The 114127-nt window shown below is 62.9% G+C and carries 108 protein-coding genes and 1 pseudogene (1 of these 109 cut by a window edge); 49 read left to right on the forward strand and 60 right to left on the reverse strand.

Translation table 11 applies throughout. The annotated features are described in order from the left end of the window. On the reverse strand, positions 1-168 hold the 5' end (the start) of the coding sequence (locus M1D34_RS09695) for an AI-2E family transporter (protein ID WP_010969095.1). It extends 948 nt beyond the left edge of the window; only the first 168 of its 1116 coding nucleotides appear in the window; the start codon lies at positions 166-168; its stop codon lies beyond the left edge, outside the window. A 245-nt stretch (positions 169-413) separates the two neighbouring features. On the opposite strand from M1D34_RS09695, the gene purM reads away from it, so the two are divergent. Next, entirely contained in the window at positions 414-1484 is a 1071-nt protein-coding gene (gene purM, locus M1D34_RS09700; RefSeq protein ID WP_010969094.1) for a phosphoribosylformylglycinamidine cyclo-ligase, read from the forward strand. Continuing rightward, positions 1481-2143: a phosphoribosylglycinamide formyltransferase gene (gene purN / locus M1D34_RS09705; protein WP_498778840.1), complete on the forward strand. Its 663-nt coding sequence runs from the start codon at positions 1481-1483 to the stop codon at positions 2141-2143. Before purM ends, purN begins: the two co-directional genes overlap by 4 nt. Before the next feature lie 9 nt (positions 2144-2152). Here the strand turns inward: purN and M1D34_RS09710 are convergent, their stop codons facing one another. The 4 genes from M1D34_RS09710 to M1D34_RS09725 form a co-directional block, all read right to left on the reverse strand. Then, positions 2153-3535: a virulence factor gene (locus M1D34_RS09710; RefSeq protein WP_498778842.1), complete on the reverse strand. Its 1383-nt coding sequence runs from the start codon at positions 3533-3535 to the stop codon at positions 2153-2155. Next, positions 3532-6138, reverse strand: coding sequence for a bifunctional lysylphosphatidylglycerol flippase/synthetase MprF (gene mprF, locus M1D34_RS09715; RefSeq protein WP_498778844.1), 2607 nt, complete (start codon positions 6136-6138; stop codon positions 3532-3534). The genes M1D34_RS09710 and mprF overlap by 4 nt, the downstream gene beginning before the upstream one ends. A 104-nt stretch (positions 6139-6242) precedes the next feature. Beyond that, positions 6243-6839: an NUDIX domain-containing protein gene (locus tag M1D34_RS09720; RefSeq protein ID WP_003531602.1), complete on the reverse strand. Its 597-nt coding sequence runs from the start codon at positions 6837-6839 to the stop codon at positions 6243-6245. A 206-nt stretch (positions 6840-7045) separates the two neighbouring features. After that, on the reverse strand, positions 7046-9178 hold the full coding sequence (locus M1D34_RS09725) for a molybdopterin-containing oxidoreductase family protein (protein ID WP_498778846.1): 2133 nt from the start codon (positions 9176-9178) through the stop codon (positions 7046-7048). A 68-nt stretch (positions 9179-9246) separates the two neighbouring features. Here M1D34_RS09725 and M1D34_RS09730 point away from each other — a divergent pair, with 68 nt between their 5' ends. From M1D34_RS09730 to M1D34_RS09745, 4 genes are read left to right on the forward strand one after another with little or no spacing between them, the layout of a single operon-like run. Then, a complete protein-coding gene (locus M1D34_RS09730; RefSeq protein ID WP_498778847.1) occupies positions 9247-10116 on the forward strand; it encodes a 23S rRNA (adenine(2030)-N(6))-methyltransferase RlmJ in 870 nt (289 codons plus the stop codon). Between the two features lie 51 nt (positions 10117-10167). After that, entirely contained in the window at positions 10168-10611 is a 444-nt protein-coding gene (locus M1D34_RS09735; RefSeq protein ID WP_498778848.1) for a hypothetical protein, read from the forward strand. Positions 10612-10664: 53 nt separating this feature from the next. Further along, complete coding sequence (locus M1D34_RS09740; RefSeq protein WP_498778850.1) at positions 10665-11423, forward strand: ribonuclease T2 family protein; 759 nt, start codon at positions 10665-10667, stop codon at positions 11421-11423. Between the two features lie 14 nt (positions 11424-11437). After that, positions 11438-12028, forward strand: a complete 591-nt coding sequence (locus tag M1D34_RS09745) for a glutathione S-transferase (protein ID WP_003531606.1) — start codon at positions 11438-11440, stop codon at positions 12026-12028. Positions 12029-12268: 240 nt separating this feature from the next. Here the strand turns inward: M1D34_RS09745 and M1D34_RS09750 are convergent, their stop codons facing one another. Then, positions 12269-12907 (reverse strand): outer membrane protein, encoded by a 639-nt coding sequence (locus tag M1D34_RS09750; RefSeq protein WP_003531607.1) that lies wholly within the window; start codon positions 12905-12907, stop codon positions 12269-12271. A gap of 362 nt (positions 12908-13269) precedes the next feature. Between M1D34_RS09750 and M1D34_RS09755 the strand changes: the two genes are divergently transcribed. The 5 genes from M1D34_RS09755 to M1D34_RS09775 all read left to right on the forward strand — a co-directional run bounded on the left by M1D34_RS09755 (position 13270) and on the right by M1D34_RS09775 (position 17606). Next, positions 13270-14034 (forward strand): SDR family oxidoreductase, encoded by a 765-nt coding sequence (locus M1D34_RS09755; RefSeq protein ID WP_003531608.1) that lies wholly within the window; start codon positions 13270-13272, stop codon positions 14032-14034. Continuing rightward, positions 14031-16055, forward strand: a complete 2025-nt coding sequence (gene uvrC / locus M1D34_RS09760; protein ID WP_498778852.1) for an excinuclease ABC subunit UvrC — start codon at positions 14031-14033, stop codon at positions 16053-16055. Before M1D34_RS09755 ends, uvrC begins: the two co-directional genes overlap by 4 nt. A gap of 234 nt (positions 16056-16289) precedes the next feature. Further along, on the forward strand, positions 16290-16877 hold the full coding sequence (pgsA, locus tag M1D34_RS09765; RefSeq protein WP_003531610.1) for a CDP-diacylglycerol--glycerol-3-phosphate 3-phosphatidyltransferase: 588 nt from the start codon (positions 16290-16292) through the stop codon (positions 16875-16877). Then, positions 16874-17134, forward strand: a complete 261-nt coding sequence (moaD, locus tag M1D34_RS09770) for a molybdopterin converting factor subunit 1 (protein WP_003531611.1) — start codon at positions 16874-16876, stop codon at positions 17132-17134. Before pgsA ends, moaD begins: the two co-directional genes overlap by 4 nt. A gap of 4 nt (positions 17135-17138) precedes the next feature. Next, positions 17139-17606, forward strand: a complete 468-nt coding sequence (locus M1D34_RS09775) for a molybdenum cofactor biosynthesis protein MoaE (RefSeq protein WP_498778855.1) — start codon at positions 17139-17141, stop codon at positions 17604-17606. A 132-nt stretch (positions 17607-17738) separates the two neighbouring features. On the opposite strand, the gene M1D34_RS09780 is transcribed toward M1D34_RS09775, so the two are convergent. Further along, positions 17739-18635, reverse strand: coding sequence for a branched-chain amino acid ABC transporter permease (locus M1D34_RS09780; protein ID WP_498778856.1), 897 nt, complete (start codon positions 18633-18635; stop codon positions 17739-17741). Positions 18636-18702: 67 nt separating this feature from the next. Here M1D34_RS09780 and M1D34_RS09785 point away from each other — a divergent pair, with 67 nt between their 5' ends. After that, positions 18703-19263: a CGNR zinc finger domain-containing protein gene (locus M1D34_RS09785; RefSeq protein WP_498778858.1), complete on the forward strand. Its 561-nt coding sequence runs from the start codon at positions 18703-18705 to the stop codon at positions 19261-19263. Continuing rightward, positions 19260-19763, forward strand: coding sequence for a hypothetical protein (locus tag M1D34_RS09790; protein ID WP_498778860.1), 504 nt, complete (start codon positions 19260-19262; stop codon positions 19761-19763). The genes M1D34_RS09785 and M1D34_RS09790 overlap by 4 nt, the downstream gene beginning before the upstream one ends. A gap of 52 nt (positions 19764-19815) precedes the next feature. Here M1D34_RS09790 and ndk read toward each other — a convergent pair whose 3' ends face one another. Next, positions 19816-20238 carry a nucleoside-diphosphate kinase gene (ndk, locus tag M1D34_RS09795; RefSeq protein WP_003531616.1) on the reverse strand — a complete coding sequence of 141 codons (423 nt, stop codon included), beginning with the start codon at positions 20236-20238 and terminating at the stop codon, positions 19816-19818. A gap of 102 nt (positions 20239-20340) precedes the next feature. Beyond that, positions 20341-21030: a glutathione S-transferase family protein gene (locus M1D34_RS09800; RefSeq protein WP_498778862.1), complete on the reverse strand. Its 690-nt coding sequence runs from the start codon at positions 21028-21030 to the stop codon at positions 20341-20343. A 135-nt stretch (positions 21031-21165) separates the two neighbouring features. On the opposite strand from M1D34_RS09800, the gene M1D34_RS09805 reads away from it, so the two are divergent. Then, on the forward strand, positions 21166-21678 hold the full coding sequence (locus tag M1D34_RS09805) for a DinB family protein (RefSeq protein WP_003531618.1): 513 nt from the start codon (positions 21166-21168) through the stop codon (positions 21676-21678). On the opposite strand, the gene M1D34_RS09810 is transcribed toward M1D34_RS09805, so the two are convergent. Beyond that, the gene (locus M1D34_RS09810; protein ID WP_498778864.1) at positions 21619-24276 is read right to left on the reverse strand and encodes an AMP-binding protein; all 2658 of its coding nucleotides are present in this window, start codon (positions 24274-24276) and stop codon (positions 21619-21621) included. The two genes, M1D34_RS09805 and M1D34_RS09810, sit on opposite strands and share 60 nt — an antisense overlap. Before the next feature lie 232 nt (positions 24277-24508). Then, positions 24509-24790 (reverse strand): hypothetical protein, encoded by a 282-nt coding sequence (locus M1D34_RS09815; protein WP_003531620.1) that lies wholly within the window; start codon positions 24788-24790, stop codon positions 24509-24511. Between the two features lie 310 nt (positions 24791-25100). On the opposite strand from M1D34_RS09815, the gene M1D34_RS09820 reads away from it, so the two are divergent. Then, the gene (locus M1D34_RS09820) at positions 25101-26990 is read left to right on the forward strand and encodes an ABC-F family ATP-binding cassette domain-containing protein (protein ID WP_003531622.1); all 1890 of its coding nucleotides are present in this window, start codon (positions 25101-25103) and stop codon (positions 26988-26990) included. A 19-nt stretch (positions 26991-27009) separates the two neighbouring features. Here M1D34_RS09820 and M1D34_RS09825 read toward each other — a convergent pair whose 3' ends face one another. Beyond that, positions 27010-27849 carry a GNAT family N-acetyltransferase gene (locus tag M1D34_RS09825; protein ID WP_498778867.1) on the reverse strand — a complete coding sequence of 280 codons (840 nt, stop codon included), beginning with the start codon at positions 27847-27849 and terminating at the stop codon, positions 27010-27012. Between the two features lie 189 nt (positions 27850-28038). Between M1D34_RS09825 and M1D34_RS09830 the strand changes: the two genes are divergently transcribed. Then, positions 28039-28965: a Gfo/Idh/MocA family protein gene (locus M1D34_RS09830; protein WP_498778868.1), complete on the forward strand. Its 927-nt coding sequence runs from the start codon at positions 28039-28041 to the stop codon at positions 28963-28965. A gap of 214 nt (positions 28966-29179) precedes the next feature. On the opposite strand, the gene M1D34_RS09835 is transcribed toward M1D34_RS09830, so the two are convergent. Together M1D34_RS09835 and M1D34_RS09840 are read right to left on the reverse strand one after the other, a co-directional pair. Next, on the reverse strand, positions 29180-29629 hold the full coding sequence (locus M1D34_RS09835) for a DNA polymerase III subunit chi (RefSeq protein WP_003531625.1): 450 nt from the start codon (positions 29627-29629) through the stop codon (positions 29180-29182). Between the two features lie 19 nt (positions 29630-29648). Next, positions 29649-31142, reverse strand: coding sequence for a leucyl aminopeptidase (locus M1D34_RS09840; protein WP_003531642.1), 1494 nt, complete (start codon positions 31140-31142; stop codon positions 29649-29651). 313 nt (positions 31143-31455) lie between these two features. Here M1D34_RS09840 and lptF point away from each other — a divergent pair, with 313 nt between their 5' ends. The 6 genes from lptF to rsmA all read left to right on the forward strand — a co-directional run bounded on the left by lptF (position 31456) and on the right by rsmA (position 39056). Beyond that, positions 31456-32628 carry an LPS export ABC transporter permease LptF gene (gene lptF / locus M1D34_RS09845; RefSeq protein ID WP_003531650.1) on the forward strand — a complete coding sequence of 391 codons (1173 nt, stop codon included), beginning with the start codon at positions 31456-31458 and terminating at the stop codon, positions 32626-32628. Continuing rightward, the gene (gene lptG, locus M1D34_RS09850) at positions 32625-33707 is read left to right on the forward strand and encodes an LPS export ABC transporter permease LptG (RefSeq protein ID WP_003531651.1); all 1083 of its coding nucleotides are present in this window, start codon (positions 32625-32627) and stop codon (positions 33705-33707) included. Before lptF ends, lptG begins: the two co-directional genes overlap by 4 nt. Next, positions 33707-36052, forward strand: coding sequence for an LPS-assembly protein LptD (locus M1D34_RS09855; RefSeq protein WP_498778873.1), 2346 nt, complete (start codon positions 33707-33709; stop codon positions 36050-36052). The genes lptG and M1D34_RS09855 overlap by 1 nt, the downstream gene beginning before the upstream one ends. 191 nt (positions 36053-36243) lie before the next feature. Beyond that, positions 36244-37194 (forward strand): SurA N-terminal domain-containing protein, encoded by a 951-nt coding sequence (locus M1D34_RS09860; RefSeq protein ID WP_003531653.1) that lies wholly within the window; start codon positions 36244-36246, stop codon positions 37192-37194. Between the two features lie 9 nt (positions 37195-37203). Next, positions 37204-38232, forward strand: a complete 1029-nt coding sequence (gene pdxA, locus M1D34_RS09865) for a 4-hydroxythreonine-4-phosphate dehydrogenase PdxA (protein ID WP_498778875.1) — start codon at positions 37204-37206, stop codon at positions 38230-38232. Continuing rightward, positions 38232-39056, forward strand: a complete 825-nt coding sequence (gene rsmA, locus M1D34_RS09870; RefSeq protein ID WP_027990384.1) for a 16S rRNA (adenine(1518)-N(6)/adenine(1519)-N(6))-dimethyltransferase RsmA — start codon at positions 38232-38234, stop codon at positions 39054-39056. The genes pdxA and rsmA overlap by 1 nt, the downstream gene beginning before the upstream one ends. Before the next feature lie 221 nt (positions 39057-39277). Here the strand turns inward: rsmA and M1D34_RS09875 are convergent, their stop codons facing one another. The 8 genes from M1D34_RS09875 to fabD all read right to left on the reverse strand — a co-directional run bounded on the left by M1D34_RS09875 (position 39278) and on the right by fabD (position 46636). Continuing rightward, positions 39278-39406, reverse strand: coding sequence for a hypothetical protein (locus M1D34_RS09875; RefSeq protein WP_003531656.1), 129 nt, complete (start codon positions 39404-39406; stop codon positions 39278-39280). Between the two features lie 62 nt (positions 39407-39468). Then, positions 39469-40128, reverse strand: coding sequence for a guanylate kinase (gene gmk / locus M1D34_RS09880; protein WP_003531657.1), 660 nt, complete (start codon positions 40126-40128; stop codon positions 39469-39471). A gap of 3 nt (positions 40129-40131) precedes the next feature. Then, positions 40132-41019 carry a YicC/YloC family endoribonuclease gene (locus M1D34_RS09885; RefSeq protein WP_027990383.1) on the reverse strand — a complete coding sequence of 296 codons (888 nt, stop codon included), beginning with the start codon at positions 41017-41019 and terminating at the stop codon, positions 40132-40134. A gap of 243 nt (positions 41020-41262) precedes the next feature. Next, positions 41263-42462, reverse strand: a complete 1200-nt coding sequence (mltG, locus tag M1D34_RS09890; RefSeq protein WP_010969070.1) for an endolytic transglycosylase MltG — start codon at positions 42460-42462, stop codon at positions 41263-41265. 323 nt (positions 42463-42785) lie between these two features. Beyond that, entirely contained in the window at positions 42786-44051 is a 1266-nt protein-coding gene (fabF, locus tag M1D34_RS09895; protein WP_498778877.1) for a beta-ketoacyl-ACP synthase II, read from the reverse strand. A gap of 305 nt (positions 44052-44356) precedes the next feature. Continuing rightward, positions 44357-44593 (reverse strand): acyl carrier protein, encoded by a 237-nt coding sequence (locus M1D34_RS09900; protein WP_003531676.1) that lies wholly within the window; start codon positions 44591-44593, stop codon positions 44357-44359. Positions 44594-44929: 336 nt separating this feature from the next. Further along, positions 44930-45667, reverse strand: a complete 738-nt coding sequence (fabG, locus tag M1D34_RS09905) for a 3-oxoacyl-[acyl-carrier-protein] reductase (RefSeq protein WP_003531678.1) — start codon at positions 45665-45667, stop codon at positions 44930-44932. 24 nt (positions 45668-45691) lie between these two features. Next, complete coding sequence (fabD, locus tag M1D34_RS09910) at positions 45692-46636, reverse strand: ACP S-malonyltransferase (RefSeq protein WP_027990381.1); 945 nt, start codon at positions 46634-46636, stop codon at positions 45692-45694. A gap of 334 nt (positions 46637-46970) precedes the next feature. Between fabD and M1D34_RS09915 the strand changes: the two genes are divergently transcribed. Next, positions 46971-48014, forward strand: coding sequence for an aldo/keto reductase (locus M1D34_RS09915; RefSeq protein ID WP_498778881.1), 1044 nt, complete (start codon positions 46971-46973; stop codon positions 48012-48014). A 26-nt stretch (positions 48015-48040) separates the two neighbouring features. On the opposite strand, the gene M1D34_RS09920 is transcribed toward M1D34_RS09915, so the two are convergent. Then, positions 48041-48373 carry a four-helix bundle copper-binding protein gene (locus M1D34_RS09920; protein WP_010969066.1) on the reverse strand — a complete coding sequence of 111 codons (333 nt, stop codon included), beginning with the start codon at positions 48371-48373 and terminating at the stop codon, positions 48041-48043. Positions 48374-48521: 148 nt separating this feature from the next. Further along, positions 48522-48917: a hemin receptor gene (locus M1D34_RS09925; RefSeq protein WP_498778882.1), complete on the reverse strand. Its 396-nt coding sequence runs from the start codon at positions 48915-48917 to the stop codon at positions 48522-48524. Positions 48918-49284: 367 nt separating this feature from the next. Here M1D34_RS09925 and rpsF point away from each other — a divergent pair, with 367 nt between their 5' ends. The 4 genes from rpsF (at position 49285) to rplI (ending at position 51766) form a co-directional block, all read left to right on the forward strand. Then, positions 49285-49734 carry a 30S ribosomal protein S6 gene (gene rpsF, locus M1D34_RS09930; RefSeq protein WP_003531690.1) on the forward strand — a complete coding sequence of 150 codons (450 nt, stop codon included), beginning with the start codon at positions 49285-49287 and terminating at the stop codon, positions 49732-49734. Between the two features lie 25 nt (positions 49735-49759). Beyond that, positions 49760-50008, forward strand: coding sequence for a 30S ribosomal protein S18 (rpsR, locus tag M1D34_RS09935; RefSeq protein ID WP_003531693.1), 249 nt, complete (start codon positions 49760-49762; stop codon positions 50006-50008). A 193-nt stretch (positions 50009-50201) separates the two neighbouring features. Then, positions 50202-51155: a YybS family protein gene (locus M1D34_RS09940; RefSeq protein WP_003531695.1), complete on the forward strand. Its 954-nt coding sequence runs from the start codon at positions 50202-50204 to the stop codon at positions 51153-51155. 35 nt (positions 51156-51190) lie between these two features. Then, positions 51191-51766: a 50S ribosomal protein L9 gene (gene rplI / locus M1D34_RS09945; RefSeq protein ID WP_003531697.1), complete on the forward strand. Its 576-nt coding sequence runs from the start codon at positions 51191-51193 to the stop codon at positions 51764-51766. Between the two features lie 86 nt (positions 51767-51852). Here the strand turns inward: rplI and M1D34_RS09950 are convergent, their stop codons facing one another. The 3 genes from M1D34_RS09950 to M1D34_RS09960 are packed head-to-tail and all read right to left on the reverse strand — an operon-like array spanning position 51853 to position 54982. Beyond that, on the reverse strand, positions 51853-52920 hold the full coding sequence (locus M1D34_RS09950; protein ID WP_041915060.1) for an HlyD family secretion protein: 1068 nt from the start codon (positions 52918-52920) through the stop codon (positions 51853-51855). A gap of 17 nt (positions 52921-52937) precedes the next feature. Beyond that, positions 52938-54533 (reverse strand): MFS transporter, encoded by a 1596-nt coding sequence (locus M1D34_RS09955; RefSeq protein WP_127541824.1) that lies wholly within the window; start codon positions 54531-54533, stop codon positions 52938-52940. Further along, on the reverse strand, positions 54530-54982 hold the full coding sequence (locus M1D34_RS09960; RefSeq protein WP_127541825.1) for a MarR family winged helix-turn-helix transcriptional regulator: 453 nt from the start codon (positions 54980-54982) through the stop codon (positions 54530-54532). The genes M1D34_RS09955 and M1D34_RS09960 overlap by 4 nt, the downstream gene beginning before the upstream one ends. A gap of 321 nt (positions 54983-55303) precedes the next feature. Between M1D34_RS09960 and M1D34_RS09965 the strand changes: the two genes are divergently transcribed. Continuing rightward, positions 55304-56803: a replicative DNA helicase gene (locus tag M1D34_RS09965; protein WP_127541826.1), complete on the forward strand. Its 1500-nt coding sequence runs from the start codon at positions 55304-55306 to the stop codon at positions 56801-56803. Between the two features lie 125 nt (positions 56804-56928). Here the strand turns inward: M1D34_RS09965 and M1D34_RS09970 are convergent, their stop codons facing one another. The 3 genes from M1D34_RS09970 to M1D34_RS09980 all read right to left on the reverse strand — a co-directional run bounded on the left by M1D34_RS09970 (position 56929) and on the right by M1D34_RS09980 (position 58921). Continuing rightward, entirely contained in the window at positions 56929-57231 is a 303-nt protein-coding gene (locus M1D34_RS09970; RefSeq protein ID WP_127541827.1) for an AzlD family protein, read from the reverse strand. Further along, positions 57228-57881, reverse strand: a complete 654-nt coding sequence (locus M1D34_RS09975) for an AzlC family ABC transporter permease (protein ID WP_127541830.1) — start codon at positions 57879-57881, stop codon at positions 57228-57230. The genes M1D34_RS09970 and M1D34_RS09975 overlap by 4 nt, the downstream gene beginning before the upstream one ends. Before the next feature lie 182 nt (positions 57882-58063). Further along, positions 58064-58921, reverse strand: coding sequence for an AraC family transcriptional regulator (locus tag M1D34_RS09980; protein WP_127541828.1), 858 nt, complete (start codon positions 58919-58921; stop codon positions 58064-58066). 133 nt (positions 58922-59054) lie between these two features. Between M1D34_RS09980 and alr the strand changes: the two genes are divergently transcribed. The 5 genes from alr to M1D34_RS10005 all read left to right on the forward strand — a co-directional run bounded on the left by alr (position 59055) and on the right by M1D34_RS10005 (position 64778). Then, a complete protein-coding gene (alr, locus tag M1D34_RS09985) occupies positions 59055-60194 on the forward strand; it encodes an alanine racemase (protein ID WP_127541829.1) in 1140 nt (379 codons plus the stop codon). 123 nt (positions 60195-60317) lie between these two features. Further along, the gene (gene radA / locus M1D34_RS09990; protein ID WP_003532745.1) at positions 60318-61721 is read left to right on the forward strand and encodes a DNA repair protein RadA; all 1404 of its coding nucleotides are present in this window, start codon (positions 60318-60320) and stop codon (positions 61719-61721) included. Between the two features lie 68 nt (positions 61722-61789). Then, the gene (locus M1D34_RS09995; protein WP_003532741.1) at positions 61790-62389 is read left to right on the forward strand and encodes a CvpA family protein; all 600 of its coding nucleotides are present in this window, start codon (positions 61790-61792) and stop codon (positions 62387-62389) included. A gap of 146 nt (positions 62390-62535) precedes the next feature. Then, on the forward strand, positions 62536-64026 hold the full coding sequence (gene purF / locus M1D34_RS10000) for an amidophosphoribosyltransferase (RefSeq protein WP_010969057.1): 1491 nt from the start codon (positions 62536-62538) through the stop codon (positions 64024-64026). 11 nt (positions 64027-64037) lie between these two features. Next, positions 64038-64778 carry an SDR family NAD(P)-dependent oxidoreductase gene (locus M1D34_RS10005; protein WP_003532733.1) on the forward strand — a complete coding sequence of 247 codons (741 nt, stop codon included), beginning with the start codon at positions 64038-64040 and terminating at the stop codon, positions 64776-64778. A 604-nt stretch (positions 64779-65382) separates the two neighbouring features. Here M1D34_RS10005 and pssA read toward each other — a convergent pair. From pssA to M1D34_RS10025, 4 genes are all read right to left on the reverse strand, one after another. After that, a complete protein-coding gene (gene pssA / locus M1D34_RS10010; protein WP_003532727.1) occupies positions 65383-66252 on the reverse strand; it encodes a CDP-diacylglycerol--serine O-phosphatidyltransferase in 870 nt (289 codons plus the stop codon). Between the two features lie 9 nt (positions 66253-66261). Then, positions 66262-66960, reverse strand: a complete 699-nt coding sequence (locus tag M1D34_RS10015) for a phosphatidylserine decarboxylase (protein ID WP_010969055.1) — start codon at positions 66958-66960, stop codon at positions 66262-66264. Between the two features lie 106 nt (positions 66961-67066). Continuing rightward, positions 67067-68950: an ABCB family ABC transporter ATP-binding protein/permease gene (locus M1D34_RS10020; protein WP_127514592.1), complete on the reverse strand. Its 1884-nt coding sequence runs from the start codon at positions 68948-68950 to the stop codon at positions 67067-67069. Between the two features lie 197 nt (positions 68951-69147). Then, entirely contained in the window at positions 69148-70857 is a 1710-nt protein-coding gene (locus M1D34_RS10025) for a LysM peptidoglycan-binding domain-containing protein (RefSeq protein ID WP_498778887.1), read from the reverse strand. 242 nt (positions 70858-71099) lie between these two features. Between M1D34_RS10025 and M1D34_RS10030 the strand changes: the two genes are divergently transcribed. After that, entirely contained in the window at positions 71100-71717 is a 618-nt protein-coding gene (locus M1D34_RS10030; protein ID WP_003532718.1) for an LOG family protein, read from the forward strand. Between the two features lie 71 nt (positions 71718-71788). On the opposite strand, the gene rarD is transcribed toward M1D34_RS10030, so the two are convergent. The 7 genes from rarD to cysS form a co-directional block, all read right to left on the reverse strand. After that, a complete protein-coding gene (gene rarD / locus M1D34_RS10035) occupies positions 71789-72730 on the reverse strand; it encodes an EamA family transporter RarD (protein WP_003532716.1) in 942 nt (313 codons plus the stop codon). Positions 72731-72943: 213 nt separating this feature from the next. Beyond that, positions 72944-74560, reverse strand: coding sequence for a citramalate synthase (gene cimA / locus M1D34_RS10040; protein WP_010969053.1), 1617 nt, complete (start codon positions 74558-74560; stop codon positions 72944-72946). Between the two features lie 54 nt (positions 74561-74614). Beyond that, positions 74615-75577, reverse strand: a complete 963-nt coding sequence (pip, locus tag M1D34_RS10045; RefSeq protein ID WP_015007447.1) for a prolyl aminopeptidase — start codon at positions 75575-75577, stop codon at positions 74615-74617. After that, positions 75574-76074 (reverse strand): GFA family protein, encoded by a 501-nt coding sequence (locus tag M1D34_RS10050; RefSeq protein WP_498778889.1) that lies wholly within the window; start codon positions 76072-76074, stop codon positions 75574-75576. The genes pip and M1D34_RS10050 overlap by 4 nt, the downstream gene beginning before the upstream one ends. After that, positions 76071-76550 (reverse strand): GFA family protein, encoded by a 480-nt coding sequence (locus M1D34_RS10055; protein ID WP_010969050.1) that lies wholly within the window; start codon positions 76548-76550, stop codon positions 76071-76073. Before M1D34_RS10055 ends, M1D34_RS10050 begins: the two co-directional genes overlap by 4 nt. After that, positions 76547-77029 carry a GFA family protein gene (locus M1D34_RS10060; RefSeq protein ID WP_498778892.1) on the reverse strand — a complete coding sequence of 161 codons (483 nt, stop codon included), beginning with the start codon at positions 77027-77029 and terminating at the stop codon, positions 76547-76549. The genes M1D34_RS10055 and M1D34_RS10060 overlap by 4 nt, the downstream gene beginning before the upstream one ends. Before the next feature lie 50 nt (positions 77030-77079). Further along, positions 77080-78480: a cysteine--tRNA ligase gene (cysS, locus tag M1D34_RS10065; protein ID WP_010969048.1), complete on the reverse strand. Its 1401-nt coding sequence runs from the start codon at positions 78478-78480 to the stop codon at positions 77080-77082. 414 nt (positions 78481-78894) lie between these two features. Here cysS and M1D34_RS10070 point away from each other — a divergent pair, with 414 nt between their 5' ends. Continuing rightward, positions 78895-79044 (forward strand): hypothetical protein, encoded by a 150-nt coding sequence (locus M1D34_RS10070; RefSeq protein ID WP_003532697.1) that lies wholly within the window; start codon positions 78895-78897, stop codon positions 79042-79044. A 186-nt stretch (positions 79045-79230) separates the two neighbouring features. Here the strand turns inward: M1D34_RS10070 and M1D34_RS10075 are convergent, their stop codons facing one another. Continuing rightward, the gene (locus M1D34_RS10075) at positions 79231-80061 is read right to left on the reverse strand and encodes an SOS response-associated peptidase (protein ID WP_498778894.1); all 831 of its coding nucleotides are present in this window, start codon (positions 80059-80061) and stop codon (positions 79231-79233) included. Between M1D34_RS10075 and M1D34_RS10080 the strand changes: the two genes are divergently transcribed. The 8 genes from M1D34_RS10080 to M1D34_RS10115 all read left to right on the forward strand — a co-directional run bounded on the left by M1D34_RS10080 (position 80060) and on the right by M1D34_RS10115 (position 85208). Next, positions 80060-80524, forward strand: coding sequence for an NUDIX hydrolase (locus tag M1D34_RS10080; RefSeq protein ID WP_498778896.1), 465 nt, complete (start codon positions 80060-80062; stop codon positions 80522-80524). The genes M1D34_RS10075 and M1D34_RS10080 overlap by 2 nt on opposite strands. Continuing rightward, positions 80521-80964: a TIGR02301 family protein gene (locus M1D34_RS10085; RefSeq protein ID WP_003532694.1), complete on the forward strand. Its 444-nt coding sequence runs from the start codon at positions 80521-80523 to the stop codon at positions 80962-80964. The genes M1D34_RS10080 and M1D34_RS10085 overlap by 4 nt, the downstream gene beginning before the upstream one ends. A 158-nt stretch (positions 80965-81122) precedes the next feature. Continuing rightward, complete coding sequence (locus tag M1D34_RS10090) at positions 81123-81392, forward strand: hypothetical protein (RefSeq protein WP_010969047.1); 270 nt, start codon at positions 81123-81125, stop codon at positions 81390-81392. Between the two features lie 15 nt (positions 81393-81407). After that, entirely contained in the window at positions 81408-82151 is a 744-nt protein-coding gene (locus M1D34_RS10095; RefSeq protein ID WP_010969046.1) for a hypothetical protein, read from the forward strand. 109 nt (positions 82152-82260) lie between these two features. Then, positions 82261-83109 (forward strand): CAF17-like 4Fe-4S cluster assembly/insertion protein YgfZ, encoded by an 849-nt coding sequence (gene ygfZ / locus M1D34_RS10100; protein WP_013844248.1) that lies wholly within the window; start codon positions 82261-82263, stop codon positions 83107-83109. Further along, positions 83106-83714, forward strand: a complete 609-nt coding sequence (locus M1D34_RS10105; RefSeq protein WP_003532680.1) for a YfbR-like 5'-deoxynucleotidase — start codon at positions 83106-83108, stop codon at positions 83712-83714. The genes ygfZ and M1D34_RS10105 overlap by 4 nt, the downstream gene beginning before the upstream one ends. Before the next feature lie 2 nt (positions 83715-83716). Next, entirely contained in the window at positions 83717-84250 is a 534-nt protein-coding gene (locus tag M1D34_RS10110) for a tyrosine phosphatase family protein (protein ID WP_003532678.1), read from the forward strand. Beyond that, positions 84204-85208, forward strand: a complete 1005-nt coding sequence (locus M1D34_RS10115; protein WP_498778900.1) for an NUDIX hydrolase — start codon at positions 84204-84206, stop codon at positions 85206-85208. The genes M1D34_RS10110 and M1D34_RS10115 overlap by 47 nt, the downstream gene beginning before the upstream one ends. Before the next feature lie 173 nt (positions 85209-85381). Here the strand turns inward: M1D34_RS10115 and M1D34_RS10120 are convergent. After that, positions 85382-85471, reverse strand: a pseudogene (locus tag M1D34_RS10120) (toxin-activating lysine-acyltransferase); the annotation flags it as partial. Between the two features lie 94 nt (positions 85472-85565). Here M1D34_RS10120 and M1D34_RS10125 point away from each other — a divergent pair. Beyond that, positions 85566-86512 (forward strand): IS630-like element ISRm2011-2 family transposase gene (locus M1D34_RS10125; protein ID WP_011970797.1). Its coding sequence is split into 2 segments (ribosomal slippage): positions 85566-85905 and positions 85905-86512, totalling 948 coding nucleotides; the frame shifts between segments, so codons are not numbered across the junction. Here the strand turns inward: M1D34_RS10125 and M1D34_RS10130 are convergent. From M1D34_RS10130 to M1D34_RS10180, 11 genes are all read right to left on the reverse strand, one after another. Next, positions 86509-86934 (reverse strand): toxin-activating lysine-acyltransferase, encoded by a 426-nt coding sequence (locus tag M1D34_RS10130; RefSeq protein ID WP_498778906.1) that lies wholly within the window; start codon positions 86932-86934, stop codon positions 86509-86511. The genes M1D34_RS10125 and M1D34_RS10130 overlap by 4 nt on opposite strands. Further along, positions 86931-88253, reverse strand: a complete 1323-nt coding sequence (locus M1D34_RS10135) for an HlyD family type I secretion periplasmic adaptor subunit (RefSeq protein ID WP_498778907.1) — start codon at positions 88251-88253, stop codon at positions 86931-86933. Before M1D34_RS10135 ends, M1D34_RS10130 begins: the two co-directional genes overlap by 4 nt. A gap of 1 nt (position 88254) precedes the next feature. Continuing rightward, the gene (locus tag M1D34_RS10140) at positions 88255-89955 is read right to left on the reverse strand and encodes a peptidase domain-containing ABC transporter (protein ID WP_017265096.1); all 1701 of its coding nucleotides are present in this window, start codon (positions 89953-89955) and stop codon (positions 88255-88257) included. A gap of 881 nt (positions 89956-90836) precedes the next feature. After that, positions 90837-91355, reverse strand: coding sequence for a superoxide dismutase family protein (locus M1D34_RS10145; RefSeq protein WP_003532668.1), 519 nt, complete (start codon positions 91353-91355; stop codon positions 90837-90839). Between the two features lie 103 nt (positions 91356-91458). Then, positions 91459-92358, reverse strand: coding sequence for a carboxylating nicotinate-nucleotide diphosphorylase (nadC, locus tag M1D34_RS10150; protein ID WP_127514604.1), 900 nt, complete (start codon positions 92356-92358; stop codon positions 91459-91461). 49 nt (positions 92359-92407) lie between these two features. Next, the gene (locus M1D34_RS10155; protein WP_010969040.1) at positions 92408-94006 is read right to left on the reverse strand and encodes an L-aspartate oxidase; all 1599 of its coding nucleotides are present in this window, start codon (positions 94004-94006) and stop codon (positions 92408-92410) included. Between the two features lie 48 nt (positions 94007-94054). Beyond that, complete coding sequence (gene nadA, locus M1D34_RS10160) at positions 94055-95134, reverse strand: quinolinate synthase NadA (protein WP_498778909.1); 1080 nt, start codon at positions 95132-95134, stop codon at positions 94055-94057. Positions 95135-95316: 182 nt separating this feature from the next. Then, positions 95317-96555 (reverse strand): MFS transporter, encoded by a 1239-nt coding sequence (locus M1D34_RS10165; protein WP_498778910.1) that lies wholly within the window; start codon positions 96553-96555, stop codon positions 95317-95319. Positions 96556-96682: 127 nt separating this feature from the next. Continuing rightward, on the reverse strand, positions 96683-97534 hold the full coding sequence (locus M1D34_RS10170; protein ID WP_498778912.1) for an MOSC domain-containing protein: 852 nt from the start codon (positions 97532-97534) through the stop codon (positions 96683-96685). A 78-nt stretch (positions 97535-97612) separates the two neighbouring features. Next, a complete protein-coding gene (locus M1D34_RS10175; RefSeq protein WP_127540055.1) occupies positions 97613-98269 on the reverse strand; it encodes an HD domain-containing protein in 657 nt (218 codons plus the stop codon). Next, positions 98266-101199 carry a DUF2339 domain-containing protein gene (locus M1D34_RS10180; protein WP_498778914.1) on the reverse strand — a complete coding sequence of 978 codons (2934 nt, stop codon included), beginning with the start codon at positions 101197-101199 and terminating at the stop codon, positions 98266-98268. The genes M1D34_RS10175 and M1D34_RS10180 overlap by 4 nt, the downstream gene beginning before the upstream one ends. A gap of 98 nt (positions 101200-101297) precedes the next feature. On the opposite strand from M1D34_RS10180, the gene M1D34_RS10185 reads away from it, so the two are divergent. Next, on the forward strand, positions 101298-103301 hold the full coding sequence (locus M1D34_RS10185) for a PhoX family protein (RefSeq protein ID WP_498778916.1): 2004 nt from the start codon (positions 101298-101300) through the stop codon (positions 103299-103301). A gap of 305 nt (positions 103302-103606) precedes the next feature. Here M1D34_RS10185 and recO read toward each other — a convergent pair whose 3' ends face one another. Beyond that, positions 103607-104350 (reverse strand): DNA repair protein RecO, encoded by a 744-nt coding sequence (gene recO / locus M1D34_RS10190; protein ID WP_498778917.1) that lies wholly within the window; start codon positions 104348-104350, stop codon positions 103607-103609. A 223-nt stretch (positions 104351-104573) separates the two neighbouring features. On the opposite strand from recO, the gene M1D34_RS10195 reads away from it, so the two are divergent. Then, positions 104574-105314, forward strand: a complete 741-nt coding sequence (locus M1D34_RS10195) for a L,D-transpeptidase (protein ID WP_498778919.1) — start codon at positions 104574-104576, stop codon at positions 105312-105314. Between the two features lie 5 nt (positions 105315-105319). Here the strand turns inward: M1D34_RS10195 and M1D34_RS10200 are convergent, their stop codons facing one another. Continuing rightward, the gene (locus M1D34_RS10200; protein WP_003527271.1) at positions 105320-105682 is read right to left on the reverse strand and encodes a glyoxalase/bleomycin resistance/dioxygenase family protein; all 363 of its coding nucleotides are present in this window, start codon (positions 105680-105682) and stop codon (positions 105320-105322) included. A 9-nt stretch (positions 105683-105691) separates the two neighbouring features. Continuing rightward, the gene (locus tag M1D34_RS10205; protein WP_027994035.1) at positions 105692-106174 is read right to left on the reverse strand and encodes an SRPBCC domain-containing protein; all 483 of its coding nucleotides are present in this window, start codon (positions 106172-106174) and stop codon (positions 105692-105694) included. A gap of 51 nt (positions 106175-106225) precedes the next feature. Between M1D34_RS10205 and M1D34_RS10210 the strand changes: the two genes are divergently transcribed. The 3 genes from M1D34_RS10210 to rkpK all read left to right on the forward strand — a co-directional run bounded on the left by M1D34_RS10210 (position 106226) and on the right by rkpK (position 109115). Then, complete coding sequence (locus tag M1D34_RS10210) at positions 106226-106558, forward strand: ArsR/SmtB family transcription factor (RefSeq protein WP_003527273.1); 333 nt, start codon at positions 106226-106228, stop codon at positions 106556-106558. A 71-nt stretch (positions 106559-106629) separates the two neighbouring features. After that, entirely contained in the window at positions 106630-107655 is a 1026-nt protein-coding gene (locus M1D34_RS10215) for an NAD-dependent epimerase (protein ID WP_003527275.1), read from the forward strand. Positions 107656-107801: 146 nt separating this feature from the next. After that, a complete protein-coding gene (rkpK, locus tag M1D34_RS10220; protein ID WP_498778922.1) occupies positions 107802-109115 on the forward strand; it encodes a UDP-glucose 6-dehydrogenase in 1314 nt (437 codons plus the stop codon). A gap of 85 nt (positions 109116-109200) precedes the next feature. On the opposite strand, the gene M1D34_RS10225 is transcribed toward rkpK, so the two are convergent. The 3 genes from M1D34_RS10225 to cfa2 all read right to left on the reverse strand — a co-directional run bounded on the left by M1D34_RS10225 (position 109201) and on the right by cfa2 (position 113936). Next, positions 109201-109515 (reverse strand): hypothetical protein, encoded by a 315-nt coding sequence (locus M1D34_RS10225; protein WP_015241110.1) that lies wholly within the window; start codon positions 109513-109515, stop codon positions 109201-109203. 240 nt (positions 109516-109755) lie between these two features. Beyond that, a complete protein-coding gene (locus M1D34_RS10230; protein ID WP_498778924.1) occupies positions 109756-112062 on the reverse strand; it encodes a Tex family protein in 2307 nt (768 codons plus the stop codon). A 617-nt stretch (positions 112063-112679) separates the two neighbouring features. Next, positions 112680-113936 (reverse strand): cyclopropane-fatty-acyl-phospholipid synthase, encoded by a 1257-nt coding sequence (cfa2, locus tag M1D34_RS10235; RefSeq protein ID WP_015241108.1) that lies wholly within the window; start codon positions 113934-113936, stop codon positions 112680-112682. Positions 113937-114127: the final 191 nt, after the last annotated feature.

Genomic DNA, 114127 nt, shown 5'->3' on the forward strand with positions numbered 1-114127 from the left:
CTCCAGGCGATCGGCTACAGGATCGAGAAAATAGGCGAGCGCCATGCCGGCGAGGAAGGGCAGAAGAATGGAACTGAACACCAGCAGGAAGGCAATGAAGCCGACAAGCACCAGCAGCCAGAAAAAGATCTGGCGCTGAAGTCCCATACTGCTGACCCGATCGCCCATGACGGCCCCCGTTGCGCGCGGCACACCGCACCTTCCGCGTCGTTCGTTCGGACGAGATAGGGCTTGGGGCGCGCCAAGGTCAAGTCCGGCAGCGCTCACGGGGCAAACGGCCTGTGGCCGGCAGAAGGTGCTGACCACAGTCGAATTCACGAAAAAAGCAGGATCGGGCGCGCCTCTGCGCTTGCACTCCTCGCTTCTCCGTGCCAATCGCATCCGCAATCAGCGACGAGCCTTGGAGAGCGAGCATGAGCCAGTCGGGAAAGAACGGCCTCACCTACAGCGACGCAGGTGTGGATATCGATGCCGGCAACCTGATGGTCGAGAAGATCAAGCCGCATGTCCGCTCGACCCGGCGTCCCGGCGCCGATGGCGAGATCGGCGGGTTCGGCGGCCTCTTCGACCTGAAGGCCGCCGGTTTCAGCGATCCGGTCCTCGTCGCAGCCAATGACGGCGTCGGCACGAAGCTCAAGATCGCTATCGACGCCGACAAGCACGACACGGTCGGCATCGACCTCGTCGCCATGTGCGTGAACGATCTCGTGGTGCAGGGCGCAGAACCGCTGTTCTTCCTCGACTACTTCGCGACCGGCAAGCTCGATCCCGACCAGGGCGCCGCGATCGTCGCGGGAATCGCCGCCGGCTGCCGCGAGGCGGGCTGCGCGCTGATCGGCGGCGAGACGGCCGAGATGCCGGGCATGTATTCCGGCGGCGACTACGATCTTGCCGGCTTTGCCGTCGGCGCGGCCGAGCGCGGGCAGCTTCTGCCGGCGGGCGACATTGCCGAAGGAGACGTCATCCTCGGACTTGCCTCCTCGGGCGTCCACTCGAACGGCTATTCGCTGGTGCGCAAGATCGTTTCGCTCTCGGGCCTCGCCTGGGATGCTCCGGCACCTTTCGGAGAAGGCACGCTCGCCGACCTCCTGATGACGCCGACGCGCATCTATGTGAAACCGCTTTTGAAGGCGATCCGCGAGACGGGTGCGATCAAGGCACTGGCCCACATCACCGGCGGCGGCTTCCCCGAGAATATTCCGCGGGTGCTGCCGAAGCATCTTGCCGCCGAGATCGACCTCGGCGCCATCAAGCCGCCGGCCGTCTTCTCCTGGCTCGCAAAGACCGGCGGCGTTGCCGCCAACGAGATGCTGCGCACCTTCAATTGCGGCGTCGGCATGATCGCCGTGGTTCCGGCGAGTGAAGCGGAAAAAGTTGCGGCAGTGCTTGCCGGCGAAGGCGAAACGGTCTTCACGCTCGGCCGCATGGTCGCACGCGCCGAGGGCGCGCCCGGCACGATCTACAAGGGCAATCTCGCCATATGAGCATGGTGGCCGGCAAGAAGAAGGTCGTCGTGTTCATTTCCGGCGGCGGCTCCAACATGATCGCACTGGCGAAGGCTGCCGCCGCGCCGGATTTTCCGGCCGAGATCATTGCGGTGATCGCCGACAAGGCGGATGCGGGTGGCCTCGACAAGGCGGCCGGGCTCGGCATTCCGACCTTCTCCTTCGTTCGCAAGGATTTTGCGGGCAAGGAAGCGCACGAGCAAGCAATCCTCGCCGAGCTCGACCGGCTCCAGCCGGACGTGATCTGTCTCGCGGGCTATATGCGCCTTCTTTCTGCGGCCTTCATCCAGCGCTACGAGGGCCGGATCCTCAACATCCACCCGTCGCTGCTTCCGCTCTTCCCCGGGCTTCACACGCACCAGCGGGCAATCGACGCCGGGATGAGGATCGCAGGCTGCACCGTGCATTTCGTGACGGAGGCTATGGACGACGGGCCGATCGTCGCCCAGGCGGCCGTACCGGTCGTTTCCGGCGACACGGCGGATACGCTCGCCGCCCGCGTCCTTACGGTCGAGCACAAGACCTATCCGATGGCGCTTCGTCTCGTGGCTGAAGGCAAGGTGCGGATGGAATCCGGCCGGGTGGTAAGCCATGCCGTCGGCGAGGCAACGGGTACGCTCATTTCCCCCGCCATCTGAGGCAGCGGGTCACCTTCCCATCGCCAGCCGGCGGTCGAGCGCATCGAGCACGCGTCGTGTCAGAGCGGCGTAGTCGCCATCGAAATGATGGCCTCCCTCGATCGGAACCACGTCGATGCCGGAGGACTTCAGATCCGGGCAGGCATCGTCCTCCTCGTCGGTGCCGTAGATGCACTGCACGAGCGCCGGCTCGATCGCCTTGATGTCGTCGACCGGGTCGCCGGCATTCCCCTCTCCGTCGGCGCCGAGCCAACCGAGGACGGAGATCTTGTAGTCGGCGCGATGCGACAGCGCCATGAGCGTTACCTGCCGTATGCGCGCGCGGGTCGCTGACGGAAGCAGGTTGTAGGTGCGTGGCAGGATGTCGGCGCCGAAGGAATAGCCGATCAGCAGTACATTGCGGACGTTCCACCGCCTGCCATAATAGGTGATGACACGGGCGAGATCGTCCGCCGTCGCCTGCGGCTGGCGCTCCGACCAGAAATAGCGAAGCGAATCCACCCCGACGACGGGCACGCCCTGCTGCTGCAGGGCATTGCCGACCTCCTTGTCGATGTCGCGCCAGCCACCGTCGCCGGAATAGATCACCGCCATGGTATCGCGCGCAGGCTTCGCATCGAGAACGGTCAGGGGGAGCCCGAACGGGTTGTCCCCTTCGTCCTCCTGCTGGATGTAGCCCGCAAGCGTGGAGGAAAGTGCGGCATAGACGTCTTCGTCGCTCTCCTGGACTTCGACGTCCGGATGCTTGGCTGCGAGAGCGGCAACGTGCTCGCGTCCGGCAGCCGACGCGGACGGCGAAGAGACGACGGTTACCGGCTCGGGCAAGGCGCCATCGGTCAGGCCATAGACCATGCGGTCGCCTTTCCGGGTCTTTTCGGCAGGAGTGCAGAGCTGCTTCGTCAGGGCGATACCCTCTTCGGGATCGACCGCGAGCGTCCGGCCGATGGTCGCTGCGGGAGATTGTGCGGCGATCGCCAGCGCCATGGCCCCGCCGGCCCCGACGCCGGCGACGATCGGCGGCCGATAGGCGCCGCTGCCGGCCGCGCGCTGCACCTGCTGACTCAAGGATTCGATGTCCGAGACCGTGTAGACGCAGTCCCCGTCATCCCTGCCGAGGGCTGCCAGATAGGCCTTGAGGTCGATGCCGATGACGAGCGCTTTCTCGCTCGAAAGCTTTCGGGCAACGGCATCCTCCCTCTCTGTCCAGCCGCCGGCGTCCGAAAGCAGCACCACGGCGCCGGAAGCCGCCTCTTTCGGGAACAGGATGTGCGGTGCGGGGATCATGCCGGTGTCGAACTTTGCCGCGTCTTCGGCAAAAGACGGAAGGGATGCAGCGCCGGCAATCAGTGCCGCCAGGGCTGCACGCTTCAAGATCCTTTTAATGGGGGTCATTTCCTGATCACTCCCTTCAGACCGCCGCCGATCAGGAATGTCGCATCCATCAGCGCCAGGATCGGGTTGAAGCCTCCGCTCGCCACCAGGTAGCGCGGCTGCCACTGCGGGTGAAACTTGGACTTGAAGGCGCGCAGTCCCTTGAAGTTGTAGAAGCGCTCGCCGTGCTCGTAGAATGCCCGGCCGGCGCGGTCCCAAACGGGCGCCAGCCGGCGCTCCGACATGCCCGACAGCGGCGCCATTCCGAGATTGAAACGCCGATAGCCCTCGTTCTTCAGATATTCCATCAGTTGCGCGAACAGGAAATCCATCGCCCCTTTCGGCGCCTCGGGCGAGAAACGCATGAGGTCGACCGAGCCCTCCTCCTTGGTGCCGGTGATCAGAATATTGGCGAAGGCCACGATGCGACCCTGCCGTTTGAGGATCGCGACAGGCTGCGCCGTCAGGTATCGCGGATCGAAGGCGCCGAGGGAAAAGCCCTTCTCCCTCGCATTGTGGTGGGCGAGCCAAGCATCGGAAACGGCCCCGAGCTCCGGAAGGATCGCCGGTATTTCCGCAGGCGCGACGACCGAGAACTCCAGCCCGTCGCGAATGCCACGGCTCACCTGCTGGCGCAGGTTTGCCCACTTGCCGCCCTTCATCTCGAAGCGCGTGAGATCGACCTCGGCAAGTTCGCCGAGGCGGAAGGCTCTCAAGCCCGCATCCGCGTAATGCGAAAGCCCGCGCGCCGAGACCTGGTAGAAGACGGCGCGGCAACCATTGGAGCGCGCCGCCTCGATGAACTGCCAGATGAGATCCGGCCAGGCATCCACGGGTCCGACCGGATCGAACAACGCAATCCAGGAACGCGCCCAGCGGCCATACATGATGAAGGCCCGGCCGTCGGCGGAGAACATGATGCTCTTGTCACCCATGCGCACGAGGTTGGCGTCGGACATGTCCTGCGCGTCGACGATGGCGACCGCCCGCTCCATTTCCTGTCCGCAGGCGGGGGCAACGGCCGCAGCGGCCGGGCGCATCAGGCTCCAGATCGCTACAGCACTTGCGCCGATCGTCACTCCCAGGAAGGCGCGGAGCCCGCGCGGCGCTTCCGCCGAGAATTCGAACTGCCACCAGAGCTCATGGCTGTATGCGACGTCGCGATAGACAAAGAGCAGGACGACGAATGCGCCGAAACAGATGACGCCGAGCGCGGTAAGCCACGGCAGCGTCAGCGCCTGTCCGAAAAGCGAGGCGGGACGATTGAAGTGCCGCCGACTTGCGAGAAGCCCGACAAGAAGGAAGGCGAGCATGCCGGCTTCCCCGAGCGCCACCGCCTTCACCAACGAAAGCAGGATTGCGGCCAGCGCGATCGCGACCGATGCCCACCAGGCGCCATCGAGGCGCAGCGCCAGCCCCCGCGCGACGATGAACAGCGCCAGACCCAAAAGGCTCGCAAGGAAATGCGCGCCTTCGATGATCGGTAGGGGCACGTAATTCGCAAGAAAGGCCAGGTTCTCGTCCGGCGTCGGCGTCACGCCCGAGAGAACCAGCATCAGGGCGAGGACGAGCGCCAGCGTGGCAAGCAATGGCGGCGTCATCCGGCCGCCGGCGCGGCGAAGGCTGGAGGCTGCCGGGTGGCCCGCCAGCTGGCGGAGTTCGATGCCGATCATCACGACGATGGCGATGAGCAAGGGCAACAGGTGGTAGATGACGCGGTAGAGGACGAGTGCACCGAGCACCGCATCGACGCCGGCTGCGCGGCCCAGGCTCGCAACGATCACCGCTTCGAAAACGCCGAGCCCCGCCGGCACGTGGCTGAGCACGCCGAGGCCGACCGCCACGGCATAGATCGCCAGGAAGGCGGGCCAGCCCACCGTTCCGGAGGGCAAAAGGACATAGAGAACGGTCGCCGACGCCGCGAGATCGAGCGCCGTGACGAGGAACTGGCGCGAACATGTTTGTGAGTCCGGCAGACGCAAGACGAGGCGGCCGATGCGGACCTCGCGACCGCTGCGAGCGGCGATCAGCACCACCAGCAAGCCGGCAAGGACGAAGACGGCGATTGCCCGCAGCCATGCCGCATCGATCCCGGTCAGCGGCGCCACGTATTCGCCAACGGCAAGCAGGCTCAAGCAGGTGACCACCGCGAGACCCAGCCCGAAGGCGAGTGTGACGAAGGCGATGAGACGGGCGATCTCCTCCGGCTTCAGCCCGAGGCGCGAATAGGACCGATAGCGGATTGCACCGCCGCTCAGCGGACCGAAGCCCGCCGTGTTGCCGACGGCATAGGCGCAGGCGGCCGTGAGCGCGACGGCGGGATAGGGAAGCTTGCGTTCGATGTAATCGAGCGCGCTGACGTCGTAGAAGGTGAGTGCGAGGAAGCTCAGGCCCGTGAACAGGATCGCCGTTGCCACCGATCGGCGGCTCGCATCCGAGAGCGCCGACACGACATCGTCATATCGCACCTCGGCCGTCAGGTGAAAGATCGCCGCGCCGAAGAGCGCGATCACCAGGAGTGTGCCTATCGCGGAGAGGTAACGCTGGTTGCGTCTCAGAAAGAGCCGCCATGTACCGCGGTCCTGTTGGTCTTCCGCTTCAAACTCTTCCGTGGAGGACGCCATTGGTTCGCCCGTGCCGTTGAAGGAGACGACAATGGCTTACCGCAGTGCAGCGCAATCAAACAGTGAAATATCGGTAATGTAGAATATTATAGAATATCAGGCGATTACTTGGCGAGCGAGGCACGGTTGAGCATAGCCCACTGCAGAAGCATGATGGTTTTCGCATCGCAGATCTCGCCGGTGCCTATCCTCGCGACGGCTTCGTCGAAGGAAATTTCCAACACCTCGATGTCCTCGCCCTCATGCGCAAGTCCGCCGCCCGCCGCGACCTTCTTTGATATATCGATGAGACCGAGGAAGAAGCTCGTGCGCTCCGTAATGGAGCCGGGGCTCATATAGGCATCGAAGAGATGCATGGCCGTCTCGATGCGGTAGCCGGTTTCCTCCATCGCCTCGCGGCAGATCGCGACTTCCGGGGCTTCGCCGTCGAGGAGGCCCGCCGGCGCTTCGAGGAGATATCCCGTTTCCCCCTGCAGGAAAACCGGCAGGCGCAGCTGGCGGACGAGAACCACCACCTGCCGCTCCGGATCGAAGAGGAGGATCGTTGCGGCTCGGCCGTGGTCGTGCACTTCACGCACGAGGCGCGCGGTGCTGCCGTCGGACATTTCCTGCTCGATCGTGATCTGCTCGAGATTGATGAAGCCATCCCAGACCGTCTTGCGATCGATGATCCGGAAGCGCGCGTCTGCGTTTTTGGTCATGGGAAGTCCTTTAGGCCTGTTGAAATTCGGGATGCTCGCCGGGACTTGTTTCCTCCCTCATCCCTGTGCTTGTCACAGGAATGAGGGGGCGGAGAGATTGCCGTCCTCCGACACGTTTCCTATGCCGCGCCTGAATTTATTAGAATCGTTCACGATGGTTTTAGGTCGACCCGACTAAAATCATCGTGAACTCGAGAGCGGCGCGGTCAGGCCCGGCGCATCCAGACGCGGTTGTCGTGGAATGCGGCTCCGCCATAGGGTGCCACGGCATCGGCACCGGTCAAAACGTTGATCCCCTCCCCGTCCAGGTGGGCGCCATTGGGCCAAAGCCCTTCGGCGATGACGACGCCGCGACGGGTGCCCCCTCCGATCTTCGCGTGCAGGCGGATTTCACCACGCCCGTTGCCGAGCCTGACGACGTCGCCCTCGGCGATACCGAGTTCGGCCGCATCCTCCGCATGGATCATGACTTCCGGCCGGCCCTCCTTCTGGATCGAGGACGGGGTTTCGGCAAAGGTGGAATTGAGGAAGGAACGCGCCGGCGACGTGGCCAGCCGGAACGGATGCCGCTCGTCGGCCACCTCGATGAGGTCGACGTGATCGGGAAACTCGGGAAGCTGACCGTGCGGCCCCTGAGCCCCCATCGCCTTCGGTGGCCGGTTCGGCGCGGGCGTACCCGTCCAATCCGCCTTGAACCGGAACCTGCCGTCCGGATGCCCGAAACCGTTGAGGAAATGCGCCTCGTCGAAAGCCGGCTGGCAATCGAGCCATTTCCGCTCTTTCATCTCGTCGTAGCCAATGCCGTAATTGGCGAGCAATTGGTCGATATGCTGCCGTTCCGTCAGGCGGAAGCCGGGACAGTCTGCAACGCCGAGACGCTTTGCCAGCTCTTCGATGACGAAAAGATTGGTGCGCACGGTCGGCGGCGGCTCGACGACCTTCGGCCCGAGCAGGATATGCTGGTGGCCGCCACCGCGATAAAGATCGTCGTGCTCGAGGAACATGGTGGCCGGCAGGACGATATCCGCGAGCTGCGCGGTGTCCGTCATGAATTGCTCGTGCACGGCGACGAAGACGTCGTCGCGCAGGAAGCCGCGCTTCACCAGCCGCTGCTCCGGTGCGACATTGACCGGATTGGTGTTCTGGATGAGCAGTGCCGTCACGGGGCCGCGATGGCGAAGCGCTTCGGCATCTCCGGTCAGAACGCGGCCGATCTGCGACTGGTCGAGCATGCGCACATCCGGATCGTGAAAGGCGCTGCCGACGAGTTCGCGCTTGTCCAGCCGGAAAATGTCGTTGTTCGAATGGAAGGCGCCGCCGCCCTCATGTTTCCAGGAGCCGAGCACCGTGGCAACGGAGGCTGCGGCATGGATCGCGACGGAACCGTTGCGCTGGCGGGTGAAGCCGTAGCCGAGACGGAAATAGGTCCGCGGCGTCGTTCCGACGAGTCTCGCGAAGGCTTCGATCTCCTCCACCGAAAGCCCGGTGATCGCGGAGGCCCATTCCGGTCCGCGCGTCTTCAGATGCGCTTCGAGTCCCGCGGGATCTTCGGCGAATTCAGCCATGTAGGCGCGGTCCGCATGACCGTCGCGGAAGGCGACGTGCATGACGGCGCAGGCGAGCGCCGCGTCGGTGCCGGGCTTCAGGACCAGCCCCATATCGGCCTGCTTGATCGTCGGATTGTCGTAGACGTCGATGACGACGATCTTGGCGCCGCGCTCCTTTCGCGCCTTGACCGCGTGGGTCATGACGTTGACCTGCGTCGCCACCGCATTGGTGCCCCAGATCACCACGCAATCGGACTTGGCCATCTCCCTTGGGTCCGGTCCGCGCAGGGTACCGGTCGCCATGGTGTAGCCGGTCCAGGCCATGTTGGTGCAGATCGACCCGAAGAAGCCGGAATAACGCTTGGCGTGGCGCAGCCGCTCGATGGAGTCGCGCTGCACCTGCCCCATGGTCCCGGCATAGAAATAGGGCCAGACCGCCTCCGAGCCGTGTCTCTGTTCGGCCTTGACGAACTGGTCGGCGATCTCGTCGAGGGCCGTCTCCCAGGAAATCTCCTGCCAACGCCCCTCGCCCTTCGCGCCGACCCGGCGTTGCGGCACCATCAAGCGGCCGGGATGATAGATACGCTCCGCATAGCGGGCGACTTTGGCGCAGATGACCCCGGCGGTGTAGGTGTTTTCCGCCGCGCCGCGTACGCGCCCGATCCGGCCCTCGGCGGTGAGGTCGACCTCCAGCGCACAAGCCGAGGGACAGTCATGCGGACAGACCGAATGGCCGATGGTCTTTTCTTGTCTGATAGGGGTCGCAACGTTCATGGCTTTTCTATATGGCATGGCCAGGGACGCTCAAAGCCCCATTCGCCATTCATCGAAACAATTGATCGCGGCCATCGGCAACGCTTATGAACTACCGGCACATCTACCACGCGGGCAACTTCGCCGATGTCCTGAAGCACGCGGTGCTGGCGCGGCTCGTCACCTATCTGAAGCAGAAGAACAAGGCCTTCCGCGTGCTGGACACCCATGCGGGGATCGGCGTTTACGACCTTTCGAGCGAGGAAGCGCAGAAGACCGGCGAATGGCGCGAGGGCATCGGAAGGCTGATCGAGGCCGAGCTTCCCGCCCCGGTCGCCGCCATTCTCGAACCATATCTTTCCGCCGTTCGCGACCTCAATCCCGAAGGCGGCCTCATGCATTATCCGGGGTCGCCGAAGCTCGCCCGCATGTTGTTTCGTCCGCAGGACCGGCTGTCGGCCATGGAACTTCATCCGGAGGATCACGAGGCGCTGCACCGGCTCTTCGAAGGCGATTTCCAGAGCCGCATCACCCGGCTCGACGGCTGGCTGGCGCTGGGCGCACACCTGCCGCCGAAGGAAAAGCGAGGGCTCGTTCTCGTCGATCCTCCGTTCGAAGCCGAAGGCGAGTATGAGCGGCTGGTGGATGGGCTTGCCAAGGCATACCGCCGGTTCACCGGCGGCATCTACTGCCTCTGGTATCCGCTGAAGAAGGGCGCGCCGATCAGGGATTTTCACGAGTCGCTCAAGGCTTTGGAAATCCCGAAGATGCTTTGCGCCGAACTGTCGGTGCGCAGCGATCGCGTTACCACGGGGCTCGCGGGATCGGGCCTCGTCATCGTCAACCCGCCCTTCACGTTGAAAGGCGAACTCGACATCCTCCTACCCTACCTGAAGACACAACTCGCCCAGGATCGTTTCGCTTCGGGACGTTGCTTCTGGCTGCGCGGCGAGGCGCCGCTCAATCGAGGGCCTTGACGGATAAGGTTCTGTGGCTTCAATCTCTTACGACGACTCAGGGAGGTAGCCATGACTTGCAAGCTTGCCGCAATGCTTCTCACCTCGCTTTCCCTCGTTGCCGGCATGGCCAGCAGCGTGGCCGCCGCAGACTTTGCGGAAGTTCCCGTCGCCCGGCACACCTACGACGTCGGCGTTTGCGGCAACCCCTCCGTCCTCGGCTTCATCACCCGACGCTTCGACTACAAGGCGGCGAACTACCTGCGCGCCAACATCGCCATCGCCGAGATCCGCGAAATGGGTCAGAGCCGCTTCGAACCGCGCGATTACACCCATCTGGTGGAACGCGAATATTGCTACGCGACCGCGTTGACGACGGACGGCGTTCGGCGCCCGATGTGGTATCTGATCGAGAGACCATGGGGCTTTGCCGGCGTCGGGTCCAATATCGAGTTCTGCGTCGGCGGCCTCGACCCATGGTATGTCTACGGCGCCAACTGCGCTTCGCTTCGGTGATCAGCACCTGACGCATGTCGCCCAAAAGTGCGCAGCGGTTTTGGGACAACGACATGCATGAGTACAAAAAGCTGAAGCGCATCTCACGAATTCGATCGAACGCGACGCGTTTCTGGCTGCTGCCGGCAATCGTCGTCCTTGGTACCCTTGTCGGCTGTGGCGGTGAAGACGGCAGCCAGACTGCCCCGAACCCCTCGAAAGATTTGGCGAGAAGTGCGTCAATCGCGCCTGTGCCCGTCGGCACGGGCTTCGACTTCTACGTGCTTTCCCTCTCCTGGTCGCCGACCTGGTGCGACGCCAACGATCCCAAAGGCAAGTCCGATCAGTGCGAAACCGGCAGCGGACATGGCCTGATCGTACACGGACTCTGGCCGCAGAACGAAAACGGCTATCCGGAATATTGCCGGACGCGGCACTCGGACCGCGTGCCCGAATCGCTCGGACGGCAATATTTCGACCTCATCCCCTCTATGGGCCTTATCGGCCACCAGTGGCGCAAGCACGGCACCTGTTCTGGCCTCAGCCAGAGGGATTATTTCGCGGTCACGCGCGCCGCGCATGAGAGGCTCACCATTCCTCCGGAATTGACGACTGCGGACGGCGCGGAGAGCCTCTCCGTCCAGGCGATCGAAGCGGCCTTCGAGAAGAAAAATTCCGGGATGACGAGCGAGTCGATCGCTGTTACCTGCGAAGGCAGGCTACTCGAAGAAACCAGGATCTGCTTCGACAAGGAACTGAAATTCAGGGCTTGTCCTCAAGTCGACCGACAGGCCTGCAGACGAGACACCGTCTCGCTGCCTCCAGCACCATGATGGAAAGACATCGGATGAAGATACTCTACTCGCCCGCCTCCCCCTATTCGAACAAGGTCCGCATGGCGGCTCATCATGCCGGAATCGCGGCGGAAAGCGTTCTCACGGAAACCAATTCCAATCCGCCGCAGCTGATCGACAACAACCCGCTGGGCAAGATTCCGACGCTGATAACCGCGGACGGCCTGGCAATCTACGACAGCCGGGCGATCATGCATTTCATCGATCGTGAAACCGGGGGCAAGCTCTATCCGAAGAATCACGAAAAGCGTACCCGGATCGAGATCTTCGAGGCGCTTTGCGACGGCATTTGCGACAGCCTGCTCGCTATCGTCTACGAGAAACGCTTCCATCCGCCTGAAAAGGTGCACCAGCCCTGGATCGACCGGCAATGGGACAAGGTGGAACGGGGGCTCGACCACCTCGAAGCGAACCTGCCCAAGACCGGCAGCAAGCTCAATGCCGGTCACTTCGCGCTCGCCGCCACGCTGCGCTACATCGAACTGCGCTTCGCCGGCGAATGGCAGAAGGGCCGGCCCAAGCTGAAGAACTGGCCTGCCAAATTCGAAAAGCACTTCCCTGATTATTCGAAGTTCAAGGCTTGAGCTTTTGCGCGTGCCCCTCATCCCTCTGCCGCGACCTTCTCCCCGCAGGCGGGGAGAAGGGACACGCAGCCCCGCCTTGCCCCGAATTCAACGGCGAAAGAGGCCTGGCGCTTGCCGCTTATCCCCTTCGCCCCGCTTGCGGGGAGAAGGTGCCGGCAGGCGGATGAGGGGCACGTAAAGCAGCCCACAATACAAAAAGGCCGGGTCGCCCCGGCCTTTTTTTCGATCGTGTTGGACGGATCAGAACTTGACGCCCATACCGAGTTTGACGCTGTGCTCGTCGTAACCGGACGAGATCGTCGAACCGCCGGCGCGGAAGTCCTTGGAGCCGTAATCCGTGTAGCGGTATTCGGCACGCGCAGTGATGTTGTCGGTGACGAAGGTTTCGGCGCCGACGCCTGCGGTCCAACCGACAAGGGTCTTGTCGTCGGAGCCTGCCGGAGTCGAAAGCTTGGCATTGCCGAGTGCGACACCGGCCGTGCCGTAGACGAGGACCGGGTTCAGGTCGACACCGACGCGACCGCGGACCGAGCCGTTGACACCCTGCTTGACGCGGCGGCCGCTGGAGCGGGAGTCGTTGCCGGTGTAGTTTACGTCGGCTTCACCGCCATAAACCATCTGGCCGTCCTGGACATTGTAACCGCCATAGAGACCGCCACCGAAACCGACCGACTTATTGTTGCCGGTCGCATCGGCCTCGCCATGGTGCCAGTCGATGGTGCCGCCGACATAGGCGCCGGACCAGTTGCGCACTGCCGGTTCGGTATATTCGGCAGCCGGAGCAGCCGGAACTTCGTCGACCACGTCAGCGGCGTGGGCGGCCTGGAAGGCAACGAGGGCCATGGCCGAGGCCATGAGGGTGGTGGTGAGCGTACGCATACTATTCTCCTTTCGAACCGGCGTTCCGTTTTAGTTGTTTCTCAGCGGAACACCGGACATCTGCAATTAACCCGCCCGGTTGACCCGAAATTGATCAGGAAATGAGGAATCTCAAGAGCCAAAATGTGAAATTTTAGTGGCGGCAACGCGACTGAAATGCGATGTTGCAGCGCAGACACAGGTACTTTATTAACCACGATTCAAGATTAACGAAAGATATACTATAGCAATACAAACTGATGCAAATTACGGCTTCCGCGTTAATTTTTCAGAAATGAATCGTCCGGCGAGAGTTTCGGCGAGCGTTTCCAGCCTATATCTTCTGCCACTCGGCATCAGGATTCGAAGAACGGGACGAAACGTTGAAAAGGACACTCAAGGCGGCGCTCGTTACCGGCGGCGCCCGACGCATCGGCAGGGCAATAGTCGAGGATCTGGCGGCGCACGGTTTCGCGCTCGCCATTCACGCGAACGGATCGTTCGCAGAAGCGGAGGCGCTCGCCGGGAAGCTTGGAAAGACCGGCGCGAGGGCGGTCGCGCTCAGGGCCGATCTTACCGAGGTCGGCGCCGCCTCCGGGCTCGTCGCGGAGGCAACAGCCTTGCTCGGTCCGCTGGATCTCCTCGTCAACAATGCCTCGGTATTCAACAAGGACAGCCTCGCCGAGTTCGACGAAGCGGTCTGGGAGCGGCACTTCGCGCTGCATGTCAAAGCCCCCTCCCTGCTCGCCCGCGATTTTGCGCTGCAGCGGCCGGCCGACGTCTCCGGTCTGATCGTCAATGTCATCGATCAGCGCGTCTGGTCTCCAAATCCGCGCTTTTATTCCTATATGTTGTCCAAATCGGCGCTGTGGACGGCAACCCAGACGATGGCCCAGGCGCTCGCCCCCGACATTCGCGTCAACGGCATCGGACCCGGGCCGACGCTGCCCAACGAGCGACAGGATCCGCGTGATTTCGAGGCCCAGGTCGAGGCGCTCATCCTCAGGCGCGGTCCGGCGCTCGAGGAATTCGGACGCGCGATCCGCTTCCTTTTCGACACGCCGTCGGTTACCGGACAGATGATTGCACTCGACGGCGGCCAGCACCTTGCCTGGGAGACGCCGGATATTCGGGAGATAGTGGAATGAACGGGCAGACGCCCACCGATGGCGGCATCCTTTACGACGCCACGGAGACCGACGACGAAGACGATCTGGTCGAAGTGACCGAGGCCGAACGGCCGGCGCCGGCAATAGGATGGGCGGAGAGCCTGCCGGAAGCGGCGGGCCTCAAGGGAGCCGAACTCATCCAGGCCTTCGTCAAGCGCCTGCCGAACGGGCCCGGCGTCTACCGGATGCTCAACGAGGCCGGCGACGTGCTCTATGTCGGCAAGGCCCGCAGCCTGAAGAAGCGGGTGAGCAACTATGCGCAGGGGCGAGGCCACTCGAACCGCATCGCGCGCATGGTTCGCGAGACTGCGCATATGGAATTCGTGACGACGCGGACGGAGATCGAGGCGCTGCTGCTCGAAGCAAACCTCATCAAGCGCCTGCGCCCGCGCTTCAACGTGCTTCTGCGCGACGACAAGTCCTTCCCCTATATCGTCGTCACCGGCGATACGCGTGCGCCGGCGCTCTACAAGCATCGCGGCGCGCGCAGCCGCAAGGGCGACTATTTCGGCCCCTTCGCCTCGGCCGGAGCAGTCGGACGCACGATCAACTCGCTGCAGCGCGCCTTTCTTCTCAGAACCTGCACCGACAGTGTCTTCGAAACACGCACGCGCCCCTGTCTGCTCTATCAGATCAAGCGTTGTTCCGCGCCGTGCACGAACGAGGTCAGCGATGCGGATTACGCGGAACTGGTCAGCGAAGCCAAGGATTTTCTCTCCGGCAAGAGCCAGGCGGTGAAGGCGACCATTGCCTCCGCCATGGCCGAGGCTTCGGAGAACCTCGATTTCGAGCGGGCCGCGCTTTACCGCGACCGGCTGGCCGCGCTGAGCCACGTCCAGAGCCACCAGGGCATCAACCCGGCCGGCGTCGAGGAAGCGGACGTCTTCGCCATCCATCACGAAGGCGGCATCTCCTGCATCCAGGTGTTCTTCTTCCGGACGGGGCAGAACTGGGGCAATCGCGCCTATTTTCCGAAAGCCGATCCTTCGATTCCCCCTGCCGAGGTGCTCAGCGCGTTTCTTGCGCAGTTCTATGACGACAAGCCCTGTCCGCGGCAGGTCCTGCTCTGCGCCCCCGTCGAGGAACAGGAACTGCTTGCACAGGCGCTCAGCGAGAAATCCGGCTACAAGGTCTCGATCCTCGTGCCGCAGCGCGGAGAGAAGAAGGATCTCGTCGAGCATGCGCTCGCAAACGCCCGCGAGGCGCATGGCCGCAAGCTCGCCGAAACGGCTTCGCAGGGGCGCCTGCTCGAAGGCTTTGCCGCAACCTTCCAACTCCCTTACGTGCCGCGCCGCATCGAGATCTACGACAACTCGCATATTATGGGCACCAATGCGGTGGGCGGCATGGTCGTCGCCGGCCCGGAGGGCTTCGTCAAAGGCCAGTACCGAAAGTTCAACATAAAATCGACCGACATCACGCCGGGCGACGATTTCGGCATGATGCGCGAGGTCATGACGCGGCGCTTCTCCCGCCTCCTGAAAGAGGAGGGCAAGCCGGATCGGTCCGCAGAGCCGGTTGAGGATGCCGGTTTCCCCGCGTGGCCCGACGTCATCCTGATCGATGGCGGCCAGGGCCAGATGACGGCAGTTCGTACGATTCTCAAGGAACTCGGCATTGAGGACTGCGTGACGGCGATCGGCGTCGCCAAGGGCGTCGACCGCGACGCCGGGCGCGAGCGTTTCTTCGCCGAAGGCCGGGAAAGCTTCACTCTGCCGCCGCGCGACCCCGTCCTCTACTTCATCCAGCGTCTGCGCGACGAAGCGCACCGTTTCGCGATCGGCTCGCACCGGGCTCGCCGGAAAAAGGAAATGGTCAAGAATCCGCTCGACGAGATCGCCGGAATCGGCCCGACGCGCAAACGCGCGCTCCTCACCCATTTCGGAACCGCCAAAGCCGTGTCCCGCGCCGGCATCAACGACCTGATGTCGGTAAACGGCATTTCCGAAACGGTCGCCCGTATCGTCTACGAGCATTTCCACGAGGACGCCGCCAAATGACGGGGCGGCGCGGTTCAGCCTGCGTTCAGGCGAAATCCGCCAAATATGACAGGCGTCACGCAATGATCTGTTGACCTTATGGTCGCAAAGTCATTCTGTACAGCTGAACCCGGAGGGGATGAGGAAAGGCGTTCGGCGTTTCCGCCCGCATCCCGCTTCGACCACTAGAATCGATCGCGCCGAGACCCCAGATGGCGGGAAATGAGGACTGTCGTGTCCAGAGAAACCGAATCCATGCCAACGCCCATAGCCTATAGCATCCCAAATCTGCTGACCTATTTCCGCATCCTCATCGTGCCGCTGATCGTCTTCTGCTTCTTCATCGAAGGCCGGCTTCACAGCTCGGATTTTGCGCGCTGGACCGCGCTCATCCTCTTTGTCGCGGCTTCGATCACGGATTTCTTCGACGGCTATCTCGCCCGCATATGGAAGCAGACCTCGAATATCGGCCGCATGCTCGATCCGATCGCGGACAAGCTGCTGGTCGCCTCGATCCTGCTGCTCGTGGCCGCCGACGGAACGATCGCCGGCTGGTCGATCTGGGCTGCCATCATCATCCTCTGCCGCGAGATACTGGTTTCCGGCCTCCGCGAATATCTTGCAGCCCTCAAGGTCAGCGTTCCGGTGACGCGGGTTGCCAAATGGAAGACGACGATCCAGATGGTCGCGATCGCCTTCCTGCTCGCCGGTCCCGCCGGCGACAAGATCGTGCCCTATGTCACGGAAGCCGGTATCCTGCTGCTGTGGATCGCCGCGGCCATCACACTCTATACCGGCTACGACTATTTCCGCGCCGGCCTGAAACATGTGGTCAACGAATGAGCACGGTAAACCTCGTCTATTTCTCCTGGGTTCGCGAGCGCATCGGCAGGCCTGAAGAAACACTGGACCTGCCGGAGAATGTCGTCACGATCGCCGACCTGCTGGGCCATCTGAAGACCCGCGGTGAGGAATATGCCGCGGTTTTCGAGCACGCGAACGTCATCCGCGCGGCGATCAACCAGGAACATGTGGAGCACGGCGAGCCGATCGCCGGCGCCCGCGAGATCGCCCTCTTCCCGCCGATGACGGGCGGCTGAAGCCATGGCCGCCCCCGTCACCGTGCGCGTCCAGCGCGACGACTTCGACATCACCGCCGAAGTCTCGGCGCTTTGCCGTGCGCGGACGGACATCGGTGCGGTGGTCACGTTTTCGGGGCTGTGCCGGGACGAGGCCGGAGCCCTCAGTGCGCTCGAGCTCGAGCATTATCCCGGCATGGCAGAGGCGGAGATCGAACGGATATGCCACGAAGCGGTCGAGCGCTTCGGCCTGCAGGCTGCAACCGCCATCCATCGCTTCGGCCGCATGGAGCCGGGAGCGAATATCGTCCTGGTGGTAACCGCCTCGCCGCACCGGCAGGCGGCATTCGATGGCGCGAATTTCATCATGGATTTCCTGAAGACCTCGGCCCCCTTCTGGAAGAAGGAACATCACGCCGACGGCAGCGCAGGCGATTGGGTCAGCGCGAAGGATGCGGACGACGCGGCACGCGATCGCTGGACGCGCCGCTGATCTCTCACGCCGCCTGAATCACGAAGTTTTTAGGTCGGGTCGACCTAAAAACATGAGCGTGATCGATTCCAAGAAGTTGAGACGCGGGATGCGGGCGGAAAACCGCACACACTTTTCCTCATCCCGCTCTGATCAGGGAATGATCTTTTCCCGGCGCGTGACCACGAGCACGATCACCAGAAAGCCGAATATGGCGAAGTCCCGCCAGAGGATGGGTCCATAGGCGCTCCACAGCGTCTCCATGAGGCCGATGCCGGCCGCGCCCAGTGCCGCGAATAACGGCGAAGTCTGCCCGCCGATGGCGGCGATGAACAGGACCTTGACCCCGAAGGTCAGCCCGGTGCCGAAATCCATGTTGCCGTAATAGGAAGCAGCGAGAATCCCGCAGAACGCAGCGATCAGCGACGCCACGCCATAGGCGGCGATATAGACCGCTCCCGGATCGATGCCGCAAAGCGCGGCGGCCTTGCGATCCTCGGAAACGGCGCGCCAGTAGCGGCCGGCATAGGAACGGGTCAACAGCCAATGGCCGCCGGCGACAAAGGCCATCATGAGCGCGGTGTTGACGAGTTGCACGACCGTCAGCGCGACCGGAAAGGCAGGGTTCGGCCAGAACACCACCACGTCGTTCAGGAAGGGCGGCAGCCAGAGGCTTCTGGTGTCGGAGGCGAGCCGGGCCGTTTCCATCAGCACCAGCAGGCTTCCGAGCGAGGCGACGACCACGGCATTGGCGGAGGAAAAAGCCAGGGGCCGCATGACGTAGCGGCCGGCAATAAGACCGGCACCGAGCCCGAACGCGAGCGCCGCTGCCGCCCCGAGCCCGAGCGCCGCCGGCAGTACCAGCCACAGCCGGTTCCAGCCGACATCCGCGAAGAGCACGAAGATTTGCCCGGCAAAGGCGAAGAGCGCGCCATAGGTCAGGTCCGCCCGCCGCGTGACAGCAAAGGCGATCGCGTATCCGAAGGCGAGCGCCGCATAAAGCGCGGCCACGGGTACGGCATTGGCGATCTGCTGCAGAAAATAGGCCATGGCACATCCGCGTGATGACAAGCGTACTATAACTGGTAAAATGGCTTTTACCAGTTAGGATTTTCGCATGAGCTTCACCTGGACCGCACATCGATTCTCCGGCGGCGCGCTCGCACTGGACGTCGCCAATTCCGTGGTCATGCGCTTCGATGCGGAGCGCAGGACCGATCGCTTCGACGACCCGGTCGCGATCGACACCTTCGCCGAGGCCGCAAATCTCTACGGCGCCGAACGGAACCGTTTCGGCACGCTCGTCCCGGCAAAATCAGAGCGCCGAAATGCATTCATCGGATTGCGCGAGGCGACGGACCGTCATTTCCGCGCCCTGGTGAGGACTGAGGACCGGCCGGATCTCCTGGCCGACCTGCTCGAGGCGATCGCCACCGTCCTGCGTCAACCCGCAGACACGCGCAAAGGCACGCCGCTCGATGTGGCCACGGCGCATTCGGTACTTGGCCTCATTGCCGGACCGGAGAGGGAACGCCTCAAAATCTGCCCCAACTGCGCGTGGCTGTTTCTCGACCGCAGCCGCAACCGGAGCAGGACGTGGTGCGACATGGCGGTTTGCGGCAACCGGACGAAGGCCAGGCGGCATTATCGCCGCAGCAGGGAGGAACCGAAGCCATGAAGAGAGCCATGATATCCGCTCTGCTCGCCGCAGCGGTCGCTGCCGGCTGTCAACGCGAAAGCGGCAGGGATCCGCTCGAACTGACCGGCAAGATGTTCGTGTTCAACTATCGGCTGGCCTATGCGACCTATATGGTCACGCTCAACAAGACGGAGCCGGTTCCGGATGGAAGCACTGTCGTCGCAACCTTCGAAAACCCTGCCGGCGGCAATCCGCTGACGCTTGAACGGAAGCTTTTCCCGAAGCTGAACAAGGTGGTGCTGGAAAGTCCGGACATCACCTGCGTGAAGAAGCAGAGGCCCTATGCCGTGACCATCGAGGTCAAAGGACCGGACGGGATATCGCTTCAGAGGCTGGAGACGACTGTCGTTTCGGACATCGATCAGGACGTGATGCCGGCGAAGCCCCTTGTGGAAGGGCCGGCTTACGACAAGAACCCGGAGGTCTTCAAGGACGGCAAGGCGCCGGCGCGCTTCGAGACCGCCACCTGCCCGACGTAAAAAGCCGGGGCGTCGCCGCCCCGGCTTGAAAATCACTCCGCTGGTTTACCGATCAGCCGACGATCTCGGTGCCGGAGAACCAATAGGCGATTTCCTCGGCAGCCGTTTCCGGGGCATCGGAACCGTGAACCGAGTTTTCGCCGATCGAAAGAGCGTGGACCTTGCGGATCGTGCCCTCGGCAGCGTTGGCCGGATTGGTAGCGCCCATGACTTCACGGTTCTTGGCAATGGCGTTTTCGCCTTCGAGAACCTGAACCACGGTCGGACCCGAGGACATGAATTCGACGAGCTCGCCGAAGAACGGGCGCTCCTTGTGCACGGCATAGAAGCCTTCGGCTTCGCGGCGGCTCATCCAGACGCGCTTCGAGGCGACGACGCGCAGCCCGGCATCCTCCAGCATCTTGGTGATGGCGCCGGTCAGATTGCGCTTCGTCGCATCCGGCTTGATCATCGAAAAGGTACGTTCAATCGCCATTGGCTCAATTTCCCTTGCTCTTGAGAAGTGGCGGTTCATTAGCCGCCAATTCCGCGCAAAACAAGGGGGCGCGGCGATGATTCGCCCCCTTGCGCCGTAGTTTCACGCCGCTGTCACGCTGCGGCCCAGGCCATCGTGAAGGTCAAGGCAACGCTCGAACCAATCGGTGACGACGTCGTCCGCGGCAAGCAGGCGATGTGGCGAAACGATGCGTGCCCATTGCAGCGCGCCGAAGACGATATAATCGGCGAAGAGCGGCCTGTCGCCGCCGAGGAACGGCTGAAACTTCAGCATGTGGCGGATCGGTTCGAGCTTCGCCGAGAAGGTTTCGAGGTCTCCTCGCCCGGCCTCGGCGACCGCCTCCAGCGGCCTTCCGAAGCGCTCCTCGCGGCTCGCCCGGAAATAAGCCCGGTCGATCGGGTCGAGGCTGTCATGAATGTCCATGATCGCGATACGCCCGATCGCCGTGTGCAATGTCGTTTGCGACCAGCCCTCGACGAAGCGCGCCATGGCCTTGCCGCCTTCGCCGGAAAACAGGGGCGGACGATCGGGATAGGCCTCTTCGAGATAGAGAGCGATATCGAAGCTGTCGCTGACGAGCTTCTCTCCGTCGCGCAGCAGCGGAACGATCTTGGTCGCCCCCTGCTCCAGCCTCGGAATCTCGGTGAAGCCGACCGGCGCGATGTCGAAGGTTAGGCCCTTGTGGGCGAGCGACAGCTTCGTCTTCCACACATGCGGCGAAAAGGGGCGGCTCGTGTCGGTTCCGGAGAGTGCGTAGAGTTTGCGGGTCATTCAGGCTCCTGTACTTCGCTACCGGGCGACATAAGGGGAGCATCGCTTGCGGATCAATCATTAAATTTCATGAGTGGCATTTGCCACCGGAATACGAATTCGCGATAGGTTGCCGACCACACGAGGAGATTGCCGATGCTCGACCATTACCGGATGTTTGCTGATTACAATCGCTGGGCGAACCGGCGTGTCTACGCCGCCGTCTCGGAACTATCGGATTCGGAATACCGGGAAGACAAGGGAGCGTTCTTCGGCTCGCTGCACGGGACGCTGAACCATATCCTCGTGGCGGACCGGATCTGGATGAAGCGGTTTACGAAAGAGGGCGAGGCGCCGTCGCGGCTCGACGCCATCCTGCACGAAGATCTCAACGGTCTGACGGCGGCGCGGGTGGCCGAGGACGAGCGAATCATCGCCTGGATCGACAGCCTCGACGAGGAGCGTCTTGCGGGGCACTTCACCTATTCTCCGCTCACCAATCCGGTCGAGGTCACGGAACGGCTCGCACGGACGCTCGCTCACTTCTTCAACCATCAGACCCATCATCGTGGCCAGGCGCATGCGACCTTGACCGCGCTTAAGCACCCCTCACTGACGCTGGACCTGGTTTCCTTCCTGCGGACCGAGGGCAAGAAGTGGGCCGACTGAGGCGAGTCCAGGCTCGAGCCGGCCCGCCGGGGCAAGCGAGATGCGCCTGTCTCGGGTCCCGGCGAGCCACGCGATGAGGCGACGCTGTCCGAGCCAGGCGGCAATCCCGAGCGCGATGCCGCCCAGGATGGAGCAGAGGGCAAAGGCGAACGGCGAGAGCAACGGCCGGATCGGCAGCAACAGCAACTCCGGCACGAAACGGTGCAGGATGTAGATGTGGAAGCCCGCTGCGGAAAGCGGCAGGATCAGCCGCCTACCCCATTGCGGCATGCGAATGCGCGGCAGGAAGAGCAGCGCGGCCAGAACGGCGATCTGCAGCAGATATTTGACTTTCGTCCCGATCCAGACGCCCTCATAGAGCCCGAGGAACAGGAATACGCCTGTCCCTGCCAGCATCACCATCGAGCGCTCTTTCCACGTTTCGGCAATTGCCGCACACCAGCCGAGCACCGCCATGTAGAAGATCCATGGAAGGGTGAATATCTGGCGGTTGCCGATATCGATGAGAAGCGGAAACGCCATCCGCGCAGCGAAGGCCGCGGCGAACAGCGCCATGCCCACGGCAAGGGGTCTCTTGGCCGCGGCGCGCCGGACGAACGGAACGGCAAACAGTGCGCCAAACACCAGCAGCATCTGACAATAGGCTTCGATGAACCAGTAGAGATAGGGCACCATGCCGTGGAGCCCGGGATCTGCGATGCCGAAATTCCCGACGAGAAAGACCGAAGCCCAGGGCACGTCGCCCCAGGCGAGCGCGTAGCCCGCCACGATCAGATAGTAGGGGACGAGTATCTGGGCGAGCGGCCGCAGCAGCTTGTCTATCGCGCCGGAGAGCAGTGCTCCGCTCTGGAATCGCGCAAGACCGAAGCCGGCGAGAATGACCATGGCGGCCGATCCCCCCGGAATCGGCCAAAGCGTCTCGTGGTGGACAACGACCAGCAGGATCGCCAGCGCCCGGATCAGGAAATCCGCACCGATCCGGCGGCTCTTGCGCTCGCGGCCGTTATGGGCGGCGAGTGCGCCGACCGGCATTTTTTCCCAGCCCTCCGGCAGTTCTCCGAGCCTCTTCTCAAGGCCGATCGAAAGCTGGACGAAACGGAGCGAATCGCCACCAAGCGACAGAAAGCTGTCCTCCGGTCGAACCTTCTTCGGATAGAAGAGCTGGGCAAAAAGCGCCTCGACGTCCCCCTCTTCCGAACTGCCGCACGTCGCCGCGGCCGGCCGCATGCGAAGGGCCGGGTAATCGATCTTGCCGGATGTCAATCTCGGCAACTTGTCCAGGCGGGAAGCCCCTACATGCATCAAGGTCAAGCCGCTCGCCTCGACGAGCAGGCGGCGAACTTCATCCGGATCGCCGCTTCCCACATAGTAGGCGTGGATTTCGGTGTCGTTGCCGACGACGGCGGCGGCGACGCCGTGCTGCTCCAGTGCCGCCTCCAGAGCGTCGTGACCGATTCGCAGGCCGGAAATCTTCGAGATCCGCTTTGTTCGTCCGACGATCCGGAAGACGCCGTCCGCGTCTCTTACGGCCAGATCGCCGGTCCGCAATTCCGACAACTCGGCCCCTCGCGCGAGATCGGCGCGTGACGACGCGTAGCCCATCATCACATTCGGCCCGCGATAGACAAGCTCGCCGGGCTGATCGGCGCTGGAGATTATCCTTCCATCGTTATCCTCGATCGTCAGGCTCCCGCCCGGGATCGCAATGCCGATCCGGTCTTCCCTGCCCCGGAGACGGTCCGGCGGCATATAGGCCATGCGAGCCGTTGCCTCTGTCTGGCCGTACATCACGAAAAGGCGCGCATTGCGCGCGGAGAGATGCTCATTGTAGCGGCGCACGAGTTCCGGCGCCAAACGTCCGCCGGCAACAGTCATGAAGCGCAGCGCCGGAAAATCCCGCTCCCGGAACCCAGCCTTTTCCAGGAGGTCGTAGGAATAAGGGACGCCGGCGAAATTGGAGCTGGCGCTTTGCGCAAGTTCATCGAGGAAGCCCTCGTCGAGGATGGAACAGCCCGGCATATAGACGCTCGCGCCCACGGCGAGGTGGGCGTTAAGGACGGAAAGCCCGTAGGAATAGTGGAGCGGCAGGATGAGGCAGCCTCGGTCCGCTGCCGTCAAGCCGAGATATTCCGCGATCGATCGTGCATTGGACTGGATATTCATGTGCGACAGCCGCACCCATTTTCCATGCCCGGTGCTGCCGGACGTCGAGAGCAGGACGGCAAGTTCGGGATGCGGCGCGATCGCGTCTCCCTCCAGCCGCTCCATGCGCCAACGGCCGTCAAAGCGGCGGTAGCAATATTCCGGTCTGAAGACCTCGCGGTCCCGGAGCATGGAAGCGGTGCCGCACAGGGCGACCGCGTGGCCCGCCTCGAGTGCCGCGAGATAAGCGACGACAGCGTGTTCGGAAAGATCGGCCTCGATTGTGACCAGTCCGCGATCGCCGCGCCACCGAGAAGCGAGCCGGTCGATGCGCTCGGCAAGTTCGCGGTAACTCACGATCCGCCCGCCGCGCAAAAGCAGCGCCGGCCGGTCGCCCCGCGCAGCCAGACTTGCAACACCGAACGGAGAGACCGAAAGTTCGCCTGAGCCGCCCAAAACCACCTCCATTTTAGCAAGGCGGCATATTATTGCTGACTTTGATCGTCAAGTATAAAGGCGAAGCGAATACAGGACTTTGTGCGAAACCGATTTCCGCGCGGGAGTACGCCGTTTCAAAAGGCCATCCGGGGCACGAAAGGCCCGGTTCGAGGAAACCGGGCCTTTCGTTCGGGCGGAGCAAAGAGGCGCGTGGGAGGCCGCGCCTGCTCCGTGACTCGTCAGCTGCGGCTTAGCGGCTGAGGCCCTGGTAGTATTCGCCTTCACCGCCGGAAACGACCTTCGGCTGCGGAGCATAGCCGACGGAGCCGGTGGACGTACGGTCGAGGGAGCCGTCAGCACGGCGAACGGCCGTCTGGTCACCGGCTCGCGCTGCGCGTTCGGTGTAGAGCGGCTTGTCGCTGACACCCTGATAATAGCTGCCGCCGGCAAAGGCTGCGGATGCACCGCCGAGAACGGCTGTGGCAACGAGGGTGGCGGCGAGAGCAGTATGGATTGCGTTCCTCATGATCATCACTCCTGATCGGTCGTTCGCTTGAACGAAGGTTTCGTCGCGACCGTTTTGATCGGCACCATTCCGGACGCGGTGGCCTCGCCGATGGCGCCCGGTCCGATCAAAGGGTCAGAAGAGCATTCTCGTGCTCTCCGTCCGAAGATGTGGGGCCTCATCATGAGGATGGGAAGTATTGATTATCGGAACACGTTGTCCATGAATCCATAACAATCCTCACTTGAAAATGCCCTCGGCATCCTTATTCGAGCGATCGCGGCAGCAGTGGCGCGAGCCTCTTGCCTTCCCGAAAAAGTCCGGGCAAAAGGCCCGGATGATCCAGATATCCGGCCTCTCCGCCCGCATTGCGGGCCGTTTGCTCATCGATAACGCTTCCGTGACGCTTCCGGCGGGCACGAAGGCCGGGCTCGTCGGACGCAACGGCGCCGGCAAGTCGACTCTGTTCCGGGTCATCACCGGCGAGTTTGCGGCGGAAGCCGGCAGTGTTTCCTTGCCGAAGAACGCGCGGATCGGACAGGTCGCACAGGAAGCGCCGGGGACGGAAGAACCTCTGATCGAAATCGTGCTCAAGGCCGACAGGGAACGCACGGCGCTCATCGCGGAGTCGGAAACGGCGGTCGATCCGCACAGGATCGCCGAGATCCAGACGCGGCTCGCCGACATCGGCGCCCATTCGGCGGAAGCGCGCGCGGCAAGCATTCTCGCCGGTCTCGGCTTCGACCACGAGGCGCAGAAACGCCCCGCCTCCTCCTTTTCCGGTGGCTGGCGCATGCGCGTGGCGCTTGCCTCGGTCCTTTTTTCCGAACCCGATCTGCTGCTCCTGGACGAGCCGACCAACTATCTCGATCTCGAAGGAACGCTGTGGCTCGAGGACTATATCCGCCGTTATCCGCACACCGTGATCATCATCAGCCACGATCGCGACCTCCTGAACACCGCGGTGAACGCGATCGTTCACCTCGATCAGAAGAAGCTCACCTTCTACCGCGGCTCCTACGATCAGTTCGAGCGGCAGAAGGCGGAAGCGGACGAACTGCAGATGAAGGCGAAGGCCAAGAACGAGGCGGCCCGCAAGCATCTGCAGAGCTTCATCGATCGCTTCAAGGCCAAGGCTTCCAAGGCCCGTCAGGCCCAGAGCCGCATCAAGGCATTGGAGCGGATGGGCACCGTGGCAGCCGTCATCGAAGACCACGTCCAGGGCTTCACCTTCCCGGATCCGGAGAAGCAGGTGGCCTCACCGATCGTCGCCATCCAGGGAGGCGCGGTCGGCTACGAACCGGGCAAGCCTATCCTGAAGAGGCTCAATCTGCGCATCGATGCGGACGACAGGATCGCGCTGCTCGGGTCCAACGGTAACGGCAAATCCACCTTTGCGAAGTTCATCGCCGGACGCCTCCGCGCGGAAAGCGGCGAGGTGCGGATCGCCCCGGGACTGAAGGTGGGCTTCTTCGCCCAGCACCAGCTCGACGATCTCGTGCCGACGCAGAGCGCCGTGGAGCACGTCCGCCGCCGCATGCCGGAAGCGCCGGAAGCGAAGGTGCGCTCCCGCGTGGCGCAGATGGGGCTTGCGACCGAGAAGATGGACACCGCGGCCAAGGATCTCTCCGGTGGCGAAAAGGCGCGGCTTCTCATGGGCCTTGCCGCCTTCGAGGCTCCAAGTCTGCTTATCCTGGACGAGCCCACCAACCATCTGGACATCGACAGCCGCAACGCACTGATCGCCGCCCTCAACGATTTCTCCGGCGCGGTCATCCTCATCTCCCACGATCGCCACCTGATCGAAGCGACGGCCGACCGGCTGTGGCTGGTGCGCGACGGAACCGTCGCGAACTACGACGGTGACCTCGAGGACTATCGCGGGCTGATCGTCGGCGGGCCGAAGCCGAAGGACGACAAGCCCAGGGTGAACGGATCTGATGAGGCGCTTTCCAAGGCAGACCAGCGAAAGGCCAATGCGGACAGGCGAGCCTCACTGGCACCGCTCAGGAAAAAGATCAATGAGATCGAGTCCTTGACGGGCAAACTGGAGAAAGTGATTCAGGCACTTGATGCCGAGCTTGCAGACCCGGCCCTTTACGAGAAGGCCCCGGCAAAAGCGGCTCAACGCGCCAAGGAGCGCGCCGATGCCGTCGAAAAGCTTGCGGCTGCGGAAGAGCAATGGCTGGAACTGTCGGCGGAATACGAGGAAGCGATGGCGGGCTAGCCGACCGGCGAACCTGTTTTCAGCCGAGTTCGAAGGTCGTAATCCCGTAAATGCGCGCAAGCGGCAGATCGGGCGCCGGTCCGCGATACATGCGGGCGGTCTCGAAAACCGGCTTCATGTTGTAGCGCGTGCAAAGTGCCCGTGCCGACGCATTCGGCTCGGGGACATCCAAATAGGTCCGTTCCCCGCCGGTGCCGGTTGCGAGCTTGCGAAACAGGAGATCGGCACCGGTCTCGCTGTCGGCGAGCAGCGGACCGATCTTGTAGCCTTCGCGGCACTTGCGGATCGTTCCGTAACCGGCGATTGCCCCGTCACGCAGCAGGACCACGCTTCTGCGCGTCTGCAACTGCTTGGTCCATTCGCGCAGAAATGCCTCGCGCCGCGTTGGATTGAACCTCATGTCATAATCGATCAGTGACGCCGCATGCACCGGCGCCACGTCGACAAGCTCGGTGCCGGGCGGCTCGGTCACGTTCACCACGCCGCCGTAGCGGATGTTCGCATGCGACCAGCCGAAACCCGACTTCCGATAGTTTTCCTGCTGGCCCACGACCCCGTCGAGGCCGATGGTCCGCCCCTCGGCCCTTGCAACTGCCCACTTCCAGAGATCGAGGCCGATGCCCCTGCCCCGATACGCCTCATCGGCGATGAAAAAGCCGAGAAATGCGTAACCGCTGCCATAGCGCACGAGCGAAATGGCAGCGGCAAGTCGCTCTTCCTCGACCGCGACCCAGTAGCCTTCGGGATCGGCGGCCCAGAAAGCGTTGCCATCGTCAATACCGGGATTCCATCCCTCCCTGGCGGCCCAGTCGATGATCGTGTCGAGCTCGGCCCGTGTCGCAAGACGAATATGTGGCATTCTGAAATCCTGACTTCGCTCCGAAGAACCCCCCTCGAGAGGCAAGAAGACGGACAAGATAGATTTGCGTTCCATCTTGTCCACCCAAGCGGCTAGGCTAATTTTTGCAACGGGAAGCCGGCTTGTCGGTATTTCCCAATCTGCTAAAAGGGTCCGGAATAAATCATACTAATCAGGGCGGAAGACACCATGTCCCCAATCAACATTGCCATCGTTGGCGTCGGCAAGATCGTGCGCGACCAACATCTGCCGGCGCTTGCGAAGAACGCGGACTACCGCCTGATCGCAGCCGCAAGCCGCCACGGAACGGTGGACGGCATCGACAATTTCAAGTCGATAGAGGCCATGATCGACGCCGTGCCGGCGGTCGAGGCGGTTTCGCTCTGCATGCCGCCGCAATACCGCTACGAGGCGGCGCGTACCGCACTTGCCGCGGGCAAGCATGTCTTCCTCGAAAAGCCGCCGGGCGCGACCCTGAGCGAGGTCGCGGACCTGGAGGCGCTGGCGGAGGAGAAAGGCGTTTCGATTTTCGCGAGCTGGCACTCGCGCTATGCGCCGGCAGTCGAAGCCGCAAAGGCGTTTCTGGCGTCGGCCGCGATTCGCAACGTCCGGATCATCTGGAAGGAAGATGTCCGCCACTGGCATCCGAACCAGGAGTGGATCTGGGCAGCCGGGGGGCTCGGCGTCTTCGACCCGGGCATCAATGCACTCTCGATCATGACCCACATCCTGCCCCGGCCGGTCTTCATCACCTCCGCGACGCTGGAATTTCCCGAGAACCGGGACGCGCCGATCGCCGCCACGATCGCCTTCAGCGATGCCGAAAAGCTCGATGTCGCTGCCGAGTTCGATTGGCGCCAGACGGGCAAGCAGAGCTGGGACATCGTCGCTGAAACCGACGCGGGCGGGATGGTCCTCTCCGAAGGCGGCGCCAAACTCGCGATAGACGGCAAGATCGTCCACGAGGAGCCCGAGCAGGAGTACCCCATGCTCTATCGGCGTTTCGCCGAGATCATCAAGGCCGGCAGATCGGACGTCGACCTGGCGCCGCTCCGGCACGTGGCCGACGCCTTCATGCTCGGCCGACGCAAATTCGTCGAGGCGTTTCACGATTAAGTATGGCGTGTGCGGACATCGTATTGGTCCGCTCACCACCGCTGCTGACGCCCCTCTCCTCGGGTTAAACCCGAGGACTAACCCTCTCCCCGCGCGCGGGGAGAGGGGACGAGTACGACGCCCCCGCGAATCACCTTCTCCCCGCCTGCGGGGAGAAGGTGGCCGGCAGGCCGGATGAGGGGCAACCGGTCACAGGCCATCGATACTCGACCGATCACGCCTTCTTTTCCCACCTTCCGTCACGGTTCTGCTGCCAATAGGTGAGATTGTGCCCCTCGCCCTTGAGCCGCTTCCACTGATCGCGCGCCGCCTCGAGCTGTTGCTGGTCGTAGCCGTCGAACATGAAAACAACCCGCTCATATTCGGAAACCGGCGGCGGCTCGGCGCCGTCGACGACAAAGCGCACAGTCGCGGCATTCCGGTTGCCGTCATCGGCAACGACGAGAATCGGTTGCTCCGCCGCGAACTCGCCGGCGTCCGTTCCGTGCGGCAGGAAGCTGTCGTCCCGATAGACCCATAGATGCGTATCCAGCGCATCGCGCCTTTCGGCGTCTATCGTCTGCACGACCACCCGCCAGCCGCGCTCTATGCTCTTGTCGAGCAGCGGCGGCAGGGCGTCTTCGAGCTTCGATTCCGTCAGGTGGTAAAAAAGGATCTCGGTCATTCCGATCTCGGGCGAACGGTCACGATTCGTAGTTCGCGCGCACCAGCTGGTCGAGGAGACGAACGCCGAAGCCGGAGCCCCAGGACTGGTTGATCTCGTCGGTCGGCGAACCCATGGCGGTGCCGGCGATGTCGAGATGCGCCCAGGGCGTGTCCTTGACGAAGCGCTTCAGGAACTGAGCCGCGGTGACCGAGCCGCCGTGCCGGCCGCCGGTGTTCTTCATGTCGGCGAACTTGCTGTCGATCATCTTGTCGTATTCCTTGCCGAGCGGCATCCGCCACAGTCGCTCCTGCGTCGCCAAACCGGCGGCGAGCAACTGCTCGGCCAGCCGGTCGTCGTTCGAGAACAGCCCGGCGTAATGATTGCTGAGCGCCACCATGATCGCGCCGGTCAGCGTTGCGAGATCGATCATCAGCTGCGGCTTGAAGCGGTCATTGCAGTACCAGAGGGCATCGCCGAGGACGAGCCTGCCTTCGGCGTCGGTGTTGATCACCTCGATCGTCTGCCCGGACATGGACGTCACGATGTCGCCAGGCCGCTGGGCACTTCCGTCCGGCATGTTCTCCACGAGCCCGATGATCCCAATGGCATTGACGGCCGCCTTGCGCGCGGCAAGGACATGCATCAGGCCGGTCACTGCCGCCGCCCCGCCCATATCGCCCTTCATTTCCTCCATGCCGGAAGCGGGCTTGATCGAAATGCCGCCGGTGTCGAAGACGACCCCCTTGCCGATGAAGGCGACCGGCTTTTCCTTGGCCTTTCCGCCCTTCCATTGCATGACGACCAGCCGCGGCGGACGAGACGAGCCTTGCGCTACGCCGAGGAGTGCGCCCATGCCGAGCTTCTTCATCTCCCGCTCGGTCAGTATCTCGACGTCGACGCCGAGTCTTTCCAGTTCCTTCGCGCGCGCCGCGAACTCCACGGGGCCCAGCACGTTGGCGGGCTCGTTGACGAGATCGCGCGCCAGAAACACGCCTTCACCGACCGCCTGGGCCGTCATAAAGGCCTTTTTCGCTGCGATCACCGTGCCGGTGACGATGGTGACCTTCACCGGTTTCTGCGCCGCCTTCGGTTCGTCATCCGATTTCCGGGTCTTGTAGCTCTCGAAGCCGTAGGCGTTCATTTCCATGCCAAGGGCGAAATCCGCGGCTGCCTTGCCGGTGACTTCGAGCCCCGGCGCATCCAGGAAAACCGTGATCTTTTCGGCAGACCGCAATTTCGCAGCCGCGGCGCCACCGGCCTTCAGCCAGTCGTGATCGCCGACGCCGCCCGCGTCCCCGAGGCCGAGCAGGACAATCCGATCGGCCGGCGAGCCGTGCGGCGCAATGACGTCGAGGGTCGAGAGCGCCTTGCCCGTGAACTTCCCGATCTTCGCCGCCTTCGCCAGGACGCCCTCCGGATCGACGACAGCCGCCCCGGCTGCCTCCTTGGCTCCTGCAACCTGCAGGAGAACCGCGGCGCCGCCGGCCGGGCGGTGGGATTTGCTGAAAGAAAATTCGAATTTCATCGGCATGCAGGACTCCAGGCACTTTCTGACGGTGGCGCCCGGCCTGTTACCGGACGGCTACAGTGACCGACATTCGCGACGTCGGCGGTGATCGAAGCTGTGGGGCGCACCCTTCTCGCTTTTCAGGCGCTTGGCAAGATGCTCGCACATGTTTACATGCGGTTAACCGAAGTTCTTCGGCTTATATTTTCCCTGTTGTCGCAGATTCCGATTCGCGGCACGGGGACGAAGACGGTTACATCGGCCGGCAAGAAATTGCACACTCGTCCGCAACCGAACGGCATACGAATTTGAGCAGGACCTTGGACCGGATACGGCTATGAAGCTCATCGAACGCTACATATTCCGGCGCGCCACGATCATGTTCCTGGCGACGCTCCTGCCGTTGATGGGCATCGTGTGGACCACGCAGGCGCTCACCAATGTGAACCTCGTTACCGACAGCGGTCAGTCGATCATCGCCTTCCTGAAGCTCGCGACGCTGATTCTGCCGTCGGTCGTACCGATCATTCTGCCCTTTGCCCTCGTGATCGGCGTGACGCAGACGCTGAGCGCGATGAACACCGATTCGGAGCTTACGGTGCTCAGTGCCGCCGGCAGTTCGCGCATGTCCATCATCCGGCCGGTGATGTTCCTCGCGGCAGGACTGAGCGTCCTCTCCTTCGCCATCGACAATTTCGTCGAGCCTTATTCGCGCGTTGCCGTACGCAAGATGATCGCGACGGCCCATGCGGACCTGCTCGCCTCCGTCGTCCAGGAGAACGCATTCCGCAAGATTACCGACGGGCTTTACGTGCAGGTCGGCGCCCGCCGAAGCGGCGGCGTACTCCAAGGCATCTTCGTCGCCGACGCGCGTGATCCGAATTTCGAGCTCGTCTATTATGCGCGCGAGGGGGCCGTCGACGAGGAACGCTCCGCGCTGGTGATGAAGGATGGGGAGGTCCACCGCAAACTGCCGGACGGCGACGTTTCCATCATCAAGTTCGACTCCTATGCCTTCGATCTGACGGACCTGACCAGGATGGCGGGGGAGGCCAATATCCGCGCCAAGGATCGCGATCTCTTCTATCTGCTTGATCCCGATCCCGACGACGAAGCCTACAAGCGAGCTCCGCTCGCCTTTACGGCGGAGCTGCACCGGCGCTTCACCGAATGGACCTTTCCGTTGCTCTTCGGCCTCATTGCACTTGTGGTCAGCAGCGATGCCCGGTCGCACCGCGAAGCACGGGTGCACCCGATGGTCAGCGCCCTTGGAGCGGCTCTGGTCATCCGGTGGATGACGTTCTACGCGGCCAACAGCGCCGAAGATTCGGTATGGTTCGTGCCGCTCATGTATCTGGTCCCGCTGGTGACGGGAGCGCTTGCCATACAGCAGCTTGCCAGCAACCGGCGCCTCGACATCCCCATGACCTGGCAGGAAAAGCTCACGGACCTCATGGTCAGGCTTCGGCTCGTGCGGCCGGCCGGTGCCGACGGGGAGCAGCCCTCATGATTTTCAACACGCTCGGACGCTATTTCTTCAAGCGCTATGCACGCACTACGTTTTGGTTCCTCGTCGGAATTTTCGCGCTGATCTTCATCATCGACTTCAGCGAACTGACCAGCCGCATGTCGAACCTGCCACATTACACGGTGTCGGGCGCGCTACTGATGACCACGTTCCGCATTCCGACGATCCTGCAGCAAACGGTTCCCTTCGTTGCGCTCTTCGCGGCGATGGCTGCATTGATCTCCCTTAACCGGCGCTATGAACTCGTCGTAACCCGGGCGGCGGGCATTTCCGTCTGGCAATTCCTGCGTCCGTTCGTCGTCGGCGCCCTGCTCTTCGGCGTGCTTGCCGTGGTCGTGATCAACCCGCTTGCCGCCTGGGGAACCAAGAAGGCGGAAGCGCTCGAAGCGGAGTGGGGCTCCACCCGTTCGGCTGCCGCGAACTCGATTCCCTGGCTCCGGCAGATCTACGACGGCACCGACACGATCATCGGCGCACGCTCCGTCCAGAACGGCGGCACCGAGCTGATCAACGTGACCGTTATCCACTTCGATCCACAGGGCGCAATCACGCTCCGGCAGGATGCGAAGTCGGCGAAACTCGAAGATGGTTACTGGCTTCTTAACGGCGTCGTCGAGACGGAAGTCGGGCGCCTGCCCCGTCGTATGGAAACGGCACAGCTTCGCACCAATCTGAAGCCGGATTTCGTCCAGGAACGTCTGGCAAAGGCTGATTCCATTCAGTTTTTCGACCTTCCGCGGAAAATCGAAGTGGCGCGGTCCTTCGGCTTTTCCACCAACGGCCTGGAAACGCAATTTCACTCTCTCATGTCGCTGCCGCTGCTCCTCGTCGCGATGACGCTGATCGCCGCCTGCGTCTCGTTAAAATTTAGCCGGTTCAATCAATCTCGGTCGGTGATTCTCGGTGGAATCCTGTCGGGCTTCGTGCTTTATGTCGTCACCGTGCTTGTCAAAGCATTCGGGAGCAGCGGCATTGTGCCTCCGTTCGTTGCAGCCTGGCTGCCGGTCGTTGTAGCAATGGCGCTGGGCTCGACGATTCTACTGCATCAGGAGGATGGCTAGTGGCGGCAGGCAACCGCAAACGCATGAAGCTTACCAACGCTGCCCTGCTTGCAGGCGTGGCGCTGCATATGCTTGCCATCGGAATGAATGCGCCAGCCAAGGCGCAGGATGCAGCGGCGCGAATCGACGATCTGCAGCCGAATATCCCTGCCGACGCCAAGCTGCTGCTGACCGCCAATGAGCTTGTCTACAATCGCGACACGGAAAAGGTGACCGTGCGCGGCAATGTCCAGATCGAATACGGCGGCTACAAGATGGTCGCCCGGCAGGTAGATTACGACCAGAAATCCGGTCGTATCCTCGCGACCGGCGACATCCAGCTCATCGAGCCGGGCGGCAACATCGTCTATGCCGACAGGATGGACGTCACCGACGACTTCGGCAACGGCTTCGTCCAGGCCCTCAGGATCGAAACGACCGATCTGACGCGCCTGGCGGCGGAGACCGGCGAAAGGCGCAATGGCGAGGAATTCATCCTCAACAAGGCCGTCTACACCGCATGCACTCCGTGCAACACCAAGCCGGAACATCGCTCTCTGTGGCACATCAAGGCCCAGCGCATCATTCAGAACGGACGCACCCGTACCATTCGGCTCGAGCACGCCTATTTCGAACTCTTCGGCAAGCCGATCGCCTACATTCCGGTGATGGAAATCCCGGACCATACGGTCAAGCGCAAGAGCGGTTTCCTTTTCCCGCAGTTCCGCTACACGCAAAAGCTCGGCGCCGGCGTGGGGGTACCCTATTACTGGGCGATCTCGCCTCATATGGACGCGACGATCACCGGCACCGGACTGACCCGCCAGGGCTTCCTCCTCGAGGGTGAGTTCCGGCAGCAGTTCCACAACGGCCTGCATACGCTGAACGTCGCCGGCATCAGCCAGTTGGACAGGGAGCAGTTCACGCCGGGCACCGTCGACGCGCTGGAAACCAATCGCGGCATGATCGCCTCGCGGGGCAAATTCGAGATCAATCCCCGCTGGAGTTTCGGCTGGAACGTCCTCGTCCAGTCGGACAACAACTTCGCCAAGACCTACGATCTGTCGACCTTCGACGGCACGACCTATGTGAACCAGGCCTATCTGACCGGCCTCGGCAAACGCAATTATTTCGACCTGCGGGCCTTCTATTTCGACATTCAGGATGCCGACCCGGACAGCATCGACGAAAACAAGCAGCCGGTCGCGCAAGTCCTCGACTATTCCTACACTGCACCGGAGCCGATCCTGGGCGGCGAACTCAACGCCGATTTCAACCTGACCAACATCAAGCGCAACCGCCTCGACAGGGTGAATGTGCTGGGGGTCGAGCGCTTCCGTGGGCTCGAGGGTACCTCGCACAGGCTCACCGGCGAACTCGAATGGAAGCGGACATTCATTGCGCCCGGCGGACTTGTGCTGACCCCGCTGCTCGCGGCACGGGGCGATGCCCTCGGCATGAATGTGGATGACCCGGTCGGTTATACCGGCAACTTCACCAGCAGCGATGCCGAGACGCGCAGAATGTTGACCGCCGGACTCGAGGCGCGCTATCCGATGCTCTTCGCTGGAGAGACGAGCACCCACGTTCTCGAACCGATCGGCCAGCTATATGCGCGCCCGGACGAGCAATATGCGGGCGGACTGCCGAACGAAGACGCGCAGAGTTTCGTCTTCGATGCGACCAACCTCTTCGATCGCGACAAATTCTCCGGTTACGATCGCATCGAGGGCGGTACACGCGCGAATATCGGTCTGCGGTATACCGGAAGCTTCGACAGCGGCTACGGCCTGCGCGCCATTGCCGGCCAGTCGTTTCAGCTTGGCGGCCTGAACTCCTTCGCGACGGACGATCTCGTCAAAGCCGGGGCGGATTCGGGCCTCGAAACCGACAGTTCCGACTATGTCGCCATGCTGGGTATCGACGCCCCGTCCGGTCTGATGGCGAGCCTCTCCGGACGGCTGGACGAAAGCGACTTCTCGCTGCGCCGGGCCGATGCCACGGTCGGCTATCTCGGGCTGAACTGGCAGGCCGCTCTCACCTATACGCGGATCGAAGCGCAGCCGACCTATGGCTCGCCGTTCGATCAGGACGAAATCCAGACCGCTGCCGCCTACCGGTTCCACGAATATTGGTCGGTATTCGGCGCGGTGACCTACGACATCGACGCGGGCGTCGTCTCCCGCAACGGCCTCGGCATCACCTATGACGACCAGGACACGCTGTTCTCGATCGTCTACAAGCAGGAGCGGGATACCGACAGTTCGCTTGCGAACGACTGGTCGATCGGCGCCCGCATCAGCTTCCGCACGCTCGGTGACGTCTATGTCGGCGACACGAGATTTGACGAGCTGGACTACTTCTAAAGTGGCCCTGACCCGCCCTTACCGCATCGATCATGCGGTCTTGTCATTGTTTGGCCGCATGTATTATGCATTTGCCTCACATTGACACCTACGGCGCCGCGCGTCTTGCGTGACGCGCAGAGCTCGCCGTAGCGAAGTCGGCAGTGTGGCAACTGAAGCCGCCGGCAACGGGAGGCAGAACGAGCAGGGGAATGATGATGGGCGGGAAAAACGCGATCGTGAGGTTGCTTTCGGCGGTTGCACTGGCGGGTGCGCTGAGTGTCGCAGCGGGTACGGTTACCACGGCAATGGCGGCGAGCACGGTCGAGGTGGTCGTCAACAGCACCGTGATCACCTCCGGCGACGTCGCCAAGCGGGTCGCCTTCCTGAAGCTTCAGCGGCAAAGCGGCGGCGCCGCCGAAGCCAAGCAGCAGCTCGTCGACGAGGTACTGAAGCGCGCCGAGATCGCGCGCGTTCAGCAGTCCGTCAGCACGGACGAGGTCGATGCCGCCTTTGCGCGTTTCGCCGCCGGTAACAAGCTTTCGCCGGAGCAGCTCGGCAAGATCCTTGACCAGGCCGGCGTCGGGGTCGACCATTTCAAGCAGTATATCGCAGTCCAGATGAGCTGGCCGCGCGTCGTCAACTTCCGCTACGGCAGCGCCAGCCGCCTTTCCGGCGGCGACCTCGTCAAGCGCATGATGCAGGGCGGCGGCAACAAGCCGGTCACGACGGAATATTTCCTGCAGCAGGTCATCTTCGTCATTCCCGAATCGAAGCGCGGCGCCATCACGGCGAAGCGGCAGGCCGAAGCCAATGCCTCGCGCTCGCAGTTTCCAGGCTGCGATACCTCAAAGGCCTTCGCGGCGAACTACCGCGACGTCTCGATCCGCAGCCTCGGCCGCATTCTTGCACAGCAACTGCCCGAAGACTGGAAGCCGCTCGTCGAAAAAGCCGGCGACGGCATGACCACGGGTACGCGGGTTACCGAGAAAGGCGTCGAATATCTGGCAATCTGCAAGAAGCGTCAGGTCAACGACGACGCCGCCGCCGAGATCGTCTTCCGTGCCGAGGACCTCGGCAAGAAGAAGTCCGAGGGGGAAGACCCGAACAGCGCCAAATATCTTGAAGAACTGCGCTCGAAGGCGCAGATCGTCAACAAATAACGAGCCAGCATGAGCGAGACGAGCATCGGGCCGGTCGCCCTGACCATGGGCGATCCGGCCGGGATCGGTCCGGATATCACCCTTTCCGTATGGGCGAAGCGGGCCGATCGGCCGACGCCGCCGTTTCTCTATGTAGGCGATCCGGCGGTGCTTGCCGCCCGCGCCAAGCTCCTGGGCCAGACCGTGCCGATATGCGAGACCGATTGTCCCGGGGCCGTCGCCGCTTTCCGGCAGGCGCTGCCCGTTTGGCCGGTCCGCTCCCCCGCCCCCGTGATTCCCGGTAATCCCGATGCGGCAAATGCTTCCGCCGTGACCGATGCGATCGACACCGCCGTCCGGCTCGTGCTGGCGGGAGAAGCGTCCGCCCTCGCCACCAATCCGATTGCCAAGGCAGTGCTCTACGAGGCGGGGTTCCGCTTTCCGGGCCACACCGAATATCTCGCGGACCTCGCTGCGCGCGCAACGGGGGTTGCCGCCTTGCCGGTGATGATGCTGGCAGGACCGAAGCTGCGCGCGGTCCCGGTCACGATCCATATCCCGCTCAAGGACGTTCCAGCCGCGCTGACGCCGGATCTGATCTACGAGACCTGCACGATCACCGCGGCCGACCTCAGGAGCCGCTTCGGCCTGCCGGCGCCGCGCCTGGCGATTGCCGGTCTCAATCCGCATGCGGGCGAAGGCGGCGCGCTCGGCCGCGAGGACGATGCCGTCATCCGGCCGGCCATCGATCGCCTGCGCGCCGAGGGGCTGGACGTCGTCGGACCCTTGCCGGCGGACACCATGTTCCACGATCGCGCGAGAGAGACCTACGACGTCGCCATCTGCATGTATCACGATCAGGCATTGATACCGGCCAAGGCGCTCGGTTTCGATGACAGCGTCAATGTCACGCTGGGCCTGCCCTTCATCAGAACCTCGCCGGATCACGGGACCGCCTTCAGCCTGGCCGGGAAAGGGATCGCGCGCGAGGAAAGCCTTCTTGCGGCCTTGCGGCTTGCAGCAGAACTTGCCCGCAATGCCGGCGGGACGAAGCGCTGATGGCGGCTCTCGACGGTCTGCCGCCGCTACGCGACGTCATCCAGCGGCACGGTCTCGACGCGAAGAAGGCGCTCGGCCAGAATTTCCTCCTCGATCTCAACCTTACCCAGAAGATCGCGCGCACCGCCGGTCCGCTGGAGGACGTGACAGTGATCGAAGTCGGTCCGGGTCCCGGCGGCCTTACACGGGCGATCCTCGCTCTTGGGGCAAAGAAGGTCGTCGCGATCGAGCGCGATTCGCGCTGCCTGCCGGCACTCGCCGAGATCGGCGCCCATTATCCGGGGCGGCTCGACATCATCGAGGGCGACGCACTGAAGGTGGACTTCGAAGCGCTTGCCGGCGGACCGGTGCGCATCATCGCCAATCTTCCCTACAATGTCGGCACACAGCTTCTCGTCAACTGGCTGCTGCCGGGGCACTGGCCGCCCTTCTGGCAATCGATGACGCTGATGTTTCAGCGCGAGGTCGGCCTCAGGATCGTCGCCGGCGCCGATGACGATCACTATGGCAGGCTCGGCGTCCTTTGCGGCTGGCGGACAAAGGCGCGTCTGGCATTCGACGTGCCGCCGCAGGCCTTCACACCGCCGCCCAAGGTGACATCGACGGTCGTCCATCTCGAGCCTGTCGAGGCTCCAATTCCCTGCCCGCCTGCGGTCCTCGAGAAGGTCACCCAGGCAGCCTTCGGCCAACGGCGCAAGATGCTCCGCCAGAGCCTGAAACCCCTCGGTGGCGAGGCGCTGCTTGCAAAGGCGGGCATCGATCCGCAACGCCGCGCGGAAACGTTGACCGTCGAAGAATTTTGCCGATTGGCCAATTGTCTGTAGAGCCGGACGCTTAACCCACCCTCGCCCTCATCTCTGTGCTTGTCACAGAGATCCAGCAGCGCCGCGTCTGCGGTGCGGAAAAGCCTTTCCAGCCCAAGGACTTGGGCTGGCTGGATTCCTGTGACAGGCACAGGAATGAGGGTAGGAGGAGCGGGCGTTACACCCATGTCTGCTGCGGGAAAGCAAGCCCGGCTTATAGGACGTTTCGAGGGGACCGCGCTCTATTCGGCCTTCAGGAATTCGCCGACTTCGAGCAACACGAATTCATTGTCGTCCGCCTTGTCGAGCGAACGCCCGGCGGAGAAGGTCGCGGCAGCGGGATGAGGGGCCGCACCTCGGCGCACGTCCAAGGCCTCTCCATCCGCCTGCCGGCACCTTCTCCCCGCGAGGGGCGAAGGGATAAGCGGCGCGCTCAGAGAGGATTTTCCGTCAGCAGTCCGTTGACGAATTCGAAGAGGCCGGGGCGCCGGTCGCGGCGAAGGCGCTCGGCTTCGACGATCGCCCTGACGGAGGAGAAGGCCCGGTCGAGATCGTCGTTGACCACGATGTAATCGTATTCGCGCCAGTGCTCGATTTCGGCGCGCGAATTGGCGAGCCGCGTCGCGATGACCTCTTCACTATCCTCGGCGCGCCGGTGGAGCCGCGACTGCAGCTCCGCCATGGACGGCGGCAGGATGAAGATCGATACCACGTCGCCCGCCATTTTTTCCTGCAGCTGCTGGGCGCCCTGCCAATCGATGTCGAAGAGCATGTCCCGCCCTTCGCCCATCGCCTTTTCGACGGCGTCACGCGGCGTGCCGTAGTAATTGCCGTGCACTTCGGCCCATTCCAGCAGCGAGTCCGTTGCCCTCAGCGCCTCGAACTCTCGGATCGACTTGAAAAAATAGTGCCGCCCCTCGATCTCGCTCGGCCGCCGCGAACGCGTCGTCACGCTCACTGAAATGCTCAAGTCCGGATCGGCTTCGAGCAGGTTGCGCGCGATCGTAGACTTCCCCGCACCCGAGGGCGAAGAAATCACGAGCATCAGCCCGCGGCGAGCGATCTTGATGGGCGAAACGGTCGCCGGTTTCATATCCTACTCCAGATTCTGAACCTGTTCGCGGAACTGGTCGATCACGACCTTCAATTCGATACCGGCGGCAGACACGGCGGCGGCATTCGATTTCGAACAGATGGTATTCGATTCGCGGTTAAATTCCTGTGCAAGGAAATCGAGCTTGCGTCCGACCGGCCCGCCCTTTGTCAGGAGGTCGCGGGCAGCCGCAATATGCGAGCCCAGCCGGTCGAGTTCCTCCCGAAGATCGGCCTTCGTCGCAAGCAGCGCGACCTCCGCATGCAGCCTTTCGCGGTCGATGCCGGACGCGTTGGCCATGATGACCGAAACCTGCTGCGCCAGCCTGTCGGCGATCGCCTGCGGGCTGCGGGACGGATCGTTTTCGACTACCGCGGTCAGTTTCTCGATGCGATCCACCTGGGCTAGCAACACCTGCCCGAGCGCCTTGCCCTCTTCTTCCCGCATCGTCCGCAGATCGGCGAGCGCGCCTTCCAGGCCGGCGAGTATCTCGGCGTCGCGTTCCGCGCGCTCGTTCTCGCTCTCCTCCGGCTCGCGGAAGTCGACAATGCCGCGAATGGAAAGCAACGTATCGAGTTTGAGCGGCGCCGGATCGATGACATCGCCCAATCGTTCGCGAAGCTTCAGGACGGCGGCGAGTGCTTCCTCGTTGAGAACTGCCTCCGTCGAAGCTTCAGCACCGCTCAGCGAAAGGCCGACCTGCAAGTTCCCTCGCGAGAAATACTGCGAGGCGAGGCGTCGGCAGTCGGGCTCGATACGTTCCAGTCCCGGCGGCAGGCGAAGCCGCATGTCGAGACCTTTGCCGTTGACCGAACGGAGTTCCCAAGCCCAGCGATAGCGTCCGCTGCTCCCCTCTTTCCTGGCAAAGCCGGTCATCGATTGGAGCGGCATCGTTTCCTCCGTTGGCAGTGATTCGATAAAGCACAACGATCTCTGCACCTCCGAGCGGAGGCACGACATTGTCATTGAGGGAAGCACTATGGCGACAGCGCCGAACTCCGCAAGGAATATCCGCGCGGCGGCGAGTCCGTCCACATGAGGCTGAAGCGCGCCGCATCAATGTATGCGACGTGCCTCAGGTTTTGCTTTCGTGCATGTCGTCCCAAACCGCTGCGCGGTTTTTGGCGACATGTATTATTGCTGGGTCCCGGTCTGCGTGACGGCATCCTGTGCAGCCTCGGTGGCCTTGGCCGCCTCCGCTGCCCTTTCCGCCTCGAGCTTGCGCCAGCGCCGCACATTGGCATTGTGCTCGTCGAGCGTCTCCGCGAAGACATGCCCACCGGTGCCGTCGGCGACGAAGTAGAGCTCGGGCGTGCGCGACGGATTGGCGACGGCTTCGAGCGCTGCCCGGCCCGGATTTGCGATCGGCGTCGGCGGCAGGCCTTTGATGAGATAGGTGTTGTACGGCGTCTGCTTGTCGAGGTCGGACCTCAGGATTGCCCGGTCGGCGGGTTTGCCGTCGCCGCCGAAGATACCGTAGATGATCGTCGGATCCGACTGCAGCCTCATGCCTTTTTCCAGGCGATTGATGAACACCGAAGCGACCCGCGGTCGCTCGTCCGCGCGGCCGGTCTCCTTCTCCACGATCGACGCAAGAGTTACGAATTCCTCTATGGTCGATACGGGAAGGTCCGGATCCCGCTTCTCCCAGATCTGCTGCACCAGCGCCTTCTGGGCAGCGGTCATCTGCTTGACGATCTCGTTACGGTCGGTTCCCCGGGTGAACTTGTAGGTGTCCGGCTTGAGGGAGCCTTCGGGCGGCAGCTCCGCCGGCAGATCGCCGACAAGAACCGGGTCGTCGGCAAGCCTGTGGAACATCTGCTTCACGGTCAAACCCTCCGGCAGCGAAACGGAGTAGAGGATCGACTTGCCGGACTTCAGAAGCTCCATGATCTCCTGCATCGATGCATGCGCCTTGATTTCATACTCGCCGGCCTTGAGCGTGTCATTGCTCAGATAGGCTTCCGAAACGAACCGGAATACGCGGCTGTCGGTAATGATCTCGTTGCGCTCCAGGTTGCTGGCGATTTCGCTGATGCCCGCGCCGCTGCGAACGATGAAATTCTTGTTCGCCTCCAGCGGCCCCGGCTTCTCATATTCGTGCATCGCGTAATAGACGGCCCCGGCGGCCGCGAGCGCCACGAAGACGACCACGGTCATGACGAAGTTGAGAAAGATGACGACCTGGCTGCGGGCCTTGCGCGAACGCTTCGGCGGATGGGGAACTCTTTCGGGACGCAGCGCTTCGTTGGCCGACTTCGGAATGATCGGCCCGTTGCTCCCGGTTTCATTGCGGCCGAATTGCACCGCGCTGTTATCGTTTGAGTCGCTCACGATTGTCCCGATTCCGAAATTCGCAACCTTATCAAACCGCCGCCGGTGCGAATTTCGGATTAGACCGGCGACCAGTGAATGTTACGGCGGCCTCTGCGGCTCCGGTGAAGGAGCGGCTGCCCAGCGATGAATATCCTACAATTACCAGATGTGGCTTGCGCGAACATGCCCCTTGGCGGCGTCCCCGAGTCGTCGCCACTCCAGCGACAGCTTGTAGTGAGCATTGCGGCAAAAAGCGGGATCGCGGGTCGATGCAGATCGGAAGATGTGCCCGAATTCCGCTTACCTTGGCAACCCGTTTCGCAACACGCCCGCCCGAGGGATCAATGGCCGGTGTAACGGCGCAGAATCAACGACGCGTTGGTGCCGCCAAAACCGAACGAGTTCGACAGGGCCACATTGATCTCGCGCTTGCGCGCGACATGCGGCACGAGATCGATCTTCGTCTCGACGGAAGGGTTGTCCAGGTTGAGCGTCGGCGGGGCTATATTGTCGCGAATTGCGAGCGCCGAAAAGATGGCTTCGACCGCGCCGGCTGCGCCGAGCAAATGCCCGATGGCCGACTTCGTCGAGGACATGGAGATCCTCGACGCGCTGTCGCCGACCAGCCGTTCGACCGCGCCGAGTTCGATCGTGTCGGCCATCGTCGATGTTCCGTGAGCGTTGATATAGTCGATGTCCGCAGCCGTGACGCCCGCGCGCTTCAGCGCCATCTGCATGCAGCGGTAAGCGCCTTCGCCGTCTTCGGACGGAGCAGTGATGTGGAAGGCGTCGCCGGATAGGCCGTAACCGATCACCTCTGCGTAGATATTGGCACCGCGCGCCTTTGCGTGCTCCAGTTCTTCCAGAACGACGATGCCCGCACCCTCGCCCATGACGAAGCCGTCACGATCGGCGTCATAGGGCCGCGAGGCCTTCTCGGGATTGTCGTTGTGCTGTGTCGAGAGCGCCTTGCAGGCGGCGAATCCTGCGAGCGATATCCGACAGATCGGAGATTCCGTACCACCGGCCACCATCACGTCCGCATCCCCGAGCGCGATCAGCCGGCTGGCGTCGCCGATCGCATGCGCGCCGGTCGAGCAGGCCGTCACGACGGAATGGTTGGGACCCCGCAGCTTGTGGCGGATGGAAACCTGACCGGCTGCGAGATTGATCAGCCGGCCGGGAATGAAGAACGGGGAAATACGCCGCGGGCCCTTGTCGCGCAGGGTGTAACCCGCATCGACGATACCTTCCAGCCCGCCGATGCCGGAGCCGATCAGGACGCCGGTCGAAATCTGGTCTTCGTCGCTTTCGGGTTTCCAGCCGGCATCCGCCAGCGCCATGTCGGCAGCGGCCATCGCATAGACGATGAAAGGATCGACCTTGCGCTGTTCCTTGGGCTCCATCCAGTCGTCGGCATTGAACGTGCCGTCGCTGCCATCGCCGAAGGGAATGCGGCAGGCAATCTTGGCGGGAAGGTCCTCGACCTCGAACTCGGTGACCTTGCGGGCCGCGTTGTCGCCGGCCAGAAGACGCGCCCAGCTGACTTCGGTTCCGCAACCCAGAGGAGATACCATGCCGGTACCGGTGATAACGACACGTCTCATACCCGTGACCCACCCTGACTGTTCAATTCAACCGCCGGACCGGACCACGCGACGATCGCGACCCGCGCATGCATTGCAAATCTCATTACAGCGTCGTGAAGACGCGCAAAGGTCGCTGTGACCTTATGGTTCCTTGCATTTTCTTGTCCCTGGACGGACTCCTATCAGGATACATGCAGTAGTGACGACCAGAGGGAAAGGCGGGACGCTTTGCCGATCGCAACCCGCAGTGCATGCGGGCCAGCCCACTGCCCCAGGGCTGAACGGGCCGCGAGTGCGGCCCGCCAATGACTCAAGCCAAAAGGTCAGGCCTGGGCTTTCTCGATGAACTTGACGGCGTCGCCAACGGTGAGGATCGAATCTGCTGCGTCGTCCGGGATTTCGACACCGAATTCTTCTTCGAATGCCATGACCAGTTCGACGGTGTCGAGCGAGTCCGCGCCGAGGTCATCGATGAAGCTTGCGCCTTCGCTGACCTTTTCGGCGTCGACGCCAAGATGATCAATAACAATTTTCTTCACGCGTTCTGCGATATCGCTCATGTCGGAGTTCCTCGACCTTATGTTTCTCTACGGCGCTGTTACCGGCACCGGCACTCTATCACGCCTGATAGACCAAGTTGGTCCAACGGGCAATCCATCCAACCGAAACCGCGGAAACCCAGGGCAGCAAGAGCTGCCGGACACCTGGCCGGAACGGTCGACTGCGCGCAGTCATGGCCCGATTAACACGGTTTATGCCTGCCGCAAAGGGCGAAAATGCCCGTTATTCCCTTGGTCAACATTGAATTTCAGGCATTTGGCACAAACAAACGAAGAGGCTGATCGGAGGTCGCGGCACAGGCCGAAGCCCAAGGAGCCGCACACTCCATCGCCTCGTCAGATCATCGCCATGCCGCCGTTGACGTGGATCGTCTGACCGGTGACATATCCCGCTTCGTTAGAAGCGAGATAGGCCACGGCGGAGGCGACTTCCGCTCCGCTTCCCATCCGCCGCATCGGGATCGCAGACATGATCCCTTCCTTCTGCTTGTCGTTCAGCTTGCCCGTCATCGCGCTTTCGATGAAGCCCGGGGCGACGCAGTTGACCGTGACGTTGCGGGTGGCGATTTCCTGTGCAAGCGACTTGGAGAAGCCGATCATGCCCGCCTTCGAGGCGCAGTAATTCGCCTGCCCCGGATTGCCGGTGACACCGACGACCGAGGTTATGTTGACGATGCGGCCGAAGCGACGGCGCATCATCGGATGCGTGAGCTCGCGCGTCAGCCGGAACACGGCCGTGAGATTGACTTCGATGACGTTGTCCCAGTCCTCGTCGCTCATGCGGACGAAGAGCCCGTCCTTGGTAATGCCGGCATTGTTGACGAGGATATCGACGCCGCCGAGATCGGCTTCCGCCTTCTCTCCGAGCGCCTTGACTTCCGCGCGGTCGGAGAGATTTGCCGGGAATATCTGAACCCGCTCGCCGAGGGTGTTGGCAAGCGTTTCGAGCTTCTCGACGCGGGTACCATGGAGTCCGACGACGGCGCCCTGGGCATGCAGCATGCGGGCGATTTCCTCGCCGATACCACCGGAAGCGCCGGTAACGAGAGCCTTGCGGCCTGAAAGATCGAACATGGATTTCTCCTTATAGTAGGGCGCTCAGGCCAAGAGGACGGCAAGCGCCGCATCGATATCGGCGGGCGAATTGACGGCGATGCCCGTGACGGTCTTGTCGATCCTCCGGGCAAGTCCCGTCAGGACCTTGCCCGAGCCGATCTCGTAAAGCGTCGTCACTTCATGGGCCGCAAACCACTCGACCGTCTCGCGCCAGCGCACCTGCCCGGTCACCTGCTCGACAAGCAGGCGCGCGATCTCGCCCGCATCGCTTACCGGCGCAGCAAGCACGTTCGCGACGACCGGAACCACGGGATCGCGCTTCTCGACCGTCGCGAGCGCCTTGCGCATGGCCTCGGCGGCCGGCGTCATCAAGGCGGAATGGAAGGGGGCGGACACGGGCAGCATAAGCGCGCGCTTGGCACCCTTTTCCGAAGCGAGGGCCGCGGCCTTCTCCACAGCAGGCTTCTCGCCCGAGATCACCAGCTGGCCGCCGCCGTTGTCGTTGGCGATCTGGCACGAGCCGAACGATGATGCGTCACGGCAGACCGCTTCGACATCGTCATGCTCCAGACCGATGATCGCCGCCATCGCGCCCTTGCCGACGGGGACGGCCGCCTGCATCGCATTGCCGCGAATGCGCAGAAGACGCGCCGTGTCGGCGAGCGAGAACGTACCGGCGGCACAGAGCGCCGAATACTCCCCGAGCGAGTGGCCCGCGACGAAGGAAACCTTGCTCTTGAGGTCGAGGCCCTTGGCCTCGAGCACGCGGATTACCGCCATGGACACTGCCATCAGCGCCGGTTGCGCATTCGCCGTCAGCGTCAGCGTCTCCTCAGGCCCGTTCCACATGATGTCGGAAAGCTTTTCGCCGAGCGCGTCGTCGACCTCGGCAAAGACAGCCGCGGCCTCCGGAAAGGCTTCGGCCAGATCCTTGCCCATGCCCACGGCCTGGCTGCCCTGGCCGGGGAACGTGAATGCGATGCTCATCAAGAGTGCCCCTTCCCTGGATCGCGGCTGGCTCGGAGCAACCAAATAGCCGTGATCGTTTCAATTGCGCGAGCAGGTGCAGATGAACCGCCCGGACCCTGCTGCCGCCGCGTATTTTCCTCTCCATTCACATTCCTGAACAGCAAGTCAAGCGCGGAAGCCGCGCTTGGCCGGTTGCTTACGGTCTTTTGCCCTTGATCTTCGCCAATCAAGGCTTAAGTTTGCCCCGCTTTGCCGCCGCGTCGTTCCGGAACTTCCCGGGCTGCGGCCAACCGTCATTTCCAAGGCGGAGCGCCTTCCTCCCATGGCGCGAACCCGCTCCACAAGGAACGTCATGCGCTACAACAAACTCGGCCGCACCGGCATCAAGGTTTCGTCCATCTGCCTCGGAACGATGACGTGGGGCTCGCAGAACACGCCGGCCGAAGCCCACGAACAGCTCGATTATGCTTTCGACCGCGGCGTCAACTTCATCGATACCGCCGAACTCTATCCGACCACGCCGCTTTCAGCGGAGACCTACGGCAACACCGAGCGCATCATCGGCGATTGGCTGGCTGCGCGCGGCCGACGCGACGACGTGGTGGTTGCAACCAAGGTCGCCGGCTCCGGCCGTGCCTACATCCGCAATGGCGGCCCGGTCACCCCGGAAGGAATCGGCGAGGCAGTCGATGGGAGCCTCGCGCGGCTCAAAACCGACTATATCGACCTTTATCAGCTGCACTGGCCCAATCGCGGTCATTACCACTTCAGAAACGCCTGGTCCTATGACCCCTCCCACCAGAACAAGGAGGAGGTTACGGCTGATCTCAAGGCCATTCTGGACAAGCTCGGCGAACTCGTCAAAGCGGGCAAAATCCGCGCTGTCGGCCTTTCGAACGATACGGCCTGGGGCGCGATGAAGATGATCGACCTCGCCAACAGATACGGCTTCCCGCGCGTCGCGACGATCCAGAACGAGTACAATCTGCTCTACCGCAGCTACGATCTCGACCTCGCGGAAGTGTCGCACCACGAAGATATCGGCCTGCTCGCCTATTCGCCGCTGGCGGCCGGGCTCTTGAGCGGAAAATATCTGGACGGTGCCAGGCCGGCCGGATCCCGCCTGTCGATCAACGGCGACCTCGGCGGCCGCTACACGCCGCATCAGGAGCCCGCCGTTGCCGCCTATGCCGCACTCGCCCGCGAACACGGTCTTGACCCGGCCCAGATGGCAATCGCCTTCTGTCTCACGCGCCCCTTCATGGCCTCGGCCATCATCGGCGCCACGTCGATGGAGCAGCTGAAGAACGACCTCGGCGCCGCCGACGTCACTCTTTCCCAGGACGTGATGAACGGCATCCGGCGCCTGCATCGGCTCTATCCGGCGCCGATCTGAAACACTCTCGCGCCGGAGCGGCGGCTTCATGCCGCCATCTGGCGGCAGCTCTCGGCACACCGCCTGCAGGCGTCGACGCAATCGCCCATGTCGCCGATGCGTTCGCAATCGTCCGCGCATTCCGCGCAGATCTCGGCGCACTCGCCGCACAGGTGCTTGTGGTGCGGCGTGCCAAGCAGCATGAAATGCGCCGCGTCCCTGCAAATCTCCGCGCAGGCCATCATCAGCCGGAAGTGCGGCGGCTTGGTATGCTCGCCGCCGGCTTCGAGGCAATGAGTCATCGCCGTCGAAAGGCAGACGCGATAACAGGCAAGACAATTCTCGATGCATTCCTGCATCTTCGGATCGAAGGGGGCCATTTTCTTCTCCCGGATGGGTGGAAGTCCACTCAACAGCGCAAGGGCGCTTTTGTTCCGGCTGAGAATACCTGCTCGTGCGCGTCGCGAATCCCCGCTTGCCACAAGGAAACGGCTCCTTGCAGCTGCCGCTGGTCACGCAAGCAGCCCCCTAAGGCGCGCTGCGACGACTGCGGATGCGCGCGATGAAGCCTTCGATATCGTCCTTGGAGTAGCCTAGCAACGTGCCGTCCAGGCGATGTAAATCATCCGCAGAGAAGACGGATCGGAACGCTGGATCATGTATGTGCTGTCGGACGAACAGCATTAGCTTCGCCCGCCATTCCTCCGTCGGCAGGCAATATATCCGCGTCTCAAATCGGTCCCCATCCAGGCGTTGGGAGAACTTCAAGACTCTGCCTGATTGAACATAAGGCTCGAAGTCGACGTCCCCTACAGCCTCCGGCGTCATGTTGTCCTCCGCAGAAAACAACGCCAGTGGCTTGACACCTTGCAGCATGAGTTCGAGTTCTTTGCCGTTGTGGGGTCCAATAGCGGGGTCCCTCATTCTTCTCCCTCCAATTCACTAATGGCAGTATCCGCACAATAGAGTCAGCCAAAGAGGAAAGCGTGCACTTTACCGATCCCCGCTACGCAGCAGATCTGGCCAATCCTGCGAAGGCGGCTTGCATTTCGGCAGAAAACCCGTATAAGCGCGCTGTTCGAAACGCCCGGTCTTCTGGCTGGTGGCTGAACGGAGGGCCGGTTTCCATTCGGAAGCCGCGAGGAATGTAAAGGCATTCCGGCCTCCCGTGTCTCCGCTCTCGACCGTCTCGATACAACACTTTCTTGCCGGCTCTCATAGCCTTTAAGAACAGTCGTTGAGGCTTAGCCGCCGAGGTCCGGGCTGATTAACGCAAGAAAGGCAAGCCACAATGGCTCTTTATGAACACGTATTCCTCGCTCGGCAGGACATCACGCCGCAGCAGGTCGACGCTCTCGTCGAGCAGTACAAGGGTGTAATCGAAGCGAACGGCGGCAAGGTCGGTCGGGTCGAAAACTGGGGCCTGAAGTCCCTCACCTACCGCATCAAGAAGAACCGCAAGGCTCACTACGTCCTCATGGACATCGATGCCCCGGCACCGGCCGTGCACGAAGTCGAGCGTCAGATGCGCATCAACGAAGACGTCCTGCGCTACATGACGATCGCCGTCGGCAAGCACGAGGAAGGCCCGTCCGCGATGATGCAGAAGCGCGACCGCGACGATCGCCCGCGCCGCGACGGCGACCGTCCGGACCGTGGTGGGTTTGGCGACCGTGGTCCGCGTCCGGACCGTGGCGACCGCGATGACCGTCCGCGCCGCCCGCGCGAAGACCGCGCTTAACAAGAAGCTTTAGGAGATAAAGACAATGGCTGAAGTTTCTTCCGCTCCGGTACGCCGTCCGTTCCACCGTCGCCGCAAGACCTGCCCCTTCTCGGGTGCAAACGCTCCGCGGATCGACTACAAGGACGTCCGTCTCCTGCAGCGCTACATTTCCGAGCGCGGCAAGATCGTGCCCTCGCGCATCACGGCCGTTTCCCAGAAGAAGCAGCGCGAACTCGCCCAGGCGATCAAGCGCGCCCGCTTCCTCGGCCTGCTGCCCTACATCGTATCGTAAGGCGGCCGGCGCTCCGTCGATCGGCTGACTCGACGGAAACCAGCTTCGATCGAGGCGCTTTCTCAAGGGTGCCTCGATTCCTCCCTTCCGCGGTGGGCGCGGATCGGAAACGCGCCGGAACGGCGCACAAATCCCATGTTGGGGCAATGGCCGGATGGCCGCCCCTAACTGCCTCTCAAGCAGGACAGCGAACGTGAAGAACTGGAACAGGACATCGCTGCTGACCGGCGTTCTCGCCGGCATTACCGCCGCCCTCTTGTCGATGGGCGCGAATACGCAGTCGTCTCTTGCGATCGTTCTCTACGCCGCCTCCGCGCTGCCGATCCTGATTGCGGGTCTCGGTTGGGGAAACGCCGCCGCCATCGCTGCCATCGTGGTCGCGGGCGGGGCAGCAGTGGCACTCGTGTCACCCTATTTCGCACTGCTGATCGTCGTCGTGACGCTCGTCCCGGCCGGCTGGCTCAGCCACCTCTCCAATCTTGCGCGCCCGGCTTCCGAACTCGGCGGTCCCGAGGGTTCACTCGCCTGGTATCCGCTCTCCGACATCCTCGTGCATCTTGCCGGACTGGTGACGGTCGGCATGGTCATCGTCGGCTACATTGTCGGGTACGACTCGAGCGTCTCCGACATCATGGTCGACATGGTGATCGAGGCGGTGAAGGCGCAGGAACCGCTCTACAATCCGGATGCCGCGGCGATCGCTCAGCTCAAGTCGATATTCACGCTGGCGCTGCCGCTCGTGCAGGGTGCGATCTGGGTATTGATGTTGTTCGCCGCCTACTACCTCGCGACCCGCATCGTACAGCTATCCGGCAAGGCGCTTCGGCCGCGGGAGGACGTTCCCTCGTCGCTCAGGATGCACCGCAACGCCATCTTCGTTTTTCTCGGCGGCCTGGCCCTCACCTTCTTCGGCGGTGCGCCGGCTGTGATAGGTGCGCTCGTCTGCGGCACCTTTGGCGCCGGCTTCCTGCTCTCGGGCTTCGCCTCCTTCCATTTTCGCACGCGCGGCAAGTCCTGGCGGCTTCCCGTGCTGTGGATCGCATACCTGTCGGTATTCGTCTTCACGATTCCGGCTTTCTTCTTCCTCCTGTCCGGTCTGATCGATACGCGCCGCGCCATCGCACTCACGCCCACGGGAAAAAACTGACCAACGAAACAAAACAAAACTGAAAGGAAATCAAAATGGAAGTCATTCTCCTCGAACGCATCGCCAAGCTCGGTCAGATGGGCGAAACCGTAAAGGTTCGCGACGGCTTCGCGCGCAACTACCTGCTGCCGCTCGGCAAGGCGCTCCGCGCCAATGCCGCCAACAAGGCGCGTTTCGAATCCGAGCGCTCGACGCTCGAAGCCCGTAACCTCGAGCGCAAGTCGGAAGCCCAGAAGGTCGCCGATTCGCTTGACGGCAAGTCCTTCATCATCGTCCGTTCCGCTGGCGAGACCGGCCAGCTTTACGGCTCGGTTGCCGCCCGCGACATCGTCGAGACGCTGGCTGCCGAAGGCTTCAACATCAACCGGAACCAGGTCGACCTCAACCAGCCGATCAAGGCTATCGGCCTGCACAAGGTCACGCTGCACCTGCACGGGGAAGTCGACGTGGCGATTGAAATCAACGTTGCCCGTTCGGCCGAAGAAGCCGAGCGCCAGGCCAAGGGCGAAAGCCTGACCTCGGCCGACGCCATCTACGGCGTGGACGAAGACGCGCTGAAGCCGGAAGACTTCTTCAACCCGGAAGCCGAGCTCGAGTCCGAAGAAGAATAAGACCCAAGCGGACTTCAAGGAAAGAAGCCCGGATCGGATCCGGGCTTTTTGTTTGCGGGCAATTCCTCGCGGAACCTGGAATTGCTCTATCCGGCGGACGCGATTGCCGCCTGCGGTTCGGCCGCCTTGTCGACCCTCACCACGACCGAGAGCCCGGGAGCAAGGCGATCGGCCATCGGCTGTTCGGGGTCGACGGCGATGCGCACGCCGAGACGTTGCGCCACCTTGGTGAAATTGCCGGTGGCGTTATCCGGCCGGATGATGCTGAATTCCGATCCTGCAGCGGGAGAGAAGCGCTCGATGTGGCCTCTCAGCACCTGCCGGTTCAAGGCGTCGACTGAAATGGTGACGGGCTGACCAACCCTCATTCCGTCAAGCTGCGTCTCCTTGAAATTGGCGACGATCCAGACCTCGTGCGGCACGACCGAAAGCAGCTGCGTGCCGGCGGTGACATATTGTCCGACACGGGCGCCGATCTCGCCGAGCCTGCCGGCACGCGGCGCAACGATCCTGGTGTTGTCGAGGTCGATCTCGGCGAGCTCCACGGCCGCCTCTGCGCCGGCTACCGAACCCTCGAGGCCGGCGCGGGCGCCGAGCGTCGTCGCAAGCGACTGGCGCGAAACCTCGAGATTGGCGATCGCCTGCTTGACGCCCGCGTCCGCCTGCTCGAAGGCCGCCCGGGCCTGGTCGGCGTCGCTCCGCGTCGCGACACCTTTGTCGGCGAGCGGACGAATGCGGTCCCAGGTGGCTCTCGCCGTTGCCAGAGCCGCTTTGGCCCCGTCGAGCTGGGCCTCGCTCGCAGCGATTCCGGCCTTTGCCGACAGCTCCTGTTCGAACGAGTTCGCCAGCGCCGACCGTTGTGTCGCGAGTGTCGCTTTTGCCTGCGCAAGCTTCTGGACGTAAATCCGGTCATCGATCCTGACGAGGAGCTGACCGGCCCTCACCTCCTCGTAGTCACGCACCGGCACCTCCGCGACATAGCCGGAAAGTTGCGGGCTGATGGTCGTGACATAGCCGCGGACATAGGCGTTCTCCGTGGTTTCGACGGAGCTCGCGAAGGGCGGCAGACGCCAGGCGTAGAGGACGAGCGAAAGACCGGCGAGGCCGGCAAGAAGAACGATAAGCGTGGTGGGAGAGCGGAAATTTTTCAGCATGATAACGACTTCATTGTTCAAGATGTGGCCGCCGGTACGATGTCGGGATCGTGCCTGGCGAGCCGTTTGACTGCGATTTGGATGAGCAGCACCGCGAGCGCGAAAAGCGCTATGATCGCCGCCAACAGGAAGGCATCGTTGTAGGCGAGGATGTTGGCCTCGCGGGTGATCGTCTGTCCGAGCAGGGCCACGCCCTCCCCGTTCAGCAACGCCCTGTCGCCGATTGCCTTCGCGTAGGCGCCCGACAACTGCCCAATGCGCTGCGCGACCAGAGGATTGCTCAGAACGATCTGCTCGGCCAGAATGTTGGCGTGGAACTTTTCCCGCAGTGTCACGAAGGTTCCGAAGGCGGCCGAGCCCATCAGGCCGCCGATGCTTTGGGTGAAGAGAAAGACGACGATGAAGCTCAGGATGTAGCTGGGGCCTTTCGCGAGTGCCGCCGTGAAACCGCGGGCCATGGCCGGCGGCAGGAAAAGGGCCGTGCCGGCGGCGACCAGCGCCTGGCTCGCATACATCTGTTCCGGACGCGTGAGGCTCGTGGCATGGCTGTCCATATAGGCGCCGGCGGCGAGCATGCTGAGGGCGAGCACATGGACGATGTCCGCATGGCCCGGCTTCATCAGCGCCGCACAAAGCAATCCGCCCCCCACCGATGCAGCCAGGATGATCCAGTAAAGCGTCGCAAGCTGATCGTACTGCAGGCCGAGCAATTGGTAGAAGTTGGTGGCGATCGCCGACTGTTCGGAAGCGACGAGGCGGAAGATCAACAATACGGCGGCAAAATGCACGATCTCCCGCGAGGCCAGCCACCGTATGTCGATCAAGGGTTGCTCGCGACTGAGCTCGATCAATATCACGGCCGTGAGGGTCACGACCGACAAGGCGAGCAGCATGCCGAGCCAGGGTGCCTCGAACCACCAGTAGAGCCTCCCCATCACAAGAACGACGGCAACGCAGCCGAATCCGACGGCGAGCAGCAGGTAGCTGAGGATGTCGGTACGCTGGATGACCTTGGCATGGGGCACCGGCGTCAGCGGCAGCAGATAGATGATCGGCAATGCCATCAGCGCGAGCGCCATCTCGAGCGTGTACAGCCCATGCCATTGTCCGATCTCGATGAGCTCAGGCGAGATCAGCCGCGTGATCGGAGCGGCCAAGGTCGTGCATGTCAGGGCGAGCGCGATGCCGACCGTCAGCTTTCTCGCCGGCGGAAAGGCTTCCAGCATGTAGAGGAAGCCGAGCGTCGACATCGGCGCGGCCGCAATGCCGCTGATGAAGCGGACGACGACCGCCGAATGAAGGTCCGAGACGAAGACGTTCATCAGTGAAGCGATGACGAATCCGACTATGCCGATCTCTGCGAAGCGGCGCAGCCCATACTGGGCGCGGATCTTCACGAGAGCGGCCGAAAGGCTGACATTCGGCGCCATATAGGCAGCGGCAAGCCAGGCAGCCTCCACCGACGTGGCCGAAAGCGATCCCTGAACCTGCGCAAGATTGGCCGACGCCAGATTCATGCCAAGCCCCTGCGTCAGAAAGAGGAGAACGGAGCCGCCGATATAGAGAGCCGATTTGCCGATACGCATCGGGTCGGGAGCGGCAACGGCATTCATCGGTCGCCACTCCGCCCGATCGACTGGATGTTCGTCGCGATCTTGGAGACGACCTTCAGCGCGACGGCGATTTCCTGCGGCTGCAGCCCGCCCAGAACCTCTTCGCGGATGTCGCTCGCGAGCTTCTGGATCTCATCCGCCACGGAGCGGCCGACGTCCGTCATGTGAATCTGCTTCGCACGCCGGTCGGACAGCTCGACCCGGCGCTCGATGAACCCCTGCTTTTCCATGCCGTCGAGAAGACGAACGATGGTCGGCGTCTCGATGTCGAGCTCTTCGGCCAGCTCGCGTTGATTGAGGCCTTCTTTCCTGGCAAGCGCGAACAGCATCCGCGCACGCGGCAGCGTCAGGCCGCGCTCCTTCACCCGTGCGTCGAACACCGACCTCAGCTTGCGATTGACTGTCGCAAGCGCGTCGAACAGTTGACGATTGTCGCTTGATTTCGGCATTTAGTATCATTTCCATATTACTAGTATGCTAACTATCTGAATACTATTTAATCCGCCCATGGACAATTTTCAAGAGGCCTGTCGAGGACGCAGAGATGCGAATCAGGTAGTTTTATCGATAGCCACGGCGTCAACCAGCATCGCGTGAGAATGTATTTTTTTACAACTTCTCCCTTGTCCCCCTGTGGATCAGTCGAACAACGGGCAAAGGCGATGGGCGGGGTTGTATGGCACGCCACTGTTGCGTGCCTGCACTAGACGCGGCGCGCAACAGTCAGCAAACCGGGTGCCTCACGGGATCATAAGCGGAAACGGAAAACGATGAACGACGCAGCGCGAAAGCTCGCCCCTTTGGCCAAGGATCAGGCGGAACAGCACTATCGCGAGGCGCCGAACAATCTGGAAGCGGAGCAGGCCCTGCTCGGCGCCATTCTCGTCAATAACGACGCCTTCTACCGCGTCTCGGATTTCCTGAAACCCGTACACCTTTATGAGCCGTTGCATCGCAGGATCTTCGAGATCTCCGGCGAAATCATCCGCATGGGCAAGACTGCCAACCCGGTGACGGTCAAGACCTTCCTCAAGGCCGACGAAAAGGTCGGCGACCTGACGGTTGCACAATATCTCGCGCGCCTTGCCGCCGAAGCCGTGTCCATCATCAATGCGGAGGACTACGGCCGCGCGATCTACGACCTGGCGCTCCGCCGATCGCTGATCACCATCGGTGAAGACATGGTGAACATCGCCTATGACGCACCGCTCGACATGCCGCCGCAGAGCCAGATCGAGGACGCCGAACGGCGGCTGTTCGAACTCGCTGAAACAGGGCGCTACGATGGCGGCTTCCAATCGTTCAATGATGCGGTAGCGCTCGCGATCGACATGGCCGGACAGGCGTTCGAGCGGGACGGTCATCTCTCCGGCATTTCCACCGGGATCCATTCCCTCGACGGGAAGATGGGCGGACTCCAGCGATCGGACCTGATCATCCTCGCCGGCCGTCCGGGCATGGGCAAGACCTCGCTCGCGACGAACATCGCCTACAACATCGCCGCCGCCTACGAGCCGGAAGTACAGCCCGACGGCTCCTTCAAGGCCAAGAACGGCGGCGTGGTCGGCTTCTATTCGCTCGAAATGTCGTCCGAACAGCTCGCCACCCGTATCATCTCGGAGCAGACCGAGGTCTCCTCCTCGAAGATCCGCCGCGGTGATATTTCGGAGGCGGATTTCGAGAAGCTCGTCGCCTGCTCCCAGATGATGCAGAAAGTGCCGCTTTATATCGACCAGACCGGCGGTATCTCGATCGCCCAGCTTGCCGCGCGCGCTCGCCGATTGAAGCGGCAGCGCGGCCTCGACGTGCTCGTGGTCGACTACATCCAGCTCATGACCGGTTCGAAGAAGTCCGGCGAAAATCGAGTACAGGAAATCACCGAGATCACCACCGGCCTCAAGGCGCTCGGCAAGGAGCTGAACGTGCCGATCATCGCGCTTTCGCAGCTCTCGCGCGCGGTGGAAAGCCGCGAGGACAAGCGGCCGCAGCTCTCCGACCTGCGTGAATCGGGCTCGATCGAACAGGACGCCGACGTCGTCCTCTTCGTGTTCCGCGAGGAATATTACGTGAAGAACATGGAACCGCGCGACGAATTCGATCCGAAATACGAAGAGTGGAAGATGCAGATGGAGAAGGTGAAGGGCACGGCCGACGTGATCATCGCCAAGCAGCGCCACGGACCGACCGGCACCGTCAAGCTCGCCTTCCAGTCGGAATTCACGCGCTTCTCGGATCTCGCCGATCCGTCGTTCACGCAGTACGAGCATTGACAGGCTGTTTGCGGCCCCTCATCCCGCTGCCGCGACAAGGATTGAGACGGCGCCGCGAGTCCCCTTCTCCCCGCCTGCGGGGAGAAGGTGGCCGGCAGGCCGGATGAGGGGCGGATTTGGCCTCTCTACCCCACGAACACCCTCGCAACCGCCACGACAATCACGCCGGCCGCCACGGCCGCGAGCAGCGGCAGCCTCGTGGCGACAAGCGCTGTGGCGAGGGCCGCGAGCGTTTCGGCCGGCCCGGTGACCAACGCCGTCGGCGCGATGACGGCCATCAATACGGCCGGCGGGATCGCCTCCAGCGCCCGCTTCTGCTTCGGACCTATCGACACGAAACGGATGAGGACAAGACCCCCGAGCCGGGTCAGCACCGTCGCAACGGCCATCGCGGCGATCGCAAGAAACGTGTGCGGATCGAGCGTCATGCGCGGGCTTCCCGACGTTCACCGGTGAAAAGCGCCGCAACGACGCCCGCCGCCGCACCGGCTGCGATGTACCAGACGCCGGGGAGGAACTGGTGTGCGAGGACCGCGGCCGCGGCGCTCGCAGCGAGGACCGCGCCGGTTTCGCGTCCCTTCCAGAAGCCCATGACCAGGACGATGAAGACCGCGGGAAACGCAAAATCGAGACCGAGCGCTTTCGGGTCTCCGAGGAACGCGCCGGCGAGCGAGCCGGCAAGACCGGCAAGCACCCAGACCAGATAGAACGGCACCGCAAGGCCCGCATACCAGGCAGGTGTGAGGCGTGACTCACCTGCCCGGACCTCGGCCATGGCCCAGATCTCGTCGGCAAGGAGAAGCATCGCGGCATATCTCGCCGGCCCCGAGAAGGCCGGCATCTTCGTGCCGATCGATGCGCTCATCAGAAGATGACGGATATTGACGAGCAGCGCCGAAAATCCGAGAGCGGCCCAGGAGGCGGGATGAGTCCAGATGTCGAGCGCAACGAATTGCGAACCGCCGGCGAAGACCAGCGCGCTCATCATCACGACTTCGAGGCTCGACAGGCCCTTGGTCGCGGCAACGGCCCCGAAAACGAGCCCGATGGGCATCACCGCCACGATGAGCGGTGCCATCGCCCTGAAACCTCCCCAGAATTCCTCGACTGCCCGCGACTTCTTCACGCCAGGGATCTCCCGTACCTGCAACACTAACCTTCTGAAACTACGCACTTCCGGACGGAAAACCGTCACACGCTTTTCCTGGAAGTGCCCCAGGAAGTAACCAGGCAGAAGACCGCCGTCTTGAACGAAAGTGATCAGGCTGAGCGATAGGCACCCGGCGTGACGCCGGTTCGAGCCTTGAAATGGCGGCTGAAATGCGCCTGATCGGCGAAACCGCAATGATAGGCGGTGTCCGCCGCAGACCAACCTCTGCGCAGGAGCGCCTTTGCTTCCCGCACCCGCTTGTCGGTGAGAAAAGCATGCGGGGTGATGTGGAATTCCTTTCGGAAGGCGCGGATCAGATGGGCGCGGCTGAGGCCCGCCAGCTTCGCAAGCTCCTCCAGCCCGATATCGTGCGTGTAGTTTTCAACAAGATAGTCGCGTGCCCGGTGCACGGCTGAGCTCTCGCGCGTCTGCAGGGGGACGATGATAGCGTTGCCGTGGCGCTCGAAGAGCCCGGCCAGGAACCCGAACATGCTCTCGTCCGCTTCCAGGGTACCGACCTTGCCTTCCAATGCGCGGTGCGCACGATGAAAGCCGAGCGCAAGCTCTCTATCGGTGAGAAGCAGCCGCGAAAAGGACGGCGTTCCCCTGAAGGAGCGGCCGGTCACATCCTCGAGGATCTCGACCAGCAGGTCCCTGGATGGATAGATCATCCGGTAGCGGTAGCCTTCGTGACCCGGATGCCCGTCGTGGATTTCATCCGGATTGATGAGATAGAGATCTCCCGGGCCCGTCTGCGATCGTTCCCCCTTGATCGTGCTGATCTGGGAACCCGCTTCGATCGCACCTATGCTGAAGGTGTCGTGCGCGTGCGGCGCGAATTCATGCGTGATGAAGGTCGCGCTCAGGCACTCCATGCCCTTGAAGCGCGGGTCGCGCCAGAAACGGGTCCGCTCGGCTCCCTCGAGCGGCATGGCCTCGATGGCCTTTTCCTGTGAGATCGTTTCCATCGGCCGATCTTATCGGGCGAGGAGAGCCTCGTCTTGCATGAAAGTGCTTTTGGCCAGAGCATTGCGTCGGCCGTTTGCGGCGCGGGGCACTTGGATGTATTGCTGCCGATATCGCCCACGCAGAGTTTTCGGTATGCAAAGCCCCGAGTTTCTTTCCGCCTCCAGCAGGCTCATCGTCGACCTCACCGCGCTCGCCGACAATTGGCGGGCGATGAACGAGCGGTCCGGAAAAGCCCGCGCCGCCGCCGTTCTGAAGGCCGATGCCTACGGTCTCGGCGTCGTGCATGCCGCTCCGGCTCTCTATGCCGCCGGCGCGCGCGATTTCTTCGTGGCCAGTGTCGAAGAAGGGGCCGATCTTCGCCCGCTTGTTCCGAATGGGCGAATCTACATTCTCGCGGGAATGTGGCCCGGCAACGAGGAGCTCTTCTTCGAGAACGATCTCGTGCCGATCATCAACTCGGAAGAGCAGCTGGCGGTCTTCATGGCAGCGCTTTCCGAACGGGGCGACCACCCCTGCGTTCTCCACGTCGACACGGGCATGAACCGGCTCGGCCTGTCGCCGGAGGAGGCCATTGCCCTCGCCCACGACCCTGCGCGGCCTGCGAGTTTCTCGCCGGTCCTCGTCATGAGCCATCTGGCCTGCGCCGACGATCCCGGACACCCGATGAACCGCTATCAGCTTCAGCGTTTCCGCGAGGTGACCGCCGCCTTCGAGGGCGTGCCGGCGAGCCTTGCAAATTCCGGCGGCGTGTTCCTCGGCGCGGACTACCACTTCGATCTCACCCGGCCCGGCATCGCGGTCTATGGCGGCGAGGCGGTGAATGGCGCGGTCAATCCGATGAAAGCGGTCGTCACCGCCGAAGCGCGCATCGTGCAGGTCAGGACGGTTCCATCCGGCGAAACGGCAAGCTACGGCGCCTCGGTCCGCTTCGGCCGCGACAGCCGCATTGCGACGGTCGCGATCGGCTATGCCGACGGCTACCACCGTTCGGTTTCGGGCGGCGGCGTCACCCTCAGACAGGCGATGCCCTCGGGCGCCTTCGGTTTCCTGCATGGTATGAAAGTGCCGCATGTCGGTCGGGTGACTATGGATCTGAGCCTGTTCGATGTCACGGACCTGCCGGAAGCGGCCGTACGTGCCGGCGACTATATCGAGGTCTTCGGGCGCAATGTCGCCATCGACGACGTCGCGCGCGCCGGTGGTACCATCGGCTACGAGCTGCTGACGAGCCTCGGCCGGCGCTATCATCGGACCTATGTCGGAGGCGCTTGAACAAGGCGCAAAGGAATATCGTCCTTTCAAACAGGATTTCGCGGCATTATGTGACCGCCAAGAGTGATTCTCGGGCGGCGGCAATTCCGCCATCTGCCCGCAAACATCCGAAAGCCGACATCTATGGCGAAAGCCCGCACCCAGTTCGTCTGCCAGAATTGCGGCACAGTCCATTCCCGCTGGGTGGGCAAGTGCGACGGCTGCGGCGAGTGGAACACGATCATCGAGGATAATCCCACGGCGGGGATCGGCGGCGGTCCCATGCGCACGCCGAAGAAGGGGCGTCCCGTCGCACTTACGACGCTGTCCGGAGAGATCGAAGATGCGCCGCGCATCCAGACCGGCATTTCGGAACTCGATCGCGTGACCGGCGGCGGCTTCGTTCGCGGATCCGCACTGCTCGTCGGCGGAGATCCGGGCATCGGCAAGTCGACCGTGCTGATGCAGGCGGCCGCGGCACTTGCACGCCGGAAGCACCGGGTGATCTATGTCTCGGGCGAAGAAGCGATCGCCCAGGTCCGCCTGCGTGCTCAGCGGCTCGGCGCCGCCGACAGCGACGTGCTCCTTGCCGCCGAGACGAATGTCGAAGATATTCTCGCGACGCTTTCCGAGGGCAAACGCCCGGACCTCGTCATCATCGATTCCATCCAGACGCTTTGGAGCGACATCGTCGACTCCGCACCCGGCACGGTGACGCAGGTGCGCACCGGTGTGCAGGCGATGATCCGCTTCGCCAAGCAGACGGGCACGGCGGTCGTGCTGGTCGGCCACGTGACGAAGGAGGGCCAGATCGCCGGCCCCCGCGTCGTCGAGCACATGGTCGATGCCGTCCTTTATTTCGAGGGCGACCGCGGCCATCATTACCGCATCCTCAGGACGGTGAAGAACCGTTTCGGACCGACCGACGAGATCGGCGTTTTCGAAATGTCCGACAAGGGCCTGCGCGAGGTCGCCAACCCGTCGGAGCTGTTTCTCGGCGAACGCAATGCGAAATCGCCGGGTGCAGCGGTTTTCGCCGGCATGGAAGGCACGCGCCCCGTGCTTGTCGAGGTACAGGCGCTGGTCGCGCCGACATCGCTCGGAACGCCGCGCCGCGCCGTGGTCGGCTGGGACTCGGCCCGCCTTTCGATGATCCTCGCCGTGCTGGAAGCCCATTGCGGCATTCGCCTCGGCCAGCACGACGTCTACCTCAATGTCGCGGGTGGCTATCGCATTTCCGAACCGGCGGCCGATCTCGCTGTGGCTTCCGCACTGGTTTCGTCGCTTGCCGGGCTTGCCCTGCCGCCCGATTGCGTCTATTTCGGCGAAGTCAGCTTGTCGGGTGCAGTCCGGCCGGTTGCGCATACCGCCCAACGTCTCAAGGAAGCCGAGAAACTCGGTTTCTCCCAGGCAGTCCTGCCATCTGCATCGACCGAGTTGCCGAAGAACGGCAACGGCCGCTGGAGCGAGATGGAAAGCCTGCCGGATCTGGTGGCGCGTATCGCGGGATCGCGGCGTGCCCTGCAACAGACGAATGACGAGGACTGACGGAATAGCCGCGCCCTGGAGCATCAACGGGATGTGCCGCCTGGCGGTGGAGTCGGAGTAAGGACAACATGCCCATCACAATTCTCGACGGTATCGTTCTCGGCGTCGCGCTGTTTTCAGCCGTCCTCGCGATGGTTCGCGGCTTCTCGCGCGAGGTTCTGTCGGTGGCGAGCTGGGTCGGCGCAGCCGCCGCGGCCTATTTCCTCTATCCGCATCTTCTGCCCTACGCCAGCCAGTACACGACCAGCGGAACGGTCGCGATGATCGGCTCGGCGGCCGTGATCTTCCTGATTGCACTGATCATCATCTCCTTCATCACGATGCGGGTGGCCGACTTCATCATCGACAGCCGCATCGGCGCGCTCGACCGCACGCTCGGCTTCCTGTTCGGGGCCGCTCGCGGCATTCTGCTCGTCGTCGTCGCCATGCTGTTCTTCAACTGGCTCGTGGCGCCGCAGCAGCAGCCCGTCTGGGTGACCCACGCGAAGTCGAAACCGCTGCTCGACAATCTCGGCAATCAGTTGGTAGCGCTCCTGCCGGAAGAGGCCGACGCCACCATTCTCGACCGCTTGCGCGGCAAGGATACGACCGGCGAAGGCGAAAGCGAGACGCCGCCGGCTCAGACGGAACAGGCGCCCGGCGAGGAAGCACCGGCGACGAACGGCTGAGATCGACAGGAAAGTTTGCAATAAAGCCCGCTGTGCGGGCTTTATCCATTTGGAATGACGCTTGTCAGTGTTTTCGGGTAAGATCGCTTGAAGACTGGCGGCCCGATCACGATATGCGCACCGGCACGTAGCAAAGGCGAATTGCGATGACCGATCTCAGATCCAGCGAAATCCATGACGAACTCGACGGCGACACCCTCCATGAGGAGTGCGGCGTTTTCGGAATTCTCGGCCATCCGGACGCCGCCGCGCTGACGGCGCTCGGCCTGCACGCTCTCCAGCATCGAGGGCAGGAAGCCGCCGGTATCGTCACCTTCGACGGGCGGCAGTTCTATTCGGAGCGCCGGATGGGTCTCGTCGGCGACCACTATACCGATCCCACGACGCTCGCGAAGCTGCCCGGTTCGATGTCGATCGGCCATGTACGCTATTCCACCACCGGTGAGACGGTCCTGCGCAACGTCCAGCCGCTGTTTGCCGAGCTGCAGGAAGGCGGAATCGCAATCGCGCACAACGGCAACTTCACGAACGGCCTGACGCTGCGACGCCAGATCATCGCAGACGGTGCCATCTGTCAGTCGACATCCGACACCGAAGTCGTGCTGCACCTGATCGCGCGGTCGAAACACGTCTCTTCCAGCGATCGCTTCGCCGACGCTATCGCCCAGGTCGAAGGCGGCTATTCGATGCTGGCTCTGACCCGCACCAAGCTGATCGCCGCCCGCGACCCGAACGGCATTCGCCCGCTCGTCATGGGCGAACTCGACGGCAAGCCGATCTTCTGCTCGGAGACCTGCGCGCTGGATATCATCGGCGCCAAATTCGTTCGCGATATCGAGAACGGTGAAATCGTCATCTGCGAAATTCAGCCGGACGGGTCGATCACCATCGATGCCCGCAAGCCGCAGAATCCGCTGCCGGAACGCCTTTGCCTTTTCGAGTACGTCTATTTCGCCCGGCCGGATTCGGTCGTCGGCGGCCGCAACGTCTACGTCGCCCGCAAGAACATGGGAAAGAACCTCGCCATCGAGGCCCCCGTCGAGGCGGATGTCGTGGTGCCCGTTCCGGACGGCGGTACGCCGGCTGCAATCGGCTATGCGCAGGAAAGCGGCATTCCCTTCGAGCTCGGCATCATCCGCAATCACTATGTCGGGCGGACCTTCATCGAGCCGACGCAACAGATCCGCGCCTTCGGCGTGAAGCTCAAGCATTCTGCGAACCGGGCGATGATCGCCGGCAAGCGCGTCGTGCTCGTCGACGATTCCATCGTCCGCGGCACCACTTCGGTCAAGATCGTCCAGATGATGCGCGAGGCAGGCGCCCGCGAGGTGCATGTGCGCGTCGCGAGCCCGATGATCTTCCACCCGGATTTCTACGGCATCGACACGCCCGACCGTGACAAGCTGCTCGCCAACCAGCATGCCGACCTCGCCTCGATGTGTCGCTTCATCGGCGCCGATTCCCTCGAATTCCTCTCGATCGACGGGCTTTATCGTGCCGTCGGCGGCGAGAAGCGCGACCCGCAGGCGCCGCAGTTCACCGATCACTATTTCACCGGGGACTACCCGACCCGCCTTCTCGACCAGGGGGCAGCGAGCAACGTTCGCAAACTCTCGGTTCTCGCCAGCAACGGATAACGAACAACAACATGACGCCCAATCTGAAAGACCGGATCGCCGTCGTCACCGGCGCATCGCGCGGGATCGGCTACTTCACTGCTCTTGAACTCGCCAAGGCCGGCGCCCACGTCGTCGCCTGCGCCCGCACCCTCGGCGGTCTCGAAGAACTGGACGACGCGATCAAGGCTTTCGGCGGTTCGGCAACGCTCGTCCCGTTCGATCTCTCGGACATGGCCGCCATCGACAAGCTCGGCGGCGCCATAAACGAGCGCTGGGGCAAGCTCGACATCATGGTCGCCAATGCGGGCGTCCTCGGCACGATCTCGCCGATCGGCCATGTGGAAGCCAAGGTCTTCGAAAAGGTGATGGCGATCAATGTCACCGCGACCTGGCGCCTGATCCGGTCGCTCGAGCCGTTGCTCGTCCGTTCGGATGCCGGCCGCGCCCTCATCCTCTCCTCGAGCGCTGCGCACAAGTGCAAGCCCTTCTGGGGGCCCTACTCCGCCTCCAAGGCTGCGGTCGAGGCGCTGGCACGCACCTGGGCCTACGAGACACAGCGCCTGCCGCTGCGCATCCTCAGCGTCGATCCGGGCGCCACGCGCACCGCCATGCGGGCGCAGGCCGTGCCCGGCGAAGATCCGGAGACCCTGCCGCATCCCTCCGAGGTGGCTCAGGCGCTGTTGCCGCTGCTCGGCCGCGAGCAGACCGAGACGGGGAAGCTCTTCATCGTTCGGGAAAAGAAGATCGTCGACTACCGCATGCCGGAATAGGCTGGCGGCACCTCCCCCTCATCCGGCCTGCCGGCCACCTTCTCCCCGCAAGCGGGGCGAAGGGGACTCGCGGTGATGCTCCGCTTCTCGGGCGCTCAAGAGGAAATGGCCATCCAGCAGCTTGTCCCTTCTCCCCGTCACAACGCTACGGCATGCACATATCTCTTGTTGTCCAGCCCTTCGCGGACTTACTCCGGAGTGGCGGCATCTGTATTTCCAGCAGTGGCGAGGCTTGCGGATGGGTCCTTGGGATCAAACCCGTATGCGCTAACATTGGCATTAGCGGTCACCCGCCCCTCATCCGCCTGCCGGCACCTTCTCCCCGCAGGCGGGGAGAAGGGACAAGCGGCGCCAACTGAACCCCGCATTCACTGTCCGCCCGAGGGAGCGAGCGGGCGCGGCATATCCCTTCTCCCCGCCTGCGGGGAGAAGGTGGCGGCAGCCGGTTGAGGGGCAATCCCGACCGAGCGGGGTTGAGGCGGTTGGGTTCCCGAGGGATCCCTTTCATGAGCAGTATCCGCCGCACCGGCGCGCAAGAGATATGTGCATGCCGTAGCCATGAAATGGGGAGAAGGTCGCGGCAGAGGGATGAGGGGCATTCGCCCTATTCGCTGTCACCCGGCAAACCATCGTTCCCGTGACCGCCCGGCCAGTCGCCGTATTTGCGCTGCCAGGAACGGGCGCCGAAGGGCAGGCTCACCAGATAGGCCACCGCAGTCACGACCATCGTCTCCCAGGTGTAGGTCATCAGCGTCGCAACGTAGAAGACGACGACCAGAATGACGGGAAGGACCAGATCCCGGCGGACGCGGTTCTCCGACTTGCCGGACCAGACAGGAAGACGGCTGACCATAAGGAAGGCGATCAGGACGGTATAGACCGACGCGATCAGCGCAAAGGTCCTTTCCGGCGCAAGACCGAGCAGGCCAAGATAGACGGGCAGCAGAACCAGCATCGCACCGGCCGGCGCCGGAACGCCGACGAAATATTCCGACTGCCAGGACGCCTTGACCTGGCGCTCCGCCATGACGTTGAAGCGCGCCAGCCTCAGACCGACGGCAATGGCGTAGATCAGGGCCGCAATCCAGCCGAGGGAACGCGCCTGATCGAGCAGAAACACGTAGAGGACGAGGGCGGGCGCGACCCCGAAATTGATGATGTCGGCAAGCGAGTCCATCTGGACCCCGAAACTCGAGGTCGCCTTTAGGAGACGCGCGATGCGCCCGTCGATGCCATCGAGGAAAGCGGCAAGGAGCACCATCGCAACCGCGAGCTCGAATCGATTCTCGAATGCCAGCCGGACGCCCGAGAGGCCGGCGCAGATCGCCAGGACCGTGATCATGTTCGGGACCATCAGCCGGAGCGGAATCTCCCGCAATCGGGGCCCCCGGGCCTTGTCGTGCGTGCCGGTGGCGCCCACGTGCTCAGCGGCTTCCGGGCTTCCTGCGGATTGTTCGTGGCGGGGCTCTTCCATGACCTGTCCTCACGCGCGCCGGCTGATGACCGGGCCCTTCGCCGATCCGAATTCGGCGAGCACCGTCTCGCCGCCCGTGGCCGTCTGACCGACCGTCACGCGCGGTTCCGCACCGGCAGGCAGGAACACGTCGAGACGCGAGCCGAAGCGGATGAGGCCGAAACGCTCGCCCGCCTCTAGCGACGCGCTCTCGCGCGTCCAGCAGAGGATGCGGCGCGCGACGAGACCGGCGATCTGGACCACGCCGATCTGCCCGTGTTTCGTCTCGATGACGAGGCCGTTGCGCTCGTTTTCCTGGCTCGCCTTGTCCAGCTCGGCATTCACGAACTTGCCGGCACGGTAGGCGATTCGGCGTACCGTGCCGCCCATCGGCGCACGGTTCACGTGGCAGTTGAAGACATTCATGAAGACCGAAATGCGCAGCATCGGCTCCGAGCCGAGGCCCAGTTCCTCAGGCGGCATCACGGTGGCGACCGACGATACGGTGCCGTCCGCCGGGCTGATGACGAGATCGTCGTCGATCGGCGTCATGCGCTCCGGATCGCGGAAGAAATAGGCGCACCAGGCGGTCAGAACGAAGCCGATCCACATCAGCGGCTCCCAGAGGAAGCCAAGCGCCAGCGAAACGACAAAGAAAATCGCGATGAAGCGGTAGCCTTCCCTGTGGACCGGTACGAGCGTGTTGCGCACTGTGTCGATCAAACTCATGAACTCTACTCTCCATATTTGCTTTGCGACGTGAACTAGCGCGAATCAGACAGCCCGGCAATGTCGAAGACCCGGAGACAGAGGACTCGCGGCAACCTCGCTGTGGTCAGAGCGCCGGCATTCCCCGGTCGACGATGCCGAGATCGTCGCTCTCACGCACGCGCTTCAACTGTTCCTCGGCCTGCGTTGCCTCGCGCTGGCGGCTCCACATGGAAGCATAAAGTCCGCCGCGGTCGATAAGTTCGCCATGGGTGCCGCGTTCGGCGATCACGCCGTCCTTCAGGACGATGATCTCGTCGGCGTTGATGACCGTCGACAGGCGATGGGCGATGACGAGGGTGGTGCGATTGCGCGACACGATATCCAGCGCAGCCTGGATTTCCTGTTCCGTCTTCGTGTCCAGCGCCGAAGTCGCCTCGTCGAGGATCAGGATCGGCGGCGCCTTCAGGATGGTTCGCGCGATCGCGACGCGCTGTTTCTCGCCGCCCGAAAGCTTCAGCCCGCGCTCGCCCACCATGGCGCGGAAGCCTTCCGGCAGGTCGCGGATGAAATCGGCGATCTGCGCCGCCTCGGCGGCTGCCTCGACCTCCGCATCGCTCGCAGTCACCCGGCCGTAGCGGATGTTGTAGGCGATCGTATCGTTGAAGAGCACCGTGTCCTGCGGCACCATGCCGATCACGGAGCGGAGGCTCTTCTGGGTGACGTCACGCACGTCCTGACCATCGATGGTGATCGATCCTTCCTGCACATCGTAAAAGCGGTAGAGCAGCCGCGACAGTGTCGACTTGCCGGCTCCTGAGGGGCCGACGACTGCGACCGTCTTTCCGGCGGGCACCTCGAAGCTGATCCCTTTCAGGATCGGCCGTGCCGGATCGTAGGCGAATTGCACGTTCTTGAAGGCGATTGCGCCTTGCTCGATCTTGAGCTCCTTCGCATTCGGCCGGTCGACGACCTCCGCCCGAACGTCGAGCAAATCGAACATATGTTCGATATCGGTCAGGCCCTGGCGGATTTCGCGATAGACGAAACCGATGAAGTTCAGCGGAATCGCGAGCTGGATCAGCATCGCGTTGATGAACACGAAGTCGCCGATGGTCTGCTCGCCGCGCTGCACGGCGAGCGCCGATATCGTCATCATAACCGCCGTGCCGGCACCGAAAATCAGCGCCTGGCCGAAGTTCAGCCAGCCGAGCGACGTCCAGACCTGCGTCGCGGCCCGCTCGTAACGCTCCATCGACTTGTCGAAGCGCTTCGCCTCCATCTCCTCGTTGCCGAAATATTTGACGGTCTCGAAGTTGAGCAGCGAATCGATCGCCTTGGTGTTCGCATCGGTGTCGCTGTCGTTCATCGAGCGCCGAATGGCGATGCGCCAGTCGCTCGCACGTACCGTGAACCAGATGTAGAGCCATACCGTGACAGCGGTCACCAGGAGATAGGTGAAGCCGTAGCCCCACCAGAAGATCACCGCCGTCAGCAGGAACTCGATGAGCGTCGGTACGCTGTTGAGGATCGTGAAGCGGACGATCGTCTCGATGCCCTTGGTGCCGCGCTCGATGATGCGCGAAAGCCCGCCCGTGCGCCGCTCGAGATGGAAGCGCAGCGAGAGCTGGTGCATGTGAACGAAGGTCTTGTAGGCAAGCTGCCGGACGGCATGCTGGCCAACACTGGCGAAAAGCGCGTCGCGCAACTGGTTGAGGCCCGCCTGCAGCAAACGGGCGAGGTTATAGGCGAGCACCAGCATGACGGCGCCGGTCAGGAACTGCGGCAGGAAACCGAGCGCGTCGGGCTTGTTGTTGAGCGCATCCGTCGCCCATTTGAAGAAATAAGGGACGAGAACGAGCACCGCCTTGGCGATCACCAGGATCACCGTCGCCCAGACCACCCTCAGTTTCAGATCGATGCGGTCCGCCGGCCACATGTATGGCCACAGATTCGCTATGGTTTCGATCGGATTGGCACTGTCGGCGGAAACCGTCTTCTTCTGCGCCACGTCTCTGTCCGCTTCATTTTTGTTGACGAAGACCGCAGGCGAGCCGCAGCCGAGATCACGTTTTTCTCTAGCGCGTCTTCGTCCCACACCAGCTTCAATGAAAAGCGGCGCCTTTTAAGGAAGACGCCGCTTTTCCTGACAGATAGGCCCGGCTTCCCGCCGACGCAATGGAAGCGCCGGCAAAAGAAGGGCGAAACTCAGTGCCGCATATGCTTGCGGTGGACTTCCCGCGATTCCTCCTCGGAAAGCGCCTCGTCCGGAACCCCGAAGACCTGGCCCGGACGGATCAGGTCGGGATTTTCGATCTGCTCGCGGTTCGCAAGGTAGATCGTGGTGTAGCGCAGACCGGCACCGTAGACGCGGCGCGAGATCTGCCACAGCGTGTCCCCGCGGCGGATGATCACCGACGTCTTGCTTTCCTTGAGCGGTGCCTGCTCGATGGTGGCCGGCTGTTCCTTCGCCGCATCCGAAGCCGGCGCCGCCGCCTGTTCGACCACGGTTGCGTCTGTCTCGCCCGCTGCCGAAGGCTCCGGCTGCTTCGAGGCATCGTTCGCCTGCACCGCCAAGGGCTCGGCGGATGCCACCGAGGTGCCGACATTCTGGCGCGTCAATGCGGACCCAAGAGCGCCATCGACCTTCTCCACCGCCGCTGCGACGCTTGACGGGTCCTGCGGCGCAGCCTTGAGCGCGTCCAGCGCCGTTGTCGCCGCCTTGGACGCTTCAGCGGCGGCCGCCGCCAAATCGGCATCGGAGCCGTCGGCCGGCTTGAATTCGGCCAGCGACTGGAGGGCGAATTCGGTTGCCGAGCGGGCCGCGGCGAGTTGCTCCATGGAAGGCTGCTTCCCGTCGGCAAAAAGCGCTTTCAAGAGGGTCAGTGCCTTGCCCGCTTCCGCCTTCAAACGGTCGAGACCCGTCGTGGGTGCTGCAAGCGTCGAACCGGCGATGGCGGCAACCTGCGCACCTGCCGGCCGGTCGAAGGGCACGGAGGCACGCATCGCCACCTTGCTCGCATCTTCGTTCATCATATCGGCGCGGATGATATGGCTGCCGACCGAGAGCTCGATCAAGCCGTCGACGACGAAATGCCCCTTGTCGTCGGCTTTCACCTCACCCAGCAGCTTGTCGTCCGCGTAAATGCGGACAAGGGCGCCGGGCTTGGCGTTGCCTGCGACATACATCATGCCGCCTTCGATCTCGACCGCCGTCACCTGCAGCCCGGGAATGGTTGCCGGAGAGGCGGGAGAAACGGAAGCCCCGCCGGGCTCGCCGGCCGGTACCGTGCCCGGCTCGGCGGCTGCCTGCATCGGCTTCGGCTCAGCTTCCGGCGTCGTGATCAGCCGGCTCGCCTTGCCCGCCTTGGACACCATTGCCAGCAGCTGCCCGCTCGAATCCTTAGGAACCGAAACAGTCGCAACCTCCTCCGACGTCTTGCTGTGTCCGCCTGAGCCGACGCTTCTGAGCGTCAGTTGGTGGTCGCCTGCCGAGAGCGGCCTGTCGAAGACGGCGGCAAAATCGCCGCCCGCGCCGACATTGGCGGTGCCGACGACCGTGTCGCCGCTCAGGATCTCGAGCTTCGTGCCGGGCTGGGCTCTGCCCGCGACGACCGTCGAGCCGTCCGGTTCGACGCGCAGGACGTCAAACCCCGGAACCGTCCAGTTCGCCACCGGGTCGGATGCGGCCGCATTGCCGCCGGAGGCCGCCGTCGCCTGTTGCGCTGCGTTGCCTTGCAGGGCGGACGGATCGGTCTTCGTTGCCGCCGCCGTTTGGCCGGGCTGCTCGCCTGCGCCGGATTGGGCCACCGCCCCTTTGTCGCTGTCACGCAGATTCGGCTGAACCACAAAGATCATCAATGCGGTCGCGATTGCCAGGACGCCAAGGGCCACCCAGCTGGCCTTATTCTTAATCATGCCACTCTCCACAGGGCGGAGCGCCTTTATGCTCCCCGCATGCCCCACCGGCCGGCGCTGCGGCGCCAGGTGCATTATAGCGCAACCGCAGCACACTGTCCGAATTCTTCAATGTATTACTGAAATTGCTAACGTTTCTTATAGTTCTATACAAGCGCTCACTATGATTCCGACGCTCGACAGCCGGAGATTTTTCGTCCATTTTCCTTGACCCGTGCTGCACTGCAATCTCTGGTGGGACCATGAACAAGGAAACCACGCCGATTCTATCCGTTTGCGTTTATTGCGGTTCTCAGCCCGGGCGTGACGACGCCCACATCCAGGCCGGCCGCACCCTCGGCAAATCGATCGCCGATCATGGCCTGCGCCTCGTCTATGGCGGCGGCACGCGCGGGATCATGGGCGCCGTGGCAAGCGGCGTGCTTTCATCCGGCGGACACGTCACCGGCATCATTCCGGAATTCCTGATGGACAAGGAAGCGACGCGTCACTCGCTGGGCCAGCTGAACGAACTGATCGTTACCGCCGACATGCACGAGCGCAAGCACAAGATGTTCGAGCGCGCCGACGCCTTCGTCGCCCTTCCGGGCGGGATCGGCACGCTCGAGGAGATCGTCGAAATCATGACCTGGGCGCAGCTCGGCCGCCACAGGAAGCCGATGGTCTTCGGCAATGTCAACGGCTTCTGGGATCCGATGCTGGAGCTGATCGACCACATGCGCGACCAGGGATTCGTCCACACGGCGCATCTCGTGCAGCCGCTGGTGATCGACCGGGCGGAAGACATCGTCCCCGGCATCCTTGCCTCGGTTCGCGCCAACGGGCGCGAGGGCGAAGCCGAGATCATCTCCAGGCTCTGATCTAGTGCGGGATGAGGAACAGTGTGTGCGGTTTTCCGCCCGCATCCCGCTCTAACTTCAAACTCTGCCGATCATTCGGCCGGCGTCGGTTGAGCCGCTCGCCGCGCCCTGCTCTCCGCAAGCATCGCTCCCGAATAGATGAAGAGCGCGGCCCAGATCAGGGCGAAGGCGACGAGTTTTGCCGTTCCAAAGGGTTCGTGGAAAACGAAGACGGCGATCAGGAAGATCATCGTCGGAGCGATGTATTGCATGATCCCGATCGTCGAAAGCCGGAGCAGCTTCGCGCCATTGGCATAGATCATCAGCGGCACGGCGGTGACGATCCCGCAGGCGAGGAGAAGCAGGACATCCGTCATGTTGGAGTCGCCGAGGAAGTGGCCCTGCCCCGTCGCCTCGAGCCAGATGACGTAGCCCGCAGCCGGGATGCTGAGCAGCAGGACTTCGAGGAAGAAGCCCTGGTTCGGCCCGACCGGCAGCGTCTTCCGGAAGAACGCGTAGAAACCCCAGGAAAAGCACAGCCCGATCGAAACCCAGGGAAGACCGCCCGCGTCGAAGGCAAGCACGCCCACGGCGAGCGCGGCGAGGCCGATCGCCACCATCTGCGCCGGATTTGGCCTCTCCTTCAGCAGCAGCGCACCGAGGAAGATGGAGAACAGAGGGTTGATATAGTAGCCGAGCGCCGTCTCGATCGCCCGGCCCGCGCCGATCGCCCAGACATAGATGCCCCAGTTGATCGTGATGAGAGCCGCCGTGACCGTGGCCATCATCAGCACGCGTGGAGAGCGCAGCGCAACCTTCACGTCCTGCGTGCGGCCGAGCCACACGAGCACGAGGCCTGCGAGCGGCACCGACCAGACGATACGATGCGCCACGACTTCGGCCGCAGGGATATGCGAAACCGCCTTCATGAAGAAAGGCAGGAAACCCCACAACAGGTAGGCTGCCAGCGCGAAGGCGAAACCTTTCGGGGAATCGACATTCTCTGCGGGCAAATTCGCGTTCGGCTCAGCCATGATTTTGATCCTGAAATTCCACCGGAGCTAAGCGGGAAGCGCTCCGGTCGCAATCGACGGCCAACCCTCTCGGGAGCAATTGCCGTCAGTCCTCCTGCGTCCTACTCCAACGGACGGTGATGCACCAATTCATTTCCGTGAACCGATGGATGAACGGCGTTGATGCGGACGGAGCTGGATATCCCGCGCAACCCAACATCATCGTGATCCAAACTACTCGGCCGCGATCGATCCGACCTGATCGCGGTTTTTGAGCAGCTTGTAGACGATACTGTCCATCAATGCCTGAAATGAGGCGTCGATGATGTTGTCGGATACGCCGACCGTCCACCAGCGCGCCCCTGAGCGGTCCGTCGATTCGATCAGGACGCGGGTGACGGCCTCGGTGCCGCCGTTGAGGATGCGCACCTTGTAATCGGCAAGTTCCAGATCGGCGATCTCGGACTGGTACTTGCCGAGATCCTTGCGAAGCGCGAGGTCGAGCGCGTTGACCGGGCCATGCCCCTCGGCGACCGACATCATCGTTTCGCCGTCGACGATCACCCTGACCACGGCCTCCGATACCGTCTTCAGCTTGCCGTTCGCGTCGAAGCGGCGCTCGACCATCACCCGGAAGCTCTCCACCCGGAAAAAATCGGGCACGGTGCCGAGAATGCGGCTCGCGAGCAGCGCGAAGCTCGCATCCGCACCTTCATAGGCATAGCCCGTCGCCTCGCGTTCCTTGACGATCGAGATCAGCTTGTCGAGCCGCGGATCGTCCTTGGAGACCGTGATGCCGCGCCGCTTGAGAGCATTGATGAAGTTGGCCTTGCCTCCCTGATCGGAGACCATGACCTTGCGCAGGTTGCCGACGCTTTCCGGCGCGACATGCTCGTAGGTCCTCGGATCCTTGAGCAACGCGGAGGCGTGAATGCCGGCCTTGGTGGCAAAAGCCGAAGCGCCGACATAGGGGGCCTGGGGATCCGGAGAGCGGTTGAGCAACTCGTCGAAGGCATGGGCGAGCTTGGTCAGTTCCTGGAGCCTCTCGGCATCGATCCCCGTCTCGAAACGGCTCGAATAGGTTTCCTTCAGGGCAAGCGTCGCAATCAGCGTCACGAGATTGGCATTGCCGCAGCGTTCGCCGATGCCGTTGAGCGTGCCCTGGATCTGACGAACGCCGGCTTCCACCGCAGCCAGCGAGTTGGCCACCGCCTGCCCCGTATCATTATGCGCATGGATGCCGAGATTTGCACCGGGCACTCCCTCCGCAATCACGGCCGAGACGATCTCGCGGATCTCGGGAGGCTGCGTGCCGCCATTCGTGTCGCAAAGCACGACCCAGCGCGCGCCGGCCTCGAAAGCCGTTTTCGCGCAGGCGAGCGCATAGGCGGAGTTCGCCTTGTAGCCGTCGAAGAAATGCTCGCAATCGACCATCGCCTCGCGGCCGGAAGCCACGACCGCCTCCACGGAAGCGCGGATATTGTCGAGATTTTCCTCGTTCGTACAGCCGAGCGCCACCTCGACATGATAATCCCAGCTCTTGGCGACAAGACAGATCGCATCGCTCTTGGCGCTCAGCAGCGCGCTCAGGCCCGGGTCGTTGGAGGCGGAGACGCCGGCGCGCTTGGTCATGCCGAAGGCGACGAAGGAGGCCTTGTCGGTGCGCCGGCACTTGAAGAACTCCGTATCCGTGGGATTGGCGCCGGGATATCCGCCCTCGACATAATCCATGCCGAATTGATCAAGCAGCGACGCAATCGCGATCTTGTCCTCGACGGAAAAGTCGATGCCGGGCGTCTGCTGCCCGTCCCGAAGCGTCGTGTCGAAGAGATAGATGCGTTCCCTGGTCATGTCTCGATTTCCAACGTACAGATCACTGATCGTTTGCGGGTCTTCCTACCCGCCCTATTCGGCCTTGCCGGCGAATTTATCGGTCGCCCGGATGAGCCGGTCGAGAATGCCCGGCTCCGAATAGGCATGCCCCGCCCCCTCGATGAGGTGGAATTCGGCTTGCGGCCAGGCCTTGTGCAACTGCCAGGCATATTTCGCCGGGCACGGCATGTCGTAGCGGCCGTGCACGATGACCCCCGGAATTCCGTGGAGCTTGTGGGCATCGCGCAGCAATTGCCCCTCTTCCAGCCAGCCGGCATTGACGAAGAAATGGTTTTCGATGCGGGCGAACGCATGAGCGAATTCGTCTTCCTCGAAGGGCGTACTGGTGGCCGGCTCCGGCAGAAGGGTGATCGTCTCCCCCTCCCAGATGCTCCAGGCCCTGGCCGCCGCAAGCCGCGTCGCACGGTCCTCGCTTGTCAGGCGGCGGTGATAGGCCCGCATCATCTCGTGGCGTTCTTCCGGCGGGATCGGCGCGACGAAGCGTTCCCACTTTTCGGGGAACATTTCCGAGACGCCGAACTGATAGTACCAGTCGAGCTCGGCCTTGGTCAGGGTGTAAATGCCCCTGACGACGAGCTCGGTTACCCGCTCAGGATAGGTCTCGGCATAGGCCAACGCCAGCGTCGAGCCCCAGGAGCCGCCAAAGACGAGCCACTTGCCGACCCCGGCAAATTCCCGCAGCCGTTCGATATCGGCCACGAGGTGCCAGGTCGTGTTGGCCTCTATCTCTGCATGCGGCGTCGACCTGCCGCAGCCGCGCTGGTCAAACAGCATCACATCGTAGAGCGACGGATCGAAGAGCCGGCGGTGGTTCGGCGAAATCGTACCGCCCGGGCCGCCGTGGAGGAAGACCGCCGGCTTGGCGCCGGGCGTGCCCACCCGTTCCCAATAAATCGAATGGCCGTCGCCGACATCGAGGTGCCCGGATGCATAGGGCTCGATCTCGGGATAGAGGGTACGCAATGGAGAACTCACGATAGATCTTCCTCGGGCGGCCAGTGCACCGTGTCGTAGTCGGGATGCTGGCGGTTGGATTCCAGGACTATGAGATGGCGCTCGGCAGCCGCTTCGCTGCCGTCGTCCGTCTCTTTTTCGGGGAGCTGCGGCAGATGCGAAAACCAGAACATCCGCGACTCGACGCCGGCCTGGTAGACCGGCTGGACGTCATCCGGATCGTCGAGCGAACCGAGCGCGATGTTCAGGAAGCTCGCATCCGGCATGTCGTAGAAGAGCGGCGTCCCGCAATCGCGGCAAAAGCCGCGGCGCACGAGATCGGACGAACGGTACCAGGCGGGCTGGCCGCGCGTGATGCGGAAGCCTTCGCGCGCGATATTGGCGAGCGGCAGAAAGTAGTTGCCCGCCGCTTTCTGGCACATGCGGCAATGACAGATATGCGGATCGCCCAGCGTGCCCTCGGCGCGGTAGCGCACCGCGCCGCACTGGCAACCGCCGGTGAAGATGCGTCCGATCATCGTGCCCAGACTCCGCCCGGAGGCCACTGCTCCGTCTCATGGTCCGGATGCTGAAACGAGATGATCTGCTCCTGCCGCCCGTAATAGTCGGGATCGTCGTGAACCGGCTGCTCGAAGATCGATTCGACCCAGGGAAGCCGGGACTGGTAATTGACCTGGATTTTCGGCGCGAGATCGGAGCGGTCGTCGAAGGCGCCTATGGCGATTTCGAGGCCGCCGGGATGCCGATAGGTCAGCGGCGTGCCGCATTTCGGGCAGAAGCCGCGATCGATATTGACTGACGACTGAAAGTAGCTCGGCTCGTCACGGGTCCACTCGACCCCGTCCTTCGGCGCCGTCACCAAGGCGGAGAAGAATGAGCCGAACTGCTTCTGACACATGCGGCAATGGCAGATCGAGGGGCGCCCGAGCTCTCCGCGGATGCGGAAGCGGACGGCCCCGCACTGGCAACCTCCAGTCCTGACGGCAGTGTTCATCCTCTTTCCTCCGGTGGCCAGGTTTCGGTGTCGTGGTCGGGGTGCTGATAGGAAACGAGATCGGCAAGAAACGAGACAGCCTCGGGGTCGGCCATGGTCTCTTCGCCGGGCAGCTTGGATACGTGATCGACATAGGGCAGTTTCCCTTCGACGCCCCATTGGATGGTCGGCGCGATGCCTTCCGGCCCGTCGAATGCAGCGATCGCGAGCGCCATGCCGTCCGGCGCCTCGTAGGTCAGCGGTGTTCCGCAGTCGCCGCAGAAGCCGCGCCAGACCGCGTTCGAGGACCGGAAGCGCTTGCGCTCGCCGCGGGTCCATACGAGCTTCGCGCCGCGTACGGAAACGAGCGGCAGGTAGAAATTGCCGCTCGCCTTCTGGCACATGCGGCAATGGCAGACGGAAGCATCGCCCAGTTTGCCCTCGACGCGGAAACGGACCGCGCCACACTGGCATCCGCCCGTATGGATCTCGTCAGCCATATCGCCCTCCTCTTTCCTCCGGCGTGCCGGCAGCGCCATCATCCTTAAAACTAGACCTGAGACCGCTTCACCTCCCAGGTGGTCACCCTTTCGCCGGTCTCGGGATCCTTGCCGTCCTTGAGCTGGATGCCTCTGGCCAGGAGATCGGCACGGATGCCGTCGGCCTCCGCGTAGTTCTTGGCCTTCAGAAGCTCCAGGCGCTCACGTACACGGCCGTCGATCTCGTGAACGACCGCCTCGTCGAGTTCGACCTCCTTCGGCACCACGCCGAGAAGCGCCGCGCTCGCGGCGAAGGTCCCGAGATGGCGCGAGTCGGCGGAAGCCTTTTGCGCCAGCGCATGCAGCGCCTGAATGGCGGCCACGGTATTGAGGTCGTCCGCGAGGGCGGTGACGACGGCCGGGTCCGCCTCGCCTGCAGCGTCGCCGTAAACCGGCCATTTCGACAGCAGATGCTCGGCCTCCTCCAGCCGCTTGATCGAGAAGTCGATCGGCTCGCGGTAATGGGTCATCAGCATCGCCAGCCGAAGCACCTCGCCCGGCCATTTGCGGCCGCCGAATTTTTCCGTGTGAAGAAGCTCGTAGATGGTGATGAAATTGCCCTCGGACTTCGACATCTTGCGGCCTTCGACCTGCAGGAAGCCGTTGTGCATCCAGACATTCGCCATCACCTCGGTGCCGTGGGCGCAACGCGACTGGGCGATCTCGTTCTCGTGATGCGGGAAAATCAGGTCGATGCCGCCGCCGTGGATGTCGAAGACGTCGCCGAGATAGCGCCCGCTCATCGCCGAGCATTCGATGTGCCAGCCGGGTCGCCCGCGACCCCAGGGGCTATCCCAGCCCGGCTCGTGCTCGGCGGAGAGCTTCCAGAGCACGAAATCGCCCGGGTTTTTCTTGTGCGCTTCGACGGCGACGCGGGCACCGGCCTGCTGCTCGTCGAGATTGCGCTTGGAGAGCTGGCCGTAATCGTCCATCGACCGCGTATCGAAGAGGACTTCCCCCTCGGCCTCGTAGGCATGGCCCTTGGCGATCAGCTTTTCGATGATCTCGATCATCCCGGCGATGTTTTCGGTCGCGCGCGGTTGCACGGTGGGATCCAGGCAACCGAGCACAGTCGCATCTTCGAGGAATTGCGTCTCGGTCTTCTCGGTCACATGACGGATCGCCTCGTTCAGCGGCAGCCCGGGATAGTCGCGCAATGCCCGCGCGTTGATCTTGTCGTCCACATCGGTGATGTTGCGGGCATAGGTGACGTGATCCGCGCCATAGACGTGACGAAGCAGCCGGAACAGGACGTCGAAGACGATGATCGGCCGTGCATTGCCGATATGGGCGTAGTCGTAGACCGTCGGGCCGCAGACATACATGCGGACGTTTTGAGGGTCGATCGGCCGAAAATCGGCCTTTTCCCGCGTCAGCGTGTTGTACAGCTTCAAAATCGGCATTCCGCCCATCCCAGATCTCCAAGTCTGCATGCAGCCGTCGCAATATAGTCGCCGGGTGGCCCCGCGCGTTTGTCATCTTGGATTTATGGAGACGAAAACGGCCAGGCCAGCGGATCGCTAGCGAATAATGTTCCGGCAAATAATGCAGATAACCGTTTTCATGGCGACCCTTATCGCGCGTCGCCCGGCGCCGGTCAAGAGGCGAGCCACGTGCAAGCGAAAGTCGTCAATCTGCAACCATGACGGCCATGGATTTGTCACGATTTGGCTTATCTGGAAATCATCGGAGGGGAAGGAGATTCGCGAATGCAGCCGGATACTGCATCAGGTCCTGTTTCCCGAGGAACAACAGGGACATGGTTTTCGTTGAAAATTCACGAGGGCTAATGTTCCCAATAGGGAAAACACCAAGGAAGACATGCAATGAAGGCCGCCAAAATTGCCGAACGCAAGCCGCCGCCGTCCGATCTGCTGACGAAATACCGCCCGCTTGGCCTGAAGGCCGTCCTCGCAGCCGCGCTGCAAGTCAGGGCGAAACCGGCGGACAAGAAGATCGCGAAGCGTTCGGCTTAGTTCCGATCTGGGCAGCCCCTCATCCCGCTGCCGCGACCTTCTCCCCGTTCTGACGGGGAGAAGGGACAAGCCTCGGCTTCACCGCTCACTCTTGAGCGGCTGAGGGCAGAGCGGGGCCGCGAGTCCCCTTCGCCCCGCTTGCGGGGAGAAGGTGGCCGGCAGGCCGGATGAGGGGCGGTCCTTGGCTCAAAACAGCGACATCTGCCCGCCGTCGTCCCGATCGTCAGAGCGCCCCCTCTTCGGGATCGGCGCTATGGGCGCGACCTCGTCCTGGAGCTCAGGGCCGGTGTTGCCGACCTTGTTGACCTTGTCCGAAACGGGGATTGCTTCGAAATAATCCTCCGCCGCCGGGACCATGAGGTTGGCCACCTCGCGGGGTTCCTGGCTCTTGCAGTCGAGCCAACGGGAAAAGTCTTCGGGCTGGATCACGACCGGCATGCGGTCATGGATGTGACTGACGGCGCGGTTCGCATCGGTCGTAAGGATCGCCGCGGTGTCGACCTCCGAACCGTCGGCGGAAGACCATGTCTCCATGAGCCCGGCGAAGGCCACGATCCCGCCCTTTTTCGGCCGGACCCAAAAGGCTTGCGAGGCCTCCCGGCTGCCCTTCACGGGACGGCGCCATTCGTAGAAACCGGACGCCGGCACCAGTACACGGCGATGGCGCATTGCGGCGCGGAAGGCGGCCTTGCCGATCGCGGTTTCGGCCCGAGCGTTGATGAGCAGCGGAAACTTGCTCGGGTCCTTGACCCAGCCTGGGGTGAAGCCCCAACGGACGAGCACGGCCTTGCGCTCCGGCAGGTTGCTGCCCGGCTCCGGCCGATCGGAGGCCACGATCACGATTATCGGCTGCGTCGGCGCGATGTTGAAGCGCGCAGGAAATCCCTCCGCCTCAAGCAGGCCAAACAGTTCCAGCAATTCCTCCGGCGTGGCCGTAAGCGCAAAACGTCCGCACATGACATCGATGTGGCACTTCACGTAGTATGGGTCAACGACCGAGGTGATTTTCGATTCCATGATGACCAAACAACCCGAGCGCGCCTCCTCCGCCATTCTCGAACGGAACGGCCGCTATCTTCTTGTCCGGCGGGCCAACCCGCCGTCAGCAGACATGTACGCTTTTCCCGGCGGCAGGGCGGAGCCCGGCGAGACGCCTGCGCAAACGGCATTGCGCGAACTCGCCGAGGAAACCGGCATCAGCGCCCGCGATCCCGTGCTCTTCGAAATCTATGACCTGCCCGGGATAGGCCCGCAGGAGCGTCATTTCCTGCTCTCGGTCTTCACCGTCGAAGCCGATCCTGATTTGGTCGCGATCGCCTGCGATGATGCCGCCGGCGTTGGCTGGTTCACACCGGAGGAGATCTTCACCTTGCCCATTCCGGAAAGCGTGCGCGACTGCCTGGAGAAGCTGGCGGCCGGCGGGTCAAGGCGTATTCCCGGGTCAGCGACGCGCGTCAGTTCGGATTTGAGGGGCGCATGATCGATACGCGACTCCCGTCCAGACTGTTGCTGACAGGCATCCTCCTCGCGACCGCCGCGGGCGCGGCGGCTCAGGAAAAGCAGCCTGCCCCGCAGACGACCGCTCCCTCTCCCTCCCCGGCGCAGGAGGAAAAGCCGACCCCCTACGACCAGCGGCTGATCCGCCTCGCCGAAATTCTCGGCTCGGTGCATTATCTGCGCAATCTCTGTCTCGACCAGTCCGAGGACGGCTGGCGCCGCTCCACGCAGGAACTGATCGACAAGGAGGCGGCCGGAGAGCCGAAACGGCGCGAGCGCATAACCGCCGCTTTCAACCGGGGCTATCGGACCTTCGCCTCGGTCTATACCAGGTGTACGGAGCCCGCGACGCTCGCGGAAGAACGCTACCGTGCCGAAGGTGCAACACTCGCTTCTGAAATCGTCGCCCGCTTTGGAAATTAGGCAGATATTAACCTCTTTTTCCCTGACCCCGTGTCGTTTCGGGAAAAGGCTGCTAAGTTTGTTAAGAGAGTGATAAGAAGTAACCGGCCTGTCTGCCCGTTCAGTTGCGGTTCAGCGGATAGGCGTTAGGTTAGCCACGTGCACGTATTGGAAGCCGCATGGAACGAATGATGGAACCAAGCCTGACAGACATCGACGACATGATCGTCCACGAGAAGATGCAGGCGGCGCTCGAGCACCAGAACGAGGCTTGGGCGGATGGCATGGCCGACGGCATCGAGCCGGAAATCATCGCCGATGCGGCGATTGCGCTTGCCATGCGCGAAACCGTCCGGCTTCATGGCGAAGAAGGTGCCGAGGCAATGCTTAATTCGCTTCGAGAGCGCATGCTCGCCGGAGAATTCTCGCCAGAGCGGACGATTCAGTAACATCAGGACTGCCCGATGAACCGGAACCCTGCAAACCGGGCCCTCCCGGTTGGTCTTGTTGTGCTGCTGGCGGGTGCGACTATGACTGCCACGCCCGTGCTGGCTCTCAGTGAGTTTCAGGGCGCCCCTGCTCCCATTGCCGGCGAGCAGAACGCAGCCCCAGGCGATGAGGCCGAAGAGGCCGCGCCGGAAGAACGGACCCCCCTTGAAATTCCGATGCCCGACCCTCTCGTCGACAGGACGGCCGTCGAGTTGAAGGACGATGAGATTGCCGCGCCGGACGTGGTGGAGCCTGTCGAAGTGCTGACGGATGTCTCGAAGATCCCGGTGCCGGTGGCACGCATGCGCGAACTGATCGTCGAGGCGGCGGCTTCGGGTGACATCGAGCGGTTGCGCCCTCTGCTCGGCAAGGGCCCCACCCAAACCCAAGTCACCGCCACCGCCGGGGAAGACGACCCGATTGCCGCACTCAAAAGTCTTTCCGGCGACCAGGACGGCATCGAAATTCTGGCCATCCTCCTCGATGTCATGTCGACGGGCTTCGTGCTTGCGGACAAGGGTACTCCCGAGGAGGCCTATGTCTGGCCCTATTTCGCCGAGAAGCCGCTCTCGTCGCTGACCGCCCCGGAAAAGGTCGACCTCTTCCGACTGGTGACCGCCGGCGACTTCGCCGGGATGGAGGAGTTCGGCACCTATAATTTCTACCGCGTCGGCATCACGCCGGATGGAAAGTGGAAGTTCTTCGTCGCGGGAGATTGAGCGCGTCTCGTGCCGGAGAGACGGGAATGCCGGCGGATCCCGCTCGGGCATGCTTGCCCTTCCCCGGCAGACATCCTACCTCTTCAGGATAGAGAATAGGACTCGACATATGCCAATGGTTTGCCTCGACGACCGCGCAATCATCCGTGTCTCCGGAAAAGACGCGGAGACCCTTCTTCAGACGCTGATCACGACGGACATCGCCGCGCTGACCGCGGATGAGGTCAGGCCCGGTGCGCTGCTGACGCCTCAGGGCAAGATCCTTTTCGATTTCCTGATCTCCCGCGACGGCGAAGCGTTGCGTCTGGAGACGACGGAGGATCAAGCCGAAGCGCTCGTCAAGCGCCTGACGATGTACAAGCTGCGATCGGCAGTGGACCTGTCGCTCAATTCGCCGGCGCCGGTCACTGTCGTGTTCGGAGAAGACGCGCCTGCCGAGAGCTATCGCGATCATCGGTTCGAGAAGGCGGGCGTATCCGTTTTCCGCCTCTATCGCGACGTGCCTGCAGCGGAAGCGGGCATCGCCGACCTTGACCGGCTGAGAATCGCGGCGGGCATCGCCGTTGCCGGCCGCGACTACGACCTGCAGGACGCCTTTCCGCATGACGTGCTCATGGACCTGAACGGCGGCCTATCCTTCCGCAAGGGCTGCTATGTCGGGCAGGAGGTCGTTTCGCGAATGCAGCACCGCGGCACCGCGAGACGCCGCCTCGTCATCGTCGCCGGCGCGGCGACGCTGCCGCCGAGCGGAACGAACATTTCCGTCGACGGGCGGCCGATCGGTTCTCTCGGCACCGTCCTGGATCGGGACGGCCTGGCAATCGTCAGGATCGACAAGGCGGGCGAAGCGATCGCCAAGAGTGAGGCCATTCTTGCAGGCGACGTGCGCCTTACCCTGACGCTGCCCGCCTGGACGGGGCTTGCCTTTTCGAGCGAGGCAGGAGAGGCGAGCGCATGATGAGTGCGCGTGCGTGGCAGCGTATGCTTTCCGGGCGGCGGCTCGATCTTCTCGACCCCTCACCGCTCGACGTCGAGCTTTCCGACATCGCCCACGGACTTGCCCGCGTGGCGCGTTGGAACGGGCAGACTTCCGGCGACCACGCCTTCTCCGTTGCCCAGCACAGTCTCGTTGTCGAGGAGATTTTCCGTCGCACCAATCGCTGCGACGCCCAGGATTGCCTGATGGCCCTGCTTCACGACGCGCCGGAATACGTCATCGGCGACATGATCTCGCCGTTCAAGGCCGTCGTCGGCGGCGGCTACAAGACCGTGGAGAAGCGCCTGGAGAATGCTGTCCACCTGCGCTTCGGGCTTCCGGCACACACGCCCAGGGAACTCAAGGAGCGGATCAAGAAGGCCGACCGTATCGCCGCCTATTTCGAAGCGACGGAACTTGCCGGCTTTTCCGCAGAGGAGGCCCGCAAGTTCTTCGGCCAGCCGCGCGGCATCACCCGCGAGATGTTGCTGATCGATCCCCTGCCCGCGGTCGAGGCGCAGCGCCTCTTCGCCACGCGCTTCAATGCGTTGGAGTCCGAACGCGCCAAGGCGAGGCAGGAGGCGTGACCATGACGGCAATCGTCGTCTCGCCGCTTCAGCGCATCGCGGAAATGGCCGTCCGGCACGGCTGCCGCGAAATGCTGAGCCTGCTTGCGAAGGGCCAGAATTTTCATCGCCCGGCCGTCATCGACCATGCGAAGCATCTGACGATCGGCGTCAACGACATCAGCTTCGCCGGTACGGGCGGCCTGATTGCGCCGCAGGAAGAACACGTTCATCGGATCATCGATTTCGCCCGCAAATGGGACCGGACGCGGCCGATGCTCATACATTGCTGGATGGGCGTCTCCCGCTCGCCTGCGGCCGCGCTGATCGCCGCACTCGCCGTCGAACCGGACCAGGACGACCACGCGCTCGCCAAGCGCCTCCGCGCCGCCTCGCCCTTTGCGACGCCGAATGCGCGGCTCGTGGAAATCGGCGACCGGGCGTTGTCGCGCAAGGGTGCGCTCGTCGCCGCGGTGCGAGCCATCGGCCGCGGCGCGGATGCCGACGGCAATGCGCCTTTCGTCCTGCCCCTGCAAGACGTGCAACATGCCGGGTGAAGCGCAGCCGATCACGGTCGAGATCGGGCTCAATGCCGTGATCGTCGCGGTCGTCAGCCGCAGCCCGCGCATCCTCGCCGTCAGCGAGGCGGACGGCGACGCTCGCGACAGCCTGCCCTTCGGCCCCTTCGATCCGGCCCGCCACCGTACTTTCGAGGCGAGCCTGCGGGCGCGCGTCGAGAAGCGTACGGCGCTCAAGCTCGGCTATATCGAGCAGCTCTACACCTTCGGCGACCGTGGGCGCCAGCGTCTGCCCGGCGAGGAAGGCAAGCACATGGTGTCCGTCGGCTATCTGGCGCTGACGCGCACCGACGCCGAGAACAACGAGAGGCTGGCCGAAGCGGGCGCCCATTGGCGCGACTGGTACGGCTATCTGCCCTGGGAAGACTGGCGTCTCGGACGCCCCGCGATACTCGACCAGAGCATCCTGCCCGCGCTTGCCCGCTGGGAGTCCGGAGACGAAAAGTCGGCCTCGGCACAGCGTCGTTCACGGATACGCCTCGCCTTCGGCCTTGACGACTTTCCCTGGGACGAAGAACGCGTGCTGGAGCGCTACGAATTGCTCTATGAGGCGGGACTGGTGCGCGAGGCCGTGATCGACGGCCATTGCCGCGATCCGGAGAGCCCGGCGGCAGGGCTGGCGATGCGCCACGACCACCGCCGGATCGTCGCTACCGCCGTCGCGAGACTGCGCGGCAAGCTCAAATACCGGCCGGTGGTCTTCGAGCTGATGCCGCCGGCGTTCACCCTCACCGACCTGCAGGCAACCGTCGAGGCAATCTCAGGGCGCCATCTTCACAAGCAGAACTTCCGCCGCCTCGTCGAAGGAGCGGAGCTCGTCGAGCCGACGGGGGAGACCCTGGCATCGACCGGGGGCCGTCCGGCCGCACTCTTCCGCTTCCGCCGCCAGATCCTTGACGAGCGGCCCGCGCCCGGCCTCAAGGTCGGCGGGCGCTGACGCTGCCGCGTCGCTGGCATACGCGCAAACGGCAGTTGTGACGGGTCTGCAGCGCGGGCTTACCGTCGACGGCATCAACTGCCGCTATAAGTGGCGTAGCCGTAAGCGAGAGCAGCGGCACTTGGTAATGGCTGCTTCTCTTACGCCGCTATGCTGCTCATTCGCGGATTGGCTCAATCATCATGAGTTTCGATATCGGCTCCAATGCGGAAAGAGCGGGTTGGTCGGGTAACCAAAGGGTTTTTCCAAACCTGCACTCGTCTAGAGCGGGATGCATTTAGGCGGAATCGGAAAGGGGATTCCTTTTTCTGCGCAAATCAGATTCACCATTCAGGCCGGTGAAGGAGGCCGGCCTTTATGGCGAGACCTTTTTCGAATGATCTTCGGGAACGCGTTGTCGATGCGGTGACGGGCGAGGGCCTATCGTGCCGGGCAGCGGCCAAGCGCTTCGGCATCGGCATCAGCACCGCGATCGATTGGGTGCGGCGGTTTCGCGAGACGGGCAGCGCCGCACCCGGCCAGATGGGTGGGCACAAGCCCCGCAAGCTTTCCGGTCCGCACCGGGCTTGGCTGCTTTGCCGCTGCCGCGAGCGCGACTTCACGCTGCACGGACTTGTCGCCGAGTTGAGCGAGCGCGGCCTGAAGGTGGATTATCGCGCCGTCTGGACCTTCGTGCACGAAGAGGGGTTGAGTTATAAAAAAAGACGCTGGTCGCCAGCGAACGGGAGCGGCCCGACGTCGCCCGCCACCGGGCACGATGGCTGAAGCACTGCCCCGGAATTGATCCCGCCCGCCTCGTTTTCATCGATGAGACCTGGACGAAGACGAACATGGCGCCGCTGCGGGGCTGGGCGCCTCGCGGCGAACGACTGGTGGGCTACGCCCCCTTCGGCCATTGGAACACCATGACCTTTGTCGCCGCACTCAGGGCCGACCGCGTCAGCGCTCCCTTTATCCTCGATGGCCCGATCAATGGCGAACGCTTCCGCATCTATGTCCAGCAAGTTCTGGTGCCGGAACTCAAAGCCGGCGACATCGTCATCCTGGACAATCTCGGCTCCCATAAGGGTCAGGAGATCCGCGCCGCCATCCGTAAGGCCGGCGCCCGCCTGTTCTTTCTGCCGAAATATTCCCCCGATCTCAATCCGATCGAAAAGCTCTTCGCCAAAATCAAGCACTGGTTGCGTGAGGCACAGGCCAGATCACGCGATGCAATCCATGACGAACTGCGCCACATTCTCCAAGCCGTCACCCCACAGGAATGCGCAGCCTACTTCAAAGAGGCGGGATATGAACGGGCTTAAATACATACCGCTCTAATGGCACCGTCAGCTTTTCTCCTGATCGCATAAGCCTTGTTGTGATCGGCGAAATAGTTTTGATGGAGATCCCGCTTGATCCGCGGAAGTATATTCCCGACGGGAGCGACGATATCGATGAACCAGAGATGGTTCCCCGAAGCCCACTTGCCCGGTGGGGGATTGCATCCTTCGCGGAGCAGTGCTTCATGGTCGTCGTTGTCAACAAGTGCCCAGGTAACGAATGCGTTCGGTCGCCCTTCTTCGTCGAAGTACACTTTGCACTGACCGGCTTGAAGCGCAGGTATGATGTTACGACTTATGTCCGCAACGAACCAGTGTTTGTAGTCGCAATCCATCATGAGCGCAGTGACCATTCCGAGCGCTTCAAAAAAATCTAGGCGAACCTCCTTTGTCTTCTCCGTCAACGTTCCCCTAATCCGTCTTGAATTGCCTTGATTATTGGCTCGAAGAAGTAACTAATGAGCCGCCGTTCACCCGTTATCACATCGATCGTCGCAGTCATGCCGGGCGAGAACCCTATGTCGCGCCCGCCTATCCCAATTGTCTCTTGGTCGAGTACAAGGTGGATTGCGTAGACCCATTTCCCTGGGACGATGTCGCCGCGCGCATCCGCACCAACTCTAGTCACCCGACCGCGAACAATACCGAAACGTTCGGCCGGAAAGGCGTCAAACTTCACAAATGCCTCTTGCCCTTTTTCAAGAAAGCCGATGTCACGGTTGTCGAAGAAAGCTTCAATCTCCATGCCATCGCCGGAAGGTACGATGGACATGAGTGTTGAACCTGCTTCCACGAAACCGCCGATGGTAAATACCGTGAGGTTCTCGACCTTGCCACCTGCTGGTGCGCGAATCGCGAGCAAGGCCAGTTGGTTCCTAGCCGCGCTCAGTTCCGCTTCCAGCCCTGCAAGGGACGTGCTCGCCTCGTTCAGTTGTTTCTGATAGTTCTCGACTGCGGTCGAAATGATGCTCTGCCGCTGTCTAGCCAACGCGTTCGCTTCCGCTGCAAGGATATTCAATTCGCTCTCGGAGATGAGCACCTCCAGTTCGCGTGCTCTTTGCTCACGCAATCGCTCGAAGTAGTCTACTTCGCTGATGGCTCCCTTGTCCTTCAACTTGCCGGCTGACAAAAATTTCCTGGAGGAAATATCCAGATCAGACCGAGCTTTCTGCAGTCGCGCCTGCTGGGTTATTCGCGATTGTTCGACACGATCAAGTTGCGCATTGATCCGCGCAACCTGATCTCGAAGAGACGTTAGCACAGCCTCTATAAGTGCCTCCGCTCCGTCGATAACCTCCAGGTCATGCCGCTCCCTTTCGAAGGCAGCTCTGCCTGCCGCAAGCACATCATCGTTTGCGACTGCAACATTTGTCAGCGCCGCAATGATTACTCGGGCAACCGTCGCCCCGCGACGTTGGCGACGAACCTCGGTCAGCCTGAGCTTGATCTGGCTCTCAACCGAGACGGTATCCATGCCGACTAACAAGTCACCAGCCTTCACCGGCTGCCCCTCTGTGACCAGGATGCGTATGATCCTCCCGTTGGTCTGTGGCTGAACGAGCTGAACCCTGCTGACTGGAATAACCTTGCCTTGACCTCGGGCCACTATTTCGATCTTGAGCCAATAGCCTCCAACGAAAATCGCGACCAGACCCGAAATCAGAACCCAAGTGGTTAAGCGCACGGTTGGCGAGTCTGGCCTCTCGATGACGGCTTCCTTCATACTAAGTCTGCCTGGAACTATCGCTGGGGCGCTGCAATTGAGCAATGTTGACCATGTTCACGTCACTGCCAAACAGCTCGGGATTGTGAGTGACAATAATCACGGTGCTCTTGACGGCGTGCCGCTTAATCGCAGCAATGACGATGTCAGCAGATGCGGAATCAAGCGCGCTGGTGGGTTCGTCGAGGATCAGTGCACGGGATGGCGACACAAGGGCCCGTGCAAGTGCAATGCGCTGGCGCTGACCACCAGAAAGGTAAGCGCCACGTTCGCCAACGTCCGTGAGTATGCCATTTGGCAGCTCCCCAATAAACAAATCGCAACCGCTTTCGACCAAAGCCGAACGGATTTCCTGATCCGTTGCGGCGGCGTTGCCCAAGAGAATGTTGTCCTGAACGGAACCCGAAAATAGTTCCGGCTCCTGCGGAAGATACGCAATCGCTTGCCGCACGCTGCGTTCATCGTAGTCAGTGAGTTTATGTCCGTTCGCCTCAACCACTCCGCAATCCGGCCTGTAAATGCCGCTGATAAGCTTGGCGAGAGTAGACTTGCCACAGCCCGATGGGCCGGTAATCACCGTTGGGCGGTCCGGGGATATCTCCAGAGTGAGGTCAAGGATAACAGGTTGCTCGGGTAGATAGCAAAACGATACGGCCTCCAAGTGGAGACTCAGCCGGCCGGACACGGGGAGCGGCGGCTTGGAAATATCGGTTTCTGCTGCGGCATTCAATAAATCGCCTAACCTCAGCCGAGCGATCCGAAGTGCCTGCCATTGTTCCCACACTGCCGACAGGGAGAGGATCGGCCCAGCCACCTTGTCGGCCAGCAGGTGAAATGCAATCAGCTGCCCGAGCGTGATCTCATTTCGCAAGACGAGATGAGATCCGAAAAAGACGATCGATATAACCGAAACGTTGCCTAAAAGTCCGCCGGTAAAGCCATTGACAATATGGAGCTTGGTTACTTCAAAACCGGCAAGGAGACTATCTGCCAATGTACGGTTAAGCCGCTCCGATTGTACCGCCTCGCATCCAAGCGCCTTGACGGTGACTACGTTAGCCAACGTCTCCACGAGACGAGACTGGTGCCTGGAATAGTCCAAAAAAGCCCTCTGCATGCGTCGTCGTGTCAGCGGCCCAATGACACCGAACGCGATTACTTGCAGAGGCAGAACGATCAAAACGATAAGCGTCAGCATAGGGCTGATGGTTATCAGAGCAGCGACGTAGATAATCGCGAACAGCAAATCGACCAAAATGCTGGAAACGGTTCCTGTTAGGAATGCTTTGACCGTGTCGATTTCGGAAATGCGGGTTAGCGTTTCCCCCACCCGCCAACATTGAAGTTGCCTCAACGGCAGATGAAGGACATGCCGGAAGATTCGGCCGGCGAGATCCAACGTCAGCCGATTGCCCATGTGGTTTCCGAGATAGGCCGCCAGCGCGTCCAGAATAGCGGACAAGATCGCGGTAACGCCGAGAACAACTACGATCAGCAGCAGTGTTGCTTCCCGCTGGAACGGCAGGACCCGATCAATGACAGCCTGAAAGACAAAAGGCTGTACCAAGCCAAGCAACCGCATCACAATCGCTACGATCATGAGTTCGATCATCAATGGTGTGTAGAAAAATGTGGTGCGCGTGAACCACGAAAGAGGTGCTAATCGGAGATTATCCACCACTTCGTAAGTATCCCCCACCACACTCGAAGATAGTCTCCCGCAATTATCCCTGATACCAGAATCAATTTGACTCCGCAACCAAAAAGTGCAATATATTGTTTAGTGACCATCAGCGTCTTTATGCTGAGATAGGCGACTCTATAGCTCTGCTATCGGGGATCTAGATGAGTTTATACCCTATAATTGCCGCCATTATTGTGTTTTTGTCGATGACAATCGTGGATTATATTATAAAAATTGCAGGGTTATCTCCGCCAAAGTGGGTTACCCTTCTCATCTATGCCATAATCAACTACGTGATTTATTTGGTCGTACTGCATTTTGCTAACGTTTGAATGGATTTCGACCTATCAGAGGTAGAAACGTTACTGGATTGGAGAACTGCGATGGGAAGTTCAGGTGGGTCAGGCGGGTCAGGCAACAACAATCCCAGTGCGGGGCGTGTTGGTAGTGCAATAGGGGTAGTTGTTGGAGGAACGATCGGCTCCGCTTATGGTGGACCGATGGGCAGCCGTGTCGGCGGCGTAATAGGTGGGCTAGCTGGTTACGCCGTAGGGAGCTCCGTTGGCAACGGAGCGCCAGATTACCGCGGCTATAACCCCATGGGAGACTATGGTGGCGGCGGCTCTCCCGGCCCTGGAGCTGGAGGGTTTGGCGGCCGCTAACCTTCGATAATGACAGAACGGAAACGCGGCGAGGTTTTTGCTTTGCCGCGTTTTAGCGTGTGGTTGGCGGCAATGACTTGGCAGCGACAGTTGGGACGAAATGTTTTGGGTTCGTTGCGGCGCAACGCCAGCCAAGCCAGCTGGCCTGCTTACCCGAAACAGCCCGCCAATACGTTCCTCGTTCGTGCGGCCCCCAAGGTGGCTCGGACGCGCACAGAAACGTACTGGCGACATGCACTACTTCACCACCGCGCAGGCCAGCCGGTCGCCGGCATCGCCGGAGGGCTGGCTGCGATTGTCGTCCGAATGCACATGGATCACCAGGGCCCGGCCGCGAAGGGCGGTAGCCCTGTCGTCGAGGGACACGAAGCTGTTGAAGACCTGGGCGCGCAAGGTTCCATCGGCACCGACATACTGGTTCGGCATGTCGCCGGCATGCGGGCCATTGGAAGCGAGGAAGCCGTGCTCGGCATTCTCATCTTCGCCGGCAAAATGCTTTCCCGCCGACTCGAACCCGTCCTTGGGATCGCAGCGCCCCATTTCGTGAGCGTGAAAAGCCACCCAGGTATCCTTCGGCAGGCCGCTTATCTCCATCTCGATCAGCACGCCCTTGCCGCCTGCCGTCAAAGTGGCCCGCCCGATGTCCGTGCCGTCCTTGCCCACGAACTCGGCCGTCGCCGTCTGCGAGGATTGTTGTGCCGAAGCGGCACCCGCCATTCCTGCCGCACAGGCGATCGCAATCATCGTTCTCATCATCGGAGTTCTCCCTCTCACTCGCGGGTGGATAGGAGACAACGCGCGGCTGCCGGGGTCGTTCCGCAAAAACGCGGCTGAGTTGCAGGCAATCCGGCGAATTGGGCTAAATCGACACGTCCAGACCGATGTCGAGCGTCGGTGCCGCCATCGTGATCTTCGATGTCGAGATGTAGTCGACGCCCGTTTCGGCGATTGCGCGAATGGTTTCGATCCTCACGTTTCCCGACGCCTCCAGCCTGGTGCGGCGCAGGTCGCCGGGATAGGAAGCGGCGGACAGTCCCCAATGTGCCGCGTTGATCGCGACGGCCTCGCTGAGCAGTTCCGGCCCCATATTGTCGAGCAGGACCACGTCCGGCGAGGCGGTCAGCGCCTCGCGCAACTGGGCGAGGCCGTCGACTTCAACCTCGACCTTGACGAGATGGCCGCAATAGGCCCGCGCGGCCCGGACGGCGCCGGCAACACCGCCGGAAACGGCGATGTGGTTATCCTTGATCAGCACCGCGTCATCGAGGCCGTAACGATGATTGGAGCCGCCGCCGAGGCGGACGGCGTATTTTTCGAGAGCGCGAAGGCCGGGGATCGTCTTGCGCGTGCAGCAGACCTTGGCGCCCGTATGGGCGATCTCATCGGCGAACGTCGCCGTGTAGGTCGCAATCCCCGAGAGATGCATGAGAAAGTTGAGCGCCACCCGCTCGGCCGAAAGAAGCCCTCGGGCGCGGCCGGAAATTCGCGCAAGCGCCGTACCCGGCACCACCCGGTCGCCGTCCGCAGCGAGCGCTTCGAAGCGGATCGACGGGTCGATCAGGCGGAATGCGGCTCGCGCCAGTTCCAGCCCGGCAACCACGCCCGCTTCGCGCACACTCATATTCGCCGCGGCCGTCCGGTCCGGCCCGATCGTCGAGAGGGTGGTGATGTCACCGGCCCTGCCGAGGTCTTCCAGAAGAGCCGCTTTCACCTGCTCCTCGACCATGAGAGCGGGCAGTTCCGGGCGAAGGGCGATCATTATGTCGTTCCTGCGATTGGAGTAGCTTCTAATCTTGCGTTTGCCGCCGTCATGCCGGTTCGCTCTCGGCCACTTCCGCGGCCAGACGCTCCGCCTGGGCGAGCGTCAGGTAGGTCCGGCGCCGCCATTCCGGCCGTTCGTCCGGGCAATCGGCCCGAAAATGACCGCCGCGGCTTTCCGTCCGCTGCAGCGCGGCGATCGCGATGAGCTTGGCCGTGGTAGCGATATTGGCGAAGCGCAGGCGCTTGTTGGTACGCTCGAGTTCCGCAATCCCCCGGATCGCGCGGGTCAGGCTTTCGCGCGTACGCACGACCCCGACGCAGTCGCTCATCAATTGCCGCAGCACCTTGAAAGGCGGGCTGTCCTCGACCGTCACGGGATCGTCGTTCTCGCCGGCATTGTCGCCCCAGGCAGTCAGCTTCGGGGCCGGCAAGCTGCCCTTGATATTTTCCGCGATGCGCGCCGCGAAGACGACCGCCTCCAGCAGCGAATTCGAGGCAAGGCGGTTCGCGCCGTGAACGCCGGTCGATGTCACTTCGCCCGCCGCCCAAAGGCCGTCGATGGAGGTCCGCCCTTCCCCGTCCGTCAGCACGCCGCCCATGTGGTAGTGCACGGCAGGCGTGACGGGGATCGGCTGCCTCACCGGATCGATGCCCGCTGCCATGCACGAGGCGTAGACGGTCGGGAACATCTCGGGGAAATGCCTGCCGACGGCCTTTGTGCAATCGAGGAAGGCGCCGCGTCCGGCTTGAACCTCCGCAAAGACGCCACGCGAAACGATATCGCGCGGCGCGAGCTCTCCATCGGGATGGATGTCGAGCATGAAACGGCGGCCTTCCGAGTTGATCAGGGTGGCGCCATCGCCGCGCAACGCCTCGGTCGCAAGCGGCGCCGGGTCCTTGCCGATGTCTATCGCGGTCGGATGAAACTGGACGAACTCGGGATCGGCAATGATGGCGCCCGCCCGCGCCGCCATGCCGACGCCCTGGCCGCATGCTTCCCATGGATTGGTGGTGACGGCATAGAGATGGCCGACGCCGCCCGAGCAAAGAACGACGGCGCGCGCCGGGAAGGAAACGCGGCTCTTCGACTGGCCGGCATCCGGCCGCGCGATCACGCCGGAGATGAACCGGCCCTCGCGCACCAGTTCCTCGACCACATAGCCCTCGATCACCCGGATCGACGGGGTATTGCGCACCGCGGCAATCAGCGCCTCCATGATCGACTTGCCGGCCATGTCGCCCTTGACGCGGACGATGCGCCGCTCGGAATGCGCGGCTTCCCGCGAAAGCAGGAGCTTTCCCTCAAGGTCGCGGTCGAAGGGAACCCCGAATTCGAGCAGGTCGTGGATGCGGGCCGGGCCCTCTGCGACCATCATGCGCGTCATCTTCTCGTCGACGATACCGGCACCGGCCGCGACGGTGTCTGCGACATGCTTCTCGAATGTATCGCCCTTGCTCATCGCCGCGGCGATCCCGCCTTGCGCCCAGGCCGAGGAGGCGCCGTAGCCGATCGGCGCGGCGGCAAGGATCGTGACGGGACGCGGCGCCAGTTTCAGCGCGCAGAAAAGCCCGGCAAGGCCACCGCCGACGATGACGATGTCATCGATCCCGTTGAAGGACTGCGGGCGGAAATGGTCGGTCAGCATGGCTCGATAACTCCTCCACGGGCCTGCACGGGTTTGTCCCGGCATTGATCACTGCTTGAGGTTCACCATGCGCTCGACCGCCAGCCGCGCGCGGTCGGCGATCGCCGGATCGACCAGAACCTCTTCCGTCATGTTAAGCAGGCTGTCGAGGATCTTCGGCAGCGTGATGCGCTTCATGTGCGGACACAGGTTGCACGGCTTGACGAAATCGACGCCCTTGACCTCCGCCTGGATATTCGACGCCATCGAGCATTCCGTTACCAGCAGCACCCGCTGCGGCCGCTTGTCCTTGACGTAATTGATCATGCCCGAGGTCGAACCGGAGAAATCGCAGACGGCGATGACGTCGGGGTGGCATTCCGGATGGCCGACGATCTCGATGCCGGGATTGGCTTCTTTGTAAGCCAGGAGTTCGGCTGCCGTGAACCGCTCGTGCACCTCGCAATGACCTTTCCAGGTCAGGATCTTCTTGTTCGTCTGACGCGCCACGTTCATCGCCAGATACTCGTCCGGGATGCAGAGCACGGCGTCGGACTCGAGGCTTTCGACCACTGCCAGCACGTTGGAGGACGTGCAGCAGATGTCGGTCTCCGCCTTCACGTCGGCCGAGGTGTTGACATAGGTGACGACCGGCACGCCCGGATAGCGTTCCCTGAGGAGCCGCACATCCGCTCCGGTGATCGACTCCGAAAGCGAGCAACCTGCTTTCGCATCCGGAATGAGCACCGTTTTTTCCGGATTGAGCAACTTTGAGGTCTCGGCCATGAAGTGCACGCCGCACTGGATGATGATCTCCGCGTCGACCTTGGTGGCGTCGCGCGCAAGCTGGAGCGAATCGCCGACGATGTCCGCCACGCAGTGAAAGATGTCCGGCGTCTGATAATTGTGGGCCAGGATGACCGCGTTACGTTCCTGCTTCAGCCGGTTGATCGCATGGACGTAAGGCGCATAAGCCGCCCACTCGAACGCAGGAATGAAGTCCTTTACCTTTTCGTAAAGGTGCTCGGTCTCGCGCGCGACAGCCGGGGTAAAGGCAAGATCCGGTTTCTCGATGACGCCGAAGCGTGCCGCAGCGCTCACGAAGGCCGGAGCGGGCGCCGCTTCCTTGCGAAGGTCAAGAGTGGTCATCGGGCTCTCCTCTCCCGCCGTTTCCGGCAAATTCCAATTATGCTCAATCTGAGCATAATTGGGTCAAAACAAAAGCGGCTGAGCCGCCGGAACTGATTTAGAAAGTTTTGTGACAGATTTCAAGCGCGCAGGACGGAAACGATGCGCCCGCATATCGCGGGCGCATCACAACATTTTGTCGATCAGGCAATTGCCGGACGGGCGACGGCACGCTCTTCGATCGGCCAGTGCACGATGGCCGCGAACACCCCGAGGGCAACGCCCACCCACCAGACCGGATCGTAGGAGCCGAAATGGTCATAGAGATAGCCACCCATCCATACGCCGAGAAATGAACCGATCTGGTGCGACAGGAACACGATGCCGCCGAGCAGGCCGAGATGCCGCGTTCCGAACATGATCGCCACCAGCCCGTTGGTCGGCGGCACCGTCGAGAGCCACAGGAGGCCCATGACGACCGCGAAGACGATGACCGATGTAGGCGTTTGCGGCAGCAGCAGGAAGGCCGAGACGACGAATGAACGGGCCAGATAGATCAGCGCCAGGAAATAGGGTTTCGAATAACGCTGGCCGATGATGCCGGCCGAGAACGAGCCGATGATGTTGAAGAAGCCGATCAATGCCAGCGCGATCACCGCATAGCGGGCGTCGATTCCGATATCGCCGATATAGGCCGGAAAATGCGCGGTGATGAAAGCGACCTGATAGCCGCAGACGAAGAAACCCGAGACGAGCAGAAGATAGCTCTTGTGCCCGAGTGCTTCCTTGAGCGCTTCCCCGACTGTCTGCTTGAACAATGCCTCCGACTGGCGCCCGGAAGAGGCATTGCCGCGCAGCGGAATCGCAAAGAGCGGAACGAGCAGCATCAGGAGGCCGAGATAGACGAGACTGTCGGACCAGCCATAGGCGGAGATGAGGCCCTGGCTCAGCGGCGCGAAGAGGAACATGCCGGCCGAGCCGGCGGCGGTGCCTATGCCGAAGGCGAGCGAGCGCTGCTCGGGCGCGACGTTGCGGGCAAAGGCGGAAAGCACGATGCCGAAGGAACCCGATGCAACCCCCAGACCGACCAGGACGCCACCGCCGATGTGCAGCCAGATCGGCGCATCCGCGAAGGCCATCAGGATCAGGCCCGCGGCGTAGACGAGGCCGGAGAGCGCGAGCACGCGCCAGGTGCCGAACTTGTCGGCAATCGCGCCGAAGAACGGTTGGCCGAGGCCCCAACAGAGATTTTGAAACGCCATTGCCAGGCCGAAGGTCGTCCGGTCCCAACCCTTCTCGGCAAGCATCGGCAGCTGGAAGAACCCCATCGCGGAGCGCGGACCGAAGGTCAACATGGCGATGATGGAGCCGGCGATGATGATGAGCCACGGCAGGCCGCTGCGCTCGACCGGGCGGCTGACTGCAGAAGAAACAGCGGACATGGGCAAGCTCCTGATGATGAGGGGCCATCCTATGGCGGCGCCCGCCTTGGGGGAAGCCAATTAAATTGACGATGCGATCACAGGAATTGATGCGCCGGCCGCAAGCGCAGGTTCCTGCGGATGCGTCTCAGCCGGCGGAGCGCACCTTCATCGGCCAACGCTCATCGCGACGGCGCACGACCTCGATCGCGTCGCCGAGCCTCAGGATACCCTCGCCTCTAGGCACGGCGTTCCAGCCGAAGAGCACGCCGGGAACGCGCCGGTCGGCAGACATGCGCTTTTCCGAAAGACCCTGGATCGGGTTGCCGCCGATGCGCTCGCCGGTCGTCTGATCCTGCGTGGTCATGATGCAACGGGCACAGGGCTTGACGAGATCGAAGGCGATGCCGGCGATCACGATGCTCTCCCAAAGATCTTCAGCCCAAGGCTCATCGCAATCGATAAGGATATTGGTGCGGAAGCGCTCCATGCCGACCGGTTCCTGCCCCTTCTCGGCCAGCGTGCGGTTGAGATCGGCGAGCGAGCCCGTCGTCGTGACGAGAATCGGAAAGCCGTCGGCGAATGCGACGGGGGCTGCCGCTCCTGCCCATTCCGCGCCGACGAAGCGCTCGGCCTCAGCGTCCATGTGGACGAGCTTGACCGGGCGGCCGAACCAGCCGGACAGCACGTCGTTTGCAGCACCTCCGGCGACCGCCGCATTGACGTCGCTCGACCAGACCCGGACATCGAGGCGGTCATCCGGGTCGAAGCGAACGGAGAGCTCCTCGCCGTTCATCCTGAGGTGCACGCCGCCATCGACATGTTCCGCCTCGACCCGCGCCAGCGCCTGCAAATCGCGTTGAGTGATGAAGTGCCCATCGGGTGCAACCAGCATGAAGCGCCGGTCGCCGGCCAGCCCGTCGAGATTGACCGTCACGGCCGTCTGCGGCACCGCGCGGCCGCTCTTCAGGGGATGGATGTTGAGGCCGGTCACGTGCATGGCGATCTTCCGAGTTCAGAAAATGATTCCGGCCGCTCCCAATCTGATTCACCAGTCGGCGCCAACCGATTGAAGCTTTTAGATTTCGTCCAGCAGCATGGCAAGCACGCTGCGGAGCCGCGCCTGCCGTTCAAGGGCGAGCCGCCGCCCCGCGGCAGTCTGAAAACCGTCGGCGAGGCGAAAAAGCTTCGTCTCGAAATGGTCGATTGCGAAAGCCTTGTCGTCGAGCGCCCGGCTTTCTGCCAGCGGGTCGAGCGGATCGTAGAGGGCGCTGCTCATGCGCCCGGCGATGTAGAAGCAACGCGCGGCGCCGACCATGCCGATCGCATCGAGGCGATCCGCGTCCTGGAGAATTCTGGCCTCCAGCGTTTCCGGCGCGAGATTGGCCGAAAAGCTGTGGGTCAGAATGGCGTGCGCGACGGATGAAATATCGGCCGCGCTCCAGCCGAGGCCATTGAGGATCGCCGACGCCTTTTCGGCCGCCAGCCGCGACGCTTCCGCCCGCAACGGCGAATTCTTTTCGACGGAAACGCAGTCATGCAGCAGCACGGCAGCGGCGAGCCGGCGCGTGTCGCCGCCCTCCTCCGCCTGGATGCGAAGAGCGTTCTTCCAGACGCGGATGAGGTGTGACGCATCGTGCGAGCCGTCATCGGCGGCAAAGGCATGCGGAAGGAGTTCGCCGGCGAGTTCGGCGTGAGGAGCGAATGCGGCTGCCAGCCCGGAAAGCCGGGTCATGCGCGGCGGGCCCCTTCACCCGCGTCGCCGGCGCTGCCCGACAATATCTTCTGGTAGAAGAGCCCGATGCCGATCAGCACGGCCCCAAGGCCGATGAAGGACAGCGCCCGCAGGAAGCCTTCGAGATTGGACATGTCGACCAGGAAGACCTTGAGCACCGCGACGAAGACGAGAACGGCTGAAGCAATCCGGATGCTCTTTGCGTCGAGACGCGAGCCGGCCACGAGCAGCAGCACGCCGAGTACGAGCCACACGACCGAATAGGTGTAGGTTTCACCTTGCAGGAACCCCTTCCAGTCGGCGACGTTCTGGCCCTGCCAGAAGCGGCGAACGCTTAAGGTTGCCCAGGCGAAAGCAAGGATGGCGCCGCTGACGGCGAGCGCCACGACATAGGGCAGCGGACGTCTGCCGCGCGCATACCAGGCAAGCCCGAAATAGCCGATGGCGGGCAGCAGATAGCCGATGAAGAGCAGATCGAAGAAGGGTACGCTTCCAAGCAGTTCTCCGCTGAAATAGGGGTTGAGGCCGACAAGGTGCGCCCCAAGGACGGAGAGCATGGACAAAACGCCGAGCGCCATGCCTCCGTAACGGAACACCGGGCTCGGCGATCTTCCGTCGAGCGTCATGAATATTCCCGACGCGCCGATGGCGAGGAGCGTATAGATCGCCTGTTCGCCAAGTGTCGGGACGGAGCTGTCGAGCACGCCGCGGTTCATTGCATGACGTACGAGGATTGCAAGGGTCAACAGGACGAAGAGGCTTGCGAGCGCCTGCAGCAGGTTGCGCACACGCAGGTCCGGCCAGGCCCGTAGAAGATAGGCCGAGGCGACGAGCAACAGTGCCGGGATGCCGTAACCCGGGAGCAGCGCGTTGAACACCGGCGTCGTTCCGAGATTGCCCGGCCCGACGATCGTCGGCTCCCAGGCAATTCGGGCGAGAATGACGACCGCACCTGCGACCGTCACCCAGGGGAGAACCGGCCATGAACGCAGGCGCGTCGCAAAGCTGTATCCGGCCCCGAGCAGCGCGATCGCCAGGGTGGTCACCAGACCGTCGGTCCAGGCGTGAAGGCCGATGACGAAGAGGCCGAAGGAGCCGAGTGCCGGCAGCCCCCCATCGACATCGGCATCCCCTGCCCCGGCGCTCCGGCGATAGAGCCATTCCACAAGGCCGAGAAGAAAGATGCCGCCGGCAAAGGCGGCAAGCCCATGCGGTAGGTCGAAGGCGAAACTGCCTGTCATCACGAACGACATGGCCAGAAGCGCATTCGGCACCACGGCGGCGATGCCGGCCCAAAGGGCCGCGAATTGCCGGTCCCCCGCCGGGCGCCGGGCAAGCACAAAGCCCCCGAGGAGGATGAAGAGCGCCGACAGGGTCATCGCGGTCAGCATGGCAGTGCGGCCGGGGACGACGATCTCGGGCGGCGAACCGGCGAATGAGGGATCGAGATAGGCAAGAACACCACTGAGAGCGGTCAGACTCCAGGTGCCGGCGACGGCGCCGAAGGCGGCAAGCAGTGCCGCATAGATCGCCGCCGGCCGCAGGGAGCCTGCCGCCGCCAGCGCGACGACGATCACCACGAAGTCGCTCACCGGGAAACGCGCGGCATCGACCGCCGGGCTGATGAACAAAAGGGCGAGAACGGTCGCGACGATCGCCGCCGATATGCTTATCGCAAGATGAGGCGGCGTGAAGAGCCTCTCCCACGCACCCGGCTCACTGGCAGCACCGATTTGCGTTGCCCCGCTCGGCTCCGCGGTCCGCTCCGCCCGGCCGGGCCAGATCAGCGCGACACCCGCGATCATAACGATGAGCGCGAAGGTGACCGGAGGCGCTTCGAAAGGCGTCGCGAGCGCTACATAGGCAAGTCCCCAGAGCCCCAGGCCCGCATTGGCAAGCGTCGGCACCACGCTCCATCGACGCAGGCGCGACGCGGCGAGCGTGGCGAGCCAGGCGACGGCGAGGAAGCCGAACAGCACCCAGGGACGCGGCTCTCCGCTCGAGACGAAGAGCGGTGTCAGGAGCGACGCCAGAAGGCCGAGGCCGGCGAGCGCCTGCCCGTGCAGCAGCGAGAGCCCGACGGTGGCAAGCGAAACCAGCGCCAGCAGGACGAAGGCCGCGCCGGTGCCGATGAAATCGTAAATACCATAGGCCGCATAGACGACGCCAAACAGCGTGACGGCACCGGCGGCGGTCAGCACACCGGGAATCATCGCATTGCGGAACCGGTCGGCGATGGCAGGCACGTCGCGCCGCCGGATCACCTCTCCGGCCACCCCAAGCGCAAGCCCGAAAATGGCGGCAAGCGTCAGGCGGACCGCCGGGCTCAAGAGCCCGGCCTCGATCGAATACTGCACGAGAAAATAGCCGCCCAGCGCCAGTGCCAGCCCGCCGACCCAGACCGGCCATCGGCCGCCGATCCGGCTCTCGAGGCTTTCGGCCCGCGCTGCCGCTGCGGAGGGCGCTACCGGGCCGTCGATTGCCCCGTCCCCACTTTCGCGGCCGGCGGCGGATTCGTCATGGGAGGTCCCCGCGCCTTCCCGCGCCCGGGACCATGGGCCGTCGGCTGTCGCCTCCGTCCCGGCAACGGATGGAACGCCAGCCTCCGACGGCCGGCCGGTCTCCAGGTCCGGCCCCGGCTCTCCCGTACCCTCTTTCGCGAGCCGCGCGATCTCCGCCTTAAGGCTCTCGATTTCGCGGTCAAGGCGCTCGGCCGACCTGCGGCCGCCGAGGAAAGCGGCGAGCGCCATCACGAAGGCTAGAAGAGCTATGGCCTCGAGCATCAGGTCCCCCGGCATCATCATGGTCAGATCGATTCGGACAACGTTAGCGCGAAACGGCCGCTGAAAATATCCTGCGCCTGACATCTGCGGGCTTACGGAGCCGTGGGAGCGTTCCGGCATCGCGACCCGTTGCAGCAATCTCTTCATCCAATTGTCGCAGAGCTGTCATGAACTCGCTGGTAAAGCGGGACCGGGACGCCCGAAGATCAACGGGCGCATCGATCGTCTCAATGGGGAGAATTTCCATGGACAAATATCTCGGACCTACGGATGAAACCGAATTCAAGACGCTGACCGAGCGCAGAGAGGAACTGGAAGACGCCGGCCGGAACTGTTCCGCCAATCCCACCATGGGCGACATCATCAACCGCCGTTTCTCGCGCCGGTCGTTCATCGGCGGCTCTCTGGCCGTTGCTGCCATCTCCACGACGGTCAGCCCGCTTGCCCTGCTGACGGCGGACGAGGCCCGGGCTGAGGGTGAAGCGTCGCCCTTCGACTTCAAGGAGATCGAAGCCGGCGTAGACGAGACCCACCATGTTGCCGAGGGCTACGACGCCGACATCCTGCTGCGCTGGGGCGACAAGGTCTTCGCCGACAGTCCGGAATTCGATCCGCTCAAGCAGACCGCCGACGCCCAGAGCCGGCAGTTCGGCTACAACAACGACTATGTCGGCTTCATTCCGCTCGAGGGCAATCCGGACCACGGCCTGCTGGTCGTCAACCACGAATATACCAATGCCGAGATCATGTTCCCGAACTTCGCCCGTGTCGAAAAGGTGACGGAGGACGGCAAGGAAGAGGACAAGGTCTTACTCGGCGAATACACCAAGGAACTGGTCGATATCGAAATGGCTGCCCATGGCGGCACGGTCATCGAAATCCGCAAGGTCGACGGGAAGTGGCAGCCTGTCCTCGACGGCAAGTACAACCGCCGCATCACGGCCACTACCGAAATGCAGCTTTCCGGCCCGGCGGCCGGTCACGAGCGGGTCAAGACCCCGTCCGATCCGACCGGCAGGAAGGTCTTCGGCACCATCAACAATTGTGCCGGCGGCGTCACCGCCTGGGGCACCTACATGATGGCCGAGGAAAACTTCAACGGCTATTTCGGCGGCGAGCTTGCCGAGGATCATCCGGAATTCAAGCAGATGAAACGCCTCGGCACGCCGGGCGGGCAGTATGAATGGTCGAAATTCTACGACCGCTTCGACGTTTCCAAGGAGCCGAACGAAGCCAACCGCTTCGGCTGGGTGGTCGAGGTCGATCCGCTGGACCCCACCTCCGTTCCGAAGAAGCGCACCGCGATCGGACGCTTCAAGCACGAGGGTTGCGAGTCGATCGTCAACAGGGACGGCCGGGTCGTCCTCTATAGCGGCGACGACGAGCGTTACGACTATGTCTACAAGTTCGTGACGAAAGGCACTTACAACCCTGACGACCGCGCCGCGAATATGGATCTCTTCGATGAAGGCACGCTCTACGTGGCCAAGTTCGACGAGGACGGCACGGTCACCTGGATGCCTCTCGTCCATGGCGAAGGTCCGCTGACGGCCGAGAACGGCTTCGCCTCCCAGGCCGACGTGCTGATCGACACCCGTCTTGCCGCCGATGCGCTCGGCGCGACCAAGATGGACCGGCCGGAAGACGTCCAGCCCAACCCGAAGACCGGCAAGGTCTATGTCATGCTGACCAACAACACGAAGCGCAAGGAGGACGAGATCGACGCCGCCAATCCGCGTGCCAAGAATGCCTTCGGCCACATCGTCGAGATTTCGGAAACGGACGGCGACTTCGCCTCGACGAAATCCCGCTGGGACGTACTGCTGAAGTGCGGCGATCCGAGCGTCGCCGAGGTCGGTGCCTCCTTCTCCACCGCGACGACCAGGAACGGCTGGTTCGGCATGCCGGACAATTGCGCCATCGATGCCGAAGGCCGTCTCTGGGTCTCGACCGACGGCAACAACGAAAAGGACACGGGACGCACCGACGGGGTCTGGGCCGTCGAGACCGAAGGCGAAGGCCGCGGCACCTCGAAGCTGTTCTTCCGCGTGCCGGTCGGCGCCGAAATGTGCGGCCCGAGCTTCAACCCGACGAGCGACACCTTCTTCCTCGCGGTTCAGCATCCGGGCGATGCCGGTCTCGCAACCTACGAAAAGCCGGCGACGCGCTGGCCGGATTTCCGCGACGACATGCCGGTGCGCCCGGCCGTCGTCGCCGTGACCAGGCAGGGTGGCGGCAAGATCGGCTGAACCAAGCCTCAGAGTTCGGAGCGCGGCGCTGGCGCACGCGCTCCGGCAAGCCTCGTTGGTCGCGGTGTAGCGGTGCCCTTTCCTCTGCTCGGTCGTCCCTGTGCTCGTTACAGGGATCCAGCCAGACCAGGTCATTGAGCTGAAAAGATTTCCCCGCGCCGCAGACGCGGCGCTGCTCTCATCTCTGTGACAAGCACAGAGATGAGGAAGGGGAGAAGACAGGTCGCATATCCGCAAGCGGAATCGATCGCAACGCCCACGCCTCCCCATCTTCCTGCGCCCCGTCACAGGGATTGAAACAACCGTTAAGCCGCCGACGATGCGGACTTCATGGCCTTCAGCGTCGCATGGACGAACCCGTCACGGGCCGACGCGGCGTCGACGCCCCGTGGCTCGTAAACATGGCGGTTGAGGAAATAGGCGGTGAGACAGAAGGCAGCGGCGAGGCTTTCGTGATCGGCAGCTCTGCTTCCTCCGGAAAGGAAATCCGGAAGGGCGAGCATGCGATCGGCGTAAGGGGCACCCGCTTCGCGGCAGATCGCGCGGCCCGATTTCGGCGATACGTAGACAAGTTCGCTGCGCGCACCCGTCGCCCCACATCGGGAAAGATCCAGGCCGAAGCCGAGATCGTTCAGCACCGCGAGTTCGAAGCGCACGAACAATTCGCCGGCGTCTGCCGGGTCCTGGAGGTGATCGACGATGACGGCGAGCGCCTCGTAGAGATGGGGATGCGGGTCGCGCTCCGGCAGGAGCCGCAAGAGTGCGCCAAGCGCCTGAATGCCGTAGACGGAAATCGCCGTCTCGATCAGCCTCGCGGCGCGCAATTGCAGCGGCTCGACGCGGAATTCGCCGAGATGCTCGTCGAGCCTCGCCCGCCAGCTCACCTCCACGGAATTGCCCGGCTGCAGCACCGGCTGCATCGTACGCGAGCGGCCCGAGCGCACGAGCCCGAGATGCCGCCCGTGCCCGGGCGTCATCACCTCCGCGATGACAGAGCTTTCGCCATGCCGCCGGATGCCGAGAATTATGGCTTCATCGCTCCATTGCATGAAAGAGGCATACACCCGCCGCGGAAACCGGAGCAAGCGAAGAAACGCCCCCTGTTTCGAGCCTCGTCCGGTGCGGCGGAAGCAAACTGTAGCCTTTCCGCTACACTTGCTGTGCGCCTCAATTCTATTGTCGCTTTTGCCGGATTGCGACGTCTTCCAATGCGGGTTCCGAGGTCTTAGACGTGCCTCCTCAAGAATGACAGTCAGCAGGAACAATTCGACTATGTGTGTGTCCGGGAATCGCGCCAGCCGCCTGATGCAGCTTTGCGCAGTTTTGGCCCTCTCCGCCGCGCTGGCGGGTTGCGTTAGCAACAGCCAGCAGGTCCGACCGAAAGGGCCGGATCCATATTTCGTGGCAATGTATGGGGCGAAGTCCGAGGAGAAGTTTCCGCTTCCCGCCACCGACATCAGCAAGGTCGAACCGCGTTTCCTGCGGCAACAGGTGCCTTACGTCACGTATGAGCCGCCGGGTACGGTCGTGATCGACACGGAAAATCGCTTTCTCTATCTCGTGCAGGGCGGAGGCATGGCGCTTCGTTACGGCATCGGTGTCGGGAAGGCCGGGCTGGAGTTCGAGGGCGAGGCGCGCGTCGGCCGCAAGGCGGAATGGCCGCGGTGGACGCCCACATCCGACATGGTCGCGCGCGAACCGGAGCGCTATGGACCGCTCGCGGGAGGCATGGACCCCGGCCTGCGCAATCCGCTCGGACCGCGCGCGCTCTATCTCTACCAGGGAAACCGGGACACGCTGTTCCGCATCCACGGCACCACGGAGGCCTGGTCGATCGGCAAGGCGGTGTCGAGCGGCTGCATCCGCCTTTTCAACCCCGACATCATCGACCTTTACAGCCGCGTTCCGGAAGGCTCGCGCGTCGTCGTGCTCCAGGCGGAACCGCCGATGAGCCAGCCGATGGATGCACCGATGTCGACCGCTGCCGACGGCAGCGGTTCGCTTTCGTTCTAACACGTCTACCAGGCATCCGGCTCGCGCACGAGGTGGACGATATTGGCGGGGTTCATGATCCATCCGCCGCGGAAGCCCTCGCCCAGTTCTTCGACCTGATCGCAGCGCACGACCTTGTGCGCTGCGAGGCGGTCGAGCGCCGCCCCGTGATCTTCGGTGAAGAGCTCCAGCCATATCTCTGCCTGGCTGTAATGCGGCGCTTCGTCTATCCACAAACGATTGGGGCCGAGAACGAAGCCTTTCGCCGGTGCCTTCTCGTCGAAAGGCGGAAGACCGACGACGTCGCGGTAGAAGGCGATCACCGCCTCGTATTGGTGGCTCGGAACTTTCATGGCGATGTTGATACCGCCCTTGATTTCGGTGGACATAGACCCCTCCTACAGTTGCGGTTCGAGCGCGGGCTTGCCGGAGAGTTCGCTCACATAATAGCCCTCCCGCAAATTGATGCCGTATTCGACCCAGGCCTTCATGCAGGCGAGCATCTGCGACCAGCCCTCGCAATTGAGATAGGAGCTCTTCTGCCCCTTTTCGTTTTCCCGCCAGCCGCTCTCGGCGATCGTCACCATGGTGGCGCCGTCGTCGAGCGGCTGAAAGCGCATTTCAACCCGCGTCTGGTAGGGAGACTCGCCTTCACCGGTCATGGCATCCCAGCAAAAGACGATCCGCTCGTTAGGCTCCACGGCCTCGACCTTGATGGGAACCTCGCCCCACCACGTCACGGTGGTGCCGGCAACCAGCGGCCCGCTGATGCCGCCGAGCGTTACGAAATAGCGGCTGAGCTGATCCGGATTTACCACCGCGTCGAAAACCTGCCCGACGGGACGGGCGATCCTCCCATTGACTCGAAATTCGAAAGCCATGACGTCCTCCTCACCATTGTATCTGCCGATAATATGTTATAAAAACATAACATGTCAAACGATTCGAAAGACGATGCGGTTTTCAAGGCGCTGGCGAACGGCCTGCGCCGACAGATGCTCGACGTGCTGAAGGAGAAACCGCAAACGACGGGCATGCTCTGCGAACGCTTCCCGACCCTGGATCGCTGCACGGTGATGCAGCACCTCAAGGTTCTGGAGGAGGCCGATCTCGTTCTCGTCAGGCGCGAGGGCCGCGAGCGGTGGAACCACCTGAACGCCTTGCCCATCCGCGCCATTCACGATCGTTGGATCAGCCAGTATGCCGGCCACGCAATGTCCGTTCTGACAGCCCTCCAACGTGAGCTCGACGAGCCCCGCGAGTGACGGAATTGACTTTTCATCGGCCGGCTTTCTGCGTATGAACTGTCGAGTGGGGCAAACTGGGGGAAATCGTCATGCGTTACCTCATCACCGGCACTGCAGGATTCATCGGTTTTCATGTTGCAAAACGGCTGATCGACGAGGGGCATTTCGTCGTCGGGTTCGACGGCATGACGCCCTATTACGACGTGACGCTGAAAGAGCGCCGGCACGCGATCCTTCAGCGCTCCAACGGCTTCAAGGCGGTGACGGCCATGCTCGAGGACCGGGCCGCACTGGACCGGGCGGCGGAGCTTGCCGAGCCGGAAGTCATCATCCACCTCGCCGCCCAGGCAGGCGTCCGCTACAGCCTCGAAAACCCGAAAGCCTATGTGGACGCGAACCTCGTCGGGTCGTGGAACATGCTTGAGCTCGCCAAGGCGATCGCACCGAAGCACCTGATGCTCGCCTCCACCTCTTCGATCTACGGCGCCAACGAGAAGATCCCGTTCGCCGAAGCGGACCGGGCCGACGAACCCATGACGCTCTATGCCGCGACGAAGAAGTCGATGGAATTGATGGCGCACAGTTATGCGCATCTTTACAAGGTGCCGACCACCGCCTTCCGCTTCTTCACCGTCTACGGCCCCTGGGGGCGGCCGGACATGGCGCTCTTCAAATTCGTCGACGCCATACACAACGGCCGGCCGATCGACATTTATGGCGAGGGCCGGATGAGCCGGGACTTCACCTATATCGACGACCTCGTCGAAAGCATCGTCCGGCTGTCGCATGTTCCTCCTTCGGAAGAGAACCGGGTGGCACCGGAAAAGGCCACGGACACGCTTTCGCGCCATGCGCCGTTCCGCGTCGTCAATACCGGCGGCGGCCAGCCGGTAGAATTGATGACCTTCGTCGAAACGGTCGAGAAGGCGGTGGGCCGTCCGGCAATCCACAACATGCTGCCGATGCAGCAGGGCGACGTCCCGCGCACCTTCGCTTCGCCGGACCTGCTCGAGGCCCTGACCGGATTCAAGCCGTCCGTTTCGGTCGAGGAAGGGGTTGCGCGCTTCGTCGAGTGGTATGATCAGAATTATCGCCGTGCACACACGACCGTCTGATGGTAAAACAAGCGATATTTGTGCGAAGCGCGTGCTTCCGCACCCAATTGCAATTCGGTTTTTCTTTACTTTTTTCTCGATGACATCCTTTTATTAGATAAAACTTAATTGATCAGCGTTCTCAAGAACAATCAAAGGAAGAGCGGATGAAAATCACGATGATCGGTGCCGGCTATGTCGGCCTTGTTTCCGGTGTTTGCTTTGCGGATTTCGGCCATGACGTCGTCTGCGTCGACAAGGACGAAGGCAAGATCTCGGCGCTGAAGAAGGGTCAGATTCCGATTTTCGAACCCGGGCTGGACCATCTCGTCGCCAGCAACGTCGCGTCCGGGCGCCTGAACTTCACCGACGATCTCAAGACCGCCGTGGCCGCCAGCGACGTGGTTTTCATTGCCGTCGGAACGCCGTCACGGCGCGGCGACGGGCATGCGGATCTTTCCTATGTTTACGCAGCTGCACGCGAAATCGCCGCCAACCTTCAGGGCTTCACCGTCGTCGTGACCAAGTCGACGGTTCCGGTCGGTACCGGAGACGAGGTCGAGCGCATCATCCGCGAGACCAATCCCGCGGCTGACGTCACCGTCGTCTCCAACCCGGAATTCCTGCGGGAAGGTGCCGCGATCGAGGATTTCAAACGCCCCGACCGGATCGTCATCGGGGTCGACGGCAGTGACGGTCGCGCGCGAGAGGTGATGACGGAGGTCTATCGGCCGCTCTATCTCAACCAGTCGCCGCTCGTGTTCACGACACGCCGCACTTCGGAACTGATCAAATATGCCGGCAACGCCTTCCTGGCGATGAAGATCACCTTCATCAACGAGATTGCCGATCTCTGCGAGAAAGTCGGTGCCAATGTGCAGGACATCGCCCGCGGCATCGGGCTGGACGGCCGCATCGGGTCGAAGTTCCTGCATGCCGGGCCGGGATATGGCGGCTCCTGCTTCCCCAAGGACACATTGGCGCTGGTCAAGACCGCGCAGGACCACGACACCCCCGTGCGGCTCGTCGAAACCACGGTCGCCGTCAACGACAACCGCAAGCGGGCGATGGGACGCAAGGTGATCGCGGCGGCCGGCGGCGATATCCGCGGGTCCAAGATCGCGGTTCTCGGCCTGACCTTCAAGCCGAATACCGACGACATGCGCGACAGCCCCGCGATCGCGGTCGTTCAGGCGCTGCAGGACGCAGGCGCCCGGGTCACCGGCTACGACCCGGAAGGAATGGAAAACGCGCGCAAGCTGATAGAGGGGCTGGACTGCGCGAGCGATCCCTATGAAGCGGCGGCAGAGGCGGACGCTCTGGTGATCATCACCGAGTGGAACGAATTCCGGGCGCTGGATTTCGACCGTTTGAAGTCTACCATGAAGACGCCCCTGCTCGTCGATCTGCGCAATATCTATCGCAAGGACGAGGTCGCAAAGCACGGCTTCCGCTATGCGAGCATCGGCAGGCCGGACTGACCGGCAACGCACCGTCGCAGTGATTGGTCAGCAGAGGGAAGCTGCACGGGCTTCCCTCTGCGCGCCTCGCGCAGGAGGCTGACGGTCAGGCCTTCGGGCCGACCTGGATGACCTGCTCCCAGCTTTTTCCGGCAAAAATGACGCAGCTTCGCCCGGAAACATCGGTCACGATCAATGTCCAACTGCCGCCGTCGGCTGCATAGAGTTCCATGACCGCCTGCGGGTTGATCTGCCCGACGGCGGCCTGCTTTTCTTCATATTGTCGAGTAAGCAGCTCGATGACCTGCGATCGCTCAGCGCAATTCACAACGGCCTGTGAGTCTGCCGCATGGGGGTATGCCGTTACTGCCGCCGTCAGAAGGACGGCAAGAGAGAGGCCGCGGACCACATTGCGTACCATGACGCACCTCCTTTCGCCGGGAAGTCCCGGCGGAAGAGGATTTCCGCTGACCTGTTCCGCCGTATACCGGCATTCGATGGTCGACACCTTCACGCGACGAAGCGATGTCGCCATCTGAAAAGTGCGACGGAGGCGGGTTACATCTCAATTGGCTAAATTATAGAACGTAACCTGAACCGTCACACCAGCATCGATGCCCGGGTAACGATCCTTCCATGCGGGCCGTTCCATCGGCCGCTCTCATTTTTTCTTCATCGCCGCCATCAGCGCCGCGCCGAACGCGCCTTGCGCCGGCTCCTGCGGTGTTTGCGACCGGGCCGACCCGCCCCGGTTTCCGCCCTTCGGTGCCGCCCCCCTCGCCTCGCGGGGCGTATCTGTGCCGCCTTCCTTGCGCATGGAAAGCCCGATGCGCTTGCGCGCGACATCCACCTCCGTGACGCGGACCTGCACGACGTCACCCGCCTTGACGACCTCATGCGGATCCTTGACGAAGCGGTCGGCCAATTGCGACACGTGGACGAGGCCGTCCTGGTGCACGCCGATATCGACGAAGGCGCCGAACGCTGCGACATTGGTCACCGTGCCCTCGAGCCGCATCCCGACTTTCAGATCCTTGATGTCGTCCACGCCTTCCGCGAAGGTGGCCGTCTTGAAGCTCGGGCGCGGATCGCGGCCCGGTTTCTCCAGTTCGGCCAGGATGTCCTTGACCGTCGGCAGGCCGAAGCGCTCGTCGACGAAAATGCGCGGGTCGAGCTTTTTCAGCTCGGCGCTGTCTGCCATCAGCGAGCGGACGTCCCGGCCGCAGGCTGCAACGATCTTCTTTGCGACGCCATAGGCCTCCGGATGTACGGCCGACGCATCGAGCGGCTCGGAACCGTTCGGTATCCGCAGGAAGCCGGCGCACTGCTCGAAGGTGCGCGCGCCGAGACGCGGCACTTTCAAAAGTTCCTTGCGGCTGGCGAAGGCCCCCATCGCATCCCGGTGCGCGACGATTGCCTCGGCCGAGGACTTGCCCAGCCCCGAGACGCGCGCCAGGAGCGGCGCCGAGGCGGTGTTGAGATCGACCCCGACGGCGTTCACCGCATCCTCGACAACGGCATCGAGCGAGCGGCTGAGCTTCGACTGGTCGACGTCGTGCTGGTACTGGCCGACGCCGATCGACTTCGGTTCGATCTTGACGAGCTCGGCCAGCGGGTCCTGCAGCCGGCGGGCGATCGAGACGGCGCCCCGCAGGGAAACGTCGAGGCCCGGGAACTCGGCAGCCGCCGTCTCCGAAGCGGAATAGACCGATGCGCCCGCCTCGGACACGATCACCTTGGTAGGCTTCGGCGCCGGCAGGGCAGCGAGCATGTCTGCGACGAGTTTCTCCGTTTCCCGGCTACCGGTACCATTGCCGATCGCGATCAGTTCCACCTTGTGCTTGCGCACGAGCGCCGCAAGCTCCGCCTGGGTGCCGCGGATGTCGTTCTTCGGCGGAAAGGGATAGACAGTAGCGGTGTCGAGCAGCTTGCCGGTGCCGTCGACCACCGCGACCTTGACGCCGGTGCGGATGCCGGGGTCGAGGCCCATGGTCGCGCGCGAGCCCGCCGGTGCCGCGAGCAGCAGGTCCTTGAGATTGCGCGCGAAGACGCGGATGGCCTCTTCTTCGGCCCGCTCGCGCAGCTCGCGCATCAGGTCCAGCGACAGCGAGAGCGAGAGTTTGACGCGCCACGTCCAGCCGATCACCTCCAGCAGCCACCGGTCGCCGGGTAACCGATCGCCGACATTGTAAGCCGCCGCGATCATGCGCTCGGTCGGCCTCAGCGAAGGCGCCGCCTCCTGATCGACCACGATATCGACCGAGAGGACCTCTTCGTTCCAGCCGCGCAGCATCGCCAATGCGCGGTGCCCGGCCACCGTCGCCCAGCGCTCGGAATGGTCGAAATAGTCCGAGAATTTGGCGCCGGACTCCTGCTTGCCGTCCACGACCCGGGCGCGCAGGAAGGCTACCTCCCGCATGTGGTTCCGCAACCGCCCGAGAAGGTCGGCGTTCTCGCTCATGGCTTCGGCAATGATATCGCGAGCGCCGTCGAGTGCGGTCTTGACGTCCGGCACATCGGCGGTGAGGAAGGCGGCCGCGCGTTCGGCCGGCGCGACCGATCGATCGGAAAGGATTGCTTCGACCAGTGCACCCAGACCACGTTCGCGCGCGATTTCCGCCTTGGTGCGGCGCTTCGGCTTGTAGGGCAGGTAGATGTCTTCGAGTTCGGCCTTGGTAACCGCGCCGGCGATCTTGCCTTCGAGCTCGTCGGTCATCTTGCCCTGGCTGCGGATCGAATCGACGATCGACGCCCGCCGCGCTTCAAGCTCACGCAGATAGGTGAGCCGCTCCGACAGGACGCGCAGTTGCGTATCGTCGAGGCCGCCGGTGACCTCCTTTCGGTAGCGGGCGATGAAAGGCACGGTTGCCCCGCCATCCAGCAATTCGACGGCCGCCGCGACCTGGGCGGCGGTCGCCTTGATTTCGCTGGCGATGATGGCGGCGATGGGCTTTGCGGTCGTGACCATTCTATCGTTCCGTTTCCTGTTTCGGCCGGACCATACTGGCGCAGACCATCAAGGCCAAGTGAAGGCCGGTGGCCGCCCGGGCGAACTCCACAGAAGATCATGAGATGGTGTCAGCGAGTGGGCGCGCCATACGTCCCTTCGCCCTGCATGCGCTACGGCATGCACATATCTCTTGTTGTCCAGCCCTTCGCGGACTTACTCCGGAGTGGCGGCATCTGTATTTCCAGCAGTGGCGAGGCTTGCGGTTGGGTCCTTGGGATCAAACCCATATGCGCTAACATTGGCATTAGCGGTCACCCGCCCCTCATCCGCCTGCCGGCACCTTCTCCCCGCAGGCGGGGAGAAGGGACAAGCGGCGCCAACTGAACCCCGCATTCATCGTCCGCCCGAGGGAGCGAGCGGGCGCGGCATATCCCTTCTCCCCGCCTGCGGGGAGAAGGTGGCGGCAGCCGGTTGAGGGGCAATCCCGACCGAGCGGGGTTGAGGCGGTTGGGTTCCCGAGGGATCCCTTTCATGAGCAGTATCCGCCGCACCGGCGCGCAAGAGATATGTGCATGCCGTAGCCTGCATGCGGGGCGAGGTGCCGGCAGGCGGATGAGGGGCCTTTCGCCCGCCCCTCAGACCGCGACGAGTTCCAGCCGTTCGCGGGTTTTTTCGAATTCCAGCAATTCGCGCTCCTTGATGGCGATATAGTCGCGCGACACGGGCACCGTCGCGAGTGAGGGCGAGAGCTGGAGCTGGAAGACGAAGTGCTTGTCGTAGAGAAAGGCCGTTTCCGAGGCGGCGAGATAGAACTCCCACATGCGGAAAAAGCGCTCGTCATAGAGCCTGACCGCCTCCTCCCGCTGCGCCAGGAACCGCTCGCGCCAGGCCCTGAGCGTCCAGGCGTAATGCAGCGGCAGAATCTCGATGTCCTTGACGAGCAGGCGGTTGCTCTCGACCCGTGGCAATACCTCCGACAGGGCGGGAATGTAGCCGCCGGGAAAGATATACTTCTCGATCCATGGGTTGGTCGCCCAGGGTTTGTAGATCTGGCCGATCGAATGCAGCAGCATCACTCCGTCGGGGTTCAGGAGTTCCTTCATCTTGCGGAAGAAATTGCCGTAATTTCCGATACCGACATGTTCGAACATGCCGACGGAGACGATGCGGTCGAATTGCCTTCCCTGCATGGTGCGATAGTCCTGCAATTCGAAACGCACCCGGTCGGAAAGTCCGCGCCTGGCGGCACGCTCGCGCGAGACCTTCAACTGCTCTTCGCTGAGCGTGATGCCCGTGACTTCGACCCCCGACGACTCGGCGAGGTACATCGCCATGCCGCCCCAGCCGGAACCCACTTCCAGTACCTTCTGACCGGGCTCGAGCAGCAGCTTTGCCGCTATGTGGCGCTTCTTGGCGCGCTGCGCCTCGTCGAGCGAGATACCCGGCGGATGGAAATAGGCACAGGAATATTGCCAGTCCTCGTCGAGGAAGAGATTGAAGAGCTTGCCGTCCAGATCGTAATGGTGGGCGACGTTGTAGCGGTTACGGTTTACCGGCAGCCGGCTCTTCATCTGCTGGCGAAATATGTGTCCCAGCGCGACGATCGAATTGGCGAAGGTTGCCGCCTTGTCGAGATCATTGCTCTTGACGATGGCCAGCACGTCGAAAATATCGCCCTCCTCCACGAGTACGCGACCGTCCATGTACATTTCGCCGAATTTCAGCCCTGGGTCGTGAAGGACGGCTTTTTCCGCTCCGGCATCAGCGAAACGGATGGCCGCGGGCTTGCCCGTGCCATCGCCCAGAACCACCTTTTCACCCGACGAGAAAACGACCGTCAGCCTGCCTTTCTCGACAAGCCGGCGAAGTAGATTCAACAATCCCGCATTCATATCCTACCTCAGCTCAGACCTAAACGGACCATCGGTTCCTTCACGGGGGAGCGGGTGAGCGGCTGGTCGGCTTCAGGGCAGAAATGCGGCAGCTGTGCCTGGAAGCGCGCGGCCACATCCGGAAGCGGCGAGAAACCGGCTCGAGCGCAACCTCACGGTTTCCGGCGAGTCCTCGCTAAGCGAGGCAAGGA

The sequence above is a fragment of the Ensifer sp. D2-11 genome, assembly GCF_054161295.1.

Coding starts and splice junctions, on each gene's coding strand:
- nadC (WP_127514604.1), bottom strand. CDS start 92,358: ATGATCGCCCTTCGCCCGGAACTGCCCGCTCTCATGGTCGAGGAGCAG.
- M1D34_RS10210 (WP_003527273.1), top strand. CDS start 106,226: ATGTCAAACGATTCGAAAGACGATGCGGTTTTCAAGGCGCTGGCGAAC.
- lptF (WP_003531650.1), top strand. CDS start 31,456: ATGAAGCTCATCGAACGCTACATATTCCGGCGCGCCACGATCATGTTC.
- M1D34_RS10105 (WP_003532680.1), top strand. CDS start 83,106: ATGATGAGTGCGCGTGCGTGGCAGCGTATGCTTTCCGGGCGGCGGCTC.
- M1D34_RS09840 (WP_003531642.1), bottom strand. CDS start 31,142: ATGCCGATGAAATTCGAATTTTCTTTCAGCAAATCCCACCGCCCGGCC.
- M1D34_RS10025 (WP_498778887.1), bottom strand. CDS start 70,857: ATGATTAAGAATAAGGCCAGCTGGGTGGCCCTTGGCGTCCTGGCAATC.
- cimA (WP_010969053.1), bottom strand. CDS start 74,560: ATGACCAGGGAACGCATCTATCTCTTCGACACGACGCTTCGGGACGGG.
- fabG (WP_003531678.1), bottom strand. CDS start 45,667: ATGTTCGATCTTTCAGGCCGCAAGGCTCTCGTTACCGGCGCTTCCGGT.
- M1D34_RS09825 (WP_498778867.1), bottom strand. CDS start 27,849: ATGCCACATATTCGTCTTGCGACACGGGCCGAGCTCGACACGATCATC.
- M1D34_RS10175 (WP_127540055.1), bottom strand. CDS start 98,269: ATGACCCGGCTTTCCGGGCTGGCAGCCGCATTCGCTCCTCACGCCGAA.
- M1D34_RS09725 (WP_498778846.1), bottom strand. CDS start 9,178: ATGCCATATAGAAAAGCCATGAACGTTGCGACCCCTATCAGACAAGAA.
- M1D34_RS09885 (WP_027990383.1), bottom strand. CDS start 41,019: ATGCCGCTCCAATCGATGACCGGCTTTGCCAGGAAAGAGGGGAGCAGC.
- radA (WP_003532745.1), top strand. CDS start 60,318: ATGGCGAAAGCCCGCACCCAGTTCGTCTGCCAGAATTGCGGCACAGTC.
- M1D34_RS10015 (WP_010969055.1), bottom strand. CDS start 66,960: ATGAGTTTGATCGACACAGTGCGCAACACGCTCGTACCGGTCCACAGG.
- M1D34_RS10090 (WP_010969047.1), top strand. CDS start 81,123: ATGGAACGAATGATGGAACCAAGCCTGACAGACATCGACGACATGATC.
- pgsA (WP_003531610.1), top strand. CDS start 16,290: ATGCCAACGCCCATAGCCTATAGCATCCCAAATCTGCTGACCTATTTC.
- M1D34_RS10055 (WP_010969050.1), bottom strand. CDS start 76,550: ATGAACACTGCCGTCAGGACTGGAGGTTGCCAGTGCGGGGCCGTCCGC.
- M1D34_RS10075 (WP_498778894.1), bottom strand. CDS start 80,061: ATGGAATCGAAAATCACCTCGGTCGTTGACCCATACTACGTGAAGTGC.
- lptG (WP_003531651.1), top strand. CDS start 32,625: ATGATTTTCAACACGCTCGGACGCTATTTCTTCAAGCGCTATGCACGC.
- fabF (WP_498778877.1), bottom strand. CDS start 44,051: ATGAGACGTGTCGTTATCACCGGTACCGGCATGGTATCTCCTCTGGGT.
- M1D34_RS09790 (WP_498778860.1), top strand. CDS start 19,260: ATGAAGAGAGCCATGATATCCGCTCTGCTCGCCGCAGCGGTCGCTGCC.
- M1D34_RS10135 (WP_498778907.1), bottom strand. CDS start 88,253: ATGAAGGAAGCCGTCATCGAGAGGCCAGACTCGCCAACCGTGCGCTTA.
- rsmA (WP_027990384.1), top strand. CDS start 38,232: ATGGCGGCTCTCGACGGTCTGCCGCCGCTACGCGACGTCATCCAGCGG.
- rpsR (WP_003531693.1), top strand. CDS start 49,760: ATGGCTGAAGTTTCTTCCGCTCCGGTACGCCGTCCGTTCCACCGTCGC.
- ygfZ (WP_013844248.1), top strand. CDS start 82,261: ATGCCAATGGTTTGCCTCGACGACCGCGCAATCATCCGTGTCTCCGGA.
- M1D34_RS09965 (WP_127541826.1), top strand. CDS start 55,304: ATGAACGACGCAGCGCGAAAGCTCGCCCCTTTGGCCAAGGATCAGGCG.
- M1D34_RS09995 (WP_003532741.1), top strand. CDS start 61,790: ATGCCCATCACAATTCTCGACGGTATCGTTCTCGGCGTCGCGCTGTTT.
- M1D34_RS10085 (WP_003532694.1), top strand. CDS start 80,521: ATGATCGATACGCGACTCCCGTCCAGACTGTTGCTGACAGGCATCCTC.
- M1D34_RS09735 (WP_498778848.1), top strand. CDS start 10,168: ATGACTTGCAAGCTTGCCGCAATGCTTCTCACCTCGCTTTCCCTCGTT.
- M1D34_RS10170 (WP_498778912.1), bottom strand. CDS start 97,534: ATGCACGTGACCGGCCTCAACATCCATCCCCTGAAGAGCGGCCGCGCG.
- M1D34_RS10195 (WP_498778919.1), top strand. CDS start 104,574: ATGTGTGTGTCCGGGAATCGCGCCAGCCGCCTGATGCAGCTTTGCGCA.
- M1D34_RS09955 (WP_127541824.1), bottom strand. CDS start 54,533: ATGAATGCCGTTGCCGCTCCCGACCCGATGCGTATCGGCAAATCGGCT.
- M1D34_RS09925 (WP_498778882.1), bottom strand. CDS start 48,917: ATGAGGGACCCCGCTATTGGACCCCACAACGGCAAAGAACTCGAACTC.
- M1D34_RS10215 (WP_003527275.1), top strand. CDS start 106,630: ATGCGTTACCTCATCACCGGCACTGCAGGATTCATCGGTTTTCATGTT.
- rkpK (WP_498778922.1), top strand. CDS start 107,802: ATGAAAATCACGATGATCGGTGCCGGCTATGTCGGCCTTGTTTCCGGT.
- purN (WP_498778840.1), top strand. CDS start 1,481: ATGAGCATGGTGGCCGGCAAGAAGAAGGTCGTCGTGTTCATTTCCGGC.
- M1D34_RS10060 (WP_498778892.1), bottom strand. CDS start 77,029: ATGGCTGACGAGATCCATACGGGCGGATGCCAGTGTGGCGCGGTCCGT.
- M1D34_RS10185 (WP_498778916.1), top strand. CDS start 101,298: ATGGACAAATATCTCGGACCTACGGATGAAACCGAATTCAAGACGCTG.
- M1D34_RS09775 (WP_498778855.1), top strand. CDS start 17,139: ATGGCCGCCCCCGTCACCGTGCGCGTCCAGCGCGACGACTTCGACATC.
- M1D34_RS10070 (WP_003532697.1), top strand. CDS start 78,895: ATGAAGGCCGCCAAAATTGCCGAACGCAAGCCGCCGCCGTCCGATCTG.
- M1D34_RS09920 (WP_010969066.1), bottom strand. CDS start 48,373: ATGGCCCCCTTCGATCCGAAGATGCAGGAATGCATCGAGAATTGTCTT.
- fabD (WP_027990381.1), bottom strand. CDS start 46,636: ATGAGCATCGCATTCACGTTCCCCGGCCAGGGCAGCCAGGCCGTGGGC.
- M1D34_RS09785 (WP_498778858.1), top strand. CDS start 18,703: ATGAGCTTCACCTGGACCGCACATCGATTCTCCGGCGGCGCGCTCGCA.
- M1D34_RS10225 (WP_015241110.1), bottom strand. CDS start 109,515: ATGGTACGCAATGTGGTCCGCGGCCTCTCTCTTGCCGTCCTTCTGACG.
- M1D34_RS09860 (WP_003531653.1), top strand. CDS start 36,244: ATGATGATGGGCGGGAAAAACGCGATCGTGAGGTTGCTTTCGGCGGTT.
- M1D34_RS09970 (WP_127541827.1), bottom strand. CDS start 57,231: ATGACGCTCGATCCGCACACGTTTCTTGCGATCGCCGCGATGGCCGTT.
- M1D34_RS09750 (WP_003531607.1), bottom strand. CDS start 12,907: ATGCGTACGCTCACCACCACCCTCATGGCCTCGGCCATGGCCCTCGTT.
- nadA (WP_498778909.1), bottom strand. CDS start 95,134: ATGACCACTCTTGACCTTCGCAAGGAAGCGGCGCCCGCTCCGGCCTTC.
- rplI (WP_003531697.1), top strand. CDS start 51,191: ATGGAAGTCATTCTCCTCGAACGCATCGCCAAGCTCGGTCAGATGGGC.
- M1D34_RS10165 (WP_498778910.1), bottom strand. CDS start 96,555: ATGTCCGCTGTTTCTTCTGCAGTCAGCCGCCCGGTCGAGCGCAGCGGC.
- M1D34_RS09800 (WP_498778862.1), bottom strand. CDS start 21,030: ATGACCCGCAAACTCTACGCACTCTCCGGAACCGACACGAGCCGCCCC.
- M1D34_RS10050 (WP_498778889.1), bottom strand. CDS start 76,074: ATGATCGGACGCATCTTCACCGGCGGTTGCCAGTGCGGCGCGGTGCGC.
- M1D34_RS09730 (WP_498778847.1), top strand. CDS start 9,247: ATGAACTACCGGCACATCTACCACGCGGGCAACTTCGCCGATGTCCTG.
- cfa2 (WP_015241108.1), bottom strand. CDS start 113,936: ATGAATGCGGGATTGTTGAATCTACTTCGCCGGCTTGTCGAGAAAGGC.
- pdxA (WP_498778875.1), top strand. CDS start 37,204: ATGAGCGAGACGAGCATCGGGCCGGTCGCCCTGACCATGGGCGATCCG.
- M1D34_RS09960 (WP_127541825.1), bottom strand. CDS start 54,982: ATGCCGAAATCAAGCGACAATCGTCAACTGTTCGACGCGCTTGCGACA.
- M1D34_RS09980 (WP_127541828.1), bottom strand. CDS start 58,921: ATGGAAACGATCTCACAGGAAAAGGCCATCGAGGCCATGCCGCTCGAG.
- M1D34_RS10005 (WP_003532733.1), top strand. CDS start 64,038: ATGACGCCCAATCTGAAAGACCGGATCGCCGTCGTCACCGGCGCATCG.
- M1D34_RS09740 (WP_498778850.1), top strand. CDS start 10,665: ATGCATGAGTACAAAAAGCTGAAGCGCATCTCACGAATTCGATCGAAC.
- M1D34_RS10030 (WP_003532718.1), top strand. CDS start 71,100: ATGAACAAGGAAACCACGCCGATTCTATCCGTTTGCGTTTATTGCGGT.
- rarD (WP_003532716.1), bottom strand. CDS start 72,730: ATGGCTGAGCCGAACGCGAATTTGCCCGCAGAGAATGTCGATTCCCCG.
- M1D34_RS09805 (WP_003531618.1), top strand. CDS start 21,166: ATGCTCGACCATTACCGGATGTTTGCTGATTACAATCGCTGGGCGAAC.
- M1D34_RS09745 (WP_003531606.1), top strand. CDS start 11,438: ATGAAGATACTCTACTCGCCCGCCTCCCCCTATTCGAACAAGGTCCGC.
- M1D34_RS10110 (WP_003532678.1), top strand. CDS start 83,717: ATGACGGCAATCGTCGTCTCGCCGCTTCAGCGCATCGCGGAAATGGCC.
- M1D34_RS09915 (WP_498778881.1), top strand. CDS start 46,971: ATGCGCTACAACAAACTCGGCCGCACCGGCATCAAGGTTTCGTCCATC.
- purF (WP_010969057.1), top strand. CDS start 62,536: ATGACCGATCTCAGATCCAGCGAAATCCATGACGAACTCGACGGCGAC.
- mprF (WP_498778844.1), bottom strand. CDS start 6,138: ATGGCGTCCTCCACGGAAGAGTTTGAAGCGGAAGACCAACAGGACCGC.
- M1D34_RS09815 (WP_003531620.1), bottom strand. CDS start 24,790: ATGATCATGAGGAACGCAATCCATACTGCTCTCGCCGCCACCCTCGTT.
- M1D34_RS09950 (WP_041915060.1), bottom strand. CDS start 52,920: ATGCTGAAAAATTTCCGCTCTCCCACCACGCTTATCGTTCTTCTTGCC.
- M1D34_RS10230 (WP_498778924.1), bottom strand. CDS start 112,062: ATGGTCACGACCGCAAAGCCCATCGCCGCCATCATCGCCAGCGAAATC.
- M1D34_RS10080 (WP_498778896.1), top strand. CDS start 80,060: ATGATGACCAAACAACCCGAGCGCGCCTCCTCCGCCATTCTCGAACGG.
- M1D34_RS10200 (WP_003527271.1), bottom strand. CDS start 105,682: ATGTCCACCGAAATCAAGGGCGGTATCAACATCGCCATGAAAGTTCCG.
- pssA (WP_003532727.1), bottom strand. CDS start 66,252: ATGGAAGAGCCCCGCCACGAACAATCCGCAGGAAGCCCGGAAGCCGCT.
- cysS (WP_010969048.1), bottom strand. CDS start 78,480: ATGGGCGGAATGCCGATTTTGAAGCTGTACAACACGCTGACGCGGGAA.
- gmk (WP_003531657.1), bottom strand. CDS start 40,128: ATGAAACCGGCGACCGTTTCGCCCATCAAGATCGCTCGCCGCGGGCTG.
- M1D34_RS10115 (WP_498778900.1), top strand. CDS start 84,204: ATGCGCCTTTCGTCCTGCCCCTGCAAGACGTGCAACATGCCGGGTGAA.
- M1D34_RS10180 (WP_498778914.1), bottom strand. CDS start 101,199: ATGAAGAGATTGCTGCAACGGGTCGCGATGCCGGAACGCTCCCACGGC.
- M1D34_RS10205 (WP_027994035.1), bottom strand. CDS start 106,174: ATGGCTTTCGAATTTCGAGTCAATGGGAGGATCGCCCGTCCCGTCGGG.
- M1D34_RS10155 (WP_010969040.1), bottom strand. CDS start 94,006: ATGCTGACCGACCATTTCCGCCCGCAGTCCTTCAACGGGATCGATGAC.
- recO (WP_498778917.1), bottom strand. CDS start 104,350: ATGCAATGGAGCGATGAAGCCATAATTCTCGGCATCCGGCGGCATGGC.
- M1D34_RS09900 (WP_003531676.1), bottom strand. CDS start 44,593: ATGAGCGATATCGCAGAACGCGTGAAGAAAATTGTTATTGATCATCTT.
- ndk (WP_003531616.1), bottom strand. CDS start 20,238: ATGGCGATTGAACGTACCTTTTCGATGATCAAGCCGGATGCGACGAAG.
- rpsF (WP_003531690.1), top strand. CDS start 49,285: ATGGCTCTTTATGAACACGTATTCCTCGCTCGGCAGGACATCACGCCG.
- M1D34_RS09710 (WP_498778842.1), bottom strand. CDS start 3,535: ATGACCCCCATTAAAAGGATCTTGAAGCGTGCAGCCCTGGCGGCACTG.
- M1D34_RS09780 (WP_498778856.1), bottom strand. CDS start 18,635: ATGGCCTATTTTCTGCAGCAGATCGCCAATGCCGTACCCGTGGCCGCG.
- M1D34_RS09835 (WP_003531625.1), bottom strand. CDS start 29,629: ATGACCGAGATCCTTTTTTACCACCTGACGGAATCGAAGCTCGAAGAC.
- M1D34_RS09975 (WP_127541830.1), bottom strand. CDS start 57,881: ATGGCACCGCTCATCGTGGCGGTGATGCCCATCGGGCTCGTTTTCGGG.
- M1D34_RS09820 (WP_003531622.1), top strand. CDS start 25,101: ATGATCCAGATATCCGGCCTCTCCGCCCGCATTGCGGGCCGTTTGCTC.
- alr (WP_127541829.1), top strand. CDS start 59,055: ATGCAAAGCCCCGAGTTTCTTTCCGCCTCCAGCAGGCTCATCGTCGAC.
- M1D34_RS09830 (WP_498778868.1), top strand. CDS start 28,039: ATGTCCCCAATCAACATTGCCATCGTTGGCGTCGGCAAGATCGTGCGC.
- uvrC (WP_498778852.1), top strand. CDS start 14,031: ATGAACGGGCAGACGCCCACCGATGGCGGCATCCTTTACGACGCCACG.
- purM (WP_010969094.1), top strand. CDS start 414: ATGAGCCAGTCGGGAAAGAACGGCCTCACCTACAGCGACGCAGGTGTG.
- M1D34_RS10095 (WP_010969046.1), top strand. CDS start 81,408: ATGAACCGGAACCCTGCAAACCGGGCCCTCCCGGTTGGTCTTGTTGTG.
- moaD (WP_003531611.1), top strand. CDS start 16,874: ATGAGCACGGTAAACCTCGTCTATTTCTCCTGGGTTCGCGAGCGCATC.
- M1D34_RS10145 (WP_003532668.1), bottom strand. CDS start 91,355: ATGATGAGAACGATGATTGCGATCGCCTGTGCGGCAGGAATGGCGGGT.
- M1D34_RS09720 (WP_003531602.1), bottom strand. CDS start 6,839: ATGACCAAAAACGCAGACGCGCGCTTCCGGATCATCGATCGCAAGACG.